At 63.1% G+C, this 112,752-nt stretch carries 115 protein-coding genes and 3 tRNA genes (2 of these 118 cut by a window edge); 54 read left to right on the forward strand and 64 right to left on the reverse strand.

Going from position 1 to position 112,752, the window contains the following annotated elements:
• Both V7R84_RS04840 and V7R84_RS04845 read right to left on the reverse strand, forming a co-directional pair.
• On the reverse strand, window positions 1–759 hold the 5' portion of the coding sequence (locus tag V7R84_RS04840) for a hypothetical protein (RefSeq protein ID WP_338572622.1). It extends 36 nt beyond the left edge of the window; the window shows 759 of its 795 coding nt (coding positions 1–759); its start codon is at window positions 757–759; its stop codon lies beyond the left edge, outside the window.
• Between the two features lie 366 nt (window positions 760–1,125).
• Complete coding sequence (locus V7R84_RS04845; protein WP_338572624.1) at window positions 1,126–1,674, reverse strand: NAD(P)H-dependent oxidoreductase; 549 nt, start codon at window positions 1,672–1,674, stop codon at window positions 1,126–1,128.
• A gap of 157 nt (window positions 1,675–1,831) precedes the next feature.
• On the opposite strand from V7R84_RS04845, the gene V7R84_RS04850 reads away from it, so the two are divergent.
• Together V7R84_RS04850 and bioB are read left to right on the forward strand one after the other, a co-directional pair.
• On the forward strand, window positions 1,832–2,047 hold the full coding sequence (locus V7R84_RS04850; RefSeq protein WP_338572627.1) for a helix-turn-helix transcriptional regulator: 216 nt from the start codon (window positions 1,832–1,834) through the stop codon (window positions 2,045–2,047).
• Window positions 2,048–2,409: 362 nt separating this feature from the next.
• Window positions 2,410–3,462: a biotin synthase BioB gene (gene bioB, locus V7R84_RS04855; protein WP_338572629.1), complete on the forward strand. Its 1,053-nt coding sequence runs from the start codon at window positions 2,410–2,412 to the stop codon at window positions 3,460–3,462.
• A 20-nt stretch (window positions 3,463–3,482) separates the two neighbouring features.
• Here bioB and V7R84_RS04860 read toward each other — a convergent pair whose 3' ends face one another.
• Genes V7R84_RS04860 through V7R84_RS04870 form a run of 3 tightly spaced genes read right to left on the reverse strand, consistent with a single transcriptional unit; the run spans window position 3,483 to window position 6,900 of the window.
• Window positions 3,483–4,229 (reverse strand): succinate dehydrogenase/fumarate reductase iron-sulfur subunit, encoded by a 747-nt coding sequence (locus tag V7R84_RS04860; RefSeq protein WP_338572631.1) that lies wholly within the window; start codon window positions 4,227–4,229, stop codon window positions 3,483–3,485.
• Entirely contained in the window at window positions 4,226–6,187 is a 1,962-nt protein-coding gene (locus tag V7R84_RS04865) for a fumarate reductase/succinate dehydrogenase flavoprotein subunit (RefSeq protein ID WP_412728087.1), read from the reverse strand. The genes V7R84_RS04860 and V7R84_RS04865 overlap by 4 nt, the downstream gene beginning before the upstream one ends.
• The gene (locus tag V7R84_RS04870) at window positions 6,184–6,900 is read right to left on the reverse strand and encodes a succinate dehydrogenase cytochrome b subunit (RefSeq protein ID WP_338572634.1); all 717 of its coding nucleotides are present in this window, start codon (window positions 6,898–6,900) and stop codon (window positions 6,184–6,186) included. The genes V7R84_RS04865 and V7R84_RS04870 overlap by 4 nt, the downstream gene beginning before the upstream one ends.
• Window positions 6,901–6,989: 89 nt before the next feature.
• Here V7R84_RS04870 and V7R84_RS04875 point away from each other — a divergent pair.
• A tRNA-Lys gene (locus V7R84_RS04875) sits at window positions 6,990–7,062 on the forward strand.
• Here the strand turns inward: V7R84_RS04875 and V7R84_RS15415 are convergent.
• Window positions 7,024–7,332 carry a helix-turn-helix domain-containing protein gene (locus V7R84_RS15415; RefSeq protein WP_412728108.1) on the reverse strand — a complete coding sequence of 103 codons (309 nt, stop codon included), beginning with the start codon at window positions 7,330–7,332 and terminating at the stop codon, window positions 7,024–7,026. The two genes, V7R84_RS04875 and V7R84_RS15415, sit on opposite strands and share 39 nt — an antisense overlap.
• Window positions 7,333–7,430: 98 nt before the next feature.
• Between V7R84_RS15415 and V7R84_RS15420 the strand changes: the two genes are divergently transcribed.
• The 23 genes from V7R84_RS15420 to V7R84_RS04980 all read left to right on the forward strand — a co-directional run bounded on the left by V7R84_RS15420 (window position 7,431) and on the right by V7R84_RS04980 (window position 21,489).
• On the forward strand, window positions 7,431–7,619 hold the full coding sequence (locus tag V7R84_RS15420; RefSeq protein ID WP_412728109.1) for a helix-turn-helix domain-containing protein: 189 nt from the start codon (window positions 7,431–7,433) through the stop codon (window positions 7,617–7,619).
• A gap of 55 nt (window positions 7,620–7,674) precedes the next feature.
• On the forward strand, window positions 7,675–7,956 hold the full coding sequence (locus V7R84_RS04880; protein ID WP_338572637.1) for a hypothetical protein: 282 nt from the start codon (window positions 7,675–7,677) through the stop codon (window positions 7,954–7,956).
• On the forward strand, window positions 7,946–8,188 hold the full coding sequence (locus V7R84_RS04885) for a hypothetical protein (protein ID WP_338572638.1): 243 nt from the start codon (window positions 7,946–7,948) through the stop codon (window positions 8,186–8,188). Before V7R84_RS04880 ends, V7R84_RS04885 begins: the two co-directional genes overlap by 11 nt.
• A 217-nt stretch (window positions 8,189–8,405) precedes the next feature.
• Window positions 8,406–8,585 carry a hypothetical protein gene (locus tag V7R84_RS04890; protein WP_338572639.1) on the forward strand — a complete coding sequence of 60 codons (180 nt, stop codon included), beginning with the start codon at window positions 8,406–8,408 and terminating at the stop codon, window positions 8,583–8,585.
• Window positions 8,582–9,289 carry a hypothetical protein gene (locus V7R84_RS04895; protein ID WP_338572640.1) on the forward strand — a complete coding sequence of 236 codons (708 nt, stop codon included), beginning with the start codon at window positions 8,582–8,584 and terminating at the stop codon, window positions 9,287–9,289. Before V7R84_RS04890 ends, V7R84_RS04895 begins: the two co-directional genes overlap by 4 nt.
• Window positions 9,282–9,557 carry a hypothetical protein gene (locus tag V7R84_RS04900; protein ID WP_338572642.1) on the forward strand — a complete coding sequence of 92 codons (276 nt, stop codon included), beginning with the start codon at window positions 9,282–9,284 and terminating at the stop codon, window positions 9,555–9,557. The genes V7R84_RS04895 and V7R84_RS04900 overlap by 8 nt, the downstream gene beginning before the upstream one ends.
• Window positions 9,554–9,844 (forward strand): hypothetical protein, encoded by a 291-nt coding sequence (locus V7R84_RS04905; RefSeq protein ID WP_338572644.1) that lies wholly within the window; start codon window positions 9,554–9,556, stop codon window positions 9,842–9,844. The genes V7R84_RS04900 and V7R84_RS04905 overlap by 4 nt, the downstream gene beginning before the upstream one ends.
• Complete coding sequence (locus V7R84_RS15425) at window positions 9,841–10,257, forward strand: HNH endonuclease (protein ID WP_412728088.1); 417 nt, start codon at window positions 9,841–9,843, stop codon at window positions 10,255–10,257. The genes V7R84_RS04905 and V7R84_RS15425 overlap by 4 nt, the downstream gene beginning before the upstream one ends.
• A 4-nt stretch (window positions 10,258–10,261) precedes the next feature.
• The gene (locus V7R84_RS04910; protein WP_338572646.1) at window positions 10,262–10,606 is read left to right on the forward strand and encodes a hypothetical protein; all 345 of its coding nucleotides are present in this window, start codon (window positions 10,262–10,264) and stop codon (window positions 10,604–10,606) included.
• Window positions 10,603–12,015 carry a hypothetical protein gene (locus V7R84_RS04915; protein ID WP_338572649.1) on the forward strand — a complete coding sequence of 471 codons (1,413 nt, stop codon included), beginning with the start codon at window positions 10,603–10,605 and terminating at the stop codon, window positions 12,013–12,015. The genes V7R84_RS04910 and V7R84_RS04915 overlap by 4 nt, the downstream gene beginning before the upstream one ends.
• A gap of 68 nt (window positions 12,016–12,083) precedes the next feature.
• The gene (locus V7R84_RS04920) at window positions 12,084–13,190 is read left to right on the forward strand and encodes a phage portal protein (RefSeq protein WP_338572652.1); all 1,107 of its coding nucleotides are present in this window, start codon (window positions 12,084–12,086) and stop codon (window positions 13,188–13,190) included.
• The gene (locus V7R84_RS04925) at window positions 13,183–14,721 is read left to right on the forward strand and encodes an HK97 family phage prohead protease (protein ID WP_338572655.1); all 1,539 of its coding nucleotides are present in this window, start codon (window positions 13,183–13,185) and stop codon (window positions 14,719–14,721) included. The genes V7R84_RS04920 and V7R84_RS04925 overlap by 8 nt, the downstream gene beginning before the upstream one ends.
• 3 nt (window positions 14,722–14,724) lie before the next feature.
• On the forward strand, window positions 14,725–15,036 hold the full coding sequence (locus V7R84_RS04930; protein WP_338572657.1) for a hypothetical protein: 312 nt from the start codon (window positions 14,725–14,727) through the stop codon (window positions 15,034–15,036).
• A 10-nt stretch (window positions 15,037–15,046) separates the two neighbouring features.
• The gene (locus V7R84_RS04935) at window positions 15,047–15,412 is read left to right on the forward strand and encodes a hypothetical protein (RefSeq protein ID WP_338572659.1); all 366 of its coding nucleotides are present in this window, start codon (window positions 15,047–15,049) and stop codon (window positions 15,410–15,412) included.
• Window positions 15,413–15,426: 14 nt separating this feature from the next.
• A complete protein-coding gene (locus V7R84_RS04940) occupies window positions 15,427–15,846 on the forward strand; it encodes a hypothetical protein (RefSeq protein ID WP_338572662.1) in 420 nt (139 codons plus the stop codon).
• Window positions 15,846–16,202, forward strand: coding sequence for a hypothetical protein (locus V7R84_RS04945; RefSeq protein ID WP_338572665.1), 357 nt, complete (start codon window positions 15,846–15,848; stop codon window positions 16,200–16,202). The genes V7R84_RS04940 and V7R84_RS04945 overlap by 1 nt, the downstream gene beginning before the upstream one ends.
• Window positions 16,203–16,218: 16 nt before the next feature.
• A complete protein-coding gene (locus tag V7R84_RS04950) occupies window positions 16,219–16,458 on the forward strand; it encodes a hypothetical protein (RefSeq protein ID WP_338572667.1) in 240 nt (79 codons plus the stop codon).
• Between the two features lie 129 nt (window positions 16,459–16,587).
• Complete coding sequence (locus V7R84_RS04955; protein WP_338572669.1) at window positions 16,588–18,510, forward strand: hypothetical protein; 1,923 nt, start codon at window positions 16,588–16,590, stop codon at window positions 18,508–18,510.
• Complete coding sequence (locus tag V7R84_RS04960) at window positions 18,503–19,876, forward strand: hypothetical protein (protein ID WP_338572671.1); 1,374 nt, start codon at window positions 18,503–18,505, stop codon at window positions 19,874–19,876. The genes V7R84_RS04955 and V7R84_RS04960 overlap by 8 nt, the downstream gene beginning before the upstream one ends.
• A gap of 3 nt (window positions 19,877–19,879) precedes the next feature.
• A complete protein-coding gene (locus V7R84_RS04965) occupies window positions 19,880–20,215 on the forward strand; it encodes a hypothetical protein (protein ID WP_338572674.1) in 336 nt (111 codons plus the stop codon).
• Between the two features lie 2 nt (window positions 20,216–20,217).
• Window positions 20,218–21,009 carry a hypothetical protein gene (locus V7R84_RS04970; RefSeq protein WP_338572676.1) on the forward strand — a complete coding sequence of 264 codons (792 nt, stop codon included), beginning with the start codon at window positions 20,218–20,220 and terminating at the stop codon, window positions 21,007–21,009.
• The gene (locus V7R84_RS04975; protein WP_338572679.1) at window positions 20,993–21,319 is read left to right on the forward strand and encodes a hypothetical protein; all 327 of its coding nucleotides are present in this window, start codon (window positions 20,993–20,995) and stop codon (window positions 21,317–21,319) included. The genes V7R84_RS04970 and V7R84_RS04975 overlap by 17 nt, the downstream gene beginning before the upstream one ends.
• Window positions 21,316–21,489: a hypothetical protein gene (locus V7R84_RS04980; protein WP_338572681.1), complete on the forward strand. Its 174-nt coding sequence runs from the start codon at window positions 21,316–21,318 to the stop codon at window positions 21,487–21,489. Before V7R84_RS04975 ends, V7R84_RS04980 begins: the two co-directional genes overlap by 4 nt.
• On the opposite strand, the gene V7R84_RS04985 is transcribed toward V7R84_RS04980, so the two are convergent.
• Window positions 21,486–22,301 (reverse strand): tyrosine-type recombinase/integrase, encoded by an 816-nt coding sequence (locus tag V7R84_RS04985; protein WP_338572684.1) that lies wholly within the window; start codon window positions 22,299–22,301, stop codon window positions 21,486–21,488. The genes V7R84_RS04980 and V7R84_RS04985 overlap by 4 nt on opposite strands.
• Before the next feature lie 309 nt (window positions 22,302–22,610).
• On the opposite strand from V7R84_RS04985, the gene V7R84_RS04990 reads away from it, so the two are divergent.
• Window positions 22,611–22,683 (forward strand) — tRNA-Lys (locus V7R84_RS04990).
• A gap of 30 nt (window positions 22,684–22,713) precedes the next feature.
• Here the strand turns inward: V7R84_RS04990 and V7R84_RS04995 are convergent.
• On the reverse strand, window positions 22,714–23,013 hold the full coding sequence (locus tag V7R84_RS04995; RefSeq protein ID WP_338572687.1) for a DUF3618 domain-containing protein: 300 nt from the start codon (window positions 23,011–23,013) through the stop codon (window positions 22,714–22,716).
• A gap of 66 nt (window positions 23,014–23,079) precedes the next feature.
• Here V7R84_RS04995 and V7R84_RS05000 point away from each other — a divergent pair, with 66 nt between their 5' ends.
• Window positions 23,080–23,559 carry a peroxiredoxin gene (locus V7R84_RS05000; RefSeq protein ID WP_338572689.1) on the forward strand — a complete coding sequence of 160 codons (480 nt, stop codon included), beginning with the start codon at window positions 23,080–23,082 and terminating at the stop codon, window positions 23,557–23,559.
• Window positions 23,552–24,211 (forward strand): YigZ family protein, encoded by a 660-nt coding sequence (locus tag V7R84_RS05005; protein WP_338572691.1) that lies wholly within the window; start codon window positions 23,552–23,554, stop codon window positions 24,209–24,211. Before V7R84_RS05000 ends, V7R84_RS05005 begins: the two co-directional genes overlap by 8 nt.
• Here V7R84_RS05005 and V7R84_RS05010 read toward each other — a convergent pair.
• Complete coding sequence (locus V7R84_RS05010; protein WP_338572693.1) at window positions 24,184–24,378, reverse strand: hypothetical protein; 195 nt, start codon at window positions 24,376–24,378, stop codon at window positions 24,184–24,186. The genes V7R84_RS05005 and V7R84_RS05010 overlap by 28 nt on opposite strands.
• Window positions 24,379–24,856: 478 nt before the next feature.
• On the opposite strand from V7R84_RS05010, the gene V7R84_RS05015 reads away from it, so the two are divergent.
• The gene (locus V7R84_RS05015; protein WP_338572695.1) at window positions 24,857–26,647 is read left to right on the forward strand and encodes a BCCT family transporter; all 1,791 of its coding nucleotides are present in this window, start codon (window positions 24,857–24,859) and stop codon (window positions 26,645–26,647) included.
• A 34-nt stretch (window positions 26,648–26,681) separates the two neighbouring features.
• On the opposite strand, the gene pdxH is transcribed toward V7R84_RS05015, so the two are convergent.
• The gene (gene pdxH / locus V7R84_RS05020) at window positions 26,682–27,317 is read right to left on the reverse strand and encodes a pyridoxamine 5'-phosphate oxidase (RefSeq protein ID WP_338572696.1); all 636 of its coding nucleotides are present in this window, start codon (window positions 27,315–27,317) and stop codon (window positions 26,682–26,684) included.
• 122 nt (window positions 27,318–27,439) lie between these two features.
• Here pdxH and V7R84_RS05025 point away from each other — a divergent pair, with 122 nt between their 5' ends.
• From V7R84_RS05025 to V7R84_RS05035, 3 genes are all read left to right on the forward strand, one after another.
• On the forward strand, window positions 27,440–28,030 hold the full coding sequence (locus tag V7R84_RS05025) for a DUF1707 domain-containing protein (RefSeq protein WP_338572698.1): 591 nt from the start codon (window positions 27,440–27,442) through the stop codon (window positions 28,028–28,030).
• A gap of 83 nt (window positions 28,031–28,113) precedes the next feature.
• Window positions 28,114–29,142, forward strand: a complete 1,029-nt coding sequence (gene tdh, locus V7R84_RS05030) for an L-threonine 3-dehydrogenase (protein ID WP_338572701.1) — start codon at window positions 28,114–28,116, stop codon at window positions 29,140–29,142.
• A gap of 40 nt (window positions 29,143–29,182) precedes the next feature.
• Entirely contained in the window at window positions 29,183–30,367 is a 1,185-nt protein-coding gene (locus tag V7R84_RS05035; RefSeq protein ID WP_338572702.1) for a glycine C-acetyltransferase, read from the forward strand.
• A gap of 735 nt (window positions 30,368–31,102) precedes the next feature.
• Here V7R84_RS05035 and V7R84_RS05040 read toward each other — a convergent pair.
• From V7R84_RS05040 to V7R84_RS05060, 5 genes are all read right to left on the reverse strand, one after another.
• A complete protein-coding gene (locus tag V7R84_RS05040) occupies window positions 31,103–31,423 on the reverse strand; it encodes a hypothetical protein (RefSeq protein WP_338572704.1) in 321 nt (106 codons plus the stop codon).
• 432 nt (window positions 31,424–31,855) lie between these two features.
• Window positions 31,856–31,936: transfer RNA gene (locus tag V7R84_RS05045), tRNA-Leu, on the reverse strand.
• A 14-nt stretch (window positions 31,937–31,950) separates the two neighbouring features.
• Window positions 31,951–33,306, reverse strand: a complete 1,356-nt coding sequence (locus tag V7R84_RS05050) for a DNA polymerase IV (RefSeq protein ID WP_338572706.1) — start codon at window positions 33,304–33,306, stop codon at window positions 31,951–31,953.
• A gap of 42 nt (window positions 33,307–33,348) precedes the next feature.
• Window positions 33,349–33,828, reverse strand: a complete 480-nt coding sequence (locus tag V7R84_RS05055; RefSeq protein WP_338572709.1) for a dihydrofolate reductase — start codon at window positions 33,826–33,828, stop codon at window positions 33,349–33,351.
• Window positions 33,828–33,977 carry a hypothetical protein gene (locus V7R84_RS05060; RefSeq protein ID WP_338572712.1) on the reverse strand — a complete coding sequence of 50 codons (150 nt, stop codon included), beginning with the start codon at window positions 33,975–33,977 and terminating at the stop codon, window positions 33,828–33,830. Before V7R84_RS05060 ends, V7R84_RS05055 begins: the two co-directional genes overlap by 1 nt.
• A 40-nt stretch (window positions 33,978–34,017) precedes the next feature.
• Between V7R84_RS05060 and V7R84_RS05065 the strand changes: the two genes are divergently transcribed.
• The 6 genes from V7R84_RS05065 to V7R84_RS05090 all read left to right on the forward strand — a co-directional run bounded on the left by V7R84_RS05065 (window position 34,018) and on the right by V7R84_RS05090 (window position 46,071).
• A complete protein-coding gene (locus V7R84_RS05065) occupies window positions 34,018–36,270 on the forward strand; it encodes a DUF5682 family protein (RefSeq protein ID WP_338572714.1) in 2,253 nt (750 codons plus the stop codon).
• Window positions 36,263–37,360, forward strand: a complete 1,098-nt coding sequence (locus V7R84_RS05070; protein ID WP_338572717.1) for a VWA domain-containing protein — start codon at window positions 36,263–36,265, stop codon at window positions 37,358–37,360. Before V7R84_RS05065 ends, V7R84_RS05070 begins: the two co-directional genes overlap by 8 nt.
• Window positions 37,357–39,345 (forward strand): SWIM zinc finger family protein, encoded by a 1,989-nt coding sequence (locus V7R84_RS05075; RefSeq protein WP_338572718.1) that lies wholly within the window; start codon window positions 37,357–37,359, stop codon window positions 39,343–39,345. Before V7R84_RS05070 ends, V7R84_RS05075 begins: the two co-directional genes overlap by 4 nt.
• A gap of 63 nt (window positions 39,346–39,408) precedes the next feature.
• A complete protein-coding gene (locus tag V7R84_RS05080) occupies window positions 39,409–42,384 on the forward strand; it encodes a WGR and DUF4132 domain-containing protein (RefSeq protein ID WP_338572719.1) in 2,976 nt (991 codons plus the stop codon).
• A 1-nt stretch (window position 42,385) separates the two neighbouring features.
• Window positions 42,386–44,839 (forward strand): DUF4132 domain-containing protein, encoded by a 2,454-nt coding sequence (locus tag V7R84_RS05085; RefSeq protein ID WP_338572720.1) that lies wholly within the window; start codon window positions 42,386–42,388, stop codon window positions 44,837–44,839.
• 161 nt (window positions 44,840–45,000) lie between these two features.
• Entirely contained in the window at window positions 45,001–46,071 is a 1,071-nt protein-coding gene (locus V7R84_RS05090) for an AAA family ATPase (RefSeq protein WP_338572722.1), read from the forward strand.
• 198 nt (window positions 46,072–46,269) lie between these two features.
• Here the strand turns inward: V7R84_RS05090 and V7R84_RS05095 are convergent, their stop codons facing one another.
• Genes V7R84_RS05095 through clpS form a run of 6 tightly spaced genes read right to left on the reverse strand, consistent with a single transcriptional unit; the run spans window position 46,270 to window position 50,079 of the window.
• On the reverse strand, window positions 46,270–47,064 hold the full coding sequence (locus V7R84_RS05095; RefSeq protein ID WP_338572723.1) for a thymidylate synthase: 795 nt from the start codon (window positions 47,062–47,064) through the stop codon (window positions 46,270–46,272).
• Window positions 47,064–47,672: an RdgB/HAM1 family non-canonical purine NTP pyrophosphatase gene (rdgB, locus tag V7R84_RS05100; protein ID WP_338572726.1), complete on the reverse strand. Its 609-nt coding sequence runs from the start codon at window positions 47,670–47,672 to the stop codon at window positions 47,064–47,066. Before rdgB ends, V7R84_RS05095 begins: the two co-directional genes overlap by 1 nt.
• Window positions 47,669–48,388, reverse strand: coding sequence for a ribonuclease PH (rph, locus tag V7R84_RS05105; RefSeq protein ID WP_338572729.1), 720 nt, complete (start codon window positions 48,386–48,388; stop codon window positions 47,669–47,671). The genes rdgB and rph overlap by 4 nt, the downstream gene beginning before the upstream one ends.
• Window positions 48,389–48,407: 19 nt before the next feature.
• Window positions 48,408–49,211, reverse strand: a complete 804-nt coding sequence (murI, locus tag V7R84_RS05110; RefSeq protein WP_338572730.1) for a glutamate racemase — start codon at window positions 49,209–49,211, stop codon at window positions 48,408–48,410.
• Window positions 49,208–49,759 carry a DUF2017 family protein gene (locus V7R84_RS05115; RefSeq protein WP_338572731.1) on the reverse strand — a complete coding sequence of 184 codons (552 nt, stop codon included), beginning with the start codon at window positions 49,757–49,759 and terminating at the stop codon, window positions 49,208–49,210. The genes murI and V7R84_RS05115 overlap by 4 nt, the downstream gene beginning before the upstream one ends.
• A complete protein-coding gene (gene clpS, locus V7R84_RS05120) occupies window positions 49,756–50,079 on the reverse strand; it encodes an ATP-dependent Clp protease adapter ClpS (protein WP_338572734.1) in 324 nt (107 codons plus the stop codon). The genes V7R84_RS05115 and clpS overlap by 4 nt, the downstream gene beginning before the upstream one ends.
• A gap of 89 nt (window positions 50,080–50,168) precedes the next feature.
• On the opposite strand from clpS, the gene V7R84_RS05125 reads away from it, so the two are divergent.
• Window positions 50,169–51,521 (forward strand): nicotinate phosphoribosyltransferase, encoded by a 1,353-nt coding sequence (locus tag V7R84_RS05125; protein ID WP_338572735.1) that lies wholly within the window; start codon window positions 50,169–50,171, stop codon window positions 51,519–51,521.
• Window positions 51,522–51,573: 52 nt separating this feature from the next.
• Here the strand turns inward: V7R84_RS05125 and malQ are convergent, their stop codons facing one another.
• From malQ to V7R84_RS05140, 3 genes are read right to left on the reverse strand one after another with little or no spacing between them, the layout of a single operon-like run.
• Entirely contained in the window at window positions 51,574–53,685 is a 2,112-nt protein-coding gene (gene malQ / locus V7R84_RS05130) for a 4-alpha-glucanotransferase (protein WP_338572737.1), read from the reverse strand.
• Between the two features lie 28 nt (window positions 53,686–53,713).
• Window positions 53,714–54,406 (reverse strand): RDD family protein, encoded by a 693-nt coding sequence (locus tag V7R84_RS05135; RefSeq protein ID WP_338572739.1) that lies wholly within the window; start codon window positions 54,404–54,406, stop codon window positions 53,714–53,716.
• Window positions 54,407–54,464: 58 nt separating this feature from the next.
• Window positions 54,465–55,808, reverse strand: a complete 1,344-nt coding sequence (locus tag V7R84_RS05140; protein WP_338572741.1) for an MFS transporter — start codon at window positions 55,806–55,808, stop codon at window positions 54,465–54,467.
• Between the two features lie 29 nt (window positions 55,809–55,837).
• Between V7R84_RS05140 and V7R84_RS05145 the strand changes: the two genes are divergently transcribed.
• Entirely contained in the window at window positions 55,838–56,089 is a 252-nt protein-coding gene (locus V7R84_RS05145; protein ID WP_338572743.1) for a DUF3039 domain-containing protein, read from the forward strand.
• 46 nt (window positions 56,090–56,135) lie between these two features.
• On the opposite strand, the gene ahcY is transcribed toward V7R84_RS05145, so the two are convergent.
• From ahcY to V7R84_RS05170, 5 genes are all read right to left on the reverse strand, one after another.
• Entirely contained in the window at window positions 56,136–57,566 is a 1,431-nt protein-coding gene (gene ahcY / locus V7R84_RS05150; RefSeq protein ID WP_338572746.1) for an adenosylhomocysteinase, read from the reverse strand.
• 104 nt (window positions 57,567–57,670) lie between these two features.
• Entirely contained in the window at window positions 57,671–58,699 is a 1,029-nt protein-coding gene (locus V7R84_RS05155; protein WP_338572748.1) for an SIS domain-containing protein, read from the reverse strand.
• A 9-nt stretch (window positions 58,700–58,708) separates the two neighbouring features.
• The gene (locus V7R84_RS05160; RefSeq protein ID WP_338572749.1) at window positions 58,709–58,900 is read right to left on the reverse strand and encodes a Trm112 family protein; all 192 of its coding nucleotides are present in this window, start codon (window positions 58,898–58,900) and stop codon (window positions 58,709–58,711) included.
• Window positions 58,893–60,263, reverse strand: coding sequence for a phosphomannomutase/phosphoglucomutase (gene manB / locus V7R84_RS05165; RefSeq protein ID WP_338572751.1), 1,371 nt, complete (start codon window positions 60,261–60,263; stop codon window positions 58,893–58,895). The genes V7R84_RS05160 and manB overlap by 8 nt, the downstream gene beginning before the upstream one ends.
• 35 nt (window positions 60,264–60,298) lie before the next feature.
• Window positions 60,299–60,685 (reverse strand): DUF3499 domain-containing protein, encoded by a 387-nt coding sequence (locus V7R84_RS05170; RefSeq protein ID WP_338572753.1) that lies wholly within the window; start codon window positions 60,683–60,685, stop codon window positions 60,299–60,301.
• Window positions 60,686–60,720: 35 nt separating this feature from the next.
• On the opposite strand from V7R84_RS05170, the gene V7R84_RS05175 reads away from it, so the two are divergent.
• Window positions 60,721–61,158: a metallopeptidase family protein gene (locus V7R84_RS05175; RefSeq protein ID WP_338572755.1), complete on the forward strand. Its 438-nt coding sequence runs from the start codon at window positions 60,721–60,723 to the stop codon at window positions 61,156–61,158.
• Between the two features lie 19 nt (window positions 61,159–61,177).
• On the opposite strand, the gene V7R84_RS05180 is transcribed toward V7R84_RS05175, so the two are convergent.
• From V7R84_RS05180 to V7R84_RS05195, 4 genes are all read right to left on the reverse strand, one after another.
• Window positions 61,178–62,440, reverse strand: a complete 1,263-nt coding sequence (locus V7R84_RS05180) for a DUF5719 family protein (protein ID WP_338572758.1) — start codon at window positions 62,438–62,440, stop codon at window positions 61,178–61,180.
• A gap of 2 nt (window positions 62,441–62,442) precedes the next feature.
• Window positions 62,443–65,430: a glycosyltransferase family 2 protein gene (locus V7R84_RS05185; RefSeq protein WP_338572760.1), complete on the reverse strand. Its 2,988-nt coding sequence runs from the start codon at window positions 65,428–65,430 to the stop codon at window positions 62,443–62,445.
• A gap of 106 nt (window positions 65,431–65,536) precedes the next feature.
• Entirely contained in the window at window positions 65,537–65,794 is a 258-nt protein-coding gene (locus V7R84_RS05190) for a WhiB family transcriptional regulator (protein ID WP_041697249.1), read from the reverse strand.
• A gap of 429 nt (window positions 65,795–66,223) precedes the next feature.
• On the reverse strand, window positions 66,224–67,303 hold the full coding sequence (locus V7R84_RS05195; protein ID WP_338572764.1) for a mannose-1-phosphate guanylyltransferase: 1,080 nt from the start codon (window positions 67,301–67,303) through the stop codon (window positions 66,224–66,226).
• A gap of 173 nt (window positions 67,304–67,476) precedes the next feature.
• Here V7R84_RS05195 and V7R84_RS05200 point away from each other — a divergent pair, with 173 nt between their 5' ends.
• The gene (locus tag V7R84_RS05200) at window positions 67,477–68,157 is read left to right on the forward strand and encodes a TIGR03089 family protein (protein WP_338572766.1); all 681 of its coding nucleotides are present in this window, start codon (window positions 67,477–67,479) and stop codon (window positions 68,155–68,157) included.
• Here the strand turns inward: V7R84_RS05200 and V7R84_RS05205 are convergent.
• Window positions 68,132–69,091: a glycosyltransferase family 2 protein gene (locus V7R84_RS05205; protein WP_412728110.1), complete on the reverse strand. Its 960-nt coding sequence runs from the start codon at window positions 69,089–69,091 to the stop codon at window positions 68,132–68,134. The two genes, V7R84_RS05200 and V7R84_RS05205, sit on opposite strands and share 26 nt — an antisense overlap.
• A gap of 31 nt (window positions 69,092–69,122) precedes the next feature.
• Complete coding sequence (locus V7R84_RS05210; protein ID WP_338572768.1) at window positions 69,123–70,565, reverse strand: LCP family protein; 1,443 nt, start codon at window positions 70,563–70,565, stop codon at window positions 69,123–69,125.
• Window positions 70,566–70,844: 279 nt separating this feature from the next.
• On the opposite strand from V7R84_RS05210, the gene V7R84_RS05215 reads away from it, so the two are divergent.
• Window positions 70,845–72,071, forward strand: coding sequence for an LCP family protein (locus V7R84_RS05215; RefSeq protein ID WP_338572772.1), 1,227 nt, complete (start codon window positions 70,845–70,847; stop codon window positions 72,069–72,071).
• A gap of 457 nt (window positions 72,072–72,528) precedes the next feature.
• Window positions 72,529–73,899, forward strand: a complete 1,371-nt coding sequence (locus V7R84_RS05220; RefSeq protein ID WP_338572775.1) for a DUF3352 domain-containing protein — start codon at window positions 72,529–72,531, stop codon at window positions 73,897–73,899.
• Between the two features lie 63 nt (window positions 73,900–73,962).
• Here the strand turns inward: V7R84_RS05220 and purE are convergent, their stop codons facing one another.
• From purE to V7R84_RS05240, 4 genes are read right to left on the reverse strand one after another with little or no spacing between them, the layout of a single operon-like run.
• Window positions 73,963–74,460 carry a 5-(carboxyamino)imidazole ribonucleotide mutase gene (gene purE, locus V7R84_RS05225; protein ID WP_338572777.1) on the reverse strand — a complete coding sequence of 166 codons (498 nt, stop codon included), beginning with the start codon at window positions 74,458–74,460 and terminating at the stop codon, window positions 73,963–73,965.
• Window positions 74,453–75,610, reverse strand: a complete 1,158-nt coding sequence (locus V7R84_RS05230; protein ID WP_338572780.1) for a 5-(carboxyamino)imidazole ribonucleotide synthase — start codon at window positions 75,608–75,610, stop codon at window positions 74,453–74,455. Before V7R84_RS05230 ends, purE begins: the two co-directional genes overlap by 8 nt.
• A 14-nt stretch (window positions 75,611–75,624) precedes the next feature.
• On the reverse strand, window positions 75,625–76,119 hold the full coding sequence (locus V7R84_RS05235) for a PH domain-containing protein (protein ID WP_338572781.1): 495 nt from the start codon (window positions 76,117–76,119) through the stop codon (window positions 75,625–75,627).
• Window positions 76,120–76,137: 18 nt separating this feature from the next.
• Window positions 76,138–76,884: a biotin--[acetyl-CoA-carboxylase] ligase gene (locus V7R84_RS05240; RefSeq protein ID WP_338572782.1), complete on the reverse strand. Its 747-nt coding sequence runs from the start codon at window positions 76,882–76,884 to the stop codon at window positions 76,138–76,140.
• A gap of 394 nt (window positions 76,885–77,278) precedes the next feature.
• On the opposite strand from V7R84_RS05240, the gene V7R84_RS05245 reads away from it, so the two are divergent.
• The 4 genes from V7R84_RS05245 to V7R84_RS05260 all read left to right on the forward strand — a co-directional run bounded on the left by V7R84_RS05245 (window position 77,279) and on the right by V7R84_RS05260 (window position 80,164).
• Window positions 77,279–77,620 (forward strand): hypothetical protein, encoded by a 342-nt coding sequence (locus V7R84_RS05245; protein WP_338572784.1) that lies wholly within the window; start codon window positions 77,279–77,281, stop codon window positions 77,618–77,620.
• 149 nt (window positions 77,621–77,769) lie between these two features.
• Window positions 77,770–79,344: an acyl-CoA carboxylase subunit beta gene (locus V7R84_RS05250; RefSeq protein ID WP_338572785.1), complete on the forward strand. Its 1,575-nt coding sequence runs from the start codon at window positions 77,770–77,772 to the stop codon at window positions 79,342–79,344.
• The gene (locus tag V7R84_RS05255; protein WP_338572786.1) at window positions 79,341–79,553 is read left to right on the forward strand and encodes an acyl-CoA carboxylase subunit epsilon; all 213 of its coding nucleotides are present in this window, start codon (window positions 79,341–79,343) and stop codon (window positions 79,551–79,553) included. The genes V7R84_RS05250 and V7R84_RS05255 overlap by 4 nt, the downstream gene beginning before the upstream one ends.
• Window positions 79,554–79,555: 2 nt before the next feature.
• On the forward strand, window positions 79,556–80,164 hold the full coding sequence (locus tag V7R84_RS05260) for a nucleoside triphosphate pyrophosphatase (RefSeq protein WP_338572787.1): 609 nt from the start codon (window positions 79,556–79,558) through the stop codon (window positions 80,162–80,164).
• Window positions 80,165–80,166: 2 nt separating this feature from the next.
• Here the strand turns inward: V7R84_RS05260 and V7R84_RS05265 are convergent, their stop codons facing one another.
• On the reverse strand, window positions 80,167–80,847 hold the full coding sequence (locus V7R84_RS05265) for a DUF6882 domain-containing protein (protein WP_338572789.1): 681 nt from the start codon (window positions 80,845–80,847) through the stop codon (window positions 80,167–80,169).
• Window positions 80,848–81,007: 160 nt separating this feature from the next.
• Here V7R84_RS05265 and V7R84_RS05270 point away from each other — a divergent pair, with 160 nt between their 5' ends.
• Together V7R84_RS05270 and V7R84_RS05275 are read left to right on the forward strand one after the other, a co-directional pair.
• Window positions 81,008–82,405 carry a hypothetical protein gene (locus V7R84_RS05270; RefSeq protein ID WP_338572791.1) on the forward strand — a complete coding sequence of 466 codons (1,398 nt, stop codon included), beginning with the start codon at window positions 81,008–81,010 and terminating at the stop codon, window positions 82,403–82,405.
• Window positions 82,402–83,436, forward strand: a complete 1,035-nt coding sequence (locus V7R84_RS05275; protein WP_338572793.1) for a hypothetical protein — start codon at window positions 82,402–82,404, stop codon at window positions 83,434–83,436. Before V7R84_RS05270 ends, V7R84_RS05275 begins: the two co-directional genes overlap by 4 nt.
• Window positions 83,437–83,446: 10 nt before the next feature.
• Here V7R84_RS05275 and V7R84_RS05280 read toward each other — a convergent pair whose 3' ends face one another.
• Entirely contained in the window at window positions 83,447–83,854 is a 408-nt protein-coding gene (locus V7R84_RS05280) for a hypothetical protein (protein WP_338572795.1), read from the reverse strand.
• Window positions 83,851–84,342 (reverse strand): NUDIX hydrolase, encoded by a 492-nt coding sequence (locus V7R84_RS05285; RefSeq protein WP_338572798.1) that lies wholly within the window; start codon window positions 84,340–84,342, stop codon window positions 83,851–83,853. The genes V7R84_RS05280 and V7R84_RS05285 overlap by 4 nt, the downstream gene beginning before the upstream one ends.
• Window positions 84,343–84,453: 111 nt before the next feature.
• On the opposite strand from V7R84_RS05285, the gene V7R84_RS05290 reads away from it, so the two are divergent.
• Window positions 84,454–86,232 (forward strand): acetyl/propionyl/methylcrotonyl-CoA carboxylase subunit alpha, encoded by a 1,779-nt coding sequence (locus V7R84_RS05290; protein WP_338572800.1) that lies wholly within the window; start codon window positions 84,454–84,456, stop codon window positions 86,230–86,232.
• A gap of 9 nt (window positions 86,233–86,241) precedes the next feature.
• Here V7R84_RS05290 and cysE read toward each other — a convergent pair whose 3' ends face one another.
• The 3 genes from cysE to V7R84_RS05305 form a co-directional block, all read right to left on the reverse strand.
• Entirely contained in the window at window positions 86,242–87,045 is an 804-nt protein-coding gene (gene cysE, locus V7R84_RS05295) for a serine O-acetyltransferase (RefSeq protein ID WP_338572802.1), read from the reverse strand.
• Between the two features lie 316 nt (window positions 87,046–87,361).
• A complete protein-coding gene (locus tag V7R84_RS05300; RefSeq protein ID WP_338570219.1) occupies window positions 87,362–88,672 on the reverse strand; it encodes an ISL3 family transposase in 1,311 nt (436 codons plus the stop codon).
• Between the two features lie 328 nt (window positions 88,673–89,000).
• Window positions 89,001–89,519, reverse strand: a complete 519-nt coding sequence (locus V7R84_RS05305) for a hypothetical protein (RefSeq protein WP_338572804.1) — start codon at window positions 89,517–89,519, stop codon at window positions 89,001–89,003.
• A gap of 76 nt (window positions 89,520–89,595) precedes the next feature.
• On the opposite strand from V7R84_RS05305, the gene V7R84_RS05310 reads away from it, so the two are divergent.
• Entirely contained in the window at window positions 89,596–90,186 is a 591-nt protein-coding gene (locus V7R84_RS05310) for a maleylpyruvate isomerase family mycothiol-dependent enzyme (RefSeq protein ID WP_338572807.1), read from the forward strand.
• A 93-nt stretch (window positions 90,187–90,279) separates the two neighbouring features.
• Window positions 90,280–91,389, forward strand: a complete 1,110-nt coding sequence (locus V7R84_RS05315) for a right-handed parallel beta-helix repeat-containing protein (protein WP_338572809.1) — start codon at window positions 90,280–90,282, stop codon at window positions 91,387–91,389.
• Window positions 91,390–91,547: 158 nt separating this feature from the next.
• Here V7R84_RS05315 and V7R84_RS05320 read toward each other — a convergent pair whose 3' ends face one another.
• The 19 genes from V7R84_RS05320 to V7R84_RS05410 all read right to left on the reverse strand — a co-directional run.
• Window positions 91,548–91,991: an RbsD/FucU family protein gene (locus tag V7R84_RS05320; protein ID WP_338572811.1), complete on the reverse strand. Its 444-nt coding sequence runs from the start codon at window positions 91,989–91,991 to the stop codon at window positions 91,548–91,550.
• A 1-nt stretch (window position 91,992) separates the two neighbouring features.
• Window positions 91,993–92,982 carry a LacI family DNA-binding transcriptional regulator gene (locus V7R84_RS05325; RefSeq protein WP_338572814.1) on the reverse strand — a complete coding sequence of 330 codons (990 nt, stop codon included), beginning with the start codon at window positions 92,980–92,982 and terminating at the stop codon, window positions 91,993–91,995.
• The gene (locus tag V7R84_RS05330; protein ID WP_338572817.1) at window positions 92,979–94,376 is read right to left on the reverse strand and encodes a rhamnulokinase; all 1,398 of its coding nucleotides are present in this window, start codon (window positions 94,374–94,376) and stop codon (window positions 92,979–92,981) included. Before V7R84_RS05330 ends, V7R84_RS05325 begins: the two co-directional genes overlap by 4 nt.
• 137 nt (window positions 94,377–94,513) lie before the next feature.
• A complete protein-coding gene (locus tag V7R84_RS05335) occupies window positions 94,514–96,277 on the reverse strand; it encodes an L-fucose isomerase (protein ID WP_338572820.1) in 1,764 nt (587 codons plus the stop codon).
• Between the two features lie 139 nt (window positions 96,278–96,416).
• A complete protein-coding gene (locus V7R84_RS05340; RefSeq protein ID WP_338572821.1) occupies window positions 96,417–97,445 on the reverse strand; it encodes an ABC transporter substrate-binding protein in 1,029 nt (342 codons plus the stop codon).
• Window positions 97,446–97,500: 55 nt separating this feature from the next.
• Window positions 97,501–98,499: an ABC transporter permease gene (locus V7R84_RS05345; RefSeq protein ID WP_338572822.1), complete on the reverse strand. Its 999-nt coding sequence runs from the start codon at window positions 98,497–98,499 to the stop codon at window positions 97,501–97,503.
• A complete protein-coding gene (locus V7R84_RS05350) occupies window positions 98,496–100,013 on the reverse strand; it encodes a sugar ABC transporter ATP-binding protein (RefSeq protein ID WP_338572823.1) in 1,518 nt (505 codons plus the stop codon). The genes V7R84_RS05345 and V7R84_RS05350 overlap by 4 nt, the downstream gene beginning before the upstream one ends.
• 282 nt (window positions 100,014–100,295) lie before the next feature.
• Window positions 100,296–101,315 (reverse strand): class II fructose-bisphosphate aldolase, encoded by a 1,020-nt coding sequence (gene fbaA, locus V7R84_RS05355; protein ID WP_338572825.1) that lies wholly within the window; start codon window positions 101,313–101,315, stop codon window positions 100,296–100,298.
• Window positions 101,316–101,398: 83 nt separating this feature from the next.
• Window positions 101,399–101,974 carry a hypothetical protein gene (locus V7R84_RS05360; protein ID WP_338572827.1) on the reverse strand — a complete coding sequence of 192 codons (576 nt, stop codon included), beginning with the start codon at window positions 101,972–101,974 and terminating at the stop codon, window positions 101,399–101,401.
• A 5-nt stretch (window positions 101,975–101,979) separates the two neighbouring features.
• The gene (locus tag V7R84_RS05365; protein ID WP_412728089.1) at window positions 101,980–102,585 is read right to left on the reverse strand and encodes a TrmH family RNA methyltransferase; all 606 of its coding nucleotides are present in this window, start codon (window positions 102,583–102,585) and stop codon (window positions 101,980–101,982) included.
• Between the two features lie 32 nt (window positions 102,586–102,617).
• Window positions 102,618–103,541 carry a DUF368 domain-containing protein gene (locus V7R84_RS05370; protein WP_338572829.1) on the reverse strand — a complete coding sequence of 308 codons (924 nt, stop codon included), beginning with the start codon at window positions 103,539–103,541 and terminating at the stop codon, window positions 102,618–102,620.
• A 65-nt stretch (window positions 103,542–103,606) separates the two neighbouring features.
• Window positions 103,607–104,221 (reverse strand): LemA family protein, encoded by a 615-nt coding sequence (locus V7R84_RS05375; RefSeq protein WP_338572831.1) that lies wholly within the window; start codon window positions 104,219–104,221, stop codon window positions 103,607–103,609.
• Between the two features lie 101 nt (window positions 104,222–104,322).
• Window positions 104,323–104,862, reverse strand: a complete 540-nt coding sequence (gene pyrE / locus V7R84_RS05380) for an orotate phosphoribosyltransferase (protein ID WP_338572833.1) — start codon at window positions 104,860–104,862, stop codon at window positions 104,323–104,325.
• Window positions 104,863–104,913: 51 nt separating this feature from the next.
• Window positions 104,914–105,723 (reverse strand): fused MFS/spermidine synthase, encoded by an 810-nt coding sequence (locus V7R84_RS05385; protein ID WP_338572835.1) that lies wholly within the window; start codon window positions 105,721–105,723, stop codon window positions 104,914–104,916.
• A gap of 41 nt (window positions 105,724–105,764) precedes the next feature.
• Window positions 105,765–107,360, reverse strand: a complete 1,596-nt coding sequence (locus V7R84_RS05390; RefSeq protein ID WP_338572838.1) for a serine/threonine-protein kinase — start codon at window positions 107,358–107,360, stop codon at window positions 105,765–105,767.
• On the reverse strand, window positions 107,360–108,427 hold the full coding sequence (locus V7R84_RS05395; RefSeq protein ID WP_338572841.1) for an FHA domain-containing protein: 1,068 nt from the start codon (window positions 108,425–108,427) through the stop codon (window positions 107,360–107,362). Before V7R84_RS05395 ends, V7R84_RS05390 begins: the two co-directional genes overlap by 1 nt.
• The gene (locus V7R84_RS05400; protein ID WP_338572844.1) at window positions 108,427–109,233 is read right to left on the reverse strand and encodes a PP2C family protein-serine/threonine phosphatase; all 807 of its coding nucleotides are present in this window, start codon (window positions 109,231–109,233) and stop codon (window positions 108,427–108,429) included. The genes V7R84_RS05395 and V7R84_RS05400 overlap by 1 nt, the downstream gene beginning before the upstream one ends.
• Window positions 109,230–110,801 carry an FHA domain-containing protein gene (locus tag V7R84_RS05405; RefSeq protein WP_338572846.1) on the reverse strand — a complete coding sequence of 524 codons (1,572 nt, stop codon included), beginning with the start codon at window positions 110,799–110,801 and terminating at the stop codon, window positions 109,230–109,232. The genes V7R84_RS05400 and V7R84_RS05405 overlap by 4 nt, the downstream gene beginning before the upstream one ends.
• A 10-nt stretch (window positions 110,802–110,811) precedes the next feature.
• Window positions 110,812–112,752, reverse strand: partial view of a transglutaminase-like domain-containing protein gene (locus V7R84_RS05410; protein WP_338572848.1) — the 3' portion only. The gene runs 390 nt beyond the window's last position; only the last 1,941 of its 2,331 coding nucleotides appear in the window; its start codon lies off the right edge, out of view; its stop codon occupies window positions 110,812–110,814.

The following is a 112,752-nucleotide window of genomic DNA, read 5'->3' on the forward strand; positions in this document are numbered from 1 at the left end:
CAGCTCGGACGCATTGGGAACGGATGAATAGTTGGGAAAATCGTTGACTTCAAGAACCTCCAGTCGCCCGCCCACTTCAAGGCAGTCGACGCCAAAGAAGCGCAGCCCGAAAGCCGCGGAAACACGCTTGACGATATCTCGCAGCGCATCATTTACGGGCACGACCCCCAAGGACCGCGCCGTACACCGGCTGATCGGGGAAGGCCGCCTCACAGCAGCAATAAAATCATCAATTACATAAAGCTTAAGATCCGCCCCGGAACCTGGCCGGTACTCCTGAACGATCACATCGGAATCGCGCCACCGTAATCGCTTCAGATCCGCAGGCTCATCAAGCACGACAAGGCCCTCAGCATTGTCCCCGAACACCGGTTTCACGATGATGGGATACTCCAGATCAACGTCCGCGAGATCCTCTGCTGAACAGATCGTGGTCCGCGGCCTGGCCAAGCCCGTACTCCCGAGAAGCCTGGTCATGATGCGCTTGTCGCGGACCCGCTCAACCGCAGCTGCCGTATCGACCACAGGTACCCCTGAAGCAGCGACATCCGCGAGAACAGCCAAAGTTCCAGGCAGCCGACCACGCGCCACGGCGACATCCACCCGCATGAGGACGTCCCGCCACTCGTCGGTCACACACTGGGTTTCATCCAGTTCTTCAACATGGGCGCCGTAAGCCCGCAAAGCGGCAATCATGCCGCTCGGCTGTGCCTGGAACCGATATCGTCGGTCCACCAACGTGAGGACTCGTGTGGTCATGAGCGCAGCTTAGAAGGGCAGCCAGGGGGCACACCATAAGTTCGCCCCAAAAAGAAGGCGGTTGACCAAAAGGAGGTCACAAGCAGGAAAGTAGTTCACGCATGAGCCGAGAAACCCCACCCAGCACCCCCATAACTTTCAGCAATCATCTTCCGCTCGGGACAGGGATTCAGGTCCCACATACGACACCCCCCGCCAGGGATTTCAAACAACAAGGCCACCCTTAGAGAGAAAGCGGGAATAGAACACCCTCCCCTTTGAGCCGACGAGGTCCCACCATCCGCCCTACGGCCCCGAATCACGACCACACATGAATGCCGCCCCGGGTTAACGGGACGGCATTCCTTGTTGTTTCTCGACGGACCCTCAGGCCTTGCGACGTACGGCGGAAGCCACCAGCTGTTCGACGAGCACCTGCAGCTGTTCAGCCTTGCGCTCGTGGGCGACCACAGCCCCCTCGGCGATGTCGGTGAACAGCGACAGAGCGACGTTGGTCCGCACGACGTGCATATTGAAGTTGGCAAGGATGGTGCGCCAGTGCTCGACGGAGCGGATACCACCGTCGGAACCATAGCTGACGAAGGCCGCGGACTTGTTCATCCACTCGGGAGCGAGCCAGTCAACGGCGTTCTTCAGCACCCCCGGGACCCCGAAGTTGTACTCGGGGCTCACGAAGATGAAGGCATCGCACTCATCGATGGCACGACTCCAGGCAATAACGGCCTCAGACTCGTACTGACGGTTCGCCATCGCCGGGGGGATGGGCGCGTCATACAGAGGCAGATTGAAACTGGCCAGATCGAGCAGAACGAACTCGACATCCTCCCGCTTCGGGGCTTTCTCCAGAACCCAACGGGCTACCGGCGCGGCGTTACGTCCCTTGCGGATCGACCCTTCGATGACACCAATCTTCACAGTGACTCCTTTCGCCTTCAAGTATCCTACGCGACTCAAGCCCACTCCCCCGGCATTCACACAACCCGATTCCCCAACCACAAATGTTAGATATATATAACTTGACGAGTGATATACCAATCAATATGATATAAAAATCTAACACACAGGAGGTGCTTTGCTCATCACCCACATCAGACGCCACCGCCTCCTGGCCGACATGAGCCAAGCAGATCTAGCCAGGCTCGTTGGCGTACGCAGGGAGACCATCGGACATCTGGAGAGGGGCACCTACACACCGTCACTCAAGCTGGCCTGGGACATCGCAAAGGTCTTCGGCACCAGCATCGAGGAACTGTTCGACTTCAAGGAGGAAGTCGATCGACACAGTTGAGAGAGCACAACAGGTCGGAACCCGAGTCGGGGTCATAGCCCTGGCCGCCACCGAGATCGTTTTTCTCGCATTGGCCCCCTTCGTTCTGCGATAACTCGCCCGCCAAGATGAATACCTGTTTCCCCCAGCCTCCGGAGTCACGACGACCTCCAGGAACTCCTGAGCCCCGTCACATCCTGCGACGGACATGCCGCTACGCGCCTCGACATACACCACGTGGCAGACCCGCTGGAGGATCGTCTACCACCTGCAACGCCGCATTCGCTGACATGGAACCACGCCTCGTCCATGACCGGCCACTCTTTGAGGTCGGGGCGATCTGCTAGCTTGAACATCGTTCAAAACGTCGCGGAGGAGAGACCATGGACCTGAACAAGCTTGCCGACGACATCATCGCTGGCCGCTCCATCACCCCCGGGGAAGCCCTCGCAGTGTTGCAGCTGCCGGATGCGGAAACCCTCGCCCTCGTGGCCGCAGCAGGCCGGGTGCGACGCCACCACTTCGGCACCACGATGAAGGTGAACTACCTCGTCAACCTCAAATCAGGTCTGTGCCCAGAGGACTGTTTCTACTGTTCCCAACGTCTCGGTTCCCAGGCCGACATCCTGAAATACCGGTGGCTGAAGAACGAAGACGCCGTCGCCGCGGCGAAGGCTGGAATCGCGGGTGGCGCGAAGCGGGTATGCCTGGTGGCGAGCGGCCGAGGACCATCCAACCGCGACGTCGACAAGGTGGCTGAAATCATCGGGGAGATCAAGGCCGAGCACCCGGATGTGGAAATCTGCGCCTGCCTCGGGCAGCTGAAGACGGGGCAACCGGAGCGATTGGCCGCCGCGGGTGCAGACGCCTACAACCACAACCTGAACACCGCGGAATCGCACTACGACAACATCTGCACCACCCACAGCTATCAGGACCGCACCGAGACCGTTCAGCACGCCCGCGAACACGGGCTGAGCGCCTGCTCGGGCCTGATAGCGGGCATGGGCGAGAGCGATGAGCAACTGGTGGAGGTTGCCTTCGAACTTCGGGAGATCGGTGCGGACTCAGTTCCCGTGAACTTCCTGATGCCCTTCGACGGCACCCCCCTAGCGGGTCACGCCGACCTGAGCCCGCAGCGTTGCCTGCGCATCCTGGCGATGATGCGGTTCGTCCATCCGGACAGCGAGGTGCGGGTCGCGGCGGGCCGGGAACAGCACCTGCGCAGTCTTCAGCCGTTGTCCTTGGAGATCTGCAACTCGCTGTTCCTCGGGGACTACCTCACCAGCGAGGGACAGGCCGGAGCCAAGGACCTGGCCATGATCGCCGACTATGGATTCACGGTTCTCGGCCAAGAGGAGACCGGCCCCGAGGTCGACGTCCGACCTGTGATCAGGAATCGTGGGGTCGGCACCCCGGAGCCGGCAAACGCCTAGGGTCACTTTCGCGGCAGGGCCTAGGCGCGGCGTTTGAAGAACGAGCGAATGCCCTCCCGGTGAACCGCCGCCACTGCGGTGAGCGGCAAACCGGCCGGGCAGACCTCAACGCATTCGCCGTAGCTGCTGCATGGCCCGAACGATGCCTCCAACGCATCGACGACAGCCCGGGCGCGGCGGGTGCGTTCTACCTTCCCGTGCGGGAGCATAGCCAGGTGCGCCAGTTTCGCACCGGCAAACAGATGGGCCGCGCCGTTGGGGCAAGCGGCGACACACGCCCCACAGCCGATGCAGGCGGCGAAGTCGAGGGCCAGTTCTGCGTCCTCGTGACCAACCAAGCAGTCATCGGCGTCCGGGGCGGTCCCGGCCATGACGTCGACGTGACCACCGGCGCGGATGACGGAGTCCAGGGCTGCGCGGTCCACCACCAGGTCCCGGACCACGGGGAAGGCTCCCGAACGCAGCGGCTCTATCCGCAGCTTCGTGATGCCTCCGAAGGCTCGCAGGTGCTGCCGGCACGACGGGGTATTCGGAACCGGGCCGTGGGGAACGTCGTTCACGGTGACCCCGCAGGCCCCGCACACCCCCTCCCGGCAGTCGGATTCGAACGAGATGGGCTCCACGCCCTGTTCGGACAGCTGGTCATTCAACCGGTCCAGTAATTCCAGAAGGCTCATCTCAGGGGTTGCATCCGTCACGACATGGGTCTCGAATCGCCCCTCGGACGTCGGCCCGTCCTGTCGCCAGATCTCAAGTTCGACCCTCATCGGTAGTTCCTCACCTGCAGTTTGACGCTCTCGAATCGCAGCGGCTCCTGGTAACGGCGGTGTTGGCCGGCCGGGGTGGTCTCCCACGCCGAGACGTTGCACCAGCGTTCGTCGTCGCGTTTGGCCTCCCCGTCCGGGAGGGCGTACTCCTCACGGAAATGCGCCCCGCAGGACTCCTGGCGGTCCAGCGCATCCGTGATCATCAACTCCGCCAGCTCTAGGAAGTCGGCAACCCGCCCAGCTTTCTCCAGCTCCTGGTTGAGCCGGTCGTCGGTGCCGGTCACCCGCACATCACGCCAGAACTCTTCGCGCAGCTCCCGCACCTGTTCCAGGGCCCTTTTCAGCCCGGCCTCGCTGCGTGAAACCCCGCATCCCGTGTAGAGGATCTCACCGAGACGGCGATGGAATGTAGTGGGTCGGCTGTGTCCGGGGTTGTTGACTAGATGATCGATGCGCCCGCGCACATCTGCCAGCGCATCCGTGGCCTCGGGGGCATCCACGTCGAGGAGGGGTTGTCCCGCCAACCCGGCCAGGTAGTTGGGGATAGCCAAGGGCAGCGTGAACCACCCGTCGACGCAGGCGCTAAGCAGTGAATTGGCCCCGAGCCGGTTTGCGCCGTGGTAGTTGTTTCCTGCCTCTCCACCGACGAACAGCCCGGGGACGCTGGTCATCTGGTTAAAGTCGCACCACAACCCGCCCATAGTGAAATGGGCTCCTGGCGCGATGCGCATCGGCTCCTTGTAGGGATCCTCACCTGTCGCGTCCCGGTACATCTCGAAGAGATTCCCGTAACGCTCAGCGATCACCGCCCTGCCCAACCGGGAGATGGCGTCACGGAAGTCCAGGTAGACGGAATTCTTGAGCGGCCCCACTCCCCTGCCGGCCTCGATCTCTGTACGGGCGGCCCGAGAAGCAATGTCGCGCGGGGTCAGGTTCCCAAACGCCGGATAGCGCCGTTCCAGGTAGTAATCACGCTCGGCCTCCGGGATGTCACCGGGGGCACGCTCGTCACCCGGGGTTACCGGCACCCAGATGCGTCCGTCGTTGCGCAGCGACTCACTCATCAGGGTGGTCTTGGACTGCCAGTGGGAGGACACCGGCAACGCGGTGGGGTGGAACTGGATGAAACTCGGGCTGGCGAAGAGGGCCCCACGGCAGTGGGCCCGCCACGTGGCGGTGGCGTTCGAGTTCATCGCCAAGGTGGAGTGGAAGAAGACGCTTCCGTAGCCACCGGTGGCCAGCACCACTGCGTGTCCCGTAGTGACTCTGATCCGCCCGGTCACGAGGTCGCGCACCACCACTCCCTGGGCCCGACCATCCGCGACGATCAGGTCCAGCATCTCGTGGCGGGTGTGCAACTTCACCGTGCCTCGTTCCACTTGGCGCAGCAGGGCCTGCGCGCCGGCGATCTGGAGCTGCTGTCCGGTCTGACCGCGTGTGTAGTAGGTACGAGAAACCTGCACACCACCGAAGGAACGGGTGGCGAGCTGCCCGCCGTATTCGCGAGCAAACGGTGCTCCGATGGCGTTCATGTGATCGATGACCCGCACCGATTCCTCGGCCAGGCGCCACACGTCGGCTTCCCTTCCTCGGAAGTCACCACCCTTGACGGTGTCTGTGACGAACCGAGTCAGCGAGTCACCGTCCACCTTTCGGGCGCGGGCGGCGTTGATACCGCCCTGAGCGGCGACGCTGTGTGCGCGGCGGGGTGCGTCGTGGAAGGTGAAACTCTCCACCGTGTAGCCCAGTTCCCCCAGCACCGCAGCCACACCGGACCCGGCCAAACCGGTTCCGATCACGATCACGGTGTACTTCTTGCGGTTGGCCGGGCTCACCAGCTTGTACTCGGCCTTGCGGCGTTCCCATGCGGTGCGGGGGTCACCGTCGGGAAGGTGAGGATCGAGCATCCCGGTAGCCAGCATCTCCACGGGACGTGGCCGGTTGGTCATCGCGGTCATGCGATCACCCCCACCAGCACCAAGAGGGGAATCAAGGCGTTGCCCAGCACCACGGCTAGGGCCAGTAGACCTCCGAGGACCACCCAGACCTGTCTGAACCGGCGGCCCGTGACTCCGAGGTCCTGCAGTAGAGTGCGCCAGCCATGCTCAATGTGGAAACCAATCACCAGCATCACCGCCATGTAGAAAATAGCCATCCAGGGACGGGAGAAACTGGCGACGAGATTCGCATAGGCGTGCATCTCGGGATCAGGATGTCGGAAGGACACGGATGCCAAAGGGCCGCCCACCGTCAGGTCGCTGAGGTGCACCAGCACAAAAGCCAGGATCAGGATCCCTCCAGGCAGCATGAAGGCCGCCGCACGGGTGCGATTCTGATGCAGGCCACGCCGATGAGCGCCGCGACCGCGCCGTCCCCTCAACCACAGAGTCAAAGCCGCCGAGACGTGCAGCAACAACGAAACCGCCAAAGCAATTCGCAGCGCCCACAACACGCTCTGTTTGGGAAGCAGCGGGTAACCAACCTCACGCAGCCACGCCGCATAGTGGTTGAAAGCGTCAGCCCCCGCGTAAACCTTCAGATTGCCGAACAGATGCACCGCCACAAAGGCGACAAAGAGCACCCCCGTGACCGCCATCACATGTTTGAGCACGAAATTTGAGGGCCCGCGTCGTCGCGTTCCCGCTGGGACGTCCACCGTCGTTGTGGTCATGGTTCAGTCTAACTGACCGCTTCTCGCCTTGTGCGCCCGCATGGACTTTTCACGGAGCCGCGGAAAGGGTATTGTTTGTCCTCGCGCAAGCACCACTAGCTCAACTGGCAGAGCAGCTGACTCTTAATCAGCGGGTTCAGGGTTCGAGTCCCTGGTGGTGTACGACAAACCCTCAGGCCCCGGCTCCGCCGGGGCCTTCCCCGTTTCCAACCACAAACGATCAACCCCCGTCGCCATAGCCCAAGCGTTCAGGACAATTCGACGGGGCTTCTGAACGAGCCCTCGTTCCAAGTTCGAGATCGTGGCTCGGCTGACGCCCATACGCTCGGCGAGTTCGCCTTGCTCCAACCCCGCGTGCTCTCGTGCCTTCCGCGCGCGGTCAGCAACGGTGAACCTCGGGATGAACCCCTGCATGCGTGTCTCAACTGTCATACGCGTAACTTTACGCGCCAAAGGGTCAACACGCCAACTGCGCAACTCTTTGCACACGAAACACGTCCATGCGCTACATTACGCACATGCCTAGTTTGATGACTACGCGCGAAACCGCGGAAAAGCTGAAGGTGACCCCTTCCACAGTCGCCCGCATGGTCCACCGGGGAGAACTCCCCATGGCGGCTAAGGCACCCGGCCAACGCGGCGCAATGCTTTTTAGCCCGTTTGATGTCCAAGCACTTGCCGACCGTAGGCGGGCATCTGCCGAGCGGCTAGACCGATGAAGTCCGGCAGGCCCCGTCCGCAGCGTAGTGGTCGGGGTTTGAGGAGGTTGGCGGGATGACTGAGGCGACGTTGACGGTGACGGTTCCGGTGGATCCGGGGGTGCCGTTGTCGGTTCGGGTTGAGGGGCCGGTGACTGCTGAGCGGTTGTCGGAGGTGTTGGGGCTGGCGGCGTTGGTGCTGGCTGGGTCTCGTGTGTCTGTTGCTCAAGACGGTTTGGTTCGCGCGGCTTGTGTGGATGTTCACCGTCCTGGTTTGTGCGCTCCCGAGGACTGGGAGTGGCAGTCGGATGAAGCGGCCATGGCGGCCGGGGAAGAGGTGTTGAGGGATGTCGAGTGAGCGGATGTTGGACTTCGCGTCGGCGAGTGACGCGGAACGGGCCCGACTCGTCGCTGCCGCGGCCGAGTTGATGGCGGATTGGAGTGGGGGTTGTGACCCGTGGGCGTTGCTGCGTCGCGCAGCTCAGGACCTCCGGGCGAACCCGCAAGACGTCGAGGCTGATGCTGAGACGTTGCATGACGTGTTGTCCGCGGGTGTCGCTGCGAAACTCCGGCTCCGGGGTGTGGCATGAAACCGTTCCGGGTCGTTGTGCGGTTGCTGCCGCGGTCGGGTTACTACCGGGATGCCTCGGCTTCGTGGGGCTGCCCTGGTTGCGGAGCGTCTGCCCGCTGCCATTGGTGGCGTGACGCGGTGGATTCGGCGTATGAGCATGCGTTGACGTGTGAGTGGCTGGCGGTGCTGAATGACAACCCAGCTGAGTGGGCCGGCCGCCGGGTGGGGGTGCCGGCATGAGCGGGTTGCGTTGGTGGCGGCTGGCGGCGTTGGTGGCGTGGCTGCTGGTGGGCGTCGCTGGGGTTTGGTTGATGCTGGCCGCGCCGGTGCCGTTCGGTGTGATGGGCGCATCCATCGCCGTGACGGAAGTCTGCTTGGCGGCTGACGAACGCCGTCACGACAGGGGGATGTCATGACCACGGTTCCCGTGGTCTCGGCTGGGGCTCCGCTGCCCGTGCTGGTGGATTCACTGGCACGGGCGGCGTGGCTCGGCCTCGATACGCGTGCGGCTCAGGGCGTCCGGGCCGTGTTGCGGGGGTTGGCGGTGTTGCTGCCCCCGAAGTCCGCATCCGGCCGGGTCACGGTCGCTCAGGTCGCGGACGCGTCGGGCCGGTCGCTACGCCGGACCCGGCAGGTGTTGCAGGTGATGGAAGCCGTCGGGTTGATCACCTGGACCCGCGGTGACATCCTCGCCGGCGGCCGGCGGCCGTCGCTGATCCGGGTGTCCAAGAAGCTGTTGGCCGCGTTGGTGACGTACGCCCGTCGTCGTATGCCGGGCCGTCTCGCCCGCCGTGCCGCGGAGTTCGCGAAACGTTTGGCGGAAACCCTCCGGGCCCGAACCATCCCGGCACGGAAACGCTCCCCTCGGGTTGTCGTTGAGCCTTGCTACAAGCCGGTGAAAGCACCAACCCATGGGGAAATGAATGCTCCCCTTCCCCCCTTACAGGGGGAGGGAAAGGGAGGGGCCGGACCTACGGTCCCGGCTCCCCTTCCCAAGACCGGAACGATGCTGAACCAACCCCGACCGAAGACGGGTTCCCGCTGGCGAGAAGTCGCCAAACGAATCCACCAGCTTCGCGGGGCTCAAGAGAAAGGGCTGAACAGTGCTGTACGTGAGTGAGGTCGTATGTCGCGGTAAGACGATCCAGTTGGTCACCAACACCGACCAATGCGAGATCTGCCGTCGTTCCCGGGTCGTCTGCACCGAAACACCATGGCGGGACCACGAGTTCCAGCCAGCAACAGCACGGGCCGAGGCCATGCCAGCGTCCTGGCTTCTGCTGCCCCGCATCCACCGGGACGAAGCCCGACACCACCGCACGATCCCGAAGGAACACCGACCCGAGAACAACATCATCCCCATCAACCAAGGAAGGCTCCCGCTGTGACCAAACGCCGCCCTACCCCCGCCATGCAGGACCCGTGGTCCATACTCGCCGACGAACTCGCGAAGCTCCGGGCCCGAGCTCTCGAGCTGCACAAGCTGGCCCAGACCTCCGCGAAGTACGGTGACGTCTCAGCCGACACCGACCTGTGTCGGTCCGTGCTATCGGCCCGGCACTGCGATCACTTCCAAACCGTCGGGGCCGCCCTGGTGGGCTGGGAGAAGACCGCCCGCCTGGAAGCCCAGCGTGTCGCTATCCGCCGCAGCCACACCGGGAAGGCGTCAGCATGACCGGCCCACGACGCTGGGCCGGCCGCCGGGTCCAACGACTCCGCGCCGCGGCCGTCGCCATCCACGGGACGACGTGCTGCCTGTGCGGGCAACCCATCGACCTGTCCCTGCCATGGCCCAACCCCATGTCCCTGTCGGTTGATCATCACCGGCCGAAGTCGAAGGGCGGCAACGACCTGCTCACCAACCTGCTGCCCGCTCACCTGACCTGCAACACGGCCCGAGGGAACCGGGACACCCTCCCGGACCGCCGGCCGGTCCGGACCGGCCGGTTTTCCACCCAGCCCGGCCGGCCGGAAGAGCCGCCAACTCTTATTTCTCCCGGGGTCAGCACAAAAAACGGGGCAAAGCAAGACGACTCGGCGGGATACGGCCCGAACTGGACTGGGAACCCTCCGATATGGGACCGGTGAAACCATGACAATGCTCGCTGCCCCTACCCTGCCCGGCTTTGAACCCGCCGCAACATCCCGCGGGGACTCCGGTCTCCGTGACGCGGCCATCGCGACCCTGAAAGCCCTCGAGGACACCGGAACCCTGACGCCCCGGGACGCGTTGACCGCGCAACTCCTGGTGGCCACCGCTGAACGGGCCGGAATCGGCCTACAACAGCCGAAAACAACGATCGCCACCGCTAACCTGCTGAAGTTGCTGACCGAGCTCCTGGACCGGCTTCCTGTCCGGGACGAACAGGTTTCCGACGCCGCCCAGCAGTTCCTTGCCGCTATCACCGCAGCCGAGGCCGAGGCCGCCGTGTCATGACCCAGCTGATCACCGCCATGGACCCGCGCGCCAAGCACTACGGTGCGCGGGTTCAGGTCTGCGCCACCGCGCTCGGGGAACCCCTGTTCGGCTGGCAGCAGCCCGCGTCCGCGTTGATCTCCGCCGTGGACCCGGACCGACCCACCACATGGCGTTACCCGCTCGTGGTGATCACCGTTCCCCGTCAGTCCGGGAAGTCCACCCTCCTGCGGGCCGTGCACATGGACCGGCTCATCAAACCCCTACCCAACGGCAGGCCCCGCCTACCATCGACCATCTGGATGACCGCCCAGAAGGGCAAGGACGCCCGCCGCCGGTTCAACGACCTCGCAGAACGGGCCACAGCATCCCCAGCACTCGGGCAACTCACCACACTCCGACGCTCCGTCGGTTCCGAAGCCCTCCAGCTCGGGAACGTTGCTCTGTCGCCTTTCGCTCCAACACCCACCGCCCTGCACGGCGAGACCACGCCGTTCGTGTCCATTGATGAAGCGTGGGCGTTCGACGAAGCTTCCTCGGCGGCGTTGCTGGCAGCAATCACCCCGACCCAACAAAACGTTGAAGGGTCCCAACTCATCATCATCTCCACCGCCGGAGATCGAACCTCGAAGTGGTTGTGGTCCCTGGTGAAAGCCGGGCGGGCGTCGCTGGCCGACCCGCATTCCCGGATGGCCTACATCGAGTTCTCCGCCGACCCCCGATACGCCGAGGACGGCGACGGCGACCCCCTCAGCCCCGAAGCCCTCGACTTCCATCCCGCTGTCGGTCACATCACCACCGCCGCTGACATCACCGCGCTCTACCCCTCCGCCGGCGGCCTGGACAACATCCGACGCGGGTTCTTGAACCTGTGGCCCGCGGACATGGACACCGCTGTCGCGCGGGACCTCAACGCCTACGACGATGCCACCGTCACCAATCCACCACCCCGCACCGGTGAATTGGTGTTCGCGTTCGACGTCGCCCGAGACCGTACCGGCGCCAGCATCTACGCCGCCTACCCCACCCCCACCGGCAGCCACGTCGAGCTAGTCGAGTCCCGGCCCGGAGTGGCATGGCTGCCCGGCGCGCTCGCAGCTCTCCACGGGCCCTGCTGGTACGACCCCACCGGCTACCCCGGAGCCATCGCCGCCCGCCTGACCACCCACCTGCTGCGGCCCGCTACCGGAACCCGCATGGCGGACGCGACCGCCACCCTCCTGTCCGAGATCGCTGACCTTCGTGCCAGCGTCCTGGCACCCGCGGAGCTACGTGACCAGTACCGCGACGCCGTCACCCGCCCAGCCGGAGGGGCCGGGTTCGCGTTCGATCCCGACAAGAGTCCCGGCCCTATCGATCACCTCCGAGCGGCCGCGCTCGCGCTCCACGCCGTCACCCGCCCCGCCGCTATGCCCGGCATCAGCTTCTAAAGCAAGACAACACGCCATTACGCGCGGCTTAATCTGCGGGAAGGTCGCTGTGGGGCGACGGTGTGGGCATGATCTTCCCGCGTGTCGCCCAATGGCTCGGACTCCGAGACGACAACAAGACCGGCCGGGAACCGATCGCGCCGCCCAGCCGGGATACCGCCGTCGTCACCAACCCGAAACAAGCTGCCCGTATCGGCGCGGTCTACAGCGCCGTATCGATCCTCGCTGCCGCAATCGAACAGCTCGGAGTCGTTCTCGAACGCGACGGCGTGCGGATCGAGGACACAACATTCATCCGGAACCCGGACCCCGACCTGCTCGACCGCTCCGACTGGCTCCACCAGGTCGTCACATCCCTGGCGTACAGCGGGAACGCGTATCTGCGGGTGTGGCGTGACGCCACCGGGCAAGGCAGCGTGGCCCGTGTCCTCAACCCCGGCCGGGTCTGGCCCTTCGAGGACCAACACGGCCGGATCCTCTACTCCTACAACGGACGGGACTACACCCGGGAAGAGATCACCCACCTCCGGCTACACAAGGTCCCCGGCGAAATCCTCGGTCTCGGACCGATCCAAGCCGCCCGCGCCGAGGTCGCCGGACATCGGGACCTCACCGAAGCCTCCACCGCGTGGGTACGTGAGTCCGGGCAGCCATCCGGTCTGCTGTCCACGGAACAATCCCTGACCCCAGACCAGCGTAAAGAACTCCTCGACTCCTGGAACAAGGTCCCCGCCGGACGCACCCGCCTGATGTCCTCCGGGATCAGCTACGAACCAATCACCCTGTCCCCGAAGGACGCCCAGTTCCTGGAATCCCGCCGGTTCTCGAAAACCGAGATCATGGACCTGTTCGGGATCCCCGGCAGCCTCACCCTCGGGATCGAACGCGGGGACTCGCAAACCTACGCGAACGTCGCTCAAGACTGGCTCGGGTTCGTGCGGTTCCGGCTCATGCGCTACGTCATCGAAATCGAATCCGCGCTCACGTCTCTCGTGCCACGAGGCCAGAAGGTCCGGCTCAACGTGGAATCCCTCCTCCGCGCCGACGCGGAAACCCGGTTCCGGATCCACTCCTCGGCAATCACCGCCGGGGTCTACAGCCCCGAATACGCCCGCGAGATCGAACACATCCCCGATACCGCCGCCCCAACCCCGAAGGAACCCACCGATGCATGACCTCACTCACGGTCTCCAACGCCGCGCCTACCTCTTCCGCGCCGACGCCCCCGCCAGCGACGACGGGCCACACGTCTCCGGAATCGCCGTCCCGTACGGGGAAGAGATCCTCCTGTGGGAAGGAATCCGTGAACAGGTAGCCCCGGGCGCCGTCGAGGACTACGACCCGCAGCTGTGGTGGCGTCACCATGAACCGATCGGGCGTATCAACACCGCCTCCGACAGCCCTGAAGGTTGGCGGATCGAAGCGACGATCTCCGACACCACTCAAGGCCGTGACGCCCGAACCCTCGTCCGTGACGGGGCCGTCACCTCGTTCTCCATCGGCTTCGAGCCCATCGAGTGGCGTGAAGAGAAACTCGACGACGGCACCCTGCTCATCACCCACGAACGCATCAAGGTGCGGGAGGTCTCCATCGTCCCGAACCCGGCCTACCCGGGAGCCGTCATCACCGAAGCCCGCCACCAGGAAGGAATCCCCATGCCCGTAACCACCACCCCGAACAACACCCCGGCAGTGTCCATCGAGGACTTCAACGGTCTCCGTGAAGACGTCGCGGACGTGCGTCGTCTCATCACCGCCACCGACCGCCCCACCGCCCCGGACACCCGTAGCGCCGGGCAGCTCATCCGGGCCGCTCTCAACGGCGACAACACCGCTGTCGGGACCCTCGAACGCGCCTACACCGGCACCACGATCGCTGATGACTTCGCCAAGCCCACGTGGGTCAAGGACCTCACCCGGATCATCGAGGCCGCCGACCCGCTCGCCGGGCTGTTCGCGGAAGGGGCTCTGCCCGAGACCGGTATGACCCTCGAGTTCGGGCAGCTGAAGGAGAACACGGTCACCGTCGGGAAGCAGGCCAAGGAAGGCGACAAGCTGCCCGTCGGGAAGGTGTCGGTGAAAACCGCCACCGCCGAGGTCGAAACCTTCGGTGGCGCCGCGGAAATGAGTGTGCAGGTCATGAAACGTGCCCAGGCACCCATGATCGACATCCACATGCAGGCCCTCGCCGTCGCCGCCGGGAAACAGCGGGCCGCCAGCCGTGTGGCAGCGATCAACGCCGCCGTCACCGCCCAGAGCAGCGCTGCGGTCACCGTCACCGGCGGCGGCACCGACTGGAAACCGTGGGTCAAGGCCTTCGCCGACATCGATGAAACCTTCACCGCTCTCGGCTATACCGTCTCCGGTCTGCTGCTGCCCAAAGCAGAGTTCATCAAGCTGATGCAGCTCGCCGACCAGGACGGCAAACCCATGCTCCAGCTCGGGGGTGTGGGCAGCAACGTCGGTACCGGCCAGACCCCGGCGTTCCGTGCCGGAATCCTGCTCGGTATGCCCATCTACTCCGGCACCGGCGTCACCCAGGGAGCGTTCTTCCACAAGGACGCCATCCGCCACTACAAGGCCCCCATGGTGCGGGTCACCAACGACCTGTCCGCCCTGGACCTCACCAGCGCGTTCGGGGTCTACGAGTTCGGGGCTATCGCCACCGAAGTGCCCGGAGCGATCGTTCCCGTGACCATCAGCTGAGCCATGGCCGCGATCATCACCCCCGAGGAACTCGGTCGCTGGGTCAACAACCCAGCGGCCGACCCAGAACTGCTCAAGCTCGTCTCCGAAGCCGCATCCGACCAGATCACCCAGATCATCGGCGGCCGGACCGTCCCGTGGGTCCCCCAACGGCTCGCGTGCCTCGTGCTCGCATCCGACCTGTACGAACGCCGCAACAGCCCCAACGGGGTCCGGGGTTTCGGGGTCGACGGTGTCGCCGTACGTATCGGCTCCGACGACACCCGCGCAGCACGAGGGATCCTCGCTCCCTTCCTCCCCCCAACCGTCGACTAAGGAGCCGGTGATGATCGCCCAGGCCCGTCAACAGGTCACCCAAGCCGTCGCCGACGCGCTCGGGATCCCTACCTCCCCAACCCTCCCGGACCGGCTCCACGCACCCTTGGCAGCCATCCGGGAAGCCGACGGGGACTTCCTCATCCCCGAACCCGAAGGACCGTACGGGTCTTGGCAACTCACCTTCCAAGGCACGATCCTCGTCGCCCCGGCCGAGAACGAAGTGATGCTCGGCCGGGCCGATGAACTCGCCGACAAGCTCCTAGCCGTCGGCGACCGATACGACCTGACGATCCACGGGTACCGCGTCGAAACCGTCGCGTCTTCACAGCCCTATCTCATCATCCCGTTCACCCTCACCACCCTCACCAACTGAAAGGGATTCTGCTCATGCCCGCATCCACCCGTATCTACGGTGCTGCTCTCATCCTCAAGATCGACGGCAAGGACCAGGCCGCCGACATCACCGAATGGGAACTGGAACACGAGTCCGCCGACAAGGAGAACCTGACCTTCGCCGAGGTCGCCACCGGCGGCAGCGACAAGGGCAAGTTGAAGGTCACCGGTATTCAGTCCACCGACGCGAACTCTCTGTGGCGTCTCATCTGGGACAACGCCGGACGCAAGGACGTGCCCTTCGTAATTGCCCCGCACGGCAACGCCACCGCCGACGCGAAGAAACCCCACATCACCGGAACCCTCGACATCGGGCTGCGACCCAAGTCCGGCGGGGCGGCCGACCCGAAGAAGTCCTACACCTTCGAGCACGAGTTCGAGTGTGTGGTTAACAAAGCCTTGGTCGTGGCCTGATGGCTGTCGGTGTCCGCGTCAACGGTCTGCGTGACCTCATCAAACGCTTGGACCGGGCCGGAGTTGAACTCTCCGACCTCAAGGCCGTGATGCACGACGTCGGGCTGATGATCGCGGACACCGCCCGCCCACTAACCCGACCCCAATCCGGACGGCTCGCACGCTCCATTCGCTCCGCGAAACAGAAGAACCGCGCCATCGTCCGCGCCACCACCCCCTACGCCCGAGTACAGCACTTCGGATGGCCCAAACGGCACATCAAACCGAAGTTGTACTTCTACACCGCCATGGACAAACGCCGGGACGAAGTCCTGTCCCGTTTCCAACGCGGCATCGACGAAGCAATCCACAAGTAAGTCAGGAACCCAAGCCATGCCCGACATGCAGAACCTCACCATCGCCGACCTCATCGAGTTGGAAGACCACGGCATCACCCTCGACGACATCACCGCCGCCCAGGCATCCGGCCGCACCCCGGCCCGGATGATCGCCGCCGTCCGGTTCCTCCAGCTCCGTGCCACCAACCCCGCAGCAACGTGGGAAGACGCCATCAACACCCGCTTCGTCGACATCAACCCCGAAGGGCAGGAAGAGGCCTCCCCGGAATCCTGACGGCCCGCGACGACCGGGCCGAGGATATGGCCTGGTTCGTCGTTGTCGCGGGCCTGACCCCCGGGGAATACCGCAACCTGACCATCCGTGAACGCGCCGCCATCATCCGAGCAGTGAAGGACTACCACCGTGGCCGGTAACAGCAAGAAGAGCAAACTCGAAATCGTCGTGCTCGCTGAAACCGCGAAAGCCGTCAACGCGTTGAAGAACTTCACCAAGAACGCCGGCCTGGACGGCATGATCTCCCACGTTGGGAAACTCGGTGCCGCCGCCGGAGCTACTCTCGGTGGCCTCGGCGCGGCCGCCGGGGTGTACCTCAAAGGCGCCATCGGAGAAGCCGGGAACCTGGAACAATCCATCGGGGCTATCGACACCGTCTTCAAAACCAACACCGCCCAGATGCATGAATGGGCCAAAGGAGCCCAAAACTCCGTCGGGCTCTCGAGGGACAGCTACAACCAGTTGGCGACCGTCATCGGCACCCAACTGAAAAACGGCGGCACCGCCATGGACCAGCTCGGCGGTAAAACCAACGAACTCATCAGCCTCGGCGCCGACCTCGCATCCATGTTCGGCGGCACCACCGCCGACGCCGTCGGCGCTCTCTCCTCCGCCCTGAAAGGCGAACGAGACCCCATCGAACGCTACGGAGTGTCACTCAAGCAAGCTGAGATCGACGCGAAGGCCGCGGCTTTGGGCTTCGAGAAAGTCGGTGGGAGCTTCAGCAATGAAGCACAGCAGGCAGCCACCTTGGCGTTGATCATGGAGCAAACCAAAGACGCTCACGGGAACTTCGCGAAGGAAGCCGACACCGTGCAAGGCAAGCAGCAACGCCTAGCAGCGTGGTGGGGCAACCTGTCCCAGAAGATCGGTACCGCGTTCCTGCCCGCGATCTCGGCCGCCGCGGACTACATCACCGCCAACGCCGTGCCCGTCCTCGAGGAATGGGGCAACGTCATCGCCGAACAAGCCGGCCCCGCCCTCGAACAGCTCGGGCAATGGATCACCGGCACCGTCCTGCCCGCCCTGACCGTCCTCGGTCAATGGATCGGCGTCAACATCCTGCCCATCCTGCAAGGCTGGGCCACCACCCTCACCACCCAGCTATGGCCAGCCCTCCAACAATTCGGGCAATGGCTCCTCGACTCCCAAGGCTGGCTGTTGCCCATCGCCGCCGCCATCGGCGGCATCGTCCTCGCCTTCCAAGCCTGGACCGCAGCCACCGCAGCATGGGAAGCCATCACCAAACTCGCAGCCGCAGCCCAAGCGATCTTCAACGCTGTGCTGGCCGCCAACCCGATTGGGTTGATCGCTCTCGCGGTGGCTGGGGCTGTTGCTGCTTTGATGTATCTGTGGAACACGAATGAGGGGTTCCGTAACGCACTCATAGCCGCGTGGAATGCGGTCACCGGGTCCCTGCAATCCCTCGGTGGCTGGTTCAAGTCCGTCTTTGACGGTGCCGTGAACACCGTCACCGGATTCGTCTCCGGAGCCCGGCAGAAGTTCAACGACGCAGTCAACGCCGTCTCCGGGTTCGCCCGCGGTGTCGGCCAGAAGGTCAACGACGTCATCACGTTCTTCCGGAACCTACCCGGCCAGATATGGCAGGCCCTCTCCGGCATCGGCTCCCGACTCGCTGAAATCGGCGGCAACATGATCTCCTCCCTCGCCAACGCCCTCAGCCCCGGCGCGATCGTCAACAAGATCCGGCAGGTCATCGGCGACGTCATCGGATTCGCGAAACGCCTACTCGGCATCGCGTCCCCCTCGAAGGTGTTCGCCGGTATCGGCCGTAACACCGCTGCCGGTCTCGCCCTCGGTCTCGGCGCCGGACTCCCCGACGTCCGGAAAGCAGCCACCGCCATGGCCAACGCCGTCACCGCCTCCGGTACCCCCGACCCGCTCACCACCCCCGGCTACGCCTTCGCCGGCCCCGGCAATACCGGCATCAACCTGACCATCAACCTCCACAGCCTCAAACCCTCTTATGAGGTCGCACGCGACATCGCCGACGCCGTGGAAGACGTGTTCCGAAGGAGGGGCCGTGTCTGACGGACCCGAATACTACGACGCCCCGCCACGTGTCGAAGTGTGGGTGATGGACCCCGCCGCCGAAGGCTTCCGGCTCGACAAAACCCCCCTCAACTCCCTCAACCCCCTCCAAGCAGCCCACGTCGCCAACGCCTTCACCCTCGACTCCAGAAGCAACGGTCGTCTGAACAACGACCGGCTCTACCCCGTCGGCCCTGGAATGGTATGGCTGAATATCACCCAATGGATCACATCCATTCGCACATCCCAATCCCAGCAGGACACCGCCGACATGGCCCCCGACGCCGGGTCCTGCGAAATCCAGTTCCTCAACGCACCCAGCTTCACCACCCTGCCCGTCTACGCCGGCACCCCCATCCGCATCATCCGCACCGGCGCCTTGAAGCACTACCTCACAGGCGAATGGCTCACGGAAGACGAAATCGCGTGGTGCGGCCATGTTGAGGACATCTCCGAGACATGGGACAAAACCACGGCCCGGAAAACCACGACCCTGACCGCGGTAGACGGCGTCGCCCGGCTCTCCGACATCACCCGCTACGGCCGCCGCGGAGAAGGTGTTTGGATTGGCTGCCTCCGTGACCTGCTGACCTCCAGCCCCTACGCCGACCTGCCCATCGGGCTGCCCTTCCAACGAACCCCTCCGCCCGGCGGGGAACCCTGGTGCTGCGGCACCGTCTACGAAGGCCCCCTATCCCGTCACATATCCATGGTCGCGGCCACCGCCGGACTCATCTGGAACATCATCCCCGACCCGTCCGGCACCACCTCAGACATCGGCCCCGTCGACCCCGGAGCAGGCATCGGAGAATCCCGACAACGGCTCCGCCTGGTGGATCCCGCCACCGTCCGGAAACCCCAAGTCGTGTTGACAGACCTGCCCTACGACGAAGCCGGGATCGTGGACTACCGCACCCCCATGCCCTACACCGGAATAGAAATCGCCGGCGGCACCCGGGCGATCACCTCCGTGGTTGAACTCACCGCACACCGCATCAGCGACGATGGCCACGACGAATCCGTCAACACCACCCACGCGAACCCCACCGCATTAGAGCAATGGGGCGTCCGCACCGCCCGCGTCGACGCGGTCCCCATGCCCGGAGATGAAAACCGCGTCGCCGGATACATCCTGGACCGCTCCGCCGACGCCGCCGCCCGGCCCGTCTCCGTCACCCTCCACGGCCGCCACGCCACCGAAAGCGGCACCTCACCCATCCGCATGCTCACCGCCGTCGACGTATTCCGCCTCGGGCACCGCTACCGATGCCTTGTCGTCGGCGTGCAAAACCGTTGGGACATCATCACCGATCCCTACCCCCGTCACAAACACACCGTCACCCTCAAACTCGCAAGGAGAGCATGAACCATGCCGGCCCACATGACCTTCCAACCCGGAGCCGTCCTTGAGGCCGCTCACCTCAACGACGCCTGCAACCCCACCACAGCCGCTCACATCCCCTACGCCGTCGCCACCGGGATCGTCCGCCAACCCTCAGCCGCCGCGGCCAGCATCGCCGTGCAGTTCCCCGTCGGCCGGTTCAGCAAGAAACCCGTCCTCGCCTTCGGTATCGATTCTGCCTCCGGTGGCGTCAACTGGAACGCCGTCCGTTTCTACAGCCTCAGCACTTCCGGATTCACCGCGTTCCTCAACTCCGGAGACGGCGCCGAAGTTCACTGGATCGCCATACAGATGGACGCCTGACCATGGCCTGGACACTCGCACCGGCCCTGAAGCAGCTGATGGCCGAAGTCAACGCCCGATGGCCGAACCGTGACCGCACCACGGACGGCACAATCGGCGACTACAAGCATTCACTGACCACCTCCGAACACAACCCCTACGACGAATACGGGGAGAAGGACCCGGACGGAGTCGTGCGGGCCGTCGACATCGACAAGGACGGCATCCACGTTCCCACCCTGCTGAACGCCACCATCGGGGATAGCAGAGTCCACTACGTGATCTACAACAAGATCATCTACAGCTGCCACTACGGATGGCGTGCCCGCCCCTACCACGGGGAAGACCCCCACACCGGACACATCCACATCAGTTTGCGCAACAACACCTCCGAGCACTGCGATCCCGCCCTGGTGCTCGCCGCACAGAAGAACACCCGCCCATGGCTCACCGGCACCGCCGGCCGAACCGAAACCGATATCTGGGAGACCCCAATGGACAAACAAAACAAAGAAGAACTCGCCCAAATCATCGACTTCAAGGTGTGGCGCACCTACATCCCTGACTGCGGCTACTTCGACGAAGTCGTAAAAGACCTGGCCGTCCGCGTCAAGGAACTCTCCGAAGACCTCGCGGACGTGCGCCGCGGGGGACCCGACCCCGAATACACACCGGTCAACCAAGAGCTCGCAGACACCAAGAGCGGTGTCCGCGCACTGGCGGCCAAGGCCGACGCTCTGGAATCCAAGGTCGACGCTCTGGAATCCAAGCTGGACACCATCCTCAAGGTCCTCGGTAATGCCGACGCCCGGTGACCTGGCACTCCTGATCACCGCCTTCGCCGCGCTGCTGACTGCCGTCGGCGGCGTGGCGAAGATCGTGACCGACAAACTCGACGTGGTCCGTGGCGAAGTCAAAGCCGCCACGGACCGAATCGCCGGCGCCGACGAAACATCAGCCCGTCACACCGACGCTGTCCTCACCGAACTACAAGCACTACGCCGCAGCAACGACCGCACCGCCGACAGCGTCGTGCAACTCGGAGAACGATTCTCCCGAGCCGACAAGGAACACGCCCGCATGTGGCGGGCCATCAACGCACTCCAAGAAAGGAACACCGCATGAACCGCATCATCGCCAACCCAGACCTTCGCCGTTGGATCTACGGCATCGCCACCGCCGGCCTCGGAGTCCTGCTCGTCTACGGCGTAGTCACCGGCGAGCAGGCCGCGGCATGGTCCGGCCTCGCCATGTCCGTCACCGGTCTGGCCATGGTCAACACCCCCAAGAGTTAGGCGGCCGCCGCGGCGACCCGCCGGAGCCGATCCGCGTCCGTGGCCACATACCTTTGTGTTGTGGCCACGGACGCATGACCCAGCAGGCGCGACACCCCCACCACATCCGACGTCGCCCCATACGCCCTAGACGCGAACCGATGCCGCAACGTGTGCGGAGTCCACCCCTCCGGCAGCGTCTTCGACATCAACTTCCCCACCCACCTCGGCGACAAGTGCCCGCCGTCATTCCCGGGGAACAACCAGCCCTCCTTAGCGCGCAGCCGCACCGCCGCGGCCAGCCCCGCACCAATCGGAACCGTCCGTTCCTTCGCACCCTTCCCCCGCACCCGCAGCACTGCTCCCAGCAGATCCGTGCCCAGATCCGACGCGTGGATCCGGGCAATCTCGCCGCGCCGCAACCCGGCCTCAGCAGCCAACCGGAGCATCAACGTCACCCGCTCATCAGCCACCATCAACGCCGACGTCAACGCATCATCCGGCAAGGGTCTCGGACGCACGTCCCCCGGCCGAACCATCGGCACCGCATCCGCCAGCTCCGGACGCCCCACGTGCCGCCACCAGGACCGCAACGACGACCGCACCGCCCGGCGTGTCTCCCGCTGCCAATCTCGAGACCCTAGCCACTCCACCAGCGCGGCCCGGGTCACCTCCCCCGGAGACGACCCCAACGCCCGCGCCAACTGCGCCACATGCGCCCTACGCAACGCCACGGTCTCCCGCGACAACCCCGCAGCACGCAACCCATCAGTCCATTCCCCCATCAGGCCAGCCCACGCAACCGGGACCGCCTTCACCCTTGGATCAGTCACCGCCGGAGCGTATCCACCGCTGTCCACTGCTCCGCCATCACCCCAGCAATCACCGCGCTGTCTCGCCCGCGCGGGCCGCCTCCCACCGCCGCCATGTAGTCACTGCCGCACCGCAGCCGACGTCTCCGGCCAGCGCATCCCATTCCTCCCAAGCCTGCTGTGCCGTGGTCATGCCGCCACCGCCTGACCATGACGCGGGAACCGGAGGATCGGTGTATAGTTCCGTCTTGCACCACCGAAGAACTCCAAACCAGCGGGTTCAGGGTTCGAGTCCCTGGTGGTGTACTCAGGCCGGGACGCCGGTCCTGCGCACCACTAGCTCAACTGGCAGAGCAGCTGACTCTTAATCAGCGGGTTCAGGGTTCGAGTCCCTGGTGGTGTACGGCACGAAGGCCCCGGGGCCTTTTGTGAATCATGTGTGGTTCCGTCGCCCCAGCGCATAAATGGTGACGGCGAACAACGCCACTCCGAGGAGCGCACCCCCGATGACCATGAGCCGGTCGGTGCGCCAGCCGTCCTCATCACGCAGTTCACCCTTGATGGCCTGGAACTCATCCGCCACGAAACTTTTCGCGTCGTCGAGACCCCGTTTGGCGATGTTCGCGGGCTTCACGGAATCAACGAGGTCTTCCATGGCGCCTGCCAAACTTTGACGGTTGCTGGCCAGCTCTGCGCGGATCTCCTCCACGGTGCGGCTGGTGTCGCTGTCCATTGCTTCCCCTTACTTCAACGATCGAACACCAGCTTAGAGGCTTCCGCGCACCGTAGACTGTCGGTCATGACTGCGCGCCTCATCCCGGGTTCCCCGGCCCCTGCCTTCACCCTACCGAACGCGGAAGGAGTCCCGGTTTCGCTCTCCGATCACCCTTCTCGCGCTGTCATCGTCTACTTCTACCCTGCGGCGATGACACCAGGTTGCACCACCCAGGCGGTGGACTTCACCAACGCGCACACAGCCTTCGCAGCCGCCGGCTACACCATCATCGGCATCTCCCCGGACACAGTTGAGAAGCTCGCAAAATTCACGACCGGTTCCGATATCGGGTTTCCCCTCCTGTCCGACCCGGATCGCGACGTGTTGAACGCCTACGGCGCCTTCGGGACCAAAAAGCTGTACGGCAAAGAGATCGAAGGAGTCCTGCGCTCCACCTTCGTCATCGACGTGGATGCCGAGGGCAACGGAACCATCCGGGTCGCCCAGTACAACGTGAAGGCGACGGGGCACGTCGCGAAACTGCGCCGTGAGCTTGGTGTCTGAGTTTCTCACCATCGACTCCGACGTCGATGACGGAGTGGACGTGGAGTTGGAGGTCAAACGCTCCCGGTTCCTCACCCGGCTGCGCCGCGTTACTTCGGAGGAAACCGCTCGCGCGGTAGTCGACGAGCGGCGCTCCAGGTTTTTCGATGCCCGGCATCACTGTTCCGCCTTCGTGCTGGGAGCTGAGGGCCGCGCCGCCCGTTCCTCGGATGACGGAGAGCCGGCAGGAACCGCAGGAGTGCCGATGCTCACTGTGCTGACCTCCAATCACCTGACCGATGTGGTGGCAGTAGTGACCCGCTACTTCGGGGGCATCAAACTCGGCGCAGGCGGGTTGGTGCGAGCCTATTCCGAGGCCGTGGCCCACGCGGTAGCGACGGTCGGCACCAGACGGGTGGAACTGTGCACCTTGCTGGGAATCGACGCGGACTTCGCGAACATCGGCACGCTCGAGAATTCACTGCGTGGCGCGGTCCTGCCCTCTGGAGTCAACGTCACGGTGGAGGGGGTCGCTTGGGGAGACCGCGCCCGGATCACTGTTGCGGTTCCGGTGACGGCCACCGGCGAATTCAACTCCTTCCTGTCGGCCCTCTCAGCTGGATCCTTGACAGCTCACCCGACAGGTCAGCGTTGGGTCGATCGCCTCGGCTGATCATCCCCCGGCTCGGTACGCTTCGCCAAGACCGGGTGGCCCAGCACCAACACCAGCACGAATCCGCCACCTGCAACCCATGCGAAGGGGGCGTAATTAGTGATGGGCAGCAGAATGCCCGTCGCCACGACAACGGCCAGCAGCCCCATTCGAACGTACTTCAGCACATCGAGGTCCGTCCGCGCCCATTGGTCAACGCACCTTGAGAAGACGGGAAACGCCCGCGGCAACGAGTGCAAGACCGATCAGCAGAAAGATGGTGCCGGTCGGACTTTCCCCACTCGGCGACTTGTGGCCGCCACCGCAAAAATAAGCACGCTGGTTCCCTGCGAAGACACGCGCGAGACCTCTGCGCGCCTGAACGACCGGGGCTGCACCTGCTGATGCCCCTGACGAGGTAGCCACATACTCTAGGAACCCTCTGTTCGCCTTGCGGCTCCTGGGGAGAAGCTGCGGTCGGCTCATTCATCTTCTGGGGATCCGTCCTGGGTCTTTCGTGTTCACTGTGCAGGCAGCGTAACCGGCTCTGTCTGGTGGTCAGAATCAACCCTACCGGTCGCTGCCGAGGCTGCGGTCTGACCCCTTTCGCGAGAGCCACCCCGGTTGACGAAAGTGAATGCACCATTTTTCTGAAAGACTGGCCAAATGGTTGGACAGCAAAAGAATCCTTGGAAAGCGGCGGTCGCAGTCCCCACCGCTGTGATCGTTCTGGGTTTCGTCGGGCTCGCGGCGGTGGCACCGCAGTGGTTGAGCGATCTGCTGAAGACGGCGAACACATCCGTGGTCAACGGGCTGGGCTGGTACTACAGCCTCATCGTTGCGGGTTTCGTCGGATTCGCCCTGCTGGTGGCCTTCGGGCCGTACGGGAACATCACCCTCGGCCCCGACGACGAACCCCCTTCCTACTCGTTGGTGAGCTGGTTCGCCATGCTCTTCGCCGCAGGCATGGGGATCGGGCTGGTTTTCTGGGGCGTTGCGGAGCCCCTGAGCCACTACGGCACTCCCCCACCCGGCACTCCTGGAACATCCTCCGCCGCCAAGGCGCAGGACGCGATGACGACATCCTTCCTGCACTGGGGACTGTCTGCCTGGGCCGTCTACATCGTGGTCGGGCTGGCCATCGCCTACACGGTGCACCGCAAGGGACGGAAGGTATCCCTCAGGTGGGTGCTTGAGCCGCTGTTCGGCAGGCGGGTGCGCGGCTGGCTTGGGGATGTCGTCGACGTGTTCGCGATCGTCGGAACCCTGTTCGGGGTGGCGGCATCCCTGGGCTTCGGAGCCTCCCAGTTCACATCCGGCCTGGAGTACCTGAACATCCTCAAGCCTGAGATCTGGGTACTGCTCGCGGTCATCGCCATCATCACGTCGTTGGCCACCTGCTCGGTGCTGAGCGGCCTGGACCGTGGCATCAAATGGCTTTCGAACGCGAACCTGATGCTGGCCGCAGTGCTGGCACTGGCCGTGCTGCTGCTCGGACAACCGTTGTTCGTGCTACGCGAGTTCGTGCAGACCATCGGCGACTACCTCAGCAATTTCGTGCACCTGAGTTCCCGCACCCTGCCATTCCAAGGCGGTGAGGGCGAGTCCTGGCTCGGGTCCTGGACCACCTACTACTGGGGCTGGTGGATCAGCTGGTCACCGTTCGTAGGAATCTTCATCGCCCGCATCTCGAAAGGGCGCACGGTCCGGGAATTCGTGGCGGGAGTGCTGGCCGTGCCGACGCTGGTGACCTTCCTGTGGTTCTCGATCATGGGCGGAACAGCGCTGTGGCAACAGCTAGAGTGGCAAAAAACCAATGGTACCGGCGATGCCCTCGTGGATGCTCAGGGGAATTCCAGCGGCTTGGTGGGTGACGATGGGACTGTCGACAAGGTTAATGCGCTGTTCCAGGTGCTGCAGCACATCCCTGCAAGCAACGTGCTGATCGTTGGATTTCTGATTCTGCTGGTGATCTTCTTCGTCACCAGCGCCGACTCCGCGGCCTTCGTGGTTGACATGGTCGCCACCGGCGGGGAACAGGATCCCCCTGTCCTGACCCGCGTGACGTGGGCCATCCTTGGCGGCGGCATCGCCGCCGTACTGCTCTGGGGCGGTGCGGCAGCGGGAGGAAACCTGACCGCCGGTCTCGACGCGCTGCAGACCATGACGATCCTCGCAGCGGCGCCGTTCAGCGTGGTGATGGTGTTGGCCTGCTTGGCGACATTGCGCGCGTTCAGCAATGAACACCGGCAACGCCTGCGACTGGAGAACCGGATACTGCGCCGGGAAATGACCGAACACGTGATGGACAAGGTGACCGAACACGTGAGGGAATCCGTTGCCGAGCACTTGGACGGTCAAGAGATCACCGTGAGTGAGGAATCCGCTTCAGGAGAAAGCAAACGCCGGCCACTCCGGATCAAGCTTTCCAGGCGCAGGAATCACACCTCGGAGTAGCGGACCTCTCTGGCCTTGTGCATGGAGCGTATGGTCAGGGCTGAATGTGGATGGCGTTCCAGCCATCCACATTCCGCCGGGCCAGGACCCGGTCGTGGAGCCTGCCGGACTGGCCCTGCCAGAACTCGAACTCGTCGACGTCGATCCGATATCCACCCCATTCCGGCGGGCAGGGAACGTCTTTCCCCTCGAAGCGTTCGGATACCTGAGCCGCCGCCTCGAGCAGGTCGTCGTGGGAGACGATGGGTGCGGATTGCCGGGAAGCCCACGCCCCCAGCTGACTATTCCGGGGACGTTTGGCGAAATAGGTTTCGTTTTCCTGACGGGTAAGTTTCGTCACCGCCCCCACGGCACGTACCTGGCGCATCAAGTGCGGCCACCACAACGTGGCCGATGCGACCGGATTGGCAGCCAGCTGTTCACCTTTCGGGGACGTGTAGTGGGTGAAGAAGACGAGACCGTTACGGCTTGCTTCCTTCAGCAGTACCACCCGGGAACGCGGACGACCGTCGGCACCAATGGTGGCCAGCAGCATGGCGTTCGGTTCCACCTCATCAGCGGCTATCGCCGTTTCGAGCCAGAACGTAAAGAACTCCCAGGGATCGAAGGAGGTCAGGTCCTGCGGGAGCACATCCCCGGAATAGTCTCGTCGCACATCATGAAGGCTCATGTCCTCAGTCTTCCAGAAGCTGTGCGCCAGCCCCGATGAGGGCCTCCTGTCGAACGCATCACAAGTGCGTAGATACTGGATACTGACGACCAGTTTCTTCCAGGCCCGCTACTGTTGTTGGTATGGCTGGCGATGAGAACCTGCGTATCGGCGATGCGGAACGCGACGAAGCAATCACGCTGTTGCGCGAGCACATGAGCGCGGGCCGGATCACCGCAGAGGAGTTCGACGAGCGCATGTCCTCCGCATTGACCGCAAAAACCAAGGGCGAACTCTCTGCCTTGTTCAATGACCTTCCAGGACGTGGGCCAAGCACCATGTACGGAGCACCCGCGTACGAGACCTCGCACTCACGAACTCCACTCCAGCCCACCACTGCGGGGCTCCCGGCACGACGTTCCTCGTGGACCACGTACGCCATATGGGCCGTAGCGATAGTGGGATGTATCATATTCCTCCGCTACTGGGGCGGGCTCTTGGTCCTCATCTTCTTGTTGAACCTCGCATTCAACAGGAAGATGACCAAATCAGCTGATCACACCCTGCAGCAACAACCACGAGAACTTCGTCCCGCAGAACGCGATGAGCTGGTGGCACTGATCCACCAGGATCGAATGATCCCGGCCATCAAGCGTTACCGGGAAATGACCGGAGCAAATCTGCTCACCGCGAAGAATGCCATCGAAGCCTTACAGAACCAGCTGGGGAGATAGTCAGTCTTCTGCACCACTTTGCCCACACACCGACATGCCCCCCCGGGGGATAATGCGCTGAAACGCTGTGGGACGATGAGCCCATGCTGGCCCTCGCGAAGACGCACCCCGGCCCAGGCCTGGAGTTGGTTGATGTTCCCGTCCCCTCCCCCGGCCCCACCGAGGTCCTGATAAAAATCCGGAGCACTGGGATCTGCGGCACCGATGTGCATATCGACCGCTGGGACGGTTGGGCTGCCCGGACAGTCACCACCCCACGCATCGTGGGACACGAGTTCTGCGGCACCATCGTTGAGCTCGGTTCGGCTGTGACCAATCTGGAGATCGGGCAGTTCGTCTCCGGCGAGGGGCACTACGTGTGCGGACGGTGCCGTGCCTGCCTAGCGGGAAAACGTCACCTCTGCCAGCAGACCCGGGGAATCGGCTACCACGTCAACGGTGCATTCTGCGAGTACTTCGCCATGCCTGCAGCCAACATTTGGGTGCATCCACCGGAGCTCGATCCGGATGTCGCCGCCATTTTTGATCCCTTCGGCAATGCCGTCCATGCCGCGCTCCAGTTCCCGGCCCTGGCCGAGGACGTCCTGGTCACCGGCGCCGGCCCGATCGGGATCATGGCCGCCCTGGTGGCGAAGTTCCAAGGAGCCCGGAACGTCGTGATCACCGATCTCAGCGACGAGCGGCTCTCCCTGGCTGAAACCCTGGGAATCACATCAACGGTCAACACCGGTCGGGAGGACCTGAGAGAGGTTTACGATCGCTTCTCGATGAAGGAGGGGTTCGACATCGGATTGGAAATGTCCGGGTCGGGAACAGCGCTGCGTTCCATGATCGACCACATGACCCACGGTGGCAGGATCGCACTGCTCGGCACCCCTTCACAGGAACTGACCGTGGATTTCTCCAAGATCATCTTCAGCATGCTCACGATCCAGGGCGTCACTGGCAGGCAAATCTTCGAGACCTGGTATGCCATGAACTCCCTGATCCGTTCCGGACTCGACATCTCAGGGGTCATCACACACCGGTTCCCCGTGACCCAATTCGTCGAAGCATTCGCCATCGCAGGCGACGGCCAATCCGGCAAGGTCGTCATGCACTGGGAACCGTGATGAACGCCCTCACTTCCACACCCATTCGAAAGGCACGACCATGACCTTCCTCGACGATGTGACCTCCCAGCTCGACGCTTTGCGCGCCGAGGGCCTGTACAAACACGAAGAGCCGCTCACTACGGCTCAGGCGGCACACGTTGGCGTCCCGGCTGGGAACGTCATCAACCTGTGCGCAAACAACTATCTGGGGCTCGCGGACTCACCCGAGCTGATCGCGGCTGCCACGGAAGCTCTCGAGCGTTGGGGTTTCGGCATGGCCTCTGTGCGGTTCATCTGCGGTACCCAAACCCAGCACCTGGACCTCGAGGCCGGGCTGACCCGGTTCCTTCGGCTCGGGGCAGAGGGATTCGACACCATCTTGTACTCATCGTGTTTCGACGCCAACGGCGGACTGTTCGAGACTCTGTTCGGAGCCGAGGACGCGATCATCTCGGACGAGCTCAACCACGCCTCCATCATCGACGGGGTACGCCTGAGCAAGGCGGCTCGTCACCGGTACCGCAACCGGAACCTCGACGATCTGCGTGCCCGCTTGAAGGAGACCCGGGATGCGCGACACCGGATCATCGTCACCGACGGCGTGTTCTCGATGGATGGTTACGTCGCCCCGCTGGACGATATCTGCACCCTGGCGGACGAGTACGACGCACTGGTGATGGTTGACGACTCACACGCCGTGGGCTTCGTCGGCGAAACCGGAGCCGGCACCCCGGAGCGTTTTGGTGTCGCCGAACGCATCGACATCATCACCGGTACCCTCGGCAAGGCTCTCGGCGGAGCCTCCGGAGGTTACACCTGCGCCCGCTCCCCCATCGTGGAGTTGCTGCGCCAGCGGTCGCGACCATACTTGTTCAGCAACTCTTTGGCACCGTCGATCGTTGCTGCCACCCTGGCAGCCCTCGGTCTCCTCAGCCGTTCCGGCGAGCTCCTCGACCGGTTGCGCGAGAACGCCGCCTATTTCCGCACTCGCATGGCCGAGGAAGGATTTGAGATCCCCGAATCCGATCACCCGATCGCTCCCGTAATGATCGGCGACGCAGTGCTTGCAGCCCGCATGGCGGACGCCATCCTGGCACGCGGCGTCTACGTACGCGCTTTCAGCTACCCGGTGGTTCCCAAGGGCCGGGCGAGGATCAGAACCCAGCTGTCGGCTTCTTTGACCCGAGAAGACCTGGATACAGCGATCCGCGCATTCGTCGAGGCAAGGTCGGAGGTGCGGTGAAAGTCGTACAGAACACACCTGCTAAAACCGCCGGACACATCTTTGATGACATGTTTTGATGCAGCGCCTCTACCTCGCGATGCTCAGCCATCCCGCGGGGGAATCATTTCGATACCGGCTATCCTTAGCGGCGCACGTGGGCGCGTGGCACGTGGCGGTCACCTCTTGGTCACCACTTCGGAAGTCATTTTCGAGCCCCACGCCTTCAACTTGAACATCGAGAAAAGTCAGCTGCGCATTCCCGTATCAGAAATCGTCGGAACACGTTTGAGAACCGTCATCCTCACCGCCACCATCGTGCTCTCAACAGCTCACTGCGGCGACGTGGAGTTCGTGAGTTGGAGCAGGAAGAAAATCGTTGCAGCAATTCTACAGGCACGCGCTGGACAAGGACTGCCCTGCTGGTAGCTCTGAAATCTTTGGAGTTGGCCTAACAAAAATCACGATACTTCAGAGATAGGGCACGCATCCGCCGGCACGAATGGAGTCTCTTCGCAGTTCAACAGGTTTGTTCGCAGCTATCATCAAGCTGATCTACCCAGAGGCATCGCCAGTCAGAGAACAGTCCTTGAATACGCATCAATGGACAACGATAACCTGCAGCGTGAAACGAGAATCAGGCTGATTGCAGCATGTCTCATGCCTCTAGCAGCGCCGACAAGCCGCCTCGACATCTTTCTTCACTCACACCTCACAAGCAGCACCCGGGGACAAGAACCAGAATTTTTACGTATATCATAAACCCCGCTTATTCGCCTTTTCTATTTCATTCAAAAGCTTGCTATCCGCCTTAATACTCAAGCGCTCAGAAAGGAGCATTACAAGTGCAACAAACTGCCCTGATATGACAGCAGAAACACTCCAATAGAGCCCCTCGTTGACCATGAAGAAAAATAGAGCAACACCCACCAGGTAGACTGGAATAGAAATTGCCAGATACTTTGATTTTGGCACAATGAACCAGAAAGGAAGCACCTTTCCCGGCTCGAGTTTATGCTCCCCGATCAATCCGAACCATTGAAGGATTCTATACAGAATACTTGACTTCTTTGCCACGCTTCGCCTCCCACCATTCCATCGCTCCACGCACCCACGCTCTGGGCACAGAAGATTCTACCACGCCAGAAACCTGCAACACTCCTTTGCTTAAGAAGGAGTCGCCCCTACTCAACGATGCATCACTCAAAAAGAATCATTTACACCCCATGCCACCCAATGATCCAGCCCAACATTTCACCATCCGAAAAATCAAGCCCCAACGAATCAACCAGCACTTTCCCCACAACTATTGAGGTCGCCACTTTCCTACACTCCCGCCCCACGCCGGGAATCAAGACCACAGAAGAAAACGAGCGTTCTCTTCGCCGCAACGGCGGATAGAAGAGCATCGATCCACCTAGGGCATTGACCAGAGACCATCCGATGCAGGCCGACACAAACGCGAGAAGAAACTCATACGGCAGGCAGTCTGAGGAAGATCCTCATGGGTACCGGCGAAGGGACTCGAACCCTCACGCGCAAGGCACAGGAACCTAAATCCTGCGTGTCTACCAATTCCACCACGCCGGTCAGCGGGTGCCAGCTTACCGGGGGTGGAGGTCTTGTTCTGGCGACGTCTCAAGGTGAGTTGCAGGCAGATCGGACAGTTCCTTTGCCAGTCGCAGTTTCGGGTCATCCGCTAGGAATGTGTGAACGGGTCCGGGGCCGGTGTGCCTGGTCTCGAAACGAACGGTCACCCTACCCAGCCCAGATCCCCACACCCAGCCACACCCCAGTGCGTCGTGGATCACGTCGGCCCCGGGAAAGAACCCGCGGCCACGCACCCCCGAGGTGTCCACCTCGGTCTCAGTCTCGGTTCTTCCCGTCTCCTGGGTCTCGTCCTCGAACAGACGTTCTTGGGCGGCTCGGGTGAAGTTGCTAACCCCGATGCCGAGCAGCCTCACCCCCTCACGAACGTCCACCTCTGCCAAGAGTTCCTCACCCACCCGGCTGATTATCTCGGCACGATCCGTTGCTCCCCCCAGCGACCTGGCCTTCGAAATCGTCGTAAAATCCGCCATCCGCACCTTGATTGCGACCGTGCGAGCAAAGACCCCGGAACGCTGCAATCGTCCGGCCACCGATTCCGCATCCCGCCTGAGTATGGAAACCAGACGGGGCCGGTCAGTCAGGTCGGTGGGAAAGGTGTCTTCCACCGAGATGGATTTCGCCTCCCTTTCCACCTCCACCTCACGGTCATCGCGACCATGCGCCAGGTGCCGTAGCGATTCCCCGGCGGCACGCCCCAGTTCACGCACCAGCTCCCGGGGGTCGGCGACCCGCAGGTCAGCAACGGTGGCCAGGCCAAGGGCCAGCAGTTTTCCCTCCGTCACCGGCCCCACCCCGGGGATCGCCCGCACCGGCAGCGGGGAAATGAACTCAATCTCCTCTCCGGGAGCGATGATCCGGACCCCGTCGGGTTTCGCCGCCTCCGAGGCCAGTTTGGCCAGGAACTTGCTGCTGCCCACCCCCACCGATGCCGTCAGCCCGGCGGTGCGCCTGGTCAACTCTTGTCGCAACCCAGCGACATGTTCGTCAAGTTTCCCAAGGCCCCAGTCGCTGGCCTCGAGGTCTACATAGGCCTCGTCGAGGCTGAGGGGTTCCACCAACGGAGAAATCTCCCGCAGCAGCCCCATAACCGCCTGCGAAGACTGCCGGTAGGCATCGAATCTGCCGCCCAGGAAAGCAGCATGGGGGCAGCGGCGCCGGGCCTCTGTCCCTGACATGGCGGATCGCACACCAAAAACCCGGGCCTCATAGCTGGCAGTGGCCACCACTCCCCGCGGCCCGGCTCCGCCGACGATCACGGGTTTGCCTCTGAGGCTGGGTTTGTCGCGCTGCTCCACGGCTGCGAAGAACGCATCCAGGTCCAGATGCAAGATGCTGGATGTGGATCGCATGGAGGTCAGGTTAGTGATCTCCCCCGACACGAACCGGTCGGTTCATTCCGGCGCCGGGGTTGGCCGGTACTGAACGAAGTCATAGCCTTCGTGGATTTCGCGACTGATCTCGGTCCATTCGTGGGAAGCAATAATGGGAAAAGTGGTGGGCCCTTCCGGTTCCTGATGGACATGGGTGATGTCCAATTCCGTCAGGTAGGGCCACGCCGCCGCGTAAATTTCTCCGCCCCCGCCGATGAAGCAGGTCTTTTCCGGGGTCGTCTGTGCCAATCCGATGGCTTCCTCGACGGAATGGGCAACCTCAACGTCCTCCGCCGACCACTCCGATTGCCGGGTGACAACGATTGTGCGGCGGTCGGGAAGCAGCCCGACCTGTTCGTGGGTTCTTCTCCCGAAGACGATGGTGTTCCCAGTGGTGACGGCCTTGAAACGGCGGAAATCCGCGGGGATGTGCCAGAGCATGTCCTCCCCCGATCCGATGACGCCGTTGTCGGCCACCGCGGCTATGGCGACTATCCGCATCACTTCTCCTTGACGTCCAACGCCACACATCTACCGCTCGAGAACCTCACCCTGATGGCGTTCTCCCACAACTCCGGCTTGGTGGCAGAACCATCGTAGGTGTCACGGAACGGTTCGGCCGTCGCAACCACGCCGTCAACCATTTTCATCGTTGGCGATGTTGTCAGCCCCCTCGGGCACAATGATGGCGTGGTCGAGTTCTTCGGGGTCAGACATCATTCGCCGGCTGCGGCGCGTCTGGTCACTCAACGGATCACGAGCTGCCCTCCTGCGGCTGTCCTGGTCGAGGGTCCCACTGAATACAACCAGCGCATCGAGGAGCTGATGCTCGAGCATGAGCTTCCGATCATGCTCTACTCGTGGGCGCCCATGTTCCCTGACGCCCCCGAGGACAGCACGGATTGGGGCATCCGCCGGGGCAGTTTCTACCCACTGACCGACTACAGTCCCGAATGGGTCGCCCTGCGCACCGCACACCAGGAGGGGATTCCGGTCGAATTCATCGACCTTCCCTGGTTGGCCTTCTCGGACATCGCCGTGGCGGAAAACCGCTACGCTGAGGCCTCGGTCACCGAGGAGGCCGCAGAGAAGCTGATCCAGGAATTCGGTGTCGACGACATGGCCAGCCTGATCGACGAGTTGATCGAGATCGATCCGGAGTTGTCGCTGGATTCCTACGAGGAGCGGATGAGGTTGCTTGGATCATTCCTGCGCGGCGAACCCGATCCGGAGACAAAGGCACGTGAAGCGCACATGGCTCACCGGATAGCCGATGCTCAGCGGCGTTTCGGCGATGACATCCTTGTGGTCTGCGGAGCCGCCCACGTCGATGGCTTGGATGCGTTGCTGTCGAAGGATGTAGAGCCGGTGGATGTGTGGATGCCGCCTGTCGACGACAACCGCTACGGCATCGCACTGACCCCTACCTCCTACGCGGCACTCGACGCCCTCGACGGCTATGACGCGGGCCAGCCGAATCCCGGTTTCTACGACCGCCTGTACCGGGACCGCACCGAGGGGCGGTGTGACACCAGCGAGAAACTGCTGGGACAGGTGGCACTGGAGCTTCGCAGATCGAAACAGTTCATCTCCCCTGCTGACCTGATCGCGGTGCAGGCCACCGCCGGGGCGCTCGCCCAGTTGCGAGGACATCAGCAGGTCTGGCGCACCGATCTCGTCGAGGGAATCACGACCGCCCTCGTCAAGGACGTTTCCGGGAAGGATCACCCACTGCTGCTCCACGTCAACGATGCTCTGCGCGGTGACCGTCTCGGACGCTTGGCTGCAGGCACCCGACAACCCCCGTTGACGCTCGAGCTCCGCACCGATCTAGAAACCTTGGGCCTGCTTCCCACACCGAAGAGACGAGAGGAGTCCGCCGACCTGTCGGACGACCTCGGTCTGCTCCGTTCACGGTTGCTGCACTCCTTGGTGGCCCTGAACATCCCGGGCATCAAGCTGGCCGCCAGCGCGGACGATGACGGCATCGAACGCTGGCTCCTGGTGTGGACCCCAGCTTTTGAGGGCTCCTTGGTGGAGACCGCCCGTTACGGGGGCAACCGGGAGCAAGCGGTGACCGCGCGTCTACTGGAACGCGCCGCCGGCATCACCTCGGACCCGGCAGCCGCTGCGAAACTCGTTCTGGAGGCTGCCCTGTGCGGGGTGGACCGTCTATCGGTCAGTCTCCAGGCCCGTACCGAAACCCTGCTGTCTACTTCCGCACATCTGGTGGGAATCGGTGCTGCAACCGGCATACTGATGCGGCTCTACCGTTACGACCCGATCCTGCGAGCCACCGGTCGCGCGGATCTGGGGCGCCTGCTGATCACGGCCTTCGACCGGTCGGTGCGGCTGCTGGAACGCCTCTCGCCGCTGCCGGAGGGACCGGGGCTGGAGGATTTCATCCAGGCCTTGTACCAGCTGACCGACAGCGCGGAACGCGTCGGTGGAGATCTGGGTTACGACATCGACGGCTACCACCAGGCCCTCTCGGTGGTGGTGGCGGACGACCGTCAGGCACCCACCGTCCGGGGAGCCGCCCTGGGTGCCCAGTGGCTGGCCGGGGCTCGCCCGGACCCGGAGATCGCCGAGCTGCTGTCCGTGATCGCGCTTCCCGAGCAGCTCGGCGATTTCGTCGCGGGCCTGTTGGGGGTCGCCCGGGAGGCCGCCCTGCGACGTCCGGACGCACTGCTCCGCCTCGACGACATCCTCACCGGCCTGGACGATGCAGCGTTCTTCGCCTCCCTGCCGGGGCTGCGGCGCGCATTCAGCCGCTACACCCAGCGTGAACGTTTCCAGGTGGCTCAGCTCATACTGGGGGAAGCTGCGGGATCGACGCTCCTGGACTTCTCCGGTTCCGCCGAGGACGCAACCGCCATCGCGGAGTTCGAGTCCGCCGTCGCGACATCACTGGATCGTTTCCTCGGGAGGCGGCATGGATGAACGATTGACACGCTGGCGGCTGGTGCTGGGGCGCGGTTCGGAACGACTCGGGGACCTGGATCCCCAGCAACAGGCCCGCTCCGATGCCCTGGGGTACCTGTATGACCGGGAGGGTCAGGGCGGCGGCGCCGGAGCAGGAGACGGGGCCTCGAGGCTGACCGTTCCGGAATGGATCAACGACATCCACACCCTGTTCCCAAAACGCACCGTCCGCACCATCGAGGAGGACGCCCTGGAGCGTTACGGCATGATCGAACTGGTGACCGACAAGGAACTCCTGGAACGGGTGGAGCCCTCCGAGACGCTGCTGCAGGCGATCCTGCAGACCAAACACCTGATGAACGCCGACGTGCTGCAGGCAGCCAGGCAGATCGTGCGGAAGGTCGTCGCGGAGCTGGTGGAGAAGATGCGTCCCAGGATCCGGCGCTCTTTGACGGGCCGACGCGACCCCAACCGGCGGAGTTTCTTCAAGGTGGCGGCGAACTTCGACCCGAAGCGCACCATCCGCGCCAACTTGAAAAACTACTCGGCAGAGACACAGCAGCTGGTTATCTCGGAGCCGATCTTCTACTCGCGCACCCGCAGGCAGTCGGAGAAGTGGCAGTTCATGGTCGTGGTGGACCAGTCGGGTTCGATGGCCGAATCCGTGATCCACTCTGCCGTCACGGCCTCCATCTTCCACGGACTCCCGACACTGAAGAACCATCTGATCGCTTTCGATACCTCGGTGGTGGATCTCACCTCGGACATCGCCGACCCCGTCGAAACGCTGATGAAGGTGCAGCTCGGCGGAGGCACCGACATCGCGCGGGCCATGCGCTACGCCGAATCGCTCATCACCGAACCGAGAAGGGCCATGGTGGTGCTCATCACGGATCTGTACGAGGGTGGCTCGGTGCACGACCTGGCCCAGTGCGTCACCCGGATGGTCCAGGGTGGCAGCAAGGTACTGATCCTGGGCGCACTGACCACGAACGGGGCGGCCTCCTTCGACGAGGAGCTGGGGCGGCGGTTGGCCGCGCGAGGAGCCCGGGTGGGGGTCATGACCCCGTACGAGTTGGCTGACTGGGTGGCGGAGGTGATCCGGTGAGCCGTCCAGACTTGCTCCGTTTGAGCGATGCTGTACTGGAGGACCTGACCAACAAGGGCACCCTGCGGCGGGCCCGGAAGGAGCTCGGCGCTGCGTCCTTCACCGTCACCGAGGCCGATGACGGGACGGTGACGGTCTACGCGGCTGACGGAACCACCTGCGTCCTGTACGCAAACAGACCCTTCGCGGAGTGGACCTGTTCCTGTCTGGCAGCCAACAACTGCCGCCACATCGTCCGCGCGATCCTGCACTACCAGACCGCCTGCTCCGAGCCGCAAGCCGTCGAGGAGAAGAAGCCGGATTCGACGGACCTACCCGGGCCGGAACCCCCCGGGGTCGCTGCCCTCGGGAAGGTGGAACCGGAGGCCGTCTTCAACCCGGCCAGCATCACCCGCGAACACCTGAGGGCCGCGCTCTCCCCCGCCGCCCTGAGGCGGGCCGATCAGCTGGCTGAGCAGGGCCTGCTGGCCCACGTCGGAAGCATCAGGGGAATCTCTGTGGTGCGAATCCACCATCCGACCCCCGTGTCGGTGCGTTTCCTGGCCGGCGCCGACCTCAACTACGTGCGCTGCACCTGCCACGACCCCGATCCGTGTCTTCACGTCGCGGTCGCAGTCGCTGCCGCGGCGGGCAGGCGGTTTGGGAACACCGGTCTGGTGTCCGTGGTGGGGGACGAGTGGCGACCGGATACCGCTTTGCTCTCCGAGATCCGAGGCGCGGTCGGTGAGCTGGTGAGGGTCGGGGCGGAGTCTGGGCACCGGAACCTGCGTGGGGTCTGGCGCCGCCTGGCGGTCAGGGCCCGTGAAGCCGAACTGCATCACGTCGCTGACGTTCTGGACGAGCTGTTGGACGAGCTGGCCCGTTACGAGGCTCGCAGCCAGGAATTCACCCCATCGCGGCTGGTCGCGTTGTCCGCTGAGCTGTTGGCGCGGGTAATGTCCCTGGGCAATCCGGAACCGGAACAGATCCCGGATCGGCTCGTCGCAGGTTCCCCTGCCCAGCAGACGCGGGTGTCGAAGGCCCGGTTGATCGGCCTGGGAACCGAGTTCGTCGAACTGGACGACGAGTGTCGATTGATCGCTCACCTGGTGGACGCCCGAAGCGGTGCTCCAATGCGGGTCACGAAACGGGTCACCGACGAAGAACGCAGACCCTCCTCGCACCTCGCGGGCGGCCTAGTCTCCGGCATCACCATCAGCAGCTGGGGTGGCGGACAGGTGATGTCGCTGGGCGGTCGGATGTTCGGACACGGGGATTTCTCCCACACCAACAGGTCAGCGGTGGGGCTTCCTGCGGGCGCGATGGACCAGTTGGAGGCGCCGTTCCGGGTGGAGACCATAGCCGAGCTGGCCACCCAGCAGACCCGACTGCCCGCCGTGCTGGATGATCGTTCTGCAGGCACCGACCTGGCCGCCTGCCGGGTGACCGGCGTTGGGAACATCCATTTCGACCCCGGCATTTCCAGTCTCGTGGCCGACCTGCGGGACGCCGACGGGCAATCATTCCAGCTGGCTCTTCGACACACTCCTCGCCGCGACGGGAGCGTGCGCGCCACCCTGGTTCACCTGCTGAGCTGGGAGAAAGCTTTCCCCGAGGAGGCTTTCGTCTCGGGAAGGTGGCGTTGGGGTGCCAGGAGGGTCGTGGTGGATCCGTTGCTGCTGGTCGGAGACGGTGTCCCTCTCCAGCCGCACGTAGCAGAACCCGTCGCGACGGAAGTCGAGTGGCGAACTGGGACCGAGGACGCCCCACTAACCAGCCCGGGAGCCCTGCTGCGGGGGCTCGATTCCCTGCTGGGGGAACTTCTGTTGGCGGGTGCCGACCGCATCCACCTCCGCGACCACGAATGGCACGATTTCGTCCGGAAGGCTCGCAAAGCGGGAAGCCAGCTGATCGCAGACCACACCCGGGCCTTCCTCGACCACCAGGACCCGGCCCAGGTGGAGAAGCTGCTACTGATCTCGGCCTTCGGCGGCCCGTTGGCGTGAAGCCCTGTCCTTGAAGAAGGCCGCGAAAATATTTGTCGGACCTTGCCTCTAAGCTTCCCTGCCATGAAACGACGCCTGCGCCTGACAGAAGGTGGCTCTGACAAGTTCTGGTACATCGACGTAGCCGAGGACCAGGTGACGGTCCGCTACGGTCGCAGCGGAACCGCGGGCACGACGAGGACGAAGCAGTACGAATCCGCAGACAAAGCCCTCACTGAGGCCAAGAAGCAGGTGGCCGCGAAGATCAAGAAGGGCTACACCGACGACGCCACGGCCTCCACCGAGGAGCCGGAAACCACGGAGGCCACCCGGCCCAGGGAGAAGAATGAAACCGTAGCCGCGGAGCGGATGGTCGGCGAACCGGCCGGCGCTCCCCTCGAGGTCTCGGATCTGCACGCAGACGACCTGGGGCTGGTGCTCACTCCCTTCGAACGCGCCTACGACATCAACGCCGAGGTGAGCATCGAGGTCGACGATTCACCGTTCGATCCCGAGGCCGAGCTGGAACGGGCCAAACGCATCGTCGTGTTCGAACCCTACAGCGACGGCTACGCCCGGATGCAGCGAGTGCGGTTCACCGAACCCCCTTTCAACACAATGCCCAGCCCAGAACGGATCACGTGGTGGGTGAAGTATCTGAAAGAGCTCCAGAAAATCAGGGAAGAGAAATACTACGCGAATCAGAAGATTCACTACAGGAACAGTAGAGAAACCACGCTCTACTGGCCCACCTGGTTGAAGGTGGTTCTGAACACCAACTGGCGCGCTCCGCTCACCACATGCGCAGCCGAGCTCGGCAAACTCGTCGAGGGGGCCCTGATTCTTCGTCCTCTCCTGACCATGTTCTCCGATGCCGACATCACCGCAGCCCGAGCAGGGTTGCCGTCACCTCTACCCGCGCCGTTCAGCGCCCGGCAGTACTACAGCTACGCCATAACCGACCATTCGCTCTTCACAGCTGCCGGGTTGGACTCTCTCGATCAGGATGAGGCTCGAAGCCTACTGGAAGCCGTGCCGAAAAATCAGCTGCAACACAACGACTTCCGCAACTTCGCCCTGGCCGGGGTGGTGCTCCCCACGCCCACTGAGCGGGTCACTTTCGCCCGCCGCACGGGAGCACGAGTCGTCGAGTGGAGTGGCGTGGTGCCGTGGTTGGTGGCAACCGGGGCGGAAGGTTTTGGTCTGCTGCTGAGCTGGATTGATCAACAGGCCCAGGAAACCTCCCAAGCAATGCTGAATTCGGCTGCTGAAACGGGACACGGCCCGGGAATGGCCGGTTTGTTCTTGGACGCGCTGAAAACCAAGGCCGCCGATGTTGCGACGCATTGGCTGCGCTCTCACCTGCCCCAGGTCTTGGCCGCAGATCTCACTCGTCCCCAGGCCAATGCCTTGGCTCCCCTTCTGAGAGAGATCCCCACAGAACAGATCCGAGATGTTGCCAAGCGCACCACAGGCAGCACTCGAGCAGTCATCGAAGAGATCCTGGCCGAATCCACAATCCCGGAACTGCCCGCTGATACCGCCTGGTGGACGGAGGCCAGCAGCTCCCCGAAACTACCGGCGACGCAGAACCTTCCGTTCAGCACCGATGGTCTGCCACCAATCCTGATCGATGGCCAGCACCGGCTGGGTGCCGGACAGGTGAAGGAACTGTTGCGGGCGTTGAGCGCCGCTGAGCAGCATCCACTGACCATGGCGGTTCATGACCGAGCTGATCGTCTCAGCCGGGATCGCTTCGCCCTGGCACTTGTGCATCTCTGGTTGGCTGCTGGTGCTCCCGCGAAACTGTCGTGGTTGATGACCGGCGCAGGCTGGCTGGGAGACAGCGAATTCGTCAACACTCTCACCCCCTTGATCCGGGAATGGCCGGGAATCAGCCAGCACCAACGGGCCGTGAAGGGCCTCACCGCACTGCGCAACGTCGCATCGGACGAGGCGTTGCAGCAGATCTCCGGGATCGCTGCAAAGGTGAAATTCGCCGGCCTGAAGAAACGCGCCGGCCAGGCGATGGACGAGATCGCCGCCCAACGTGGCTTCACCCGCGACGAACTCGAAGACCGGGTGATCCCCGACGGAGGTCTCGGCGAACGCGGCACCCGCATCTTCGACTACGGACCCCGCCGATTCCTGGCCTATGTGACCCCGGAAGGCAAACTGGCCGCACGCCTCCTGGACGCCGAAGGCCACCCCACCGGCAAAGTACTCAGCACCCTCCCAGCACCCAACAAAAGCGATAATTCCGAGCAAGCAAAGGCGGCAAAAGCCGAATACAACCTCGTCAAGAAGGCGGTCACCACCCTGGCGAAAGTCCAACTGGCACGATTCGAACGCGCCATGATCCAGGACCGCCGCTGGGCCCCGGAAGACCACGCCCGCTTCATCACTCCCCACCCCGTCCTGAGAAGACTCCTGGCCGGAATCATCTGGGGCCTCCACGACACGGAAAACACCCTGAAAGCCACCGCCCGCATCGACGAAGACGGCCGCCTCGTCGACCCCGATGATGAACCCGTGGATACCGATGGCTGTTCCATCGGGATCGTTCATCCCCTGGAACTGGACGACACCACCAAGGCTGCCTGGGGCGAGGTGCTGGCGGATTACGAACTTGCCCAGCCGTTCAAACAACTCGACCGACCCATCTTCCGCCTCCCGGAAGACCAGGGCAACGACACGAAACTTCACGACCTACCCAAAGGCACATTCCCCGCCGCCAAACTCATCGGAGCCTTCACCAAGTACGGCTGGGAACGAGGCGAAGCCCTCGACGCAGGCAGCTACTGCATCCACGCCCTCACAATCCCACCAGCCAACCTCACAGCGGTGATCCGCTACACAGGCATGTGGATGGGGCCCATGACGGAGCAAGAAGACCAAGAAATCGAAGCAGCCTATGTCCTCAAAGGCTGCCACGACCCGAAAAACCTAGGCTGGGGAGACGCAATGGATACGAAAGGACTCGAACGTATCCCCTGGAACCAGGTCCCACCCGCAATCGCCTCCGAAATACTCGCGACCCTCGAGACGATAAGAGGCTGAGATGGCCACTTCCTCGAATCCCGACCCGTCGGATCTCGGTCTCCGATTAACTCCCTTCGAAAGGTGCTACAACCTGGATGCGGACGCGCACATCGGTCTCGACAGCGTTCCTTTCGATCCCGTGGCCGAGGCGGAGCGGGCAGAACGGATCGCTTATCAGACCCCTATCCAGTGGTACGGCAGGCGTTTCATGTGGTGGCGATTCCGCGAGCCCTTGTTCACGGCCATCCCCGGACCGGAACGTCGGGCCTGGTGGCTGGATTATTTCCAGTCCCAGCGGGACCCTGGGGCTCAGGGCACCGATTTGGGTCTCCCGGGTTGGGTTTCAACGGTTCTGGCCACCGACTGGGAGGGGTCACTTGCTCAAATCGCCACTGCTCTCGGACAGCGCGGAGTGGACGGTTTGTTGCTACGAGGTGTACTCCATCGATACACGGACACCGAAATAGCCCACGTCAAGGCCATGATGCCCGGCCCCATCTCTGAGCCATCCGTTGAGGCAGCCCACGTGAAATACGAGTTCACGGAGGGCGCCTTCGTATCCATCGCTCTGGGGCTGCTCCCACCCGATGAAGTCGTCGACCTCATGAGGACTTCCCGCACCCGGGAACAAGTGTCCCTCAACCACCACAGAGCGCTGTTGGGCCTGGCGATGCCTGACCCCCAGGATCGCCTGCTATTCGTCCGCACCGGCTTCCACGCCATGGATTGGAGATGCCTCTCCCCCTGGGTGGCAGGACTGGAAAGCCGTGGTCTTGATCCTCTGCTGAACTACATCAAACATTCAGGATCCGAGGAGGCCAAGGCTCTGCTATCCGAGACCGGGGTCTTGGTGCACGGCCCCGGAGCCGCACCTTTCTTCTTCGCTGCCCTGGACAGCCCCGGTGTCACAGCGGCTGCCGAATGGATTCGCGCTCATCCTTCAGCAATCCAGAAGGCCACCCTCTCGCCCCGGGATACACGTCGAGCCGCCATCTTCCTCCGCGAACAGGAGGCTCCGCGAATCCCAACAGACGACGTGAAAGGTTCCTCGAGGAAACTGCCCATCAATCTCGCAAGCCTGCCGCCCCTGAAGATGGCTGGAAATACCTTGCCCCTCAAAGAAGTGGCAGGCCTGGTTGAAGCGATGAAGAAAGACGAAGAGCCTCAACTCGCGGCAGCCCTGAAGGCACACATGACGTCGGAAGATCTCGACGAGTTCGCCCTGGCAATCCTGGACGGCTGGTTGTTCTCTGGTTCGGCGGCTAAATTCGACTGGCTCATGACCGGAGCAGCCTGGTTGGGCGGCAGGGGATTTGCCGCCGAGATAAAAATTTTGATCACGCGATGGGCGAATGTGCGTCACAAGGTCGCCTCTCGTGGGGTAATCGCGCTGGAGCGGGTCGGCACCGGGGATGCCCTGTTTCAGCTCGCTGTCCTGGCCGAGAGATCGCCCGCAGCTTCTCTTCCACGGCATGCCCATAACGCATTGCTGAGAATTGCGCAGAACAGAAACTTGTCCCGCAATGATCTGGAAGATCAGGCATATTTCGACATCGACCTAGACATACGCGGGGAACGCGAATTCAGCTACGGCACCCGCAGGTTCCGGGCTCGGCTCGTACCGGACGGTCGTCTGGCGATCCAGGTAATACATAGTGACGGTAAACCAGCAAGACGAACCACGTGGAGCCCACCCCCCGCACTCGCAGCGGATCCCCCCAGCTCGGTCACCGCGACCAAAGCAGAATTCAAGCAGTTCAGGAAACAGATCCGCGACATAGCTGCATTGCATCGGCGTCGTTTTGAGCTGGCAATGATCATGGAACGCCGCTGGAACCCTGACTTCTTCCGGCAGTTCATTGCTTCCCAACCCATGCTGCGGATCATTTTGTCCGGGTTGGTATGGGGCATCTACGACGGCGAGCGTCTCCTCACTCCTGTCCGCCTCGACGAGGATGGTTCCTTCGTCGACGCCGGCGACCACGTCGTCGACGCGGCTGGCCACCAAGTCGGCGTCGCGCACCGGCTGGACCTCGACGCGGAGACCACAGCCACGTGGGCACACGTGCTGAGCGACTACGACCTCACCCCACCGTTCCCACAGCTCGACCGACCGGTCAAGGATCCAATGGAACTCCCGAACAGTCCCATCAATACAGAACGCCTGATGAAGACCCTGAAGAAACGAGGATGGGAATTGGGAATGCCACGTGAAGGAGAATATCATCTTCACTTCTGGCCCATTCTTACGTATGACATGACGGTGATACTCCAGCATTCACCGATTTCATACATTTTCCCAGAACAGGACGTTACCCTCAAAAAGGTGGTAGCTGTGGCGGGAACCCTGAGCTATAAGGATTTCCTTGACGATGGGAACCTACCCACGCACGACCTCGCTCCCCGGCACCAGATTTCACCCCGACTCCTCAACGAGGTATTGCTCACCATCGATGGTTGGGGGATGACATGACCAATCCCACACATGATCCATTTCAGTTTCACACTATGCCACGTCATGGCTTCAATGCTCGCCAGCTCCTCCTGCCCGTGAACCATCTTTGACTCATGGGCAGGAGCACCCACCACAATCACCAGTGAGATGTTCACCAGTGTCGAGGAGATAACGACCATATGACCGAGATGCAACGCCCACCGGCCGAGCTTCGTCACGCTGACGAGCTGAAGCTCCTGAAACAGCGCGACAGGAAACAGAAACGCCCCGTCGCTCCCGGCTGGCAGCTCTCGGCGCAGTCGGTAGTGGAGTTCGTGCTGGGCGACGGGAAGGAGATCACGGGCAAATATGTGGGACGCCGTTCCCTGATCGAACGCTGCGTGGTGTCGCTGGCCACGAACCGGGGATTGATGCTGATCGGCGAACCCGGCACTGCTAAATCCCTGCTGAGCGAGCTCCTGGCAGCAGCGATCTCCGGGGACACCACCTTGACCATCCAGGGTTCGGCGGCCACCACCGAGGACGCCATCAAATATTCCTGGAACTACGCAATGTTGCTGGCCGAGGGACCAACCCTGAACTCCCTCGTGCCCGCCCCCGTTCACCGGGGCATGTCGGAAGGCAAGGTGGTGCGTTTCGAAGAGATCACCCGCTGCGCACCCGAGGTGCAGGATTCGATGCTGTCGGTGCTCTCGGACCGCACCTTGTCCATTCCCGAACTGGACGCGGCCCACCGGACCCTGTATGCGAAACAGGGATTCAACGTGATCGGCACCGCCAACACCCGTGACCGTGGGGTCAATGAGATGTCAGCCGCGTTGAAACGCCGGTTCAACTTCGAGACCATCGGCCCCATCGAGAATCTCGAGGTGGAGATGGCGCTGGTGGAACGCGAGACCGATGCGATGCTGCGGGCAGCCGAGATCCCGGCCCGTCTGGGGCGTGACGCCGCCGAGGTGCTGGTCAAGGTGTTCCGCGAGCTGCGTTCCGGAAAGGCGTCGGGGCAGGGTGTGGAACGTCTGAGCAGCGCCATGTCCACGGCGGAGGCGGTCTCCACCGGCATGGCAGCCGCCGTCCACGCGGCCTGGTTCGGCAATGACACCCCGGGCGGCAAAGAGCTGGCGGAAGCCATCACCGCCTCGGCTTTGAAAGACGAACCGGAAGACATCTCCAAGCTGCGTGCCTACCGCGAACGGCACGTCAAGAAACGCTCCGGCATCTGGCAGGAGCTGTACACACACCTGCCCTGACCAAGGACCCAGCGGGATTCACGAACGCACAGTCGGACAGGCTCCACAACCTGTGGCCACGCGCTTCCTGGCCACCAGATGTGGGGTCGAGCCGGGTTGTTCCTTCAGCGCGGCCCGGCTCAACCAGATTCACACCTTATGACCCGCTACCTTCCCGGTCCGCCCCACGTATCAACCGACTTCTCGAAACGACGCCCCTTACACCGCTATGGGTGCTTTGATCGCCGGGTGGGGGTCGTAGTCCTCGACGGCGATGTCGGGCAGCTCGAACCGATCGATCTCCCGCACCCCGGGATTCAGCACGAGCCGCGGGAGAGCGCGCGGTTGCCGGGTCAGCTGCTCGGCCACCTGATCGAAGTGGTTGTGGTAAATGTGCGCGTCCCCGAGGGTGTGAATGAACTCCCCCACTTCAAGCCCCGTCACCTGCGCAACAAGGTGGGTTAGCAGCGCGTAGGAGGCGATGTTGAACGGCACCCCCAGGAACACATCCGCGGAGCGCTGGTAGAGCTGGCAGCTCAACCTGCCATCGGCCACGTAGAACTGGAACAAAGCATGGCAGGGCGGCAGGGCCATGGCATCCACATCGGCGACGTTCCAGGCAGAGACGATGTGCCGCCTGGACTCCGGGTTGCTGCGCAGGGATTCGATCACGCCGGCGAGCTGATCCACGTGCCGTCCGTCCGGGGTGGGCCAGGAACGCCACTGGTAGCCGTAGATGGGCCCGAGGTCGCCGTTTTCGTCGGCCCATTCATCCCAGATGGTGATGCGGTTCTCATGCAGCCAGGCGATGTTGGTGTCGCCTCGCAGGAACCACAGTAGCTCGCCAAAAACGGAGCGGGTGTGCACCCTTTTGGTGGTCAGCAGCGGAAATCCTGCGGTCAGGTCGAATCTCATCTGGTGGCCGAAGACGCTGCGAGTGCCGGTTCCGGTGCGGTCGCCGCGGTCGGTTCCGTCGGCCATGATATGGCGCAGCAGATCCAGGTAAATCTCCATCACTGCTCCTTCAACCAGGCCACGAAAGCACGTACTGCCTTGCCACGGTGGCTGATGGCGTCCTTCTGGGCGGCCGTCAGCTCCGCGGATGTGCAGGCCCGACCGTCCGGCAGGAACAGCGGGTCGTAGCCGAAACCGCCGTCACCGCGTTCTTCCTCGGCGATCCGTCCCGGCATTTCCTCGCGCCAGAGTTGCCTGCCACCGCCAGGCAGCACCAGGGCCAGGGCACATACGAACCGTGCGCCGCGCCGCTCGGCAGGCACTCCCGCCAGTTGCGCCAAAAGCAGCGCATTGTTGGCGGCGTCATTGCATTCCGGACCGGCCCAGCGGGCGGAACGAACCCCAGGCATGAAGTTGAGTTCATCCACCTCGAGACCTGAATCGTCTGCCAGAGCGGGCAGGCCGGTGTAACGGGCCGCAGCTTCGGCTTTGATGAAGGCGTTTCCCTCGAAGGTCCTCTCGGTTTCAGCGGGTTCAGGATAGGCGTCAAAGTCACCTAGGCCCAACACCTCGACTGCTAGTCCCGCGTCTCGGATGACGCGACGCAACTCGACCAGTTTTTTGGGGTTGTTGGTGGCCAGCACCACCTTCTCGACGCCGCCTGTCACGCCAAGGCCTCGCGTTGCAGCCGGGTCAGTTCCGCGCACCCGGCGGCACCGAGGTCGAGCAGCTGGTTCAGGTCGGTGCGGTTGAAGGGCGTCCTCTCCGCTGTTCCCTGCACTTCGATGAAATCCCCCGACCCGGTCATGACGATGTTCATGTCCGTCCCAGCCTGTGAATCCTCCTCGTAGGCCAGGTCGAGTAGGGGCACTCCCTCAACGAATCCGACGGACACCGCAGCAACGGAATCCTTCAACGGTTCACCCTTGAGCACGTCCAGTTCCCGCAGGTGGGCAACGGCGTCCGCAAGAGCAACGTAGGCGCCGGTGATGGCCGCGGTGCGGGTGCCACCGTCAGCCTGCAGCACGTCGCAGTCCAGGACAATAGTGTTCTCCCCCAGTGCCGAATAGTCGACGACGGCCCGCAGTGAACGCCCGACCAGGCGGGAGATCTCGTGGGTGCGACCGCCGATCCGGCCCCGCACCGACTCGCGGTCGCTGCGAGAATGAGTGGCCCTGGGCAGCATCGAGTACTCGGCGGTCACCCAGCCGAGGCCGGTATCCCGTCGCCAGCGGGGAACCCCCACTGTGACGGATGCGGCAACCAGCACACGGGTCTTCCCGAACTCCACGAGCACGGATCCCTCGGCATGGTCGAGCCACCCGCGGGTGATGCGGACTTCACGGAGTTGGTCGGCTCGGCGGCCATCGATGCGCAGAATCATGGGGCCAACCTACCGGAGTTCAGCGAAGCTCCACCTGCTCGACGTCATGGACGAAACGCCCGAGCAGTCTCTCTCCGATGCCCTGGAAGGAGTCAGCGTCACCGGTCGTCAGGAACTGGCGGCTGGCGCGCCGCGGGACGTCGTGCAGCAGGCCTTTACGGGTGAGTCGTGCGTACGTCTCCTGGGCACAGGCGTCCGAGGATGAAACCAACACCACATCGTCGCCGAGCACATAGTTGATGACACCGGTGAGCAGCGGATAGTGGGTACAGCCGAGGATCAGAGTGTCAATTCCCGCGACCTGGAGGGGAGCCAGGTATTCGCGGGCTACCCCGAGCAGTTCCTCGCCCCCGGTGATACCGGCCTCCACGAATTCCACGAACCGTGGGCAGGCCTGGGTGGTGAGTTGGACATCCCCTGCCACTGCGAATGCATCGTCGTAGGAACGGGACATGGCCGTGGCCTCGGTACACACCACCCCGACCCGACCGCTGTTGGACGCAACCAAGGCGCGCCGGGCGGCGGGCAGGATCACCTCGAGGATCGGCACATCGTAGCGCTCCCGAGCATCCCTCAACACCGCAGAACTGGCGGAGTTACAAGCGATCACCAGCGCCTTGACCCCTCGCTCGGTCAGGTGGTCGAGACCCTGGAGGGCGAACTCCCGGACCTGCGCAATTGACCGGGGGCCGTAGGGGGCCCGGGCAGTGTCACCGAGATAGACGAAATCCTCGTTGGGGAGCTGGTCCACGAGGGAGCGCATCACGGTGAGCCCTCCGAAACCGGAATCGAAGACCCCGATCGGGGCCTCACGTCCTGTCACCGTCCTTCCCCCCGCCATTTGGCGTGGAGCGCGTCCTCGATCAACAGCGCGAGCCAGTCGAGAATCGCGGCGGTTTCGGGGGCGTTTTCCACGTCCTCCCTCGTCGGCTCCACCAACCGTTCCGCGGAACCGGTCAGTTCCACATGCCACTGGGCCCTGAGCGCCGCCAGAACCGAAACCCAGGAGTCGATGTCCCGGCCAGGAACCACCACCCGGGACCGGTCGTCGTCCTCCAGAGCTGCCAGCACCTTCCGGGCGGCCTCCAACCGGTTCTGCGCCTGGCCCGCAACAGCGTGGCGCCGGAACTCCTCTGCCTCGCCGACATCGTGAAGGGCAGCAGGGAAGAACCGCTCCAGCCCCGGTGTCTCCGCGATGGTTTCGACACAGATCGTCTCGGCCCCGAGCTCCGCGTCGAGTCTCGCCAAGGGATCGTCGGACTCGACCCGGGGAAGCAACGGCTCCAAGGCGTGTGTGTAGCGCTCCACCAGGAAGCGCAGCACCCGACCACGCCCGTCACCTGCGTGGAAAACCCACGTGATGTCGTTCACTGCCGCTCCATGGTCGCCCAGAGGGTGTAGTTCTGCATCGCCAGGACGTCGCGTTCCATGGCTTCGCGATTGCCTGTCGACACCACCGCGCGGCCCTCTGTATGAACCTTCAGCATCAGCGCCTCCGACTTCGATTTCGGATACCCGAAGTACTCGCAGAAGACGTGGGTGACGTAGTCCATCAGGTTCACGGGATCATCCCAGACGATGGTCACCCACACCTCCGCCGGGGTTTCCAGCGGGGATTCCAGCACCGCCACCTGGCCGTCGCTCTGCTCCTCGACGGCACGGGGATGCGGTGGAACAGATCGAGGACACATAGCTGCCATCGTAGCGACACACTGCACAGTCCTCCCACGTCACTCACACCGCCCGCCGACCGGCGCCATCAGACCACTACGCTTGGCCCATGACGACAGCGCTGCTGACCGACCACTACGAGTTGACAATGATTCAGGCCGCCCTGGACGCAGGTACCGCAAACAGACGCTCCCTGTTCGATCTGTTCACCCGCCGCCTGCCTGAGGGGCGCCGCTATGGGGTGCTCGCGGGCTTGGGACGGGCCCTGGAGGCCATCGACAGTTTCCGTTTCGATCCCGCCACTCTGCAGTTCCTACTGGATCAGAACATCATCCGAGACAACCTGGCGGAGTGGCTAGCCAACTACCGCTTCAGCGGCGACATCTGGGGTTACCCAGAAGGCGAAACCTATTTCCCAGGATCGCCGGTGCTGTCCGTGGAGGGCAGCTTCGCGGAGGCCTGCATCCTGGAGACAGTGCTGCTCAGCATCTACAATTTCGATTCCGCCATAGCAGCGGCAGCATCCCGCATGACCGCCATGGCCGAAGGCCGGCCCTGCGCGGAGATGGGATCACGCCGAACCCATGAATGGGCCGCAGTCGGGGCCGCCCGTGCTGCCTACATCGCCGGCTTCTCCGCCACTTCGAACCTGGAAGCCGGACGCACCTACGGGATCCCCACCATGGGCACTGCCGCGCATTCATTCACCCTCCTCCATGATTCCGAGGAGGATGCCTTCCAGGCACAGCTCAACACGCTGGGGGTGGAAACGACACTGTTGGTGGACACCTACGACGTTGAAGCCGCCATCCGCAAGGGAGTGGAACTCACCGAGGGTCGGCTGGGAGCCATCCGGCTTGATTCCGGTGACCTGCCGATGATGGCCCGCCAGACCCGTGACCTCCTCGACGACCTGGGTGCCACAAACACCCGGATCACCGTTACCTCCGACCTCGACGAATGGCAGATCGCTGCTCTACGTGGCGCCCCCGTCGACGGATTCGGTGTGGGAACATCCCTGGTCACCGGTTCCGGACACCCCACCTGCGGATTCGTCTACAAGCTTGTGGCCCGTTCTGATTCTGCAGATCGCGAGGCACCGATGACACCGGTCGGAAAGAAGTCCAAGGGTAAAAACACCCTGGGCGGTCGTAAGTTCGCGATGCGCAGGCTGGGCGAGAACGGTCGCGCGGAGGCCGAGATCATCGGGCTGGGTGCGGCACCTGTTGGTGATGACAACGACCGTAACCTCCTGGTGGACCTCGTCAAGGACGGCCAACAGGTTTTCCAGGGAAGTTTGGAGGACGCACGAACCCGGCATCGCGAATCGCTGGCGGAACTTCCCCTGGCAGCGCTACGCATCAGCAGGGGCGACCCCGCCATCGAAACGATCATCCTCGACGGCACTGGCGCCCAGACCACCAACCCCTATCAGGCGGCTCCCCGACCAGCGAATCTGTGATCCCGGATTCCTTCTCGGCTGCCGGGGCCGCTCTCTTTCCTGGCCGCCTCGTCTACCTACCGTTCATCACTTCCCCGAGCCGGCGAGGCAGATCGGCGGTGAAGAGGTCCTCCAGCATCAGATGCCTGCCCTCGGAATCAGCGAGTGGCACTCGCCAGTTGGGGTATTCATCCATCGTCCCCGGCTGGTTCTGGGCTCGCTTCTCCCCGGCGGCATCCGCCAGGGAGGCCACCAGAACCTTGGAGTTAGTCAGCCGAAGATAGCGGTGCATGGCCAGCATCACTTCGACGCGATCACCTGCCAGGACCTCGTCCAGGACCCCGAAGGAGATCAACCGCTCCACCCACATACTGCGCTCCTGCTCAGCAGCGGCGAGTTCCTGCTCGACCGGTTCCAGCAGCAACCCGAGCTGCTCCCGAAGCCTGACGTGCTCGCTCTCGAGGTATCCGAGGGTCGGGGGTAGATCGTGGGTGGTGACCGAGGCCATGCAGTACTCGCGCCATTTCTCCGGGGGCAGCACCTGCCCCTCGGCTCCGTACTCCCACCACAGGATCGCGGTACCCAGCAGGCCGCGCCGCGACAGATATTCACGTACCCATGGTTCGACGGTGCCGAGGTCTTCCCCCACCACCAACGCCTGGGCCCGATGCGCCTCCAAGGCCAGGATCCCGATCAACGCCTCATGGTTGTATCGGACGTAGGTACCCGCACTGGGCTCGAGCCCCTCAGGCACCCACCACAGTCGGAACAAACCGATGATGTGGTCGATCCTGAGCCCACCCACACGGTTCAGGGCGGCCCGCACCATGGCACGGAACGGCTCGTACTCCAGCTCCTCCAGTTTCAGCGGGTTCCACGGAGGCTGTCCCCAATCCTGACCGCCCTGGTTGTATTGATCCGGTGGAGCGCCGACGGTGATCCCGGGTGCATAGACATCTCCCATCAGCCAGGTTTCCGCGCTGGCCTTGCCGACCCCGACGGCCAGATCGGCCAGCACGCCCACCCCCATACCGGCTTCTTCCGCGGCGGTCTGCGCCGCTGACAACTGCTGCTGCGCAGTCCACTGGAGCCACTCGAAGAACTCCACCCGCTCGGCCTGAGCAGCGGCGAACTTCTCCGTCGCTGCGGAACGCGGATCACGGAGTTCCTCAGGCCACAACCGCCAATCATTGCCGTGTATCTCGCTGAGGACGCTCCAGACTGCGAAGTCGCGCAGCGCGCTGCCTCCGCGGCGCCGAAAACCGTCGAGTGATACCTGGCGAGCTGGACGTCGACCGGCCTGGAACAGCTCCCACAGCGCTTCCCGTTTGCCCTCCCACACCGCGTCGCGATCAATGATCTCTCTGCGTTTGCGCACCGACTTGCGTAGTTTGCGTATCCGTCGCCGCGTCGGCTGAGCGAGGTTGGCGTATTCGGGCACGGTCTCAGGTCTGATGTACAACGGATTCAGAAAACGTCGGCTCGATGGCAGATATGGCGATGAATCAATCGGAGCCACCGCTTGGGACGCGTGCAGCGGGTTGACCAGCACGAAACCGGCCTGCTGTTCGTTTCCTGCCCACGTAGCAAGATCGGCCAGGTCGGTGAAGTCCCCGATTCCCCAGGACCGTTTTGAGGTGACGCTGTACAACTGGAGGGCGTATCCCCACGTACGGTTTCCGCGCATACCTGGCGGGAAACCCACGAAATCGGGGGTAATGATCACAGCTGCAGAGTGCACTCCCTCGCTGGTTGTCGCCTCGACACGGTGATAGCCGAGCGGCAGATCCGTCAGTTCAAAACTGGCCTCGCCACGAAGATGCCCCTTCACCTCACGATCAGGAGTCCAGTTGTCCACCTGTGTTGCCGGCCTTCTCTCCCCGCTCTCCAGAACAACGTCGAGCGACACCGGCGACCCTGCGGGAACGTGTACGTCGATCCGTACCGTTTCTCCCTGCTCAGCGACGGTACAGGGCGGTAGGACCCGTTGCCAGTGCTGCTCGTCGAGCCGGGTCAATGCGTCCCTGCGTTCCTCCGGGGTATCGGCACCCACTCCCATGGCCCGGAGTACCGCAATCACGGTGGCCTCCGATATGAGGGTGTGGTTTCCTTTCCAGTCCCAGAACTCCCGGGCTATTCCCAAGCGTTCTGCGAGTTCATCCAACTCGGCAGTCAGGTGCGACAAGGTTCCATTCCTCCTGGCTGGGCAAGGATCAGTTCTTGACGACGATGGTGCCGGCCATCATGTCATGAAGCGTTTGTTTTTTCTCGGTGAACAGCGGCATCAGGTAATTGATGAGCGTCGGCAGGAAAAACAGGATGCCACCGAAGTAACCAATGAGTTCGTCCGCCAGGGTTCGCGCCAAGGCACGCGCGAACCCGGGGGTCCGCACGGAAGAATCATCGATCCGGGTCACGTGGATGCGCAGCGCCATCTTCCCCACTGTGGCACCGAAACCGGCGATGAGGAGAACCCGGTACAGAACACCCAGCACCATGACAGCAATCCCCGCGGTCGTCAGGGAGTTGAGGAGTTCCATGGGAATCTCACCTGGGTAGCTCTTTCCAGCCTGCGCTGCCTTAACCAGCTCGTACATCCAGGACTCGAAGCGTTCGTAGAGGCCTGGGGCCAGCAGCTCGATGAGCAGGTAGGAGGGGATGACCAGGATCAGCCCATCGAGGATGCGGGCAGCAACCCGCGCCCCCCAGCTCGCGTATCTGACCCCTCCCCAAGGCTGCGTGATCGTGCTGTAGATTCCCACGCCCCCGTAGTCGATGGGTTTCGCCGAACGAGTATCGGGCCGGGTAACGTCGGACCAGCTGGCACCGTCCCAGTAACGCTCATCACCGGAACCTGCTGGGTCGGGATACCACCCAGCGGATGGTTGCGGGGCGGAGTAGTGCATGGCCACAAGGATGCCATCCTGAACCGGAGGAAACCACCGAGTCCGACGGTCGTGTCCTTCATCCCACATCATCATAAACTGGCCCAATTCGCAGCGAGGCGACAATGGCAAGCACCGATGCCACCAACAGCGTGAGAAAGATCCATCCGAAAGCAGGCGCGCCCTCCGCGAGCAGCACCGCGTAGCAGGCCCCAGTGAGCGCAGTCATCACCGAGGTCCCGATTGACTCGGCCACCAGCAGGGCGCCGGTGTTGCGTCCCTGATCCCGCGGGCCGGACAGCGCCATGGTCGCCACCGCGGTGCTGGAGACGGTCAACCCCATCCCACACCCGGCAAGAGTCCAGGCCGCCACCCCAATCCACAACGGCACCCCCAGCCACGTCAGGAAAACCACGATCCCCGCCATCCCGAGGGCAACGAGACATGTCCCAGTGGTGATGATGCGGTCGCGGCGCAGCCGCATCCGGGCTTGAAGCCAGGAGCCGAAACTCCATCCAAGGCTTCCTATGGTCAGGGCCAGCCCCGCCTGCAAGGTGTCGAGCCCTTTCAGGTTTTGCAGGCCGAGCAGGAGAAACGCCTCTCCCGCGTAGAAGGCCCCGGTCTGGATTGCGCGACTGGCGATAATGGAGCCGAGCCCGTTTCTCAGGTCTTTGGCCCGTGGAGGCAGCACTTTCGGCAGTCCCACTGCCAAGGCAACGAGTCCTGCGGCCGCCGCCAGCAGGCTCCAGTGTCCGATGCCTTGACCGGCCAGCTGCAGCAGAGCCGGCGCTCCGGCCACCGCCACCACTGCCCACACAACAGCCCTGGGCGCTTCGGGATCTGGCTCACTGCGCTTTTGGACGGCCTTCAGATGCGGCCAGGTCAGGACAGCGGCGACCAGCAGCAAGGGCACCGTCACGGCGAAATTGAGACGCCAGTTCACCGCCACCAGAGCAGCCGAGATCGGTGGTCCCAGGAACGCAGGAAGCACCCAGCAGAAACTGAGCATCGCAAGTACTGCCGGGCGTCGTCCCGCGGGAAACGCAAGTGCTATGACCACGTAGAGGGTCAGGTTGATGGCTCCAGCTCCCAGGCCCTGCACGAGTCGGGCCGCCAGCAGCATCCAGACATCCGTGGCGAGAGAACCTGCGGTGAGTCCCAGGAACATCGCACCAAACCCCAGCCCCATGGAGACCAACGGCCCGTGCCGGTCACAGTGCCGCCCAGCCACCAGGATCGAGATCAGCATTCCCGTCACGGCCATGGAAAAGGCCCACGGGTAGAGAGCGACAGCCTCGAGGGAACGCATCGCTTCGGGCAGGGCCGCTGCGACCCCAATCATCTGGAAAGCGATGGCGAACACCGCCAACAGCAGCCCCACCAGCAGCCCCGTGGTGCCTTCGCTACGGGATCTGGTATTCACGATGTTCTCCAGCGTCTAGGATTGATTTCATGAGTGAGTTTGCCCCCGGTTCCCAGACGGTTCTGGACGAACGCGCCGAACTGCGGGACTCCGATGACCACGAACGATTCAGCCACTACGTGCCGGCCAAGAAACTGGAAAAGGCCAGGTTGACCGGCACCCCCGTTGTGGCTCTGTGCGGAAAGGTCTGGGTCCCCTCCAGGAACCCGGACAAGTACCCGGTGTGCCCGGAGTGCAAAGAAATCTGGCAGTCCATGAAACCGGGCGATCCCGAGAAGTGACCGCGTCCGCGGGTGTGGCCCGGATCACCGGGCCACACCCAGTAGATCAGTAACGGTAGTGCTCAGACTTGAACGGGCCTTCCACCGGAACCCCCAGGTAGTCGGCCTGCGCCTGGGTCAAGGTGCTCAACTCCACTCCCAACGACGGCAGGTGGAGACGCGCGACCTCCTCGTCCAGGTGTTTCGGAAGCAGATACACGCCGGGTGGGTAGGACTCGGGCCTGAGAAACAGTTCCATCTGAGCCAACACCTGGTTGGTGAACGAGTTACTCATCACGAAAGACGGGTGCCCCGTCGCGTTGCCAAGGTTCAGCAACCGCCCCTCACTCAACACGATCACAGCGTGCCCGTCCGGGTAGACCCATTTGGCCACCTGCGGTTTGATCTCGGTCTTCGTCACATCCTTCCGAGCTGCGAGCCCGGCCATGTCGATCTCGTTGTCGAAGTGCCCGATGTTGCCGACGATGGCCTGATGTTTCATCCTGGCCATGTGTTCCTCGAGGATGACGTCGCGGCACCCAGTTGCGGTGACGAAGATGTCGCCGATTCCCACCACCGATTCGAGCCTCGATACCTGGAATCCGTCCATCGCCGCCTGCAGGGCACAAATCGGGTCCACCTCGGTGACGATGACCCGCGCTCCCTGGCCGCGCAGCGACTCGGCACACCCCTTGCCCACATCACCGTAACCGCAGACCACGGCCACCTTGCCACCGATCAGGACGTCGGTAGCACGGTTGATGCCATCGACCAAGGAGTGACGGCAACCGTACCTGTTGTCGAACTTGGACTTGGTTACTGAGTCGTTGACATTGATGGCCCCGAACAACAGGGCACCGTTGCGATGCATCTCGTAGAGGCGGTGGACGCCAGTGGTGGTTTCCTCCGTGACCCCGAGGATGCCTGCGGCAAGGCTCTCGAAGTCCAGCTGGCCCAACGCATCCCGCAGGGCAGCCTTGACGACGAGGGTCTCCTCCGGATCTGCCGGGTCGTCGGCGGGCACGGCCCCAGCGCGCTGGGCCGCGACACCTTCGTGAACGAACAGGGTGGCGTCACCGCCATCGTCGAGGATCAGGTTGGGGTTCGTCTCGCCAGGCCAGTCGAGGATCTGGCGGGTGCACCACCAGTACTCCTGGAGCGTTTCACCCTTCCACGCGAAAACAGGCACGCCCCTGGGGTCCTCAGGAGTGCCGTCCGGGCCGACGACGACGGCGGCCGCTGCGTGGTCCTGAGTGGAGAAGATGTTGCAGGAGGCCCACCTCACCTCTGCGCCGAGCGCCACGAGGGTTTCGATCAGCACCGCAGTCTGGACAGTCATGTGGATCGACCCCGCAATGCGAGCACCTGCCAGAGGTTTCGACGCCGCGTATCGTTCACGCATGGCCATCAGGCCAGGCATCTCATGTTCGGCGAGGGTGATTTCCTCACGACCGAAATCAGCCAGGGACAGGTCTGCTACACGGAAGTCAAATGTCACGTCCCGGAGTCTACGCCCGAGCCTGCTGCCATGCTCGACGAGTCGGGGGTTAGGTGCTGTGTCCCGGCTCTTCGAATGACTTTTCCCGGTCTTCCTGTTTTCTGCTATCTGCTCTTAGCCCCGCCCAGGCCGATACCCAGGTAGGTGGCGGCGTAACGTCCCTGGAGCAGCAGAGTGACGTAGCGCTCCACGTCTGAGGCTCCCAGCTCCGCCATGCCGGAACTGATGTGACACACCCGCACCCCGACGCTGTCAGCCAGGCGCGTCAACCTTCGGGCAGTCTCTGTCATCGGCTCCGACACCTGGTCCGCGTCGAGCAGCAGCAATGCAGGACCGATCTCGGCGTCCTGTTCAAAGGGGTCGGTGAACACGTCTCGTCGGGGCGTGCCGAGCAGCACCGCTTCCAGTTCTTCCGCATCAGCGGCCAGAGCGACCCGACCGCTAGCCCGCCGCAACGTCTCAGCGATCCGCCGGGAGGCGCGCCCCGCCAGCGTCGTACCTCCCCACACCAGGGGAAACGAGTCGGCCAGCCCCACAGCCAAATCCTTGCCCGGGTTATCCCCGAGGGGACGCGCTGGAGAGCAACGAACCGCGACGGCATCTGCAGCCGACGCGGCAAGCTCAACGTCCACCGCGGGTCCTAGCTCCAGCTGACCCAGCAACGCCAGCACCGCGATGGCCGCGGCCATGGGGTCGTCGGGCGGGGTGGGCAAGTGGGTGGTCAGCGAGCCCTTGCTCACCGTTGCCAGCGCCGACTCCTCCGGGGCGGCAACTATGACGGTGGCTCCTCTGCGAACGGTTTCAGCCAGGCAGCGAACCTCCCACCTCGGGGCGTCGTGGGAACCGAGCGCAACCACCAGGTCAAGCGGCCCGACCCACGCAGGCAGAGCCGGCCCGGGCCACGCCATGAAAGGCACGGGACAGGCGGGCTCCAGAACAGCTCGCACCAGCCTCGCTTCTGCCCCCAGCACAATCACTCCGCGAGGTCGATCCGCGCGGGCAAGTCGCCCAGCGGGCTCGCTCAAAGCGGCACGCCTGATTCGGGCGCCGGCTGATGCGAGCCACCACAGCGACTCATCGTCAGTAAGATCATCGGCTTCCAGGCGGGAGTCATCGAACCACGTACGAGACATCCGAGAACCTCACTGGGTGTTTCGCGCCTGGTCGATCAACAGGACCGGGATGCGATCCTCCACAGGGTAGGCCAGCCCACAGGACGCGGATGTACACACCAGTTCGGAACGCTCGTAGTCAACGGCGAACTTGGCATGACACGCCGGACAAGCCGCGATGGCCAGGAACTCCGTGGACAGTTCCGTGGTGGCCTCAGTCATCGTTTTCTCCTTCTTCCCCGCGGACGAGCGTCAGCACTTCATCCCGCAACCGGACCATGGTTTCTGCGTCCCGGGCCTCGACGTTGAGTCGAAGCAACGGTTCCGTGTTGGAGGGGCGCAGGTTGATCCACCATCCGGCCTGTTCATCGCGGATGGTCAACCCATCCCAATACTCAACGTCGCCTCGTCCCTCGAACACCTCAGCGACGCGTTCCATCACGACTCGGTGATCGGTGACGGTGGAATTGATTTCACCGGAACGCCGGTAGCCGTCAAATCGGGCGGCGAGCGCTGACAGGGGTTCGGTCGAGGTACGAAGTTGTTCCAGGATGTGGAGGGCAGCGAGAACACCAGTGTCGGCTCCCCAGAAGTCACGGAAGTAATAGTGAGCGGAGTGCTCGCCACCGAAAATGGCGTTTTCGCTGGCCATGAGCGCCTTGACGAAGGTGTGTCCCACACGCGAGACCTCCACGCGTCCGAGCCCGGCCACCGCGTCGGCCACCGCCTGTGACGTGATCGCATTGACGACGACCACTCCCCCGGTTTCCTTGGAAAGTTCAGCAACCGCGATCATTGCAGTGATCACCGATGGATCAACCACCTCACCGCGTTCGTCGATCAGGAAACATCGATCGGCATCACCGTCGAAGACCAGACCGAGATCGGCGGAATGCTCACGCACCGCGGAGCACGCATCCACCAGGTTCTCCGGTTCCAGAGGGTTCGCAGGGTGATTCGGGAAGGTGCCATCCGGCTCCATGTACAAACCGATCAGTTCCACATTGCGATCGGCCAGGACCGCGGGAACGATAAGTCCGCCCATCCCGTTCCCAGCGTCCACAACCACTTTGATCCGTCGTTTCCCGGCGACCGGCACCAGCCGGTCGAGATGCGCCACGAACTCTGCGGTCAGGTCGCGTTCCTCGTAGTCACCCACGACTTTGTCTCCGATACTCACAGTCTTTGCGCGTTCCCGAAGGTCAGCGGTGAAATCGGAGTACACAGGAGAGGCACCGGCCAGGCAAAATTTCATGCCGTTGTACCGCGCCGGGTTGTGACTTGCGGTGAACTGCACTCCGGGCAACCCAAGATGCCCAGACCCGAACCACAGCAGATCCGTGGATGTGAGCCCGAGGTGGATGATCGATGCCCCCGCCCTGCGTGCTCCGTCCGCAAAAGCCATGGCCAGTTCCTCTCCGAGTTGTCGCATGTCGCGACCCGTCACGAAGGTTTCACCGGAGAGGCCAAGCAAGTCAACGAAAGCAGCACCCAATCGACGGGCTCCGTCAAGATCCAGCTCCGGATTCGCCCCCGTCACAACACCACGGATGTCATTGGCCTTGAAGATCTGCTCCTTAAGCACACCCCGAGCTTACCGTTCGGTGCCCCTCGCGTGGCTCATTCCACGGTGGGAAGCAGACGTAGATGCCCGCCTTTTCGCCGGCCGGTGGGGTGCGGTTTCGGTTTCGGGGCCGGAGTGCGTTCCACGGGAGTGGTCGGAACATCCTCTTCTTCGCGTAACCCGATCTCCCGAACAGCGTTAGCGAGAGCCACGAGCTCATCGTCAACTTCTGGTTCGCTGCGTCTGTGGTCCAGGGGGAGCCGAATCACTTCCCACCCCATCGGCACGGATGTGCGGGAGGCGTGCTCGGCACAGAGATCGAAAGCCCCGGGCACCACGACATCAGAAAGCGGCCCGAGCACTGCCATCGAGTCCGCGTACACATAGGTGAGCGTGGCCACGGCGGGTAGACCACAGGCAGTCCGGGAACAACGACGCACCATCGAAGTTTATCGCTTTCCGCAGCTAGAGTTGCCGCATGCCACGCAACCGCGACCGTCACGACCGGGGAATGCACGGACCTGTTGCCCTACCGGATTCTCACAATCACAAAACCGTGCCGCTGCACCCCTTGAGCCGAGTCGAATACTTCAACCAGTGTGTCAAGCAGGCGCTTGCCACCATCGCCGAGGCCGACCCACACGCCCTCGACGGCACGGTCGTGGGGGTCGAAGACGTTCCCCTGCTTAAAACCGCTTGGTCCGGTGACCGAGTCCCGATGTCGGCCGCACTAGAACCGTCGAAGGGTCGTCCCGCCCAGATCGTGATCTACGAACGACCACTTGAGCACCGCGCCAGCAACCGTGCGGCGCTACGCGCTTTGGTCCACCGCACGATCGTGGAGCAGTTGAGCGCTCTGACAGGACGTCCTGTCAGCGACCTACTGGGGCACGAACCGACTGACTGGGACGACTGAGGATCACATACCTCTTCAGTCAGTGCAGCCCGGGGTCAAGTTCGGCCGCCAGCGGCGGAGTTTCTCCCCCGGTCATCGATTCCAGGGGGGCCGCCCAGGACCCTGTGTCTCCGGAGGAGACGACGGCTCCGAACAACGGCTGATCGGAGTTGACCACGATCCGTTGCCCCTGTTCCGTAGCGGTGGGGACCTTGTGGACGACGGTCTGTCCGGCTCCCACCGTTACTGTTGTTCTCTCCTCAGCTCCGTCAGCACCAGTAGCCGTGACCGTGGCCTGCATGTCGAGCTCTCCCGGATTCGTCAATTGCAATGTCCCGCCGGCTGGGGTGAAGGCACCCAGTGATGTTCCCGCCGCGACTGGAGCCACCTGCGCGGAATCCCCCAGGGTGAAAGCCATGCCGGCCATCACAGGTGCGTCGGAGTTCACTTGTATGGCCGATGCCTCACCCAGCAGTGCATTCTCGAGGGACACCGAGACACTTGCATGCGGTGGGACGCTGATGTTCTCGCCGCCTTGGGGGTGGTAGGCGGGAGTGGTTCCGTAGGCCGTCAGGTTGGCGGTGATCCGCGTCTCGCCAGGATTGGCGAGCACGACCACGGAGCTGGTTGCCCTGGCCGGTATCCCGGGAAGCAGATGGGAGGTTCCCAGTTGGGAAGGCCCGGCTGCGGTTCCGCTGCTCTGGGTCTGGGTGATCGCCATTACCGCGGCCCGCCCCCGGCTGGCCTGGAATGACACCCCGACCGGAGTCGCCTTCTTGGTCAGAACTGACAAGGCGATGACACGCTCCTCGTAGGCTGCGAGCGTAATCCCCCTTGCCCCCAATGACTGGATCTCGCCTTCCGCGCCGTAGAGAGTGAGGTCGATCGCCGCCTCGGATGCGTCCGGGTTGACAATCTTGAGCTGTGTGTCCGCCGTCGCGGGAAGCGCGATCACACCTCGGGAAGCAGGCTTCACGCACTGGGTCAGGGTCCGCACTCCGTCAGTTCCAGCGATTGTGCTACCCATGGGATCATCGGTTCCCTCGGCAACCACGGAGGTCTCCTGCCCCGTGAGCACGGCACGGTTCGTCTGCGTGGTCGCCCCACCCAAAGGGGTGACCGTGGTGGTGCTGTCCACCATCACGGTCGCACCTGCAGCAGCAGGTACGCACACTACCTTTGTGGAGCGAATCGCCTCGACTGTGGTGACACGCGGTAGTTCAGCCGGGGTCAGGGCGGTTATCCCGATGACGACACCGGTCAGAATCGCGAATCCCACCAGCGTCTCGATCACGCGTCGCATCTTCAGTCCTCCAGTCCGCGCCGGGCTCCCGAGGAGCCCCCGATCGTGGGAGCAGCCAGGCCGATGATCAGCACGACGACACCGACCTGCAGGCCAACCATCCACCATGTCGGCGTCATGCCCCAGGTCACCTTTCCCTCGAGCCCAGTAGGAACGACGAAGGTCACCTTCTCACTCCCGGGAAGCGGGGTGAGTTCCTGCCCATCGATGCGAACTCGCCAGCGATCGTCGGGAGGTTCGGCGAGCACCAGGCGACGTTCGGTGGCAGCAGCAGTGACAGTCCCGTCCAGGATGGCCCTGCTGCCATTCTCATCGATGATGTGCACGCGAGAGGGGAGTTCCACCACCGTCCAGATGACGGTTCCCCCGTCCACCGAAGAACGTGTCAGACCTGCGGCGTTTCCAACGGCTGCCAGCTGTTCGGGGCTGAATCCCTTCATCCATACGTGGCTGACGCCGAGGTCCTGCAAACGATCGGTCAGGTTCTCCGGTGCATCACCGCCTCCGAGCAACTGCACGAGAGCCGCGAATTCATCATGGAAAGCGCCTGCCAGGTTGCGTTCGGCTGTACCCCAGCCGGGTTGGGAAGAATCGACCACGTTCCATCTCAGGCCCCCGTCAGGTTTGGTCTCAATCATCAGGACCCGGGTCTGACGCTCCGAAACCACCACGCCGCGGGCGAATCCAAGCTCGGAAGGATGGTTGGAGACGGGGCCTGCAAAACCGATCACGGCCCAAACCCCAGCGGCCAGCAGCGAGACCGTGGTGAGACAGGCGAGCAGGACACGCAGATCCACCCGTGCCTTCTCGTCCCGGAGCCTCATGGCGACGACCGGAGCGAGCAGACCCGCCACCGTCAGCAGGGCCCACCCCGAGAGCAGGGCTCGGGCCTCCCCACCGTTGACCGGCAATGCAATCCGGGAGAGCACTACCCCTGCGATGAGCGGCAGCCCAATCCCAGCTATTGAGAGCAAACGGATTCGTGTACTCCGGACTGTGCAGATGGCGTAGCCTGCCGCCACTCCCAGGACCGCAAAGAAAGCGATGTTCGCCCACAGCGGCAACCCGGATGGCAGGATCCGTCCGAAAAGAGTGGCCAACGAGGCCGGTGTCCACGCGGGCCAGGCCAATGGGTCGGGTCCCGTGAGAAGACGGCTCGGATGGGTGACCAGTGATGGAATCCACGGAGCCAGGAAAATTGTCGGAAGAACGAGTGTAATCAGCACCGGCAACCAGACGAAACGATCCCGGATCACCCAGATGATCCCGCCGAGAATCCCCAAGATCAGCAGCACCGGCCAGGCGGTGGAGCCGACCAGCAACCAGGCCGCTGTGCTGGCGGGTGCCCGGAGCCGTTCGGCTCCGAGGCTGTCGTCGACGGCCATCCGCTGGATGGAGGAGGCCAGCTGCGGCAGGACGATTGCGAGCAGCATGCCCGCCGCATCGCCTGCCGTCACCAGGCCAAGCAGGATCACGGCTCCCGCCCATGTGCCTGCTGCAATCGCCGACGTGGTACGAGGCACCTCGAAGCGACGCAAGAAAGCGTGTGCGGACAGGCCTGCCAGGAGAGGCGCCAACCCCAGAGCCAGAAAAACCAGCAACTGCGGACTACCGAACGAGAGAGTGGACAGTAGGGCCCCGATCATGAGCCACGGCGCATCGGAGCCCGCGATGCCGGCGGTCGGGCTCAGTGCGGCGTCCCATGCCTTCCCGATGTTCTCGGGCGCTGGGAGCAAGCCGCCGCCGAAGACATCCCCAAGCCCGAGCAGATTTCGCAGGGCCACTCCCCCAGCCACCAGCAGCAACAATGTCAGGATCGTCAGGGGAGCCAGGAACCTGCGTTGGGAAGGCCCCCCTGCGAAATCATCCCCCGTCATTTCGTCGATACTGAAGCCGGATTCCTGGTTCGTGAAGTCCCGGTAGCGGTCGGCCAGGTCCGTGCCCAGTCGATCGAGCGCATTGCGTACGGACCAGTAACGTCTGGGAAGCAACCGGGAAACGTCTTCATTGCCTATCGACCGGGCTGCCAAGCTTTTCACCTGGGGACGGGTTGATGCGAATCTGCGAGCGGCTCGTAGCTCGGCCCCCGCGAGCCTGGGAGACTTTGCCAGGAGGAAACCGAGGGCGCGAAACCAGCTCCCGAGAACCAGCCGAGCGATCGAAGCCGGTTTCACGCCGCGGGCAGCCGCCACGCGAAGAGCGGCGAGACGGTCGATCTCGTGTGCTTCCCGCGCAAGAGCGCCACGTCGCTCTCCTGTCCTGCCAGATTGACGATGAGTCAGGGCGGCTTCTGGCCATGTCACGACCTTGTACCCAGCTTCATTGGCACGCCACCCGAAGTCCACCCCGTCGCGGTGCAGTGGCAGTTCCGGCGCCAAGCCACCGAGTTGGCGCCACACGTCGCCGCGGATCAGCATGCCAGCTGTGGAGCCTCCAAGGACGGGTTCAGAGACCTCTTGTCCCTGGTCGATATCCCCGTTGTCGACGATGGCCACGCGCCGGCCTGTCCGAGTGATCGACTGCCCGATCTCGGCGAGCGTCTCTGGATAGTTGCGGCGACGTGGCTGGAGCAGCTTCGGGTACAGAACTGCAGCCCCCGTTCTGGCCGCTCCGTGCAACAGCTGCCCCAACGCGTTGGGGCGAGGAGCCGAATCGTCGTGTAGCAACCAGATCCACGGCGCGTCAGGAGGTATCGCAGCGGCAACCGCTGCACCGAAGCCAAGGTTTTTGTCGCCATCAATGACACCGCTGATGATCCCCGATGCACGAGCCTTCTCCAGCAGGTGCAGGGAGGAGTCGGTTGACCCATTGTCGACCGCCACCAACATCGCCGGGCGGGGATTCAACGCAGCAAGAGTTCGTAGCTGACGCGGCAGCCATTCCTCCGCGTTGTGAACCACCATCACCGCGGCCACCATGCGGGAATCTATCGCTTCAACCGGCTCGGGATCCGACTCTTCGTCGATCCAGGCCCAGAGGTTGTCTGCCATTGCCTGACTCGTCAAGCCGGTTCCTCCTGTCAGCAGGCCCCCGATCCTCGGGGGACACACCCCTGACGATAGCCCAACCGGCGATGTGACGAGTCAGGCAACTGTTTCAGATGGCCTGGCGCTTCAGTTTTCGCCGCTCACGCTCCGACAGTCCACCCCAAATCCCGAAACGTTCATCATTGGCCAACGCGTACTCCAAGCATTCAGCGCGAACCGTGCAACTTGAGCACACGCGCTTCGCCTCGCGGGTTGACCCCCCCTTCTCCGGGAAAAATGCCTCAGGATCCGTCTGTGCACACAATGCATGTTGGTGCCAAGCGAATTCATCTTCGGCGTTCACCCCCAACGTCCAGATGTCGTCCATTTTGCCCCCTCTCTGGCCCAAATTACACACGTGCGGTTCCTTCGCGTCAAGCCCGTCCGGCGAGTCGGCTTGCGCCAAACCGGGCGGACAAATCCACTTCATCTCCCCAACCGTTCGCCACCCGCCGGAGATGGAACCCCAAGGAGAAACCACTTGCTCCGTTCTCACCGTCAGGACCGCCATCGACCGTCACGATCGAAACGCCCTCCGCTTTGATGGACCATCACCGCCTCGAGAACCGAAACCCTCGATGACAGATTAAGTTGAAGGTTGAAAGTATGGTCTAATCCTACCCGCGCCAGATAGGCGAATAGCCCCGATCCGGGCTCCCCTCTGTCCTCCATTTGGTCAAGTGCACGCGTCCTACGCTCCTCCTGCGGGTTCGTGCCCGATGCTTACCCCAACATCGTTTGTCCACGAACCCACCCGTCAGGCGTATTCAGCTCCGTGTCCTTCGCGCACCAACTCCACCAGCTCACGGATCCGCCCGGTCTCCGCCAGAGGAGCAACGAGAGTGGCTTCTCTGGTGTGAACGACAAGCATGTCCCGGAGCCCCATGGTTGCCACAACATGCCTCCCACCAGCGGTGTTGATGATCACACACCCTGAAGAATCCAGGCTCACACTTCGCCCATCGACCCGGTTTCCGTGCTCGTCCACCAGGAACTGCTCGGCGAGATTCTGGTAGCTACCGACGTCCTTCCAGGAGACATCCAGCCCAACTGCTAGCACCTCTGCGCTGCCCTTGCCGTGTGAGACCGGCTGCATGACCGCATAGTCGATGGAGGTTTTGAGAAGGGTGGGGAACAGCTCGTCAAGGAGCTCATTGTGCGCAGCGATCCTGCGCACTTTTTCGGCAGTGTCCGGCACCAGCGTCTCCAGCTGTTCCAGCAAAGTCCTGACACGCCATACGAACATCCCGGCGTTCCACCAGTACTCCCCCGAGGCCAAATAACGCTCGGCCACGTGAAGCTCCGGTTTCTCCTTGAACTCCGAGACCCGCCAGGCATCCAGTTCTTCATCGACGCATCCGCCGCGGTGCAGGTACCCAAATCCCGTGTGAGCCTCAGTCGGGACAACTCCCATCGTCACCAAGGCCCGAGGTCTGGCCTCCGCCACGCTGAAGGCACGCTCCAGAGTGGCACGAAACCCTTCAACGGGGGTGATGATGTGATCGGCACTCAGCATAGCGACGACGGCTTCCGGGTCACGTTGCTCGAGGATCGCAGCAGACCATGCGACGGCACTCAGCGAATCACGACCAACGGGTTCCCCGAGCAGATTCTCCCTTGGTAGTTCGGGAAGCTGTCGGGCAACGACATCCACATAGGTACGGGATGTGCACACGAGAATCCGATCATCAGGCAGCAGGCCTGCCACCCGTTCATACGCAAGCCGGAGGAGGCTCCGACCGTCAAAAAGCTCCAGAAGTTGCTTGGGCGTTCCCTGTCTCGAGAGGGGCCACAGCCTCGTACCCGAGCCGCCCGCCATTATCACCACGTAACGCATGACAGGACTTTAGTTGGGTTGTGGCGTCCTGCAACGCATAACAGAAAACTACGAGGCTGCTACATGCGGATAACGACCAGCCAGGTCCAACGCCCGTCGATCAGCACGACACCTGGGCGAATTTCACCAATGCATACTGGCAGGGCTGATGCGCACCTCTAGCATCGGAGACCATGTTCATCGAGAAACTTGGCGCGCGCCCCGGGGCATCGCCGTTGTTCACCCACTACGACGAGGCTTCCGGCTCCCGAGTCGAGTTGTCCGGAACGACTTTCACGAACTGGGTGGACAAGACCGTCAACATGCTGGATGGCCTCGGTGTGGAGGCCGGGGAACCCGTTCATCTGGATCTGGTCAACACCAGCCCTGGGCACTGGGTGACTGCGGTGTGGGTTGCCGCGATCTGGCAACGCGGGTGCCCCGTGGCCGCACGAAACGACGGCGAAGCGGTGCTCACAGTGGTTGGCCCGGCGAGTGACACCAGAGGCCCCGTCACCGTGATGTGTTCGCTGCATCCCCTCGGGCTGGGCCTCCCGGATCTGCCCACGGACTGCACAGACTACGCAGACGTGTTGGCAGAACCGGACGTTCACTGGGTGGAGCCCGTTTCTCCGGACGCTCCTGCATGGCTGCCGGACATCACCCGTGCTGAACTGGAGTATTTCCCGGGATCGGATCAGCGGCTCCTGTTCACGGATCCGCCTCCGGGTTGGGAGACCGTGCGAATGCTACTGGTCTCCCCGGTGCTGGGGGGTGGCTCAACGGTCGTGGTGACTGGTGCCTCACCCGAGCGTATTTCCCGGATCACCAGCGAGGAGAAGGCCCTTCTCACCCGTGTCGAGGAAGCCCCTTGAGGAACCCAGCTCCCCAGGCCATGTGCATGGTTGCCAACACCACGGGCAAGCGGAGTCGCGCTGCCGCCGGCACACCGCGCATGGTCAGGGTCGCGAAGACAAGGAAACCCAGGTACAGCACCGGGAAAAGAAGCATGGCGGCCAGCCAGGGCCGGCGCAGCCACACCCCGGTCATTCCGGCCCCCAGACCAATACTCGTGCCCAGGACTACGGCAGGTGGAGCGAGGTAGCGGAGGTTCGCGGTATCGGGGTGTCGTCTGATGACCTCCCGTCGCCACCTTCCTGTAAGGTAGAACTGCTTCGCCAGGGCTCGCAGGCTGGAACGGGGACGGTAGATGACCCTCAGCTCCGGGGTGAACCACACCAGGTGGCCGGCACGACGGAGCCGGTGATTGAGCTCCCAGTCCTGGGCGCGGTGCAGGGATTCATCGAAACCACCGACCTCGTTCAAGGCGTCGCGGCGGAAAACTCCCAGGAAGACGGTGTCCGCCGGCCCCGCCGGTGTGTCGGCAAGGTGGAACCCGCCGCCCCCGAGTCCCACATGCGAGTTGTAGGCTGCCGCAACAGCTTGTTCAAAGGGGGTACGTCCCTGGGCGTCCATCAGGCCGCCAACGTTGGCTGCGCCCGTCGCCCGGAGGGTTTCCACCGCGGTGGTGATGTATCCCGGGCACAGCTCGGCATGGCCGTCGACGCGGACGATGATCTCATGGCTGGCCGCCTCGATAGCCAGGTTGAGGCCGGCCGGGGTGAAACCCGTTGGGTTGTCCACCACGACGATCCGGCCATCGGCTGCCGCCAAGGAATCGGCGATCTCCCGGGTGCGATCACTGCTTGGGCCCACCGCGATCACCACCTCGAGTTCTCCCCCATATCCCTGGGCCAGAACACGCCCGACGGCGGCCTCCAGGTGCGGTTCCTCGTTGCGGACGGGCATGACGACGCTGACAGGTTCGGGAATCACCCGATCAACTTACCCGGCAAACGGGTGTTTCGGCACGTGGCGCCAGGCTAGGAGACGGGCTGTTGTCGCTGGTTGCCCCACTGCCGGGGGCAGATATCTTCTCTGTGGGAGCCGGAGGATCACTGGCCGGGGAAGACGTGCTGCTGCTCATGGAAGTGGCTGATGCATCCTCGGCCTCCGAGGCCTCAATGGTCTCGGCCACGGTCCTGCGGATCAGCGCGAAGTCCGGGGAGGATGTGCGGATCAGAGGTGGGGCGAAGTTGACGGATTCGATCGGTAGGGCCTTTCCCCTGAGCGCGAGCTCCACCAGCTCGGGCAGTTGATCCGCTCCCACGTCGGTACGCACTATGTCACTGCCCGCCTCAGCAAGGTCGACGAACCTGGTCGCAACAGTGCCAGGATCGAGCTGTTTGGCCATGGCAGCCATGACGCACTTCTGCCGCGTCATGCGTTCATAGTCATCGGAGTCGGCCCGAGAACGAGCGAACCACAGCGCATGGTAACCGTCGAGGTGGACGTTTTTCCCCGGCTCGATCCAGCCGTAGATCTCCGACCCGACCCCTCCAATGGGCACTCTTTTCCCAATGTCGAGGCTGATTCCACCCATGGCATCAACGAGGTCTTGAAAGCCGGCGAGGTCCACCATGGCGTAGTAGTTGAGCTCCACTCCCAGGGTCTCCGCGACCGCTTCCTTCATCGCGGCCAGACCGGCTTCTCTCCCCGGGTAGAGGTCAGCATGTTCCTGCCCCAGGGTGTAGACGCCGTTCAACATGCACTCTTCATCGCACCGGAAACCATCAGGGTAGAGCTTCGCCAGCGGCGACGAGGACGGGAAGGGGACGCCAACAAGGTTCCGGGGCAGCCCAAACACGACTGTCCGTCCCGTCTCAGCGTCGATGGATGCGACGTTGATCGAATCAGGCCGGATCCCCTCCCTGTCGGCAGCCGCGTCCACGCCGAGAAGCAAAATGTTGTAGCGGCCCTGCTTGACCTGACTGTCGCCACCACCCGTGAAGACATCGGAGACGTACCCAGCGGCGGTGAAGGCACTGGTGAGCAGGTTGGTTCCTATACCGGCCACCACGGCCAGGAGGAGACACGTCCCGGTCAGAACCAGACGGGCTCGGCGTTTCAGGTCCGGTGGACGCGACAGGCGCCAGGCATCGAACAGCAGAGCCAACCAGCCCAGGAACAGTACCCAGACCATGATCCTCATGACCGCAGCGACTGCTCCGTTGAGAAACAACCCGATGGTCGGTCCCCGCCAGAACAATAACCCCAGTCCGGCCAGCAGAGCGCAGGTCACAAGCACCCCCCAGATACGCAGTACCGCACGCCCCACCCTACGGTTCCCCGCCACGTACTGAGCAGCTCCAGGCAGGAGGACCGTCAGAAGGATGAGCCCAGTGGCGCGCCTGTTCCGTACAGCGGTATCGGGGGCAATCATGGCGGCTCCATGGACAGACAACAAGGAATTCCGGGGTGCCACGGTCTGATGGGGCAGCCGCAATGACCATCACCGCGACGAGCCAGCGAAACGAATGGCAAGGATGGCACCGGGTCGCACTTCCAGCAAGAGTGACTCAACCGGCCTACCCCGGACATTCGCACCATTGGCACACCCCCGTCCGTGGGACCTTGTACAAGGGTGGACCGCTGGCGACTGCCTCACCGGCAGGCACGCCGCCGAGCTGGCGAATCCTTCCGAAGGGTAACCTTGCATACCATGAGCGACCACGATCACAATTCCGACCTTGACTGGTTGTACCGCCGCGACCAGAAGCCGGACCAGAATCGTGGGTACCCGGCATCCTCCCGACCGGAACCACAGCCCTACCCTTCCCATCAGTCACCACCTCGACCGGAACCACAGCCCTACCCGCGAAGTATTCCGAGCACCGAACAGCAGGCTCCCTACCGGTCAGCAGCACCACAGCAACCGCTGGGATACACCCAGCCCTCACCACACACCCGACCTCCGAAAATACGTGGCCCCAAGCGCCGTCATCCGATCAGACGTCTGGTTCTCACTCTGATCATCGCCTGGCTGGCATTCATGATCGGAACTCCCATATATGCCTGGAGCATCGGCAACAAGGTAGAAACCGCCCCCGGGAGTGATCGGCCCGCCGAGCAACCCGGCACCGCCGTCTTGCTGGTGGGCTCGGACGGGCGCGACAAACTCACCGAACAGCAGCGCGGCGAACTCGGCACCGGAGACACCGAGGGGCAACGCACGGACAGCATGATGCTGCTGTACAAACCTCCCTCCGGGAAATCCGCCATGATTTCACTGCCCCGCGATTCCTGGGTTGATGTACCCGGGCACGGTAAGGCGAAATTGAACGCTGCCTACTCCTGGGGTGGAGCTCCGCTACTGATCCGCACCATCGAGTCCAACACGGGTATCCGAATAGACGGCTATCTCGAGGTTGGCTTCCTGGGCGTGGTCGAGGCTGTGGACGCGGTGGGAGGCATCGAGATCTGCCCGGAAAAGGCCATCAACGACAAGGACGCCCACCTGGATCTCCCTGCGGGCTGCCAAAACATCAACGGGAAAACCGCCCTCGGGTACGTCCGGATGCGCAAGTCCGACCAAACCGGCGACATCGGTCGCATGATGCGCCAACGCGAAGTGATCGGGAAGGTCGCCAAAAAAGCCCTGAACCCATTGACCCTTCTCAATCCTTTCTCCTACTGGAAACTGAACATGGCTGCGGCCCACACCTTGCTGCGGGGCTCCGAAACCGGCTTCGGTGAAGTAGTGGGAGGGGCCGAGGTGTTCCTGAGCTCCGCCACAGGTTCCGGATATTCCCTCAGCGTGCCGGTCTCCGACGCGAACGCCAGTCGCGGTGGCCAGAGCGTGATGCTCTGGGACCAGCAAGCCAGTCAGGAGGTTTTCGCCACCGTGATCGCGGGTAACACCGATCCCTTGGCAAAGTACTCCCACTGAGAGGTCGCGCCAGCAGGATGCGATCACCGCACCCGACCTGGGACACGTAGGGCCAACCTGCTCCTCCACGGCTGCGCCGTCCCGGGCGCGACGTTCTTCGTTCCGTTCCCCCTCACACCATTGCGTCGTCACGACACTCTTCAGCATCCTCTATCCGACGAGCTCCTTGGTTTCCTTGGGTTCGACTGACCCTCCCCATCCTCACGACTACACAAGCACCAGGAGCACAGTTACTCTGGTTAAGGAAGCAACATTCCTGATTCGGAGGAACAACACAGTGAGTCAGAACCATCAGGGACCTCCCCCGCAAGGGAATTGCCCACCGGGAGCCCAGTCGCAAGGGTTCCAACAACAAGTACCACCGCCACAGGCCTGGCAGCAGGGACCACCTCCCCCGGGATCTCCTTCTGCCCAATGGGGCGTCGCCACGTCCAGCAAGCGCCGGTCGAAGAAAACGATGATCTTGGCCAGCGTCCTCGTCCTCGCCCTCCTGGCCGGAGGAGGGTTTATCACGTGGTGGTTGCTGCGAGGCGCTACGCCCGCCGCGGCCAAGGGCATTCCGTCCAACGCCCTAGCGGTGCTCGAGGTGAACCTAAATCCGTCCGCGGGCGACAAGCTGGCGGTCAAGGAAGTCGCGGCAAAGTTCCCCTTCCTGAAGGACGAGACCAGCGACGCCGGGGACGACTACAAGAAAGCTCTTTGGTCCGTGCTGGCCAAACTGGGCAAAGATGCCCCGGACTACGAGTCCGAGGTGAAGCCATGGCTCGGCGATTCCGCTGCAATCGCGGCCCTTCCCGGGAAGGATTCCGGGAGCAGGTCCGCGCCCATTACGCATGTCGTCTCCATTCAGGTCACTGACAAGGACTCCGCCAAGGCCTTCACCGACAAGTACATCAAAAGCCAGAAGGTCGTCTTCCTCGACGACCTGATGGTGTTCTCTAACGACGAGGACAGCGACATCAGTGAGTCCTCTCTCAAGGACAACATCACATCCGTCGAGTCCTACAAAGCGGACATGGGAAGGCTGGGAGACGGTTTCCTCGCCACTACATGGGTTTCCTCGGAATTCATCAAACAGGTTAACTCCCAGACAAACAGCGCCGCCACTGTCCTCGAATCACGCTTCGCGGCAGGGCTCAAGGTGCAGGACGGAACCATCGCCCTGCGAACCATCTCTTGGCAGAAGGACGAGCTCAAGGAGCGCGGCGAGAACGTCAAAGACCTTGCCGGCAGCATGCCCGCCGACTGGCTTGGTTCTCTTGCCTTCTCCGCGTCTCCCGAACTCGTGAACAAGGCCTGGGAGAATTTCAAGTCCCTGCCCACTTCGTCTCAACGCCAGCTGGAGGATCTCGGGATCTCCTCGGTCGATGACATGCACGCGCTCCTCGGCACCCAGTTCTCCTTCGCTGTTGCGGGTGATTCCAAGCAGTTTCAGGTCGGCATCAAGGTGCGCACGAAAGACCCGGAAAAACACAAGAGCATCCTGGAAAAGCTCACCAAGAGCGGAAAACTGCAGGATGCCAAGACCACTGTTGAAGGCGACACAGTCACCACCATTTTCGGCGCCGACAACGGTTCTTTCTCGAATCCCAGCAACAAGCTCAGCGGGAATAGCGAGCACGAGAAGCTGACCAAGGGAATCGACAACCCGCAGTCCTCAGCATGGGTGAACGTCCCGCAGGTCCTGGAAACCATAGAAAAGACCAGCAGAAATGGCTTGCCTACGCAGGTCAAGGAGAACCTAGAGCCGATCAGCGGCATCGGAATGGTCGCGGGCCAGATCGATGACCACTACTTCGACTCCTGGATTCGAGTCGGCACCAAGTGACCCTCAGCTGATACGAGGACGCCCCCGGTGAACTTCCGGGGGCGTCCTCGTATCCCAAAGAACCTAGTTCCCTGAGCTGGCCCTGCGCACTGCTTCACCCTTGGCGCGTGCGAGGTCGCGCAGACTCGCCTGGAACTGCACCATCTGCGCTCGCAGTTTCTCATCACCAGCGGCAAGGATACGAACGGCCAGCAAACCGGCGTTGCGGGCATTGCCGACGGCGACCGTGGCAACAGGCACCCCAGCGGGCATCTGAACGATCGATAGCAGCGAATCCATGCCGTCGAGGTAGGAGAGGGCTACGGGCACCCCGATCACCGGCAGCGGCGTCAGGGCCGCCAGCATCCCGGGCAGATGCGCAGCACCCCCGGCACCAGCGATGATCACCTTGAAGCCCCGCTCGTGGGCAGAACGCCCGAAAGCCACCATCTCCTCGGGCATCCGGTGGGCGCTCACCACGTCCGCCCGGTAGCTGACCCCGAACTCCTCAAGGGCCTCCGCAGCAGCCTGCATCGTCGGCCAGTCCGAATCGGAGCCCATCAGGATCGCGACATCACTCATCGATTTCTCCCATCAGATAACGGGCAGCATGCCGAGCACGCCGCATTGCCCCGTCGAGGTCGGTTCCACAGGCGGTGACGTGACCCACCTTGCGGCCAGGACGTACTTGCTTCCCGTAAAGATGAACTGCCAGTTCCCGGTCCCTGGCGAACACATGCCTAAGTGCCTCCGTGAGGTCCCTTTCGCTTCCCCCCAGCACATTGGTCATCACGACCACCGGGCTGGTCATTTCCGGGCTGCCGAGCGGAAGGTCCAGGACCGCACGAATGTGGTTTGCGAACTGACTGGTCCGGGCACCCTCGATACTCCAGTGACCAGTGTTGTGGGGGCGCATGGCCAGTTCATTGACGACGATGCGACCGTCACGAGCCTGCATGAGCTCAACGGCGAGCACACCGATGACCCCCAGCTCGCCAGCGATGCGCAGCGCCAGCTCTTGCAAAGCCGTCGCTGCGGGACCAGAAAGCCCCGGCGCTGGAGTGACCGTCTCCACGCACACCCCGTCGCGCTGCGTGGTCTCAGAGACGGGATAGACCACGGCCTGGCAGCTCGAGCGAACTGCGATCACGGAGAGCTCGCGTTCGAAATCAATGAACTCCTCAGCTACGATCACCACTTCCTCGCCTGCCGAGACGTCGGGTTTGACCTCGAAGGGGATCGCGGCCTCCGACGGCCCGTGGAGTTTCCACACGCCCTTCCCGTCATAACCTCCACGGGAGGTCTTGGCGATAATCGGCCAGCCCTGCTCCTGACCGAAGTCGATGAGTTCCCGGCGAGTCCGGCAGATCGCGAAACGCGGGCACGGCACGCCCAACCCCGACAATCGTTCCCGCATCCGAGCCTTGTCCTGGGCGTGTTCGAGCGCCTCTGGTCCGGGCTTCACCACGATCCGGCCCTCCAGAGCGCGCAGGTGCCCGGTGGGGACGTGCTCATGATCGAAGGTGATGACGTCGCACTGCCGCGCGAAAGCGATAAGCGTATCGAGGTCCGTGTAGTCGCCGACCGTGGTCAGCGGGATCACCTGCGCCGCGGAGGAGCCGGAACTCTCGGCCAACAGATGGGTTTCGATGCCCAGTGCGATGGCCGCCTGCTGCATCATCCGGGCCAGCTGCCCGCCCCCGACGATTCCGACCCGATAGCGACGATCCACGAGGCAGCAGCCTACTATTCGACCTCGGGTTCCCCGTCGAAGATCAGGTCGGCGATCACCACATGAACCTTCTCCACGTTCGGGACGTCCTCCAGAGTGAGGGGCTTCTCCGCGGCCGTTTCGAGGATCAGGGTGCCGCAACCGAACATCCGGTCCAGTAGGGAGCTCTCGGTGTTGACATTGTTGATGCTGCGCAGCGGGAAATCGTGGCCGGTCCTGTTCAGGATTCCTTTGCGGGTGATTATCCGGCGGTTGGTGATGGTGTAGGTGGAGGTCAGCCACAGCAACCAGGGCCTGATGACCAGCCACACGATCACGGCCACGAAGATGATGACCAGAACCCAGGTGCCCCACGGCTTGACCTGCTCGGGGAGCCACACCAAGGAGATGGTCAGCAACGCACTGGCCAGGAACAAGATCAGGATCGCCCCTATGAGCGACTTGAGGTGGGTACGCAGGTGCAGAACCACCTGCTCGTCGGGGGCCAACATGTCCTTCCTAAGCGCCATGGAACAAGTCTCTCACGTTCACTGGGCAAGCCGGGCATGGATGACGTCGCCAACCGCGAAGGTTTCAATCCCGGATGCGGTCGCCACCTGGAGCCGCCCGTGCTCGTCCACCCCGTACCCGGTTCCCTCCACAATTCGTCGCTCATCGACGACAATCCGCAGCGGGGTCCCGATGGATGCACAACGTCGCTGGTACTCGTCACGAACCTCTCCCGTTTCCTGCCAGTGCTCGTAGAGCGGCTGAAAGCACTCCAGGACCGACCCCAAGAGCCGCCTCGGGTCCTCGCACAGTCCAGCGATCCTCAAGGATGTGGCGGTCGGGATCGGCAGTTGTTCCTCGCTGATCGAGACATTGATGCCAATACCGACCACGGCGCGGTCCCCGTCAGGGTGCTCGACGAGCTTGTTGAGGATCCCGCATACCTTGCGCCCGTCGATGAGCACATCGTTGGGCCACTTGAGCTGAACCCGTCCCGTCTCGGGGGCCAGGCCATCGATGGCCTCATGCACGGCAATGCCTGCCAACAGCGACAACCACCCCCAGTGAGGCCGTTCCTGTCTCGGCTCGAGCAGCATGGAGAAAGCCAGCGAGGTGCCCGGGGGAGCCACCCACGCACGGTCCATGCGTCCACGACCGGCCCGCTGCTCCAGGGTCGCTACGACGAACCCCTCCGCCCCACCTCTCTGAGCCTCTTTAGCCACGTCGGAATTGGTTGATCCAGTGTGATCCAGCCAATGCACCTCACGCCACATGTTCACGGACATGGCCGTCACCTTAGAGCCTGCGTGACCGAGACGCGATGGCACCGTCACCCCCACTGCAGTCGATCAGCAGAACCTCGACCCCGCGCGGAGAAAGGACGCCATCACAGCAGGAAGCATCGCACTAAATCCAGATGGAAGGCATCATGTCCAGGGCCAGAAACGAGGACTGCAAGGTCTTCGACGGCGTGCGAGCGAGTCGGCCGGAAATCGATCTGCTCCGTTTGGGTAGAAGCGAAGATCCGCCGCTCGGAGCCGCATTCGCCATGGCATTCCCGGGAAGCCCGGAGGGAGCCGGCGTTTACCGCTGCTGATAGCTGTACCCGGAACGACCCCACCGAAGACTAGCCTGCTGCCCGACGGCGTCGTCTGGACGCCGGGAGAAGGAGACGACAGCATGAATTCTCGACTGCTCAAGGGGTCAGTGGCCGTTCTGGCCGCAGCCGCCATCGCGTTGGGTGCGACCAGTTGCAGTGGAGGGAAACCGAGCAAGGACGCCGTCAAGGCAGGAGTGGCCAAGTCTTACAAGGACAACGGTGGTGGCGTCACCGACGACAGCCTGATCAACAGCTACGCCGGTTGCATAGTGGATGAAACCTACGACGGCCTGAACGATTCCGCCCTCCAGAAACTCGCCGACGGCAAGATCGACCTGAACGGCAAAGGCACCACGGAGGGTTTTGAAAGTGTGTACAAGGCGCGCGAGAAGTGTTCCACTAACTTGACCAAGGAGAAGTGATTCCCGACCGCTACGGGCTGGCCGGTCAGTTGGTCAGCCCGTGCGGCTGATTGATCGGCCTCCTGACCCTGCATCGCTGCTGACTCATGAACAGGTGACCACAGCCAGCCCCGCGGTACCCGTTTCGCCCGGACGCTAAGGTTCCATGCATGGACATCGACATCCACACCACTGCCGGCAAGCTGGCGGATCTGGGACGTCGCATCGATGCGGCGGTCCATGCTGGTTCCGCCACCGCCGTCGAGAAACAGCACGCCAAGGGCAAGATGACAGCTCGTGAGAGAGTGCTGACGCTCCTGGATGAGGGCAGCTTCGCGGAGCTGGACGAGTTCGCCCGGCACCGCTCCAAGAACTTCGGGATGGATGCCCGCCGCCCCTACGGGGACGGTGTGATCACCGGTACCGGCGCAATCCATGGCCGCCCCGTCTGCGTTTTCAGCCAGGACGTGACGATCTTCGGCGGCGCGTTGGGCGAGGTCTATGGCGAGAAGATCGTCAAGATCATCGACTTCGCTCTGAAGACCGGATGCCCTCTGATCGGAATCAACGAGGGTGGCGGTGCACGCATCCAGGAGGGAGTGGTTTCCCTGGCTCTGTACGGAGAAATCTTCCGCCGCAACACCCGGGCCTCCGGAGTGATCCCGCAGATCTCGCTGATCATGGGAGCGGCCGCGGGAGGTCACGTCTACTCCCCTGCCCTGACGGATTTCGTGGTGATGGTGGACAAGACATCGCAGATGTTCATCACCGGCCCCGAGGTGATCAAAACCGTCACAGGCGAGGACGTGTCCATGGAGGAACTGGGCGGTGGCCGCACCCACTCCAGTAAGTCGGGGAACTCGCACTACCTGGCTGCGGACGAAAACGACGCTCTGGAGTACGTTCGCGACCTGATCAGCTACCTGCCGCAGAACAACCTGGAGGATCCACCCGTCTACGACGATGCCGAGGTGGATCTGACCATCACTGACCACGACCGACAACTCGACCAGCTCATACCGGACTCCGCGAACCAGCCCTATGACATGCGCGAGATCATCCACAACGTGCTGGACGACGAGGAATTCCTCGAGGTCATGGAGCTGTTCGCGGGCAACGTCATCACGGGGTTCGGAAGGATTGAGGGCCGCCCCATCGGAATCGTCGCCAGTCAACCGACCGTGTTCGCTGGTTGTCTGGACATCGACGCCTCCGAAAAGGCCGCACGTTTTGTCCGGACCTGCGACGCTTTCAACATCCCGGTGTTGACCTTCGTCGACGTCCCCGGTTTCCTTCCGGGGGTGGATCAGGAGCACCAGGGAATCATCCGGCGTGGGGCGAAGCTAATCTTCGCCTACGCCGAGGCAACAGTGCCCACCATCACGGTCATCACCCGCAAGGCTTACGGTGGCGCCTACATCGTGATGGGTTCGAAGCATCTCGGTGCAGATGTGAATTTCGCATGGCCAACGGCACAGATCGCGGTGATGGGCGCGCAGGGCGCAGTCAACATCCTCCACCGCAAGACCCTGGCGGAGGCCACGGATCCCGACCGGCACCGCCAAGAGTTGATCGCCGAGTACGATCAGGAACTCGCAAACCCGTACGTCGCGGCGGAGCGGGGCTACATCGACCAGGTGATCTACCCACACGAGACACGGGCCCAGATCATCCGGGTGCTGCGGCTGCTGCGCACGAAACGCGAACAACTGCCACCCAAGAAGCACGGGAACATTCCGCTGTGACCGGGCGCTACGACATCCGGGCAAGCGGGGCGACGGAAGAAGAGATCGCCGCTCTGGTGGTGGTACTCAGGGCCCACGACATGGCCGACGACAAACTCAAGGCGGCCGATGACCGTCCACTCGCGGGAGGCTGGAAATCCTACTACCGGACCGTGCGCCAGCAGCTCGTCTACGGACGCGACGCCTGGCGCACCTACATCAGGTTCTGACGATGCGTTTCATACTCGCTTCCAAGTCCCCCTCCCGGTTGGAACTGTTGCGTCGAGCCGGGTTGGATCCCGAGGTCCACACCAGCGACGTGGATGAATCACTGGTGACCGATTCTCAACCCGTACGACTCGCACTTCGGCTGGCAGCCGCGAAGGGGGAATCGGTGGCCGAGCGGGTCGCGGGCGATGCCATCTTCGTCGCCTGTGATTCCGTGCTGGAGTTCGAGGGACGCGCCCATGGAAAACCTCGTAGCGTCGAGGCCGCGACCGCGCAGTGGCGGCGGATGCGCGGCCGCCAAGGCGTACTGCACACGGGACATTTCGTGCTGGTTCGCCGTAACAACGAGGCCCGACAGGCATTGCGTACCGCGAGCACAGTGGTGAAGTTCGCCGATGTTACGGATGAGGAGATCACCGCCTACGTAGCGCGCGGCGAACCCCGCTGGGTAGCTGGCGCCTTCACCATTGACGGGCTGGGTGGCGCATTCGTCACAGGTATCGAGGGAGATCCACACAATGTGGTCGGCCTGTCCCTCCCCCTGCTGAGGCAAATCCTGCTCGACCTGGGCGTCACCTGGCCGAGTTTGTGGCGTGGCGGCACCGAAACCTGATCTCACGCCTGCTCGAGTTGCTCCATCCTCACCCGGGTGACCCGGCTCCAGTCATCGAAAGCGCAGTGCACACGCGTCCCGTTCGGATAGGTCAAAACGATGCCGCCGTCGTTGGTCCGTGCTGGCCTGAGGCCTCGTTGAGCACCGAAGTTACCGATTGTCTGACGATGGTTCCTCGAGTACTCGAGGCAGGCCGACATCATTCGCGGCAGCGTCTCCGGCGTGGGGGCAGGCAGTTCGAGATTGAAAATGGCGAGATAGGCAACACCACTGCCGTACGGGGCGGCATACATGGCTGGTGCCCCCGACAGCCGTGCGGCAAGGAAGGCGACGGCTGATCCCGGCCTCATGCCGTAGTCCGTAACTCCTTCCAGGGAGAAGGATTCCACGGCGAACTCCGGGATACCGGCTTCACGTCCCTTTGCACACCCCGGCAGGATCGCTGACACCGCGGGGTGTGAGGCACCGTATCCAGGGTTCGCCCAGGACCACATCCATGTGTTCGAAATTTCGGAGGAGGTCCCGATCATCGCGATGTCATAAGGCCGCTCCCCCAACCAGAGTCTGCACTGGTCCAGGTCGGCCTCCCACTCAGTTTCGCCGGCTTCGTCGTGCAGGGCCTGCTGCCCTTCCACAGCCAACAGGGCGAAGTCGGTCAGAGCATCAGCGAGAGTCACGGCCATGGGGCAATGCTTCCACATTTTCGGCCCGGTTCTCGAGGGATAACGAGCCCCTCCCCGAATCGAGACGATTTATTCTTAAATCTCCCTGAAGTGTTATCACCGGTTGACCAGTCCCGACGGGGACTTGAAGGACGGCTTGGCCGAGCAGCAGAATTGGGGCATGTCGTTGCCTGCCCGTTCCCCCCTGACAGACGTCGGGGCGAAGGCTGCCAGGATTCTGGACCAAGCCCAGGCGATGGCCGATCAATTGAGAGCCGAAACCCGAGCAGAGGTCTTGGAGATCCTGCGCCGCCACGAGGCGGAACGCACAGCCGCCGAGGACCTCGCGGCAGCAAATGCACAGGCCAGACAGGAACTGGCCGGCACCCGAGATCAGGCACGTCAGCGGATGGCCGATGCAGACGAGGAAGCGCGTTCCACCATGCGCGACGCCTCTTCCCGGGCCGCTCGCCTAGTAGCCGGAGCGGAGCAAACCTGCGACCAGTTGCGCGCCGATGCCACCGCGGAGGCGAAACGAATAATCCAACGCAGCCGCGACGAGGCGGAGCAGATCCTGGCAGAGGCCCGAAAAGCAGCCGAGGAGGTCACGAGGCAGCAACACGCCGAGCACGAGAAGCTGCGAGCCACATGGACCGAACAACAACAGGCATGCGAGAAGGACATCGCCGCACGCAGAGCGGAGGCGGAGGCAGAAACAAGAAGCTTCCTGACATCAGCCCGCACGGAGGCCCGGGAGATCGTCGAGAAAGCCCACAAGGATGCGGAGCGGATCAGGGAGTCGACCACCGAATGGCGTGAGGAATACGTCGCCGCGGCTGAAGCAACGGTGGCCACAGCCGAGAAACAGCGTGACGACTTGCTCGCCTCGGCCCAGAAGGAATCCCAGCAGTTACTCAAGGAAGCTTCCTCACAGCTGAGCTGGACCAAACAGACCGTGGCCGATCTGCGCAGCAGCGTCGAGGCCGAGGTGGAGGCGAAACGGGCCGAGGCCGCAGAAGAGCTTGAACTCTGGAAACAGAGCCAGAAAGACGATCTCGACGCCTTCATCGTCTCCCGTCGCCACGAGCTGGCGGTGGCAGAAGCCGCCACCATCGCTGCGGTTCGAGAAGCGAACGAAAGGGTCGGAAGCCTACTCTCCGCAGCCCAGGAGGAAGCCGAACGAACTCGTCGTACCGCCGAGCAGGAGGCCGAGAACCGTCGCCGCATCGCCGCCGAGGAGTCACGGGAACTGGTCGAACGAGCCAACCGGATTCTTTCCGTTGCCAAGGATGAGGCCCAAACGCTGCGGGAACAGACGATGACCGAGCTAGAGCAACTCCACTCGGAGCACTACACGAAACTACGAACCGACCGCGAGACCGCCAAACGCGAACTCGAACAGGCCCGCGCAGAAGCGGAGCACGCCCGCGCAGACGCACGTCGCAGGCTGCGGGATGCACGCGAAGAGGTCAAAGCGCTCTCCAAACAACGCGACGACATCACAACCCAGTTGAGTAAACTGTCCGGGGTCATTGAGGCTTTGGCCGCACCCGGCGAGAACGAATTAGGAGACCGATGACCGACGAAACATTCGCAACGGTGCGCCGAGGCTACGATCCAGCCCAAGTGGATTCCGTTTTGCGTCGAATGCGACAAACGCATGCCGCAGCTCTACAAGAGGCCGCCACGCAGACAGTTGAGATAAACAAACTCAATCAGGCGCTCGAGGCTTCCCAGGGTCGTGTCACAGGGCTGCAGCAGCAGGTGAGCGAACTCCAGGAACAGATGAGCCAGGCCCAGACACACAGTTCGAACGGCCAAGGAACCGACTTCGCGTCCCTCGGGGAACGGATCGTCCAGATGCTCAACCTCGCTCAGGAAGAAGCTGATGACATCCGGCTGCGGGCCCAGGAGGACGCGGAAGCGATGGAGATTCAGGTTGCGCACGAGGTGGAACATGCCCGCGCCGCCGCAGATGGTTATGCCGCCGAAACTCGCACCAAAGCCGAAGCCGATGCGGCCCGAATCATCGAGCAGGCCAACCGCGAGGCCGACGAGCTGCTGGATCACGCCGATCGTGAGGCCTCCGCACGTCGCCGCGAGGCCGAGGCCGTCTTCGAGCAGCAACGCGCCGCAGCCGGCGCCGCTGCAGCCGAGTTTGAGGCGACGCTCGCAGAACGCCGCGAACGCGCAACCGCCGAGTTCGCCACCCAGATGGCCAACCACGAGCGCGCCCTCGCGGTGGCCAACGACAAGCTGACGGAGGCCCAGACCGAAGCGGCCCGCGTCCTTGAGGAGGCCCACGCCTCCGCGGAGGAGGAACGGGAACGTGCCGCATCCGAAGCGAAGTCGCGCCTGGAGAACGCGCGGATCGCCGCTGAAAGGGTCAAGCGCGAGTCGGAGCGTGAGTTGAGCGCCCTGGCCGCCCGCCGCGACTCCATCACCGAACAGCTTGCGAATGTCCGTCAGATGCTGTCCACTCTGGGAGGCAGCGCCCTGTCAATGAACCTGGCGCCCGCCGCCAGCCCAACCAGCCCGGGCGATGTGGCTGTCGAAGAAGCCATCACGAAGAAGAACAGCTCGTCCAAGACGAGCGCCAAGACCAGATGATTCGGATCCGTCACTGTTCGCGATCGGTGCGCAGCGAAAGTGCCGAGAGCTCAGCGGTGACGGTGAAGGCTCCCTGCCACTGACCGCGCCGGAACAACAACGAGTCCTGCCCGTCAGCCGTGATCTCAAATCCGGCTGCGGGCAGATTTCGTCTCAACCAGGCAGCGAGTTCTGCCCCACCGGGAGACGTGATGGTCACGGTGACATTGGATTCCAGATCGATGCGGTCGCGAATCACCACCCCGGAGGGAAGCCAGAGGTCGGTCGGGCCGTTGCTGAACCCGAGTTGGGTCAAGGTGGCACCATCAGCTGGGGCGCTGGCGCTCCAGCTGACCTCCGGAGTGGCCGGCTGCGGCGGCGGGGTGGTGCAGCCCGCGAGTGCCAGGAATGCCAGCACTCCCGTAGCCGTTCTTCTCATCGGCTCCCCAACCCGAGCACAACGTCGCAGGGATCCTCCAGACAGATACGCACCTGCTCCGCCAAACGTGCCTGCCGCGGGCTCGGAAGCCGGTCTACCGGGAACCAACCGAAGTCGCTGAGTTCGCCGTCGCCGATCCCGGGGCTGCCGCCCACCAGCCGACCCCGGAACCCGTGATCCAGGAAACGGCAACGGTCCCCGTTGGGAAAGATGACCTCGTCCATGACATCCAGCCACAGCATCCGCTCCACTTCCACCTCGATGCAGACCTCCTCCCGGGCTTCCCGCGCCACCGTGTCGGCAGGGTTCTCGCCTGGTTCGACGATCCCGGAGATCGCAGCCCAGTTGCCATCATCGGAGCGGCGGCCGAGCAGCACCTCCGGCCCGGTCTCTCCTTCTCGCAATACCACCAGATTGGCTCCGCTCAGCCACAAGGGTTCATTCCCGATGTGGCGGCGCAGTTCGAGGATGAACTGAGGTGTCGGCATGGCTCAATCCTAGGCTCTGCTGCGGAAGTCGCGCCTGGTTACGGTGGACGGGCACAGGTTCATGGTTGCCAGTAGAATCCGCCGAAGAGGTTCTACCGGAGGAGGCAGAAGGTGAACAGCGGGGTCATCTCGAAGGTTCTGATCGCCAACCGTGGGGAGATCGCAGTAAGGGTGATCCGGGCCGCGCACGACGCGGGCATCGCTTCGGTTGCTGTGTATGCCGACTCCGATGCGGATTCGCTGTTCGTGAGGCTCGCGGACGAGGCCTTCGCCCTGGGCGGGGCAACCCCCGCGGACACCTATCTGAACGTGGAGAAAGTCCTCGACCTGGCGAGTCGCTCCAGCGCCGACGCTGTGCACCCGGGCTACGGTTTTCTGGCCGAGAACGCCAGCTTCGCCAGAGCCGTCATGGACGCGGGCCTGAAGTGGATAGGTCCCCCACCCGAGGCCATCGAAAGCCTGGGAGACAAGGTCAAGGCCCGCCACATCGCCCAGAAAGTGGGCGCCCCACAGGTGCCGGGAACCCCGGACCCCGTCGCCGACGCCGCAGAAGTGGTGCGTTTCGCGGAACAACATGGCCTGCCTGTGGCCATCAAGGCTGCCTTCGGAGGTGGCGGTCGCGGTCTCAAGGTGGCTCGCACCCTCGAGGAGATCCCCGAGCTGTTCGACTCTGCAACCCGGGAAGCCATCACCGCCTTCGGACGCGGCGAGTGTTTTGTGGAACGTTACCTGGACAAACCCCGACATGTGGAGACTCAGTGCCTGGCCGACGCGCACGGCAACGTGGTGGTGGTCTCCACTCGTGACTGCTCACTGCAGCGACGGCACCAGAAGCTTGTCGAGGAGGCACCAGCGCCGTTCCTCAGCCCGGAACAGGAAACGCTGCTGCGCAGTTCGTCGAAGGCCATCCTGAAGGAGGCCGGGTATGTCGGAGCGGGGACCTGCGAGTTCCTCGTCGGCCTCGATGGAACCATTTCCTTCCTGGAGGTCAACACTCGTCTTCAGGTGGAGCACCCGGTTTCCGAGGAGGTCACGGGACTGGATTTGGTGCGAGAGATGTTCCGCATCGCTGAGGGCGAGGAGCTGGGCTACGACGACCCCGAGATCCACGGCCACTCCATCGAGTTCCGCATCAACGCCGAAGACGCCGGGCGCGGCTTCATGCCCGCCCCCGGTACCCTGGTCAAGTGGCATGCCCCCACTGGTCCCGGAATCCGTGTCGATGAGGGCTATCACTCGGGCATGACTGTTCCGGGAGCCTTCGATTCGCTCGTGGCGAAACTCATCGTCACCGGCGCAGACCGCACCCAGGCCCTGGCCAGGGCGCGGCGTGCCCTGGGCGAACTGCAGGTCGAGGGAATGCCGACGGTTGTCCCGTTCCACCAGGTTCTGCTGGAGGAGCCCGATTTCGTGGCTGCCAACAACGATTTCAGGGTTCACACCCGCTGGATCGAGACCGAGTTCACCAACGAGATTCCCGCCTACACGGGAGTGCTAGGTGAACCCGAGAACCTGGGCGAACCGGAGGTGATCGCCGTGGAGGTCAACGGGCGCCGCATGGAGGTGAAGCTGCCCGCCGGTTTCGGGGCCCGTCCCGAGGCCCGCAGCAAGACCCCGAAACGCCCCACCCGTCGCGACCGCGGCGGCGCCAAGGTCTCCGCCCCGAGCGGAAACAACCTGATCTGTCCCATGCAGGGAACCGTTGTGAAACTCTCCGTCCAGGAGGGCGAGGTTGTCGAGGAAGGCCAAGTCGTAGCGGTCATCGAGGCTATGAAGATGGAACAACCGCTGCCCGCTCACCGGCCCGGTCAGGTTGTGAGGATAGCCTCCGCCCCAGGACAGCCCGTCAATGCTGGGGACGTGGTCTGTGAGATCATCGACCCGGAGTAGCTCTGATCGCTACTGCGCCGATGGCAGGAACTGATCCATGTCGAGGGCAGGCAGTGCTGCGCTGGGCACGCTGACCACCCTGGCGGGGATTCCTGCGACCGTGGTGTGTGGGGGGACGTCTTTCAGCACCACTGAACCCGCACCTATTTTTGCGCCCGCCCCGATCCGGATGTTGCCAAGCACCTTGGCTCCTGCTCCGATCATGACGCCACGTCCAATCTTGGGGTGGCGATCGCCGCCCTCCTTGCCGGAGCCGCCGAGGGTGACCTCGTGGAGCATCGAAAAATCATCTTCCACCACAGCGGTCTCGCCGATCACCACGCTGGTGGCGTGATCGAACATGATCCCCTTGCCGATCCGCGCTGCCGGGTGGATGTCGACGGCGAACACTTCCGAGATCCGCGACTGCAGGTACAGGGCCAAGCAGTGACGGTCACGTTCCCAGTAGGAATGCGCCACCCGGTAGGCCTGGATGGAGTGGAAGCCTTTGAAGTAGAGCAGCGGGTTGGCGTATCCAGCGGCGGCGGGATCGCGGTGGACCACGGCCTGCAGATCGGCGCGGATGGCGTTCTGGATGCACGTCTCGTCGCGCAGCACGTCGAGAATGATGTCACGAAGGCTGAGGGCCGGGAGGGTGGCATTGTCGAGTTTGGCGGCAAGGATGTAAGCCAGGGCGGTCTCCAGGTCGGGCTGACTGAGCACCACGTGCGATAGGAACCCGGCCAGTAGTGGCTCGTTGGCGGCCGCTTCAGCGCACTCGGCACGGATGGATTCCCAGATCAGGTGGTCGGCGACGATACGTGCAGGATCCATTGCTTCTCCAAGTCGGTCGAGTGGCTGTCAGCCTAGTAGAAGCCTACGTCGCCCACGGGATGCACATACCTTGACCATCATTCACAGGGCATGCGCCAAGCTGCGCATCAACTGCCAAGAGCGAGCTCAAAGATGACCGCGCACAAGCCCTGGCATCCTCATACCCGGAAGCTACAACTCTCTTGGAGAGCGCCTGCTGGCCCTACTTCTTTTTCGACACCCGCAGGATCATGGGTGCTATTCCACCCGCACGGATTACATCCACACCGCACACGTCCCACTCGAACGAGCATTTCTAATTAATCCGATTACAGGCTCATCGCAAATGAGGGTGTAGGTGGTTCCTGAAGCCGCTGGTCTCAAGCAGCGACCGGGCGATGTAGTTCGTCAGGTTCCGGAACCCCAAGGCCGATCCGCGGAGGTGCTCGAGGCGGCCGTTGATTGCCTCCGTGGGGCCGTTGCTGGTGCCGGGGCGGTCGAAGAACGCGAGGATGTCGGCGGCGCGCTGCTTCAGGGTGCGGCCGAGGCGGCGCAGCTCGACGAGCCGGTTTGGGACACTAGTGGTCAGCGAGTCGATGACGGACTGCATGAGGAACTTTCCGAGTTTGCGGTCGGGTTCCCGGTAGGCGGTGACCATCCGCTGGTAGATGCCCCAGCTCGCCTCGACCTCGACATGCTGCTCGTCGGCGAACAGTGCTTTCAGGCGTGTCTGCTGCTTCTCGGTGAGCAGGCCGGCGCCGGTGTGGAGGGTGCGGCGGGCCTTGTATAGCGGATCGTCCTTCCGGCCCCGCCGCCCGAATACGTCGCGCTGGATCCGGCGACGGCACTGGTCCAGCGCGTCGCCGGCAAGACGGACGACGTGGAATGGATCTATCACCGTCACCGCGTCGGGCAGCTCCTCGCTGGCGGCGGTCTTGAACCCGGTGAACCCGTCCATCGTGACGACCTCGACCCCGTCCCGCCAACCCTGGACTCGGGCGGCGAGCCAGGTCTTGAATACGCTCTTGGAGCGCCCCTCGACCATGTCCAGCAGCCGCGAGGGGCCCGTCTTCTCACGCACCGGGGTGAGGTCGATGATGACGGTGACGTACTTGTCCCCGGACCTCGTGTGGCGCCAGACGTGCTCGTCGACGCCGAGCACCCGAACCCCGTCGAACCGGCCGGGGTCATCGATGAGCACGCGGCGTCCCTCGGCGAGGACCGCATCATTGGCCGTGTGCCAGGACACCCCCAGCCCTGCGGCGACCCGGGACACAGTGAGGTGGTCGATCACGATCCCTTCCAGCGCCCACCGCATCCCGCGACGAGACAGCTTCGCCCGCTCCGCCGCCGCAGCAGTGAGGTCCTCGCGCCAGGAGCGCCCGCACCCAAAACACTTGTATCGGCGGACGCGGACCAGCAGCATGGTCGGGCGGTACCCGAACGGCTCATGCGCGAGCTGTCGCGTGTCCGTCCCGCGGGAGAGCGCCCTGCTGCCGCAGCCCCGGCACCACGGATCTGGTTCAGCGACCCGGCACTCGATCACCGCCCGATCCGGGGCCAGCCGCTGGCCGACGGCCACGAGGCCGAGCTCGTCGAGACGGCAGAACACAGTCAGGTCAGGGGTCACGAAGGTAGCATGGAGCACGTCGAGGTCTTCCAACAGATGGTCAGTGTGAGAACTTCCATCATCGGAAGGCCTCGACCCTCATCCCGGCACCGACGCGCTCAGCCAGCTACCCACTCATCTGCGAAGAGCCCGATTACAGCACGATTCGTCAATCGATTTCTTCGCTGCACGACACTCGCAATGACAGGGAGAAGAAAATCCATTCTTCTTCCAAACCCCCAAGGAGCGACACCTTACCTGCATATGATTTTTACGTTTCATAAAAGCTGACAGCCACCCTCTACTATAGAAACAGAGAGCAGGTGTTCATGCACTTTCACGCGCAATTTCAAGCCCGAAAAGTTTCTTATTTATACAGGGACAGATCCAGCAACTGCATACCCTGCGAGCTGTAGGAGATCGAGACGCGCAGATTGTCCTTGACGAATTCAGCCCGTTCCATGTTGGGAATCTTGTAGGAGGACGTCTTCTCCTGCCAGCCGGGAAGCTGTCGGTACTGCTCGACCAGCTTTGTGTATGATTCCTGGCTCTTCACGCTCCATTTGAGGGATATGAGGTTTGCCATGTCATTGACGACAATGAGTGTTTCATTCTCTGGAAGCGGCAGCTCTGAGGGCCAAGTTGCGGGCACTTCCTTACCCTTGGCCAGTTCCGAGGCCAAGGGATCGTTCGGACCGTTAGATTCCCTGGCCGCAGATGACTCTGCGGCGTTTGGCGTCGCCTGGGAGGTTTCGGCGCTTGCCTCGGGGGAAGGCGCAGTCTGCGTCTGCCCCCCGCTGCAGGAGCTCAACCCCAACACGGCAGAACTGGCAAATAAAAGCCCGGCAAACCAGGGTGTTCGTCCTGTAGCCATCACGACTCCCATGAACTTCGATGTTCCTACCTTGAGTATCCGCCAAGCATACGCATACCTACTACAACCCCCGGGTAAGCTTGGTTGCATGACCGCAGAGTTGCGTAATGCCCAGCGCGACGAGTTCTGTCGCGTGCTGTCCATGGTTGCCCCGGATGCCCCGACGCTGTGCTCGGGTTGGAACGCCTTCGATCTCGCCGCGCACATCTGGATCCTGAACCACAGGCCCCTCGCCTGGGCGGGGATGCTGCTGCCGCCATTCTCGTGGCTCACAGACCGGGAGATCCGGCGGACAAAGGAACGGTTCTCCTACGCCGGGCTGATCGAGGAGATCCGCACCGGCCCAGCGTCCTTCGCCTGCATGCCGACCGACCCCCGGGAGGATCACCGGCACTCCCTCGGCGAATACTTCATCCACACCGAGGACGTGCGCCGCCCGAACCGGCTGCCCAGACAGGAGATCTCCCCCGACCTGGCCGAAGCCCTGTGGCGGCGCCTCAGGAAAGCCTCCTGGGAGCTGCACCCGTTCGCTTCCTGGGAGTTCCGCACCCCACAGGGTGGCCGCGGGAAGATCGGGCGCGGCCCTGTCGCCAAACAGATCACAGGCGAACCCGGTGAACTGCTGATGTGGATGTACGGGCGTACCGAGGCCGCCCAGGTGGAGATCGTGAACCTCTGACGTTCACAGGAAACGCACCGGTTTCTCAGGGAAACCCATCGTTGCGAGCCCAAGAATTCTTCCCAAGGGACGAAACCGAGAGGCAGGACAGCAATGGGATTCAGGAAACTCACGGTCAGGTTCGCGGGGCTCGCCGCAGCAGCCCTGCTGGCAGCCGGGACCCTCGTCGGGTGCGTAAACGCGAGCGACGTGAAGGCGGAGGAACCCGCCTCGGTGAGCAGCACAGCGTCAGCCGCGAATGTCTCGACCATCTCCATGGGAACCGCGACCGACTCCAGCACCGGGGCCACCTCGGCGGCGAGTACCGCAGCCGACACGAACACTGAGCTGACCTCCAGCCGGGTGAGCGTGACCATTGATGGCAAATCCACGACCCTGTCCGGGGCCTACGTCGTTGACGGCATCGACGCGGTGATCGACGGCGGAACCTACTCCTCCACCACCGCCGACCAGGCCGTCTTCCTCGTGGTCAACGGTGGCAGCCTGACCATCAGGAACGCAGAGATCACCAAATCCGGGGATACCTCCAACGAGGAGCAGTCGAACTTCTACGGATTCAATTCCGCGGTGCTGGTGGCCGGCGAGGGATCCAATGTGACGGTGGAAAACACGACCATCACCACCCAGTCGTCCGGGTCGAACGGTATCGTGGCCACCGGCGGCGCCACCGCCGCGGTGCAACAGACCACCATCGAAACCCACGCGAACTCTTCGCGTGGCCTGCACGCCACCTACCAGGGAGCCATCACCGGCGAGAACGTGGCCATCCACACGCGCGGAGCGCACTCCGCCACCCTGACCGACTCCACGGTCACTTCCAGCGGCAAGAAGGCCGTGATGCTCTACCAGTCCTTCAGCGGAGACGCACACGACAAGGACGCCACAGCCACCCAGTCCACGTTCACGATGACCGACACGAAACTCACCGCGAACGGTACGGACGCGGTGCTCTACGCCACCAACACCACCACCTCTGCAACCCTCACGAATGTGGAGATCACCTCCAACGCTTCGGTCGGCGTCAAGGCCGATGAGGACCGCTGGGGCAAGACCGGAAGCAACGGAGCCACGCTGCACCTGACCTTGGACGGCACCACCATCACCGGCGGTGCGACAGCAGGAAGCAGCTCGGCGATCACCATTGCGTCCGCCAACGGAGGCGCGGTGGAGGGGGAGGTGAGCGGTTCGGTCACCAATTCCTGACATGGCTACAACGGGCGACCGGGGCTCCCCTCCCCCGGTCGCCCGTCCATACCGTCAGCCACGAACACCATCGGCTGGCTCGCCACATGAGTTCGACACGACCGGCTCACTGAGGTTCTGCTGAACCAGCACCAGGAGAAAACCTTCTCGGCTTGTCGTCATGTGCCTGGGGCACGCACCCCGATCGTGAGCAGCAGGTTGGCGTAGAGCCGCTGGTCGCCCGAGACGATGACGACGGTGACATCCTCGGCTTTCGCGGCGTCATAGAAGTCCCAGCGGGGAATCTCATCGAAGGCCACGCCGGGCAGGGCAGCCCGGTATTCATCGTGGGCTGGGATCACCTCCGGGGCCTCAACGCCCACCGCGTCCGCAGCGGGCACCATCAATCCGGCACGTTCGATGGGGATGGTGCGTTTCAGTACCTCGAGGATCCGGGTGACGTCGAGCAGTCCGGGCGCAAGGTTCAAGAAGATACGTTCCGCCGCCGCGGGTGCGCCGCTGGCGATCGGGTAGTTGCCATCGGTGATCAGGAGCTTGCCGCTGTGTCCGCTGCGTCCCAGCGCCGCGAGCAACCCGGGATGGGTCATGGGTCCGTACAGCATGTCAGTGTCCTTTCGTGGATTCTCGGATGATCAGTTCGGGGGCAAGGAGTGTGTGTCTCGCTGGCCCACCGGCGATCAGGTCGGCCAAGTGCCCCACCGCGCAGGCCCCCACTTTCTGGTGCGGTTGCCGGATGGTGGTCAAAGGCGGCAGGAAACTGTCCGCTCCGTCAACGTCGTCAACGCCGACCACCGCCACGTCTCCGGGAACATTCCGACCGTGTTCCACCAGCCAGCGCAGCGCTCCGAGCGCCAGATGATCGTTGCTGGCGAAAAGCCCATCGATATCGCTGGGAAAGTGTTCCCCGAGGACGTAGCCGCTACGGGCCTCCCATGAATTGGCCGAGACCTTTGTCGGTTCGATCCCAGCTTCCCGACAGGCCGCATTGAAGCCATCGCGACGTTCATGGGCGTCAAACCAGTCGGAGGGACCACAGATGTGCATCAGTCGCCGGCGTCCCAGCTCCACTAGGTGATTGGTGGCCTTCCGGGCCGCCGCGTCCTGGTCGATGGCGACGCTAGCGACGTCGTCTGGGAGATCGAACCGTTGCCCAACGAACACCGCCGGTATCCGCCCATGCACCACCGAGACGAGGTCCGCGGACTGGGCGTGACCACCCAGCACCACGATCCCGTCCACACCGAGCGGCACGAGCTGGTCCAGAGTGGGGCGCTGGTCCTTGGGACTGCCCGCCACCGAAGTTTGATAACCGAGTCGCCCGAGTTCCGAGACGATCGACAAGAAGGTGCGCGCGTGCCCGCCGAACAGCGGAGTGGCGTTGACGACGTGGATGACACCGGTGCGACGGTTCGACAGCGACCGGGCCGCCAGGTTGGGACGGTACCCGAGCTCCTCGACGGCGGCCAGCACCCGTTCCCGGGTTTCCGGCGCCACGACGCTGGAGCCGCGCACCACCCGGGACACGGTCTGGCTGGAGACCCCGGCAAGTTTCGCGACATCAGAGAGCCGGGCGCGGCGGGCACTGAACTTCATGGTCGGTGGATCCTGGTCTCAGCGGTGGCGCCGATGACGTCGTTCCTGCGGGCTGGGTCGAGTGCCCCGGTGATCTCGAACTGCCCCAGCAGCGAACCAAGTGTGGAGGCCTCCGCGGGTCCCGCGAGCACGGGAACTCCGAGGGAACGCGCGGTCAGATCGCACAGCAGAGTGTTACGAGACCCACCGCCGACGAGGTTCAGCTGCGTCGGGGCCTGGCCGGTGAGTGCTGCCAGGTCCCTCACTCCTCGGGCGTAGCGTTCTGCGAAGGACTCGCACAACGCCCTGACGAGCTGCCCCTGGCTGATATCCGCCGGGGCTCCCCCAGCCTGGAGAGCCTCGGTGACACGTTCCACCATGGACCCAGGGTGCGCGTACCGAGAATCGTCCGGGTCGATCACCACCCCCAGAGAATCGGCCCGGTGGGCGGCCTCGACCAAGGCGACAATGTCGTGGACCTGCCCTGCCCTCTGCCAGTCGCGCTGACACTCCTGGAGGATCCACAACCCAGTGATATTGAACAGGGGACGCACGCCCCCGTCGGCGCGTGCCTCGTTGGTCAGTCCCAGGGCACGGGCCTTTTCGCCGAGCAATGGCTCGTCACGCAACACACCCAGCACCGACCACGACCCTGCTGAGAGGAAACATGTGACGCCCTTGTCGCGTTGCAGGGCTGCGACCGCGCAGGCGGAGTCGTGGGCGCCAGCCCGCACCACAGTCAGCTGCTCCAGTCCGGGAATGGCACAAGGACCCGCGATGCCGTACTCAGGAGTCAGCTTCCCCACCCAGGATCGGGGGATCCCGAGGGCATCGAAGACCTCGCCAGCCCAGTCATTCACGCCCGGGGCACACAGTCCGGAGGTGGATGCGATGGAACGCGACCAACCGCGGATGCCCGTCAGCAGGTAGGTGAACCAGTCGGGCAGGAACAGGATCTGCTCGGTACGCGCTGCCGAGTGAGGCTCTTCACTGAGGTAAGCAAACAGCTGATTCACGGAATTGATGGTGGCAGGTGCCGTCCCGGTCAGTTCCCATGCCCTCTCATCGGGCAGTTTCTCCCGGAAGGCGGCGAGGGTGCGGCTGGTGCGGTCATCTCGGTAGCAGCGTCCCGGGGTGAGGGGCTCACCGTCCGTGCCGAGAGCAACCCAGTCGACGCCCCAGGTATCGATGCTCACGCTGGCCGCCCCGGGGAACCGTTTGACGGCCACCTGCAGGCCTTTGATCATCTCTTGCTGGATCAGGTCGAGATCCCAACACAAGTAGCCGTCGCGCATCGCGGCAGCATGCGGGAAACGGTGCACCTCGGTCTCAGTGATGCGACCGTCCTCCAGTACCCCCGCGATCACTCGCCCGGAGGAGGAACCAAGGTCTACGGCTAGGGCTGTGGCGGTCACGGGACTCTCCTGAAAAACTGACTCTGAACAAACGTTAGCGTTGACAACACAACTTTGGTCGTTGTATAGGCATCTTTGCACGGGGATCACCGCGATCTCGGGTTCTCGCGGTGATCCCCGTGCAAGAAAAGCGTGGCTCAGCCGTACAGCGGGCCAAGCTGGGCACAGGCGCGATAGTCAGCGCCCTCCAGGTCGGCAGTGCCGAAACCGAGCCAGTTCTTCGGTCGGAAGACCTGCGTGGCGGGAACGTTGTGCATGTTGACAGGGATGCGCAGCATGGAGGCCAGCGTGATGAGGCGGCCCCCGATGTGGCCATAGCTGATCGCACCATGGTTGGCGCCCCAGGCGTTCATCACGTCGTAGACGGAGGTGAACGGGCCTTCACCGGTCAGGTTCGGCACGAACCAGGTGGTGGGCCAGGTGCGATCGGTGCGGTTCTCGATGACGGTGGCGACCTCGTCAGGCAGTTCCACGGTCCAACCCTCAGCAATCTGAAGGACAGGACCGAGTCCGTCCACCAGGTTGATGCGACACATCGTGACGGGCACGTCACCGGCAGAACGGAAATGGGTGGACATGCCTCCGCCGGGGAAGTACTCATAGGTGGCCGGGTGGAAGGTGGTGCCCTCCAGCATGGCCTTCTGGTCCTCCTCGGTGACTTCCCACCAGGGTTTGATGACGTGCTGACCGTCACGCACCGCAGCGAAGGTGCCATCGAGGGTGGTGGACCCGGAGTTGCGCAGATCGATGATGCCACCGGCAGCCCGGCCCTCGAGCCTGTGCCCGGTGACACGTTCAACGGAGTCGGCGCTCCAGTAGGTACGCACATCGCTGAACAGCTGGGAGGTGTTGGTGAGCAGGTGGTTGAAGAGCATCGAGGCGCCGTTGAGGGAGTCATTCTCGGTGGCCAGGATGTGGGGAGCGCGGGTGCCGTTCCAGTCGAAGGTTGTGTTGAGGATGGTCTCCATCAGGTCACCGTTGGGGAACCCGTCGGTCCACTGCCGCTGCCCCTGGAAACCGGCGGCGATGGCGCCACGCCCGAGCGCCTCCTCCCCCCAGCCTTTTTCCGCGAGCCGAGGATTGCCGGCCATGAGGTCACGGGCAATGAGGGTCATCTTGACCGAGTAGGCCCACCAGTCGTCGTGCCGCTCGGGTTTCTGATTGTGCGGCGGGTTGGCGTCCTCACCCTGGTGGAAATTCTCCTTCACCCAAGCCAGCGCCCTCTCGTACTCCTCAACGTCATAGATTTCCTCGTTCACGCGGCGGGCGAACTCACTCATGTCGATGTATTCGTTGCGCATGCCCAGGTATTTGGTCCAGAACTCATCCTTGACCACGGAACCCGCGATGCCCATCGAGACCGCACCCATGGACAGGTAGGAGCGTCCCTTCATCTGGGCGACAGCGAGGCCGCAGACGGCGTAGTCGAGCAGCCGCTGCCGCACCTCGTCGGGGATGGTCTCGTCGTCGGCGTCCTGCACGTGCTCGCCGTAGATACCGAAGGCGGGGATGCCCAGCTGGGTGTGGCCGGCGAGCGCGGCGGCCAGGTAGACCGCGCCCGGACGCTCCGAACCGTTGAAGCCCCAGATGGCGTGTGGGATGGTGCGGTCCATGTCGATGGTCTCGGTTCCGTACGCCCAGCAGGGGGTCACGGACAGCGTGAGGCCAACGTTCTCGCGGCGGAACTTCTCGGCGGTGGCCTGTGCCTCGGCCACCCCACCGATCGTGGAGTCGGCTATGACACACTCGACGGGGTTGCCATCAATGTAGCGCAGCTCCGCCTCGTACAGGGCGGCAACGCGCTTGGCCATGTTCATGGTCTGGTCCTCGAGGCTCTCGCGGACCCCGCGGCGCCGACCGTCGATGATGGGGCGGATACCGATCTTCGGATGGTTCGTCATGGGCTGTTCCTTGATGTCGATTGTGATTACCGGGATTGATCAATTCCGGTGTGCCGAAGTTGACGGTTTCGAGACGCGGGAATCGGTCAAAAGAGAGCTTTCCGCCGGGCGGGCAGTACCCACCCGGCAGAAACGGGGATCACTCGTAGAGGTTCTGAGCAATCACCGGGTCACTGATGTTGTTCTTGTCGTACCAGGAGTAGCCGGAGTCGATGGTTGCCGGCAGTTCCTTGTTGTTGGCGGCCTTGATGGCTGCGATCACGGTCTCGTACCCCATCTTGACTGGTGCCTGGGTGACGGCACCCGCCTCGCTGCCCGCCTTGATTGCATCGATCTGAGCCTTACCGGAGTCGAATCCGACCACGGTAAGTTTCTTGCCGGACTCATTCGCGCCCTGCAGCGCCCCAATCGCAGCGGCTTCGTTGGATCCGTAGACGCCCGTGATGTCGGAGTTCGCGGTGATCATGGCCTTGGATGTGTTGGCTGCCTGGCCGACCTCACCGGCGTACTGGGGTTCGAGCAGCTTGATGTCGGGGGCGTTGGCCTTCATCCATTCCTGGAAACCTTCGCAACGCTGCTTACCGGTGGCAGAGGTCTGGTCGTGACAGACCATGCCGACGGTGCCTTTACCACCCAGCAGTTCCGACATGTGTTTGGCGGCCTCAGCCGCCGCCGCCTTGTTGTCGGTGGACACTGTGGTCTTCGGAATGCTGGACTCCACACCAGAGTCAAAGGCGACCATAGGGATACCGGCCTGCTGGATCTCGTCCAACACAGGACCAGCCGAGCCTGAGTCCAGGGCAGCGAAACCAATGGCTGCGGGTTTCTGGGACAGAGCCGTCTTGAGCTGGTCGAGCTGCTGCTGCGTTGCCTGCTCGTTGTCCGGACCGACGAACTCAACCTTGTAGTTGAACTCCTTCCCCGCTTGCTCGGCGCCCTGCTTCACAGCCTGCCAGAAACGGTGCTGGAAGCCCTTGGAGACCAGGTAGATGGTCTTGGTGCCGTCACCCTTGGGGACATCGGCGCTGTTGGACGAGGACACGGAGGGCGCGCTCACCGGCTCCGTGTTGGAAGCGGATGAGTTGGCGGAGCCACCGGAGGTGGAGCAGGACGCGAGGCCCAGGACCAGCACTGCCGACAACGCCAGTGCGGAGCGCATCATGCGCATGATGGTTTCCTTTCGGTTGGCGGAAGATAGACTCCCGAATCTTCTTGTCAGAAGCTCAGAGGGCCGCTGCGGCCCGCTTGCGGCGCAGGATGTCGGCATAGACGGCGAGCATCACGACGACACCAGTAACGACGAACTGCCATTGCTGCTGGACGCCCATCATCTGGAGCCCGACGGTCAGCGTCATCATGAGAAGGGCACCGGTCATGGTCCCGACGATGTTGGCGCGCCCACCCGAGAGGGAAGTACCGCCGATCACAACCGCCGCGATCACCTGCAGCTCCATGCCGAGACCTTCGGCGGGCTGAACGAAACCGAAACGCGCGGAATAGAGGATCGCACCGAAGGCCGTGAACAGGCCCGCGATGACGTAGACCAACAGCTTCCACACCTTGACGTTGATACCGCTCAGCCGGGTGGCTTCCTCATTGGAGCCGATGGCCAGGGCGTAGCGTCCCAGCAGGGTCTTGCTGAGCAGTACGGCCGCGGCGATACCGAGAATGACGAAGATCAGCGCCGCATTGGACAGGAAGGGAACCAGATCGCCGTTGGCAATGGCGAAGTAGTCCGGGTTTGCGATCTTGATCGAGGAGGACTTCGAGATGATGAGCGACAGACCCCGGGTAACCATCATCATTGCGAGGGTTGCGATGAACGGAGGAAGGCCCAGAAAGGCGATCAGCATTCCGTTGACGAGTCCGAGTGCGACACCGACGAGGAGGGTCAGCAGCAGGCCGAGACCGAGAGGCAGGTCCATGAATTGACTGGACATGAACACGCCCGCCATCACGGCACAAAAAGTCATGCCAGTACCAACGGAAAGATCGATGCCACCGGTGGCAATGATGAAGGTGGCTCCGAGGGCCATAGTGCCGATGGCGGCGGACTGCAACAGGATGTCGGGGATGATCCCCAGACCAAAGTTGTTCACGGAGAACATGAAGAAGACGAAAACCACGATCAGAGCTGCAAAGACGAACAGCTGCTGGAGCGAGGACCTCAGGAAGTGCAGGACCTCCGACTGCTGGGGTGATGATGCGGCATTGGTACTCACGCTGCGGTTCCTTTCAACTGGATCTTGCCAACGGTGGCCAGCTCCATGACGTTTTCTTGGGCAGCTTCCTCGTTGTCGAGAAAACCGGTGATGTGGCCGTGGGCCATGACTGCGATTCGATGCGACAGGCGAAGCACCTCCGGCAACTCGGACGAGATGACGATGATCGCCTTGCCCTGCTTGGAAAGCTGCTCGATGAGTTCGTAGATCTCCTCCTTGGCACCGACATCGATGCCGCGGGTGGGTTCATCAAAGATCAACACGTCACAATTACGGACGAGCCATTTGGCAATGACGACCTTCTGCTGGTTACCACCCGAGAGTTTCCCGATAAGCTGGTTCACGCTCGGGGTTTTGACACGGAGCTTTTTGCTGTACTCCTGCCCGACGGTGCGGATCCTGCCATCGAGTGCAAAGCCACCTATGTTGAAGTCCCGCATCGCGGCCATGACGGTATTTGCTTTGATGTCCTGCTCCAGCAGGAGTCCGAACTGTTTGCGGTCCTCCGAGAGGTATCCAATCCCGGCTCGCACGGCATCGGCAGACTCGCGGATGTTAACCGGCCTGCCGTTGACTTCGATCCGTCCCGCGGTACGTGGATCAGCGCCGAAGATGCAACGGGCCACCTCCGTGCGCCCGGCACCCATCAGTCCCGCAAATCCAAGGATCTCGCCCCTGCGGACCTCGAAGCTGATGTCGCGCAACAGTTTCTTAGTTGCCAGTCCCTCCACCTTCAGCAAAACCTCGTCGGAGGTCACCGTGGTGCGGGGCCGCGCCTCAGCGGAAACCTCGCGACCAACCATCATGGAGATGATCTCGCGCATCTCGACTTCCTTGGTTGTCACAGTACCGATGTACTGGCCATCGCGCAGCACCGAGACACGGTCAGTGATCTCCTCGATCTCCGGCATCCGATGGGAGATATAGATCAGCCCGGTCTCGGGGGTGATGAAGTCACGGATCATCCCGAAAAGCGCCTTGGTCTCGCCGACGGTCAGGGCGGCCGTGGGCTCATCCATCACGAGGATGCGGGAGTTGTAGGACAGTGCCCGCGCAATCTCGACCATCTGCTGGCGGGCCACGGAGAGGTCCCCGATCCGGGCGCTCGGATCGAGCTCCATCCCGAGGCGCTCGAAGAGTTCGGCAGCATCACGGTTCAGTTTGGCGTCGTTGATCCAGCCCGCCCTGTGGCTGCCCTGACGGCCAAGGTATAGATTCTGCGCCACGGTCAGGTCGGGGACCATATTCAGTTCCTGGTGAATGATGGACAGACCTAGTTCCCGGGCGTGGTTCACGCCACCCACCACGACCTGGCTACCCTCAAGCCAGATCTCGCCCCCGGGGTCGGCGGTGTAGATACCAGTGAGGATCTTCATCAACGTCGACTTTCCAGCACCGTTCTCGCCGCACAGGCCGAGCACTTCTCCTGCCTCGAGATCGAGGTTGACGTTGTGCAGTGCCTTGACTCCGGGAAAGGTCTTGCTGATGTTCTTCAGCTCAAGCAGCTTCGTCACTTGCACTCCTTCGTGTCCTGATCCGCCGAGGTCCGCGAGGTATCCACCCCGGCGAATGTTAACGCTAGCATTATTTCCATGGGACACGTCAAGTGCGTTACGAAATGGTTATCTCATTTTTGCAAAACCCCTAGTCAGAGCGACATGGCAACGCTGCCATGATTTCTATTTCCAACGGCGCCCCAGAAGCAGCGGTTCCTTCCTCCACCCAGGCGGCGTCGAACATGAAAAACCGGGTGGCCGCCCATGAGGGACGACCACCCGGCCCGGTGTCGTTATGAATCAGGCGTGGGTGCCCGCAGAACGCAGGTATTCGCAGGCCTCGACGACCCGCCTGGCCATGCCGGCCTCGGCTGCCTTACCCCAGGCACGCGGATCGTACTGCTTCTTGTTGCCGACCTCGCCGTCAACTTTCAGCACGCCGTCGTAGTTACGGAACATGTGATCCGCAACGGGACGGGTGAAGGCGTACTGGGTGTCGGTGTCGATGTTCATCTTCACCACACCGAAATCGACGGCGTCCGAAATCTCCTGCGGGCTAGAACCGGAGCCGCCATGGAACACGAGGTCGAACGGGCGCTCCTTGCCATGCTTGGCGCCGACGGCGTCCTGGATCTCTTTCAGCACCTCTGGGCGCAGCTTCACCGCTCCAGGCTTGTACACACCGTGCACGTTACCGAAGGTCAGTGCCGTCATGTAACGACCCTTCTCACCCAGACCGAGTACCTCGACGGTACGAAGGCCGTCGGCGACGGTGGTGTAGAGCTTCTCATTGATCTCAGCGGAAACACCGTCCTCCTCACCGCCGACGACACCGACCTCGATCTCGAGGATGATGTTCGCCTTGGCACAGCGGCTCAGCAACTCATCGGCGATGGCCAGGTTCTCCTCCATCGGCACCGCAGAACCGTCCCACATATGCGACTGGAACAGCGGAAGCTGACCGTTCTTCACGCGCTCCTCAGAGATAGCCAGCAACGGACGCACGAAGCTGTCCAGTTTGTCCTTAGGACAGTGGTCGGTGTGAAGTGCCACGTTGATGGGGTAGTTTTTCGCGACCTCCTGGGCGAAAGCAGCGAAGGCGGACGCGCCCGCGACCTTGTCCTTGATCGTGGGACCGGAGAAGTATTCGGCTCCCCCCGTGGAGACCTGAATGATGCCGTCGGAACCGGCCTCGGCGAAGCCCTGCAGGGCGGCATTCAGCGTCTGGGAGGAGCTGACGTTGATGGCCGGGTAGGCGAACCTGCCTTCCTTGGCTCGGTCGATCATCTGGGCGTAGACCTCAGGAGTTGCAACTGGCATGATGCCTCTTTTCGTACTGAGACTAGGAACGGCCCCAGCCTATCGCGCAACTCTCCGCTGGGGGAGCCTCGACAGAGCAACGCTCAGAGCAACCGGTCCATGTCCGAGGCATCAACCCCGATTCTTCCCATGGACCTGGCCCTAGCTGCCGAGTCGATGGCCCCAGGCATGGTGTCCAGAAAACTGATCGGGATGCTTGCCGCCTCCTGACCCGATACCTCCAACCGCAGTCGCGGTCCTGCGCCCCACGACCGCCCGGAGATCTTCAGGGCCGTGATCTCAGCCCAACAAGCACGCACCCGTTGCGGATAAACAAACTCCACGCCGGTACCGTCAATGTAGAGCGCCACCCCTTGCCCCAGAGAGGCCAGGTCCTGTTTCGCGCGTTTGAGGAAAGCCATCGTGAGGATGATCCGGACCAACGTGGGCACCGCCCAGATCACCACGAGGGCCGGGATACTCCAGGAGGGAAGAGCCCCTTGCACGACCCGCCTGGCATCCTCAGGCAGCATCTGAGGACCCAGCCACACCAACAACAGAACCACAACAAAGACCAGCGCGAAGATCACCTGCAGACGAAGCGTGGAACGCTGCCTGGCGATGCGTGCGACCGTGGGGTCAGGGGTCAGGGCAACCGCGAATCGTTCTGCTGGGGTCATGGCGTTCATGCTAGAGGCTCCACGACCGGGTGTTGGAGGGCCCAGTGATACATGGCGATGGCCGCCGCCGCTCCCGCGTTCAGGGACCGGGTGGAACCACGCTGGGTGATGGCAACGAGCCGGGCGCACCCCGCCACCGCACCGGGTGTCAGGCCGAGCCCCTCCGAACCGAAGACTAAGCAGACGTCACGAGGCAGAGTTGCTGTCTCCAAGGGCACCGAGCCGGGCAGATTGTCCACCCCAACCGCCTCGATTCTCCGCTCCCCCAGCCAACCAAACAGCGACTCCTCACTATCGTGGTGGTGGACGTGAAGGTAGCGATCGGTAACCATCGCTCCCCTCCTGTTCCAGCGTCTTCTCCCGACGATGTGGACCCCGCCTACGTTGAAGGCGTTCGCAGTGCGCACGATGGAGCCAATGTTGAAGTCGTGCTCCCAGTTCTGAATGGCCACATGCAACCCGGAACGGTCGCGGTCCAGGTCGGCGACAATCGCATCAAGTTTCCAGTAGCGGTACCGGTCAATGACGTTGCGTCGGTCCCCACTGGCCAGCAGCTCCAGGTCCAGCCGGTCGTCAGAGGGCCAGGGCAGCGGGTGAGGTCCGACCCCCACGACCGGAGTCGAGGGGTCTTCCAGGCCGGGAGTCACCGCCTTTTCAGACGCCGGTCGACCCACACGATGCCAACCACGACAACAGCGCCCGCCACAGCCAGTCCGACTAGCACCGACCAGTGCGCGTCCGGGGCCAGCGGTTCTCCACCGGCCCCCCAGGGCCACACCGCACGCAGCGATCCGAGCAGTAGGCCCGACATGACGGCCATGGTGGCGGCGTGTTTGTGCTCGAGCAGCCAGTTGAGCCCTTTGACGAACAGACCCAACCCCACGGCAGCGCCGGCGGCGAACAAAGCCAGATAGCCGATGCTCCGAGCCTCGACGGCAGCCATGGTCGGCACATACAGACCGAAGATCTTGAGCATGAAAGAGCCGGAGACACCAGGCAGCACCAGGGCACAGATGGCGATGGCCGCGGCCCCGAAAATCATCCAGGCAGGAGGATCCTTCACATCGCTTCCCGCCCCCAACCCCGTCAGGAAGAAAGCGGCGATCGCCGCCACGAGGAACAGTGCGGCTATGCCTCCCTTCTGGCTTCCTGTACTCCTTTCTTCTGGTTTGATCTCCAGGACGGGAACGACGACAGATGCCAGAACCATCCCGAAGAACAGTGCGTGAGCAAGTTGTGGGGTCTCCCCCACAAACACCTTCATGATCCCCGCCATGGCCACCACCACGACGGCCATGCCCAGTAGGGCGGGGATCACGACGCCCCAACGAACTTTCCGGAACTCAGCACCTGCCTCAGAGAACTTGCCAGTCACCACGCGCTTCACCGCACTGACCACATGGCTAGCCGAGTTGATGAGAGGTTCGTAGATGCCTGATATCAGGGCAATCGTGCCTCCCGAGACGCCTGGCACCAGCTCGGCGAGGCCGATCAGCATTCCTCTGACGAAATTGGCAACAGCAGTTGTGGGGTTGAAGCGCCCAGGGGCGTGCCTCGGATTGTGCATCAGGTTCCTTCTCGCGACCTACCCAGAAACGACCTCAGGTTAGCGCCAGTTGCCGTTCGGCGCGATCAGGCTCCCGCCGGAGGCAGCGGGGGCTGGCCGAAATTGACCGTCGGGGCCTGCCGAAGCATCGGGTCGTTGACCTCAAAGTAGGTGGCGCGCTCGAACTTGCCCATTCCCGCGATGATATTGCTGGGAACCGCCTCTATACGGGTGTTGTAGTCGCGAACGTTCGCGTTGTAGAAGCGACGGCTGGCGGCAATCCTGTCTTCGGTGTCAGCAAGCTCGCGCTGCAACTCCAGGAAGTTGGTGTTCGCCCCCAGGTTGGGATAGGACTCAACCGAGACCATCAAACCACGAACCGCATCCGTCAGGGCGGACTCAGCCGCAGCCCGCTGTTCACTGGGGGCCCCCTGTACCTGAGCGGCGAGAGCCATCGCGCTCTGGCGCAGGCTCGTGACCTTCTCCAGGACACCACTCTCGTGGGCGGCGTAGCCACGAACCGTTTCGATGAGGTTCGGGATGAGGTCGTAGCGGCGGTTCAGTTCCACATCAATCTGTCGCCAGGATTCCTGGATGACGTTGCGGGCCTTCACCAGGCCGTTGTAGGCGGAGACCCCCCACAAAATCCCCAGGAGGACCAAGATCAACAGAATCCCGACGAGGGCCAGCAGAAGTGACATGAATCCAGCTCCTTCGAAAAGTTCGGCTCACAACAACGGTAGCGCCTCGGGAGGTCTTCGGAACGGTTCACTGAAACTATGAACGAACCGGTCGTCAATGATCAGAGACCAAGCTCACCCAGGCCAATGGCGTATCGGTATTCCAAACCTGCTCCGGCAACGCGTTCCGCGGCTCCAGTGGCCCGGTCCACGACCACGGCAACGGCCACGACATCCCCACCTGCCTGTCGCACAGCTTCCGCCGCCGTCAGGGCCGACCCGCCTGTCGTCGAGGTGTCCTCCACGACCAGAACTCGCCGTCCAGCGACATCCGTGCCCTCGATACGTCGCTGGAGGCCATGGGACTTGGCCTCCTTACGCACCACGAAGGCATCCAGTCGACCCCCTGCCGCGGCTCTGGCGTGAAGCATGGCGGTAGCGACCGGATCAGCTCCCAGGGTCAGTCCCCCGACGGCATCGAACTCCAGATCGGCCACCAGGTCGGACATGACCCGACCAACCAACGGCGAGGCCACTCCATCAAGGGTCACGCGACGCATGTCGACGTAGTAGTCGGCTTCTTTCCCGGAAGCCAGAGTGACCCGGCCACGCACGATGGCCAGCTCCTTGACGGCACGGATCAGGTCTTCACGATCAGTCATCTCGGCTCCTGTGGTTTCACAACACCTCGCGGACACTGCCCAATTGTTCCATCACGAGAACCACAGCTTGCTACCGGATGGCGGAGGTGAATCCTGTGTGTCAGCATCCGTGAACGGCTCCGAACCTCCGATCCAGCTTCTCAGTTCTTTCCCCTCGATCCAGCGGTACGGGCAGGATTGCCTGGCGCTATCGCGGAAAAGCCCGGGAACATCCACCCTGGTCCCGGATGCCGCGAGCAACAGGTTGCCGAATCGACGTCCCTTCCATACCGCGGATTCGGTTCCGACCAGCAGATGGCGCCAGCGCTCCGCAAGTCCCGCGGCAAGTCGTCTGGTCCATCTGAAAGGTGAAGAATCAGTTACGTTGAAGATCACCATCCGCCTGCCTCTGCCCAGGTTCACCAACTCATCCAGAAACTCAGCGGTGACCAGCCCGCCCGGTACCCGGGCGCCGTCAAAGGCGTCAAGCACCACCAGATCGGCGTAGTGAGGGGGCATGATGGCCACCCCGGAGCGACCATCGACGTCACGCACCTTGATGCCGCTGCGCGGCTGCAGGGGCAGCTTCCGCCGGACTTCCTCGCTCAACCCGACATCAGGTTCGCACACGATCTGCGCCGTTCCAGGTCGCCGCCAGGCGATCCACCGTGGGATGCTGAGTCCTGCCCCTCCGATGTGAATCACCCTGATCCGCTCAGCCGGGTCGACATCGGCCAGGCCATGTTCGAAGAGCAACGAGATCTGGATGACGTACTCGAAGATGAGATGGTCCGGTCGAACCGGATCCACCCAAGACTGAGAGGCTCCCCCGATCACGACACGGAAAGCTCCCGGGTGTTGGGGGTCTGGCACCAGTGGCATGGTCCGATTATCCCAGGGAGCCCGACCACACCACCCGACATTCAGGAGCGGACACAGGTCTGCACCGGCTCTGAGACCTGTCCCTTGGCGCGCCGCAACACGATCTTCACGCAGGTTTGCTCCCCCTTCATGGGAAGGACGATGTTGGGTTCGTCAACGCTGTGGCGAGCCTCGGACTCGGGGGCTCCCACCACCTCCACCAGGTAGGAGTCGTCGGGTTGCGGGTCGGGATTGCTCCAGGTGAACCTGATCTCCTGGCCGGTCACTTTGCCGGAGGCATCAACCACGGCCGGGACCGTCTTGGTGCCTCGTTCATTGCTTCCGGTCGGCTCCTGGGCGCCGGGTCCAATCACACCGTTGAACCACAACATTCCGAGGGTCACCACAGTTGCAATCGTCACGATCCCAGCCAACAACAAGGTGAGTTGCCTGCGGTTGCGCTTTTTCTTCCTACGTGCCTTCTCGGCCTCCTCCGCCTTGTCCACATCCGGACTCGCGGGCTCGGGAATGGGAAGTCCCTCGACATGCCGGAGCCCTGCCTGGGCAAAACCATGTCCACGCAACAACACCCCTGGCCCCGGCGCTCCCGTCGACACACCGGGCGGGGTCGGGTCGAAGGCTGGGCTCATCGTGTCATGAAAGGTATAGCCACCCGTCAACGACGACATCCCCATCGTGTAGCCCGCCGTCAGCATCGACCCGGAGTCCCCGAGCATCCAACCGGAATCGATACTTCCCGGCTCCCTGTGCTCGGTGCCATAGGCTGTGTGGTCCTCCGAGTCGGTCAGGACATCCACCGGCGTCACAGGCACTCCCATGGAAGCCTGAACAGCCTGGATCGCGCGTGCGAACTCCAATGCTGAGCTGTAACGCCGCGCAGGGTGTGCTGCCATCGCAGTTCCCAGCACCTGCTCAAGCATCTCAGGTACATCGGGGCGACCGGTTCGAGGAGCCACGAAAGAACGGGCCCTTTCACGCAAAGCGTGACGCTCGTTGTCACCGCCCGGAACAGCAAGCGGGCTGCGCCCGACGAGCATCGCCCACGTGGTGGCGGCCAACGAGAACACGTCACTCCACGGCCCTGCCTCCAGCGGCGAATCCGGATGCATCTCGGAGGGGGCCCACAGCGGACTCAGAGCGTTCGCCGCCGCGGAAAAGTCGTGGGACGCAGAGATTCCGAAATCGGTCAGGGCCGGGCGTTGGAAACCGGTGAAGAGAATATTGGCGGGCTTGATGTCACGATGCAGGATGTCCTGCCGGTGCACGGTCTCAACTGCGCCCGCGAGCTGCACCGTGTACTCCATCGCCAACGTGGTGGCGAGCACCCGGTTCGCCACCCGGACCCCCAGGTGAGCCGTGGAACATTCCTCCATGACCAGGAAGGGTCGACCATCGGCGGACAAACCCGAACTGTGAATGGTGACGATATTCGGATGTCCTGAAAGCCGAGCCATCAGCACCGCCTCAGCCGCGAAAGCATTGAACGTGGCCTCATTCACAGTTTGGTGCAGCACTTTCACCGCCACTCCGCGCCCCAACGAATCGCGGTAACGGAAGACGTCAGCGAAGCCACCGCCACCGAGCCACTCGATGAAGGTGAATCCCGGTATCTCGGGAGGAGTCGTTCGCTGTGCCATCAAGGAATCCGATCAAGATGTAGAAGCAGATCGTGACCCATGTCGATCACGTCTCCAGGCAGCAGGGTAATGGGCCTTTGGGGCAAGCGCACGGGTGGTTTGGCTCTGCGTCGCACACAGGTGCCGTTCCTGCTGGCCAGATCCAGCGCCAGAACACGCCACCCATCCAGCAGAATCGCCAGGTGACTACCGGAAACATGCCGATACTGCAGGGCCAACAGTTTCGGGGGCTCTGGCAGGGTAAGCGCATTGGCTCGGGGGTGTCGTCCGATGATCATGGACTCGAGCAGTGGAATCGGATCAGCGTGTGGCACCTTCAACCAACCGAGTTGAGGGCGCCCGGTGCTCTGCGCTTCCCCCAGCACCGGCTGATCGCACACGAAACATCGCGACCTCTCCGGCGGGTTGGGATGTCCAATCGTGCAGAAACGGGCAACCACCTCGGAGAGTTCGGGACGGCGAGGTCTGCTGGTTTCCGACGCATCGGAGACGGTGTCCCCCATCAGCAGCTCCTCATCGCTGGGGAGCGCAGGACCGTGTCTGGGTGCCGGTGCGTCCTCCTCGCTCACCAGCTGATCCTCTGCGCACGCGAGCTCGTCCGGCTCATCATCATCCCGATATCCCTCCGGCAAATCCCCGAATCCCACCCCTTGAGCCTGCACGATGCCTCCCATCAGAGGTCTTGACGTCGCGGCGACCCGTCCCAGGTGCAACGCCGTCACATCAGAGACGACCCGCTCCGCCCACGTCGCGACCCCCTCACCACAAAGTGGCTCGTTGCCGGCAGGACTCACGACTTTCAGGGTTAGGGAACCCCGCACTGCCAGATGCCATCGCTCGCCATCGGAGACGGCAACGGCGAACGGTGGTAATTCCAGGAACCCCGCTCCTGTGTGCTCAGAAAGGGTTCTGATGAATACTCCGAGCTCTGATTTCTCCCGCATCCTGGAGAACAAAAGCTCCGCCACGGGCAATCCTGCCCTGGGTGAGAGCAGCGCAAATCCCTTCTGCCAAGCAACAGCGATCCACCGCCCCTCACTCCATCGCAGCACGCCTTCGAACGCCATTAGTTGCCCTCCGGATCAGGAATGGTGTCCTCGTGAATCCATGAGACTGTTTCCTCCTCCCCCTCGTCAAGCGACACGACGTCATCCAGTTCGTCAATCTCGGCAACCGCCGTCTCGAGACAGTCCACCACGATCACTGAGACGTTGTCCCGTCCGCCCTCCTCCAAAGCCTTCCCCACGAGACGCCGTACGACCTCCTGCGGTTCACTCCTTTCACGCAGAACTTTTTCCAGATATTCTCCTGCGACCTCATCGCTTAGCCCATCAGAACACACCAGAATCCTGTCTCCGGCATGCGCGGGCGTCAGCCATTGGTCAGCGACGGGGCGTTCTAGACCCGCCCCAAATGCCCGGATCAGGCCCCCACGGGTTCTCGGTCCCGCAGAACTGGTCCGCGTCGAATGATCCACGCTGATCCGACGCAGCTGTCCGGAACGCATGAGATATATGCGGGAATCCCCGATGTTGAACAGGAGCCAGCAGGCGATCCCTGCCCGTCGCGCCGAAGCAGCTCCGGCCAGTGTTGATCCAGGAGCACCATCCCCACATCCCAGGCATTCCACCCGATCAGCAGCCCGTTGCACGGCAGCTGCGATGTCCTGGACCGTCACCCATGTCTTACCCACGAGTTCCCGAAATGCCGAAATCACTGCGCGGGAAGCGAGTTCACCGCCTGCGTGCCCTCCCATTCCGTCCGCCACCAGGAAGACAGGATGTGCGGCCAGGACAGTGTCCTCGTTGGCGGGTCGCCTCAGCCCCGGATGAGTCGCCGCGGCACACCGCAACGTCATCCGGGGACCTGTCATGACACCAACCTCAGTGTGCGTCCTCCGAAGTGCACCATGTCTCCAGCCGAAAGAGGCCAAGGCGCATGGGTGGGGATCCTGGTACGTTCCCGGTCCGCTTCGATGTAGACGCCGTTGGTGGCTCCGACGTCTATCACTTGGACCTTCCCTTCAACGGGCCGCAGCACCATGTGGGTCTTGGACAGTCTCATTGTTTCATCGGTGACCCGAACTGACCGGGCATCCGGATAGTCATCCGGGGCGAGCGGGTTGCGTCCCAGCACCAAAGGACCGTCGACTTTGATCCGCAGACCATCGTCCAGGACAACCTCAGGAATCACCTCTGGCTCGTCATCCGCGATCGTCTTGTCCTGTACCAGGGAGGGTGTCTTCGCGGCGCGAGCAGCCGGGGTCGGTTCCGCTGTCGGCGGATCTACCGGGCTGGCCGTGGTGGCACGGGCAGGCAAGACTGGGGGGAACACCGGAGAGGCCGAGGTCGCCGCCCAGGAGCCGACCGAGGGCTGGAACACCGATGCCCGTGACGGGCTGACCGGCGATGGTGGAGGGAACGGAGACGGTGACGGGAAAGGTTGCGGGGCGAATGGGCTCGTGGGATGAACTGGCTCCGCAGCCCGTGTCGGAACAGGATCGACGCTTGGAGTCGACTGATCGGATGAGACGTCGGCAGGCATCCCGTGCGTAGGAGCAGATACCGGCCAGTTGCTGTCACCACGGGGAGCTGGAGACGACCCTGAAACCGCTGAAATGCAGTCCTGGGAAGAGTTCTCGGGGCCCGGGGGAACCGGGTCTGCGGTTGGTGGGTAAGCGGGAACTCCGGTGGATTGAATCTCGACTCCGGACTCCTCCGAAGTGGAGAAACCTGAGAGCTGCTGAGCAGCAAAACCGGAGGACTGTCCGCCTTCGGCGCCGACCGCACCGGCCACGATGGGCTGCGGCATCCTTATCGGTTGCTTGGAAGTCGCGCAGCGAGATACAGAACCGCCATAGGCGGGAGGCGCGAAAGCGGACTCGGATGTCATCTTTGGGGCTGGTGCCTCGTACTGCCGCATCATATCTGCTTCCACAGGCTGCGGCATCACGGGCACCACCGGCATCGTTGCCGGGCTGGTGGCCCCCTGGGGGTCTGTTTCGCCCTCCTTGTTTCTGACCGCTACCACATTGAAAGCTCGATCCAACCAGTGCTGGCCATCCCTGTAGGTGAGACAGTAGGAGATCGTTCCCAGCGATACGGTGACGCACTCGAAGACCACCTGGGTCAGAACCTTCGCCAACGTCACCGCGCCCATCGGCTGGCGGGTGTGACTATTGACGAAACGGTATCCAAGGAACACACCTCCGAGCGTCGTGGACCCAAGAAGAGCCGCCGCGATTCCACCGAGAAGAACAATTCCTCCCAGAATCATCCCGATCAGACTCAAGATCGGGGCAATCCCATCGGAGCCGAGGTAAGCCCCACTCACCATGAGCGCGACTGGGAGCAGCACCCCGACCATCGACAGCAGGTGCCCGGTCACCCTGCAGCCGACGCCGGCAGGTGTGGCCTTCTCGCCGTCGAGCTGTCCAGGCATCATTCACTCCTCATTTCTTTGGTTCCCGGCTGGAACCTTCGTTCCTCCCACCGCTGTCATGGGGCTGCGGTTTCCAGGAACGCCGCTCTGTTTCCGTCTTCACCCGCCGAAGCGACCTCAGAGAGAAAAAAGCAGCGGGCCGAGCGTACCAAGGCTTCGTGGCTAGAAGTGAACTCCGGAGCTCTCCGCTTCGCTCCCACACCACTTCGCACACATCCGTTCCTGGGTCCTCCGGCCCGAAGACAGACTCGTCCACCTGATCCGCCATGGTTCTGATCGGCAGGTTCGGGTAATTCTCCTGAAGATCGTCGGCGGATTCCCGGCGTGTGTGGTTCGTGACCACGACGAAGCCCAGATCTCTTGCGCGATCCACCACCTCGTCCCAAGCGCCGGCCACCTGATCGGACGTCTCTCCCTTCCTACGCCTCATGAATGTCCGTCGTCCCTTGATAATGGCGATAACGATCAGTGGGGACAAGATGAGCAGGATCCCCCCAGCCCCAACGGCAATCATCATGATGACCTGCACCCAGTCCGGGGCCTGCTCCTTCGGGTCATCGAACTCCACCTCCTGTTGATCGACGACGACAGTGTCGTCCTCGACATGCGCAGGGGGAGTCGGCGGTGGATCGACGCGGGGTTTCGGTGTGGGCTTGGGCTGGGGATTCTCGGAGTTCGGCAGTCGATTCCGGTCCGGAGTGGGATCGAAGTTCACCCAACCGGAACCTTCCAGGAAAGCCTCGACCCACACATGTGCCTCAGTTCCGTGTACCTGCCAACCATTTCCGGTATCGGCATCGCTAGCAGGGTAGAACCCCATCACCACCCGGGTCGGGATTCCGAGCTGGGTGGCCATCAAAGCCATGGCTGCGGCGTACTGCTCGTCGTCACCAACCCACTGCTCCTGATTAAACATGTACGTCAACCGTTCAGCGGTATGCCCAGCCCTGGAGCGGTTGTCGGAGCCATCTGAGTAGAAGCCCTCCGTCCGAAGCTTCTGCTCAATCATCGACAGCTGCTCGTAGTGACCAGTGGCTCCCTGAGTCCACTCCGCAGCATTCTTGACGAGCACCTCGGGCACCCGGTCCACCTGCGCCAGGGGCGCCGCACCACCACGAGCTCCCCTGAGGCCTTCACGCTGGGAATCACTGAGTGGGAGAAGGACCACGTCTGCAACCCGGAGCATGGCGCCGTCACCAATCCGGGCCGTGGTAAGCGCCTGCTTGGTGTTGCGGTTGAAATACAGTCCGCGCGCCTGCTCACCGGATTGTTTTCCCTCGAACTCGATATGGGCCGGTTCCCCGAAGCTCGGCACCCAGACGTCGTCATATGCCTGTGCGGTTATCTCTGAGACCTGGGTGGCGGCCTCCGGCTGCCACGGCAGTTCCCGCCCCACCTGCAGGTATTCCCCGGCATTCTGGGAGACGTTGAACACCACGCCGTTCCATTCATCCATCACAGCGAGCCGGAGCCTTCCTCCCGCCGGCATCCCGGAAACCTGGAACAACACCTCATCCTTCTGGTTGAGCTCATACAACCTGTACTTGGTGAGCGGGCTCGGGTGTTCCTGAAGACTCAGCGGCGGAACGACGTAGTCACGCAACACCTGACGATGGACACCAGTGGATGTCAACGCGTTCACTCCGAGCGCCGTTCCAGCTGCGAGCGCTATCACCAACATCGCGGAGAGTCCCTGCCACGCGCGTCGGGACAGCCCACGGGGCTGACGCACGAGGAACTCTGCATTCGCCGCCCCCGTCCGGCTGATCCGGTGGGCCGTGGCCCAGATGAGCAACCCGGCCCCCAGTGCTGCCCCCAACCACAGGGCTGTGGATGTCTGCCGTACACCAAACGCGATTCCCAGGGCCAGCCACGCCGTCGTCAATGACATCGGCCACACCACAGTTCGCGTGAACCTGACGATCCCGACCAATACGGTCGCGAACAGGAT

The sequence above is a fragment of the Arachnia propionica genome, from assembly GCF_037055325.1.
Classification (GTDB): Bacteria; Actinomycetota; Actinomycetes; order Propionibacteriales; family Propionibacteriaceae; genus Arachnia.

What these genes read in the sequence shown, in the direction of transcription:
- bioB (WP_338572629.1), top strand. Translation starts at nt 2,410, where the DNA reads ATGGACCTGAACAAGCTTGCCGACGACATCATCGCTGGCCGCTCCATC.
- V7R84_RS04860 (WP_338572631.1), bottom strand. Translation starts at nt 4,229, where the DNA reads ATGAGGGTCGAACTTGAGATCTGGCGACAGGACGGGCCGACGTCCGAG.
- V7R84_RS04865 (WP_412728087.1), bottom strand. Translation starts at nt 6,187, where the DNA reads ATGACCGCGATGACCAACCGGCCACGTCCCGTGGAGATGCTGGCTACC.
- V7R84_RS04870 (WP_338572634.1), bottom strand. Translation starts at nt 6,900, where the DNA reads ATGACCACAACGACGGTGGACGTCCCAGCGGGAACGCGACGACGCGGG.
- V7R84_RS15415 (WP_412728108.1), bottom strand. Translation starts at nt 7,332, where the DNA reads ATGACAGTTGAGACACGCATGCAGGGGTTCATCCCGAGGTTCACCGTT.
- V7R84_RS15420 (WP_412728109.1), top strand. Translation starts at nt 7,431, where the DNA reads ATGACTACGCGCGAAACCGCGGAAAAGCTGAAGGTGACCCCTTCCACA.
- V7R84_RS04880 (WP_338572637.1), top strand. Translation starts at nt 7,675, where the DNA reads ATGACTGAGGCGACGTTGACGGTGACGGTTCCGGTGGATCCGGGGGTG.
- V7R84_RS04885 (WP_338572638.1), top strand. Translation starts at nt 7,946, where the DNA reads ATGTCGAGTGAGCGGATGTTGGACTTCGCGTCGGCGAGTGACGCGGAA.
- V7R84_RS04890 (WP_338572639.1), top strand. Translation starts at nt 8,406, where the DNA reads ATGAGCGGGTTGCGTTGGTGGCGGCTGGCGGCGTTGGTGGCGTGGCTG.
- V7R84_RS04895 (WP_338572640.1), top strand. Translation starts at nt 8,582, where the DNA reads ATGACCACGGTTCCCGTGGTCTCGGCTGGGGCTCCGCTGCCCGTGCTG.
- V7R84_RS15425 (WP_412728088.1), top strand. Translation starts at nt 9,841, where the DNA reads ATGACCGGCCCACGACGCTGGGCCGGCCGCCGGGTCCAACGACTCCGC.
- V7R84_RS04910 (WP_338572646.1), top strand. Translation starts at nt 10,262, where the DNA reads ATGACAATGCTCGCTGCCCCTACCCTGCCCGGCTTTGAACCCGCCGCA.
- V7R84_RS04915 (WP_338572649.1), top strand. Translation starts at nt 10,603, where the DNA reads ATGACCCAGCTGATCACCGCCATGGACCCGCGCGCCAAGCACTACGGT.
- V7R84_RS04920 (WP_338572652.1), top strand. Translation starts at nt 12,084, where the DNA reads ATGATCTTCCCGCGTGTCGCCCAATGGCTCGGACTCCGAGACGACAAC.
- V7R84_RS04925 (WP_338572655.1), top strand. Translation starts at nt 13,183, where the DNA reads ATGCATGACCTCACTCACGGTCTCCAACGCCGCGCCTACCTCTTCCGC.
- V7R84_RS04930 (WP_338572657.1), top strand. Translation starts at nt 14,725, where the DNA reads ATGGCCGCGATCATCACCCCCGAGGAACTCGGTCGCTGGGTCAACAAC.
- V7R84_RS04935 (WP_338572659.1), top strand. Translation starts at nt 15,047, where the DNA reads ATGATCGCCCAGGCCCGTCAACAGGTCACCCAAGCCGTCGCCGACGCG.
- V7R84_RS04940 (WP_338572662.1), top strand. Translation starts at nt 15,427, where the DNA reads ATGCCCGCATCCACCCGTATCTACGGTGCTGCTCTCATCCTCAAGATC.
- V7R84_RS04945 (WP_338572665.1), top strand. Translation starts at nt 15,846, where the DNA reads ATGGCTGTCGGTGTCCGCGTCAACGGTCTGCGTGACCTCATCAAACGC.
- V7R84_RS04950 (WP_338572667.1), top strand. Translation starts at nt 16,219, where the DNA reads ATGCCCGACATGCAGAACCTCACCATCGCCGACCTCATCGAGTTGGAA.
- V7R84_RS04965 (WP_338572674.1), top strand. Translation starts at nt 19,880, where the DNA reads ATGCCGGCCCACATGACCTTCCAACCCGGAGCCGTCCTTGAGGCCGCT.
- V7R84_RS04970 (WP_338572676.1), top strand. Translation starts at nt 20,218, where the DNA reads ATGGCCTGGACACTCGCACCGGCCCTGAAGCAGCTGATGGCCGAAGTC.
- V7R84_RS04975 (WP_338572679.1), top strand. Translation starts at nt 20,993, where the DNA reads ATGCCGACGCCCGGTGACCTGGCACTCCTGATCACCGCCTTCGCCGCG.
- V7R84_RS04980 (WP_338572681.1), top strand. Translation starts at nt 21,316, where the DNA reads ATGAACCGCATCATCGCCAACCCAGACCTTCGCCGTTGGATCTACGGC.
- V7R84_RS04995 (WP_338572687.1), bottom strand. Translation starts at nt 23,013, where the DNA reads ATGGACAGCGACACCAGCCGCACCGTGGAGGAGATCCGCGCAGAGCTG.
- V7R84_RS05000 (WP_338572689.1), top strand. Translation starts at nt 23,080, where the DNA reads ATGACTGCGCGCCTCATCCCGGGTTCCCCGGCCCCTGCCTTCACCCTA.
- V7R84_RS05015 (WP_338572695.1), top strand. Translation starts at nt 24,857, where the DNA reads ATGGTTGGACAGCAAAAGAATCCTTGGAAAGCGGCGGTCGCAGTCCCC.
- pdxH (WP_338572696.1), bottom strand. Translation starts at nt 27,317, where the DNA reads ATGAGCCTTCATGATGTGCGACGAGACTATTCCGGGGATGTGCTCCCG.
- V7R84_RS05025 (WP_338572698.1), top strand. Translation starts at nt 27,440, where the DNA reads ATGGCTGGCGATGAGAACCTGCGTATCGGCGATGCGGAACGCGACGAA.
- tdh (WP_338572701.1), top strand. Translation starts at nt 28,114, where the DNA reads ATGCTGGCCCTCGCGAAGACGCACCCCGGCCCAGGCCTGGAGTTGGTT.
- V7R84_RS05035 (WP_338572702.1), top strand. Translation starts at nt 29,183, where the DNA reads ATGACCTTCCTCGACGATGTGACCTCCCAGCTCGACGCTTTGCGCGCC.
- V7R84_RS05050 (WP_338572706.1), bottom strand. Translation starts at nt 33,306, where the DNA reads ATGCGATCCACATCCAGCATCTTGCATCTGGACCTGGATGCGTTCTTC.
- V7R84_RS05055 (WP_338572709.1), bottom strand. Translation starts at nt 33,828, where the DNA reads ATGCGGATAGTCGCCATAGCCGCGGTGGCCGACAACGGCGTCATCGGA.
- V7R84_RS05060 (WP_338572712.1), bottom strand. Translation starts at nt 33,977, where the DNA reads ATGAAAATGGTTGACGGCGTGGTTGCGACGGCCGAACCGTTCCGTGAC.
- V7R84_RS05070 (WP_338572717.1), top strand. Translation starts at nt 36,263, where the DNA reads ATGGATGAACGATTGACACGCTGGCGGCTGGTGCTGGGGCGCGGTTCG.
- V7R84_RS05080 (WP_338572719.1), top strand. Translation starts at nt 39,409, where the DNA reads ATGAAACGACGCCTGCGCCTGACAGAAGGTGGCTCTGACAAGTTCTGG.
- V7R84_RS05085 (WP_338572720.1), top strand. Translation starts at nt 42,386, where the DNA reads ATGGCCACTTCCTCGAATCCCGACCCGTCGGATCTCGGTCTCCGATTA.
- V7R84_RS05090 (WP_338572722.1), top strand. Translation starts at nt 45,001, where the DNA reads ATGACCGAGATGCAACGCCCACCGGCCGAGCTTCGTCACGCTGACGAG.
- V7R84_RS05095 (WP_338572723.1), bottom strand. Translation starts at nt 47,064, where the DNA reads ATGGAGATTTACCTGGATCTGCTGCGCCATATCATGGCCGACGGAACC.
- rph (WP_338572729.1), bottom strand. Translation starts at nt 48,388, where the DNA reads ATGATTCTGCGCATCGATGGCCGCCGAGCCGACCAACTCCGTGAAGTC.
- clpS (WP_338572734.1), bottom strand. Translation starts at nt 50,079, where the DNA reads ATGTGTCCTCGATCTGTTCCACCGCATCCCCGTGCCGTCGAGGAGCAG.
- V7R84_RS05125 (WP_338572735.1), top strand. Translation starts at nt 50,169, where the DNA reads ATGACGACAGCGCTGCTGACCGACCACTACGAGTTGACAATGATTCAG.
- V7R84_RS05135 (WP_338572739.1), bottom strand. Translation starts at nt 54,406, where the DNA reads ATGCACTACTCCGCCCCGCAACCATCCGCTGGGTGGTATCCCGACCCA.
- V7R84_RS05145 (WP_338572743.1), top strand. Translation starts at nt 55,838, where the DNA reads ATGAGTGAGTTTGCCCCCGGTTCCCAGACGGTTCTGGACGAACGCGCC.
- V7R84_RS05155 (WP_338572748.1), bottom strand. Translation starts at nt 58,699, where the DNA reads ATGTCTCGTACGTGGTTCGATGACTCCCGCCTGGAAGCCGATGATCTT.
- V7R84_RS05160 (WP_338572749.1), bottom strand. Translation starts at nt 58,900, where the DNA reads ATGACTGAGGCCACCACGGAACTGTCCACGGAGTTCCTGGCCATCGCG.
- V7R84_RS05170 (WP_338572753.1), bottom strand. Translation starts at nt 60,685, where the DNA reads ATGGTGCGTCGTTGTTCCCGGACTGCCTGTGGTCTACCCGCCGTGGCC.
- V7R84_RS05175 (WP_338572755.1), top strand. Translation starts at nt 60,721, where the DNA reads ATGCCACGCAACCGCGACCGTCACGACCGGGGAATGCACGGACCTGTT.
- V7R84_RS05180 (WP_338572758.1), bottom strand. Translation starts at nt 62,440, where the DNA reads ATGCGACGCGTGATCGAGACGCTGGTGGGATTCGCGATTCTGACCGGT.
- V7R84_RS05185 (WP_338572760.1), bottom strand. Translation starts at nt 65,430, where the DNA reads ATGGCAGACAACCTCTGGGCCTGGATCGACGAAGAGTCGGATCCCGAG.
- V7R84_RS05190 (WP_041697249.1), bottom strand. Translation starts at nt 65,794, where the DNA reads ATGGACGACATCTGGACGTTGGGGGTGAACGCCGAAGATGAATTCGCT.
- V7R84_RS05195 (WP_338572764.1), bottom strand. Translation starts at nt 67,303, where the DNA reads ATGCGTTACGTGGTGATAATGGCGGGCGGCTCGGGTACGAGGCTGTGG.
- V7R84_RS05200 (WP_338572766.1), top strand. Translation starts at nt 67,477, where the DNA reads ATGTTCATCGAGAAACTTGGCGCGCGCCCCGGGGCATCGCCGTTGTTC.
- V7R84_RS05205 (WP_412728110.1), bottom strand. Translation starts at nt 69,091, where the DNA reads ATGCCCGTCCGCAACGAGGAACCGCACCTGGAGGCCGCCGTCGGGCGT.
- V7R84_RS05210 (WP_338572768.1), bottom strand. Translation starts at nt 70,565, where the DNA reads ATGATTGCCCCCGATACCGCTGTACGGAACAGGCGCGCCACTGGGCTC.
- V7R84_RS05215 (WP_338572772.1), top strand. Translation starts at nt 70,845, where the DNA reads ATGAGCGACCACGATCACAATTCCGACCTTGACTGGTTGTACCGCCGC.
- V7R84_RS05220 (WP_338572775.1), top strand. Translation starts at nt 72,529, where the DNA reads ATGATCTTGGCCAGCGTCCTCGTCCTCGCCCTCCTGGCCGGAGGAGGG.
- purE (WP_338572777.1), bottom strand. Translation starts at nt 74,460, where the DNA reads ATGAGTGATGTCGCGATCCTGATGGGCTCCGATTCGGACTGGCCGACG.
- V7R84_RS05235 (WP_338572781.1), bottom strand. Translation starts at nt 76,119, where the DNA reads ATGGCGCTTAGGAAGGACATGTTGGCCCCCGACGAGCAGGTGGTTCTG.
- V7R84_RS05240 (WP_338572782.1), bottom strand. Translation starts at nt 76,884, where the DNA reads ATGTCCGTGAACATGTGGCGTGAGGTGCATTGGCTGGATCACACTGGA.
- V7R84_RS05245 (WP_338572784.1), top strand. Translation starts at nt 77,279, where the DNA reads ATGAATTCTCGACTGCTCAAGGGGTCAGTGGCCGTTCTGGCCGCAGCC.
- V7R84_RS05250 (WP_338572785.1), top strand. Translation starts at nt 77,770, where the DNA reads ATGGACATCGACATCCACACCACTGCCGGCAAGCTGGCGGATCTGGGA.
- V7R84_RS05260 (WP_338572787.1), top strand. Translation starts at nt 79,556, where the DNA reads ATGCGTTTCATACTCGCTTCCAAGTCCCCCTCCCGGTTGGAACTGTTG.
- V7R84_RS05265 (WP_338572789.1), bottom strand. Translation starts at nt 80,847, where the DNA reads ATGGCCGTGACTCTCGCTGATGCTCTGACCGACTTCGCCCTGTTGGCT.
- V7R84_RS05270 (WP_338572791.1), top strand. Translation starts at nt 81,008, where the DNA reads ATGTCGTTGCCTGCCCGTTCCCCCCTGACAGACGTCGGGGCGAAGGCT.
- V7R84_RS05275 (WP_338572793.1), top strand. Translation starts at nt 82,402, where the DNA reads ATGACCGACGAAACATTCGCAACGGTGCGCCGAGGCTACGATCCAGCC.
- V7R84_RS05280 (WP_338572795.1), bottom strand. Translation starts at nt 83,854, where the DNA reads ATGAGAAGAACGGCTACGGGAGTGCTGGCATTCCTGGCACTCGCGGGC.
- V7R84_RS05285 (WP_338572798.1), bottom strand. Translation starts at nt 84,342, where the DNA reads ATGCCGACACCTCAGTTCATCCTCGAACTGCGCCGCCACATCGGGAAT.
- cysE (WP_338572802.1), bottom strand. Translation starts at nt 87,045, where the DNA reads ATGGATCCTGCACGTATCGTCGCCGACCACCTGATCTGGGAATCCATC.
- V7R84_RS05305 (WP_338572804.1), bottom strand. Translation starts at nt 89,519, where the DNA reads ATGGGAGTCGTGATGGCTACAGGACGAACACCCTGGTTTGCCGGGCTT.
- V7R84_RS05310 (WP_338572807.1), top strand. Translation starts at nt 89,596, where the DNA reads ATGACCGCAGAGTTGCGTAATGCCCAGCGCGACGAGTTCTGTCGCGTG.
- V7R84_RS05315 (WP_338572809.1), top strand. Translation starts at nt 90,280, where the DNA reads ATGGGATTCAGGAAACTCACGGTCAGGTTCGCGGGGCTCGCCGCAGCA.
- V7R84_RS05320 (WP_338572811.1), bottom strand. Translation starts at nt 91,991, where the DNA reads ATGCTGTACGGACCCATGACCCATCCCGGGTTGCTCGCGGCGCTGGGA.
- V7R84_RS05325 (WP_338572814.1), bottom strand. Translation starts at nt 92,982, where the DNA reads ATGAAGTTCAGTGCCCGCCGCGCCCGGCTCTCTGATGTCGCGAAACTT.
- V7R84_RS05335 (WP_338572820.1), bottom strand. Translation starts at nt 96,277, where the DNA reads ATGACGAACCATCCGAAGATCGGTATCCGCCCCATCATCGACGGTCGG.
- V7R84_RS05340 (WP_338572821.1), bottom strand. Translation starts at nt 97,445, where the DNA reads ATGCGCATGATGCGCTCCGCACTGGCGTTGTCGGCAGTGCTGGTCCTG.
- fbaA (WP_338572825.1), bottom strand. Translation starts at nt 101,315, where the DNA reads ATGCCAGTTGCAACTCCTGAGGTCTACGCCCAGATGATCGACCGAGCC.
- V7R84_RS05360 (WP_338572827.1), bottom strand. Translation starts at nt 101,974, where the DNA reads ATGACCCCAGCAGAACGATTCGCGGTTGCCCTGACCCCTGACCCCACG.
- V7R84_RS05370 (WP_338572829.1), bottom strand. Translation starts at nt 103,541, where the DNA reads ATGCACAATCCGAGGCACGCCCCTGGGCGCTTCAACCCCACAACTGCT.
- V7R84_RS05375 (WP_338572831.1), bottom strand. Translation starts at nt 104,221, where the DNA reads ATGTCACTTCTGCTGGCCCTCGTCGGGATTCTGTTGATCTTGGTCCTC.
- pyrE (WP_338572833.1), bottom strand. Translation starts at nt 104,862, where the DNA reads ATGACTGATCGTGAAGACCTGATCCGTGCCGTCAAGGAGCTGGCCATC.
- V7R84_RS05385 (WP_338572835.1), bottom strand. Translation starts at nt 105,723, where the DNA reads ATGCCACTGGTGCCAGACCCCCAACACCCGGGAGCTTTCCGTGTCGTG.
- V7R84_RS05390 (WP_338572838.1), bottom strand. Translation starts at nt 107,360, where the DNA reads ATGGCACAGCGAACGACTCCTCCCGAGATACCGGGATTCACCTTCATC.
- V7R84_RS05395 (WP_338572841.1), bottom strand. Translation starts at nt 108,427, where the DNA reads ATGGCGTTCGAAGGCGTGCTGCGATGGAGTGAGGGGCGGTGGATCGCT.
- V7R84_RS05400 (WP_338572844.1), bottom strand. Translation starts at nt 109,233, where the DNA reads ATGACAGGTCCCCGGATGACGTTGCGGTGTGCCGCGGCGACTCATCCG.
- V7R84_RS05405 (WP_338572846.1), bottom strand. Translation starts at nt 110,801, where the DNA reads ATGCCTGGACAGCTCGACGGCGAGAAGGCCACACCTGCCGGCGTCGGC.